Source organism: Paenibacillus sp. J31P13, from assembly GCF_056269295.1.
The window spans coordinates 173,014-268,064 of the sequence record NZ_JBWDNR010000007.1; the positions used below are offsets into that span (position 1 = coordinate 173,014).

Genomic DNA, 95,051 nt, shown 5'->3' on the forward strand with positions numbered 1-95,051 from the left:
TGTTTTACCGGAACCATTGGCACCTAGAAAACCATAAACGCCTTCTGTTAACTCACAGGACACGTTATTCAGTGCTATTTTCTGTCCAAACTGCTTGCTTACTCTCTCAATGGATAATTTCATCTAATTGACCTCTCCTTAGCTGTTTCACTTGAAAAATTAGCAGTGCTACTGCAAGTATAGATATTACTCCACAAATCACTGACAGCAGAACATCTGACTGATGTGCAAAGTCCAATGTATTCGTTATCGTGATTGCAGCAAAAGACCAAATAACTAATGCAACCGGCGCGAATATAGGACCCGTTATTCGACGGCTTAAAGCAAGCCCAATGCTTGCCGTTACCGTAAGGGGAGCTGCCCAATAAATGACTAGCTTCGAGAGCAACAGAGGCTCTCCAAATAAATTGAAAATAGCGATTAATACGAAGCAAAGCAGCACGTTATAAGCTCCGACAGCAGTTAGCTTCATCAGCATCATCTGCTGCGCTGAAAATTTACAAGACATCTCCAGCTCAAGCAGACCTTCATCACGACCTCTAAATATTTCGAGCAGCCCAAGCAGAAACGGAAGAGGCGAAATCAACATCATAATGATATAAGGATCACCTTTCCCTAACCCCCAAACCAGCAGACCACAGAGGAAAAAGAGTGCGTTTAAAATCCAAAAAAACGGACGAATATGAAGCTGTTTCAAGCTTAACGGAAAAAACGATACAGACTTCTGGGTTGGTTGAACCACATAAGGTCTCAACACATCAATGGTTTGTGCGATTGCCTCATCACTGGGATATTCAACGCTATAATCAGTTAACAGCAATTGAAGCTCTTGATCTATTTCGTCAAGCTCATTCCAGTCGCTGGATCCTTTTTTAGTTTTGTTGCTGTTCATCGTCATCTCTCCTCAACAGCTTCTTCATCTTTTCAAGGCCCTGCCTCAGCCTGCCCTTAACCGTATTCTCATTGGCTCCGGTAATAACAGAAATTTCTCGAATTTTCAGATCATGATAATATTTGAGTAGTATGACTTCACTTTGAGCATCCGGCAAATCATTGATAACCTGCTTCAACTGTTTCCGTGTTTCTTTATTTTCAAAAATATAGGATACCGAATCAGCTTTACTCTGTTGATAATGCTCTTCGAACTCTGCGGCTGTCGATTGCTCGCGGTAGGCGGTCGATCGAAAATAATCTCGGCTGCAATTAATGGCAATCGTAAACAACCAGTTTCGGAACGTCCCTTTGCTTGAATACGTTGAAAGATTCCTCATCATTTTGATGAAAACGTCTTGCGTCAAATCATATGCGGTATGATTATTGCCTGTCTTGCGATATAGATAAGCGTAAACCTGCTTGTAATAGCGTTTGGTTAACACCTCCATAGCAGCTTGGCTGCCACTATTTATCTCCATAATTAACTGCTCATCAGTCGGCAATCTTCTCACCTCGTTAAGTAGAACGGCTCAAGTGTACATATAGTTGTAAAGCTACAGACAAGAATATTATGCCAAGACGTTGTCCTCATAACCCGATCGTACACGGGATTCGTTTTTTAGAAAAGCAGCTTTAAATCAGCAAAGGGCTGCCTCTCGGCAGCCCTTTGTTTTGACCTTATATTCCCCGTTTTGCTAATCTTATTTTTGCTCAGCAGATACGTACTGTTTGATCAATTCCTCGATGTTAACACCATTAATGATCAAACCAGATATATCACAGTTCACCAGATTAGCATTCGATAAATTGCAATCCGTTAACGTGGCATGTTGTAAATTACAATTGGTGAATTGTACAGGGGTTGTATTAAATGGAACATCCGGCTGGTTCGGGTTGCCGAAGCTAATGCATTGAAACCGCGCGCCGCCCCACTGTGCACCATCGATCACTAGCTCACTCAAATTAGCATCGGAAATATGTAGTCTCGTCAAATTCACATCATTCATTTTCATTCCCATAAGATTGCAGCATTCAAGCGAGAACTGCTCTGCTCGAACATTATTGAAGCTAGAATCCGTAACATCCGAATTAATTACGGTTAGGACATCTTTTTGATTTTCTACTTTCAACTCTTAATCACTCCCATAATAGATAGTTGAATTATTCCCATTTTAAACCATTAACTTATTGTTGTACATGATACTGTTGGCATGTGAGTATGAAGGAACAATAATTTTTTATTGCAAAAAGAAACAATCTCCTGTACATTAAACTTACCGAACGGTAAGTAAGTGAAATAAACAGGAGGATATGAGTGGAATGAAAGATGGGAATGTACCTTCGACGTATGCAAAAATTTTGGAAACAGGTTACCGTCTTTTCGCTGAGCACGGATTTGAAAAAACAAGCATGACTATGATCGCCAAAGAACTAAAAATATCAAAGCCTGCTTTGTATTATCATTTTGTATCAAAAGAAACGATTATTGATGTGCTCTTCGATGAGATATGCAAAAGCATTGGATTCCATAATTTTTTCGATATCAGTGCTTACTCGAAAGACAATTTTAAAGAAAAGTTTATTTCAGATGGACTTAACATGATTAGCATCCAGAATGAAGATATGTATTATGCTCGTATCATGAATCAGTTCCAAGCACTGAGCTATAGAGACCCCAAGTATTCTCAAAAATTGATTGAAAGCTTGGACGGTTATACGACGGGCTTTGCCCAGTTGTTACGCCATGGTGTTTCAATTGGCGTTATCGAGGATCGTCATGTGCTTCTTCATGCCCAAATGCTCACCATGATTATTGACAGCATGGATAACTTTATCAGCTACGGCTTAGAGTATGCCTATGAGGACATATGGACTAAAACCGTACTAACCGTCTTGGAAGGAGACCCGCGGAAATGAACCTATCTTCGACGCCTCGTATAACTGCTCTCGATTATGCAAGAGCCTGGGCGATTTTCGGAATGATTATCGTTAACTATAAGCTTGCAATGCTGGCAGAGAACGATGGTTCAGAATGGTTGAGAGCAATAGCGGGTCTATTCGAAGGGAGAGCTTCTGCTTTGTTTGTCATACTGGCAGGCATAGGCGTATCATTAATGACCGCAAAAGCAAGAAGCTCGAGGGATAAGGAGATCATTCGTCAAAGCCGTCACTCCCTGTACCGACGATCCGTTTTCCTACTTGTAGTCGGCATACTTTTGTTGTTAACCGGCTGGACTGCTGACATTTTACATTATTACGCGGTATTCATGCTTGCAGCTTCCGTATTGATTACCTTATCCGATAAAAAAATAATTGTTCTGTCCGCAATTATTTTGCTGCTATCTCAGCTTGGATTGATCCTGTTTGATTACAGTAAAGGCTGGGATTCAAGCTTTCACGTATATATGGACTTTTGGACGGGAAATGGATTTATACGCAATCTTGTATTTAATGGCTTCCATCCTATCTTTCCTTGGGCATGCTTTTTTCTATTTGGTATGTGGATTGGCAGAAAGCGTTGGCTAATCAGGGAAAAACAGCCGCGGCTTCTGCTCTATTCGTTATCAGGGACAGTGATTTTCGAGGCAATATCCTATTGGCTTATCAATTGGACCTCACCTGTACTAGACAGAGAATCTGCTGCCTATCTCTTTACGACAAAGCCAATGCCTCCCACGACCCTTTATGTTCTCTCTGCAACATGCTCGGCTGTAGCCATTATTTCAATCAGTATTTTTATAGTTGATAAATTCGAGAAATCCCTTCTAACCAAAGCGATCATTCATACCGGTCAGCTATCTTTATCACATTATATCGGGCACATTATAATTGGATTAGGTTTTCTTGAGACAATTAATTATTTGGAAAATGGAAAGCTGTCTTTCGCAATCGCATACGGCTGTGCTTATTTCATTATTGCCATCGTTTTTTCGCATGTTTGGAGAAAATGGGTGAAGAGGGGTCCGGTAGAGATGATTCTCAGAAAAATATGCTGAGTCGCTTTTGACAGCTGCACGCTTACTATAGCAAAGGCGCATGTATCTAAATCATTATTTTATTTCCGATACGACTGTGCCTTTGTTAATATCTTCTAAGCTATAGCCAAGCATGCTCCACTTATTATCTTCAAAATGATAACTCGTTACCAGTATGGCAAGAGAATTCAGTTGTAAATTTCCAAACCAGATCAATCTTTTCGTTTTTAAAATATGGTCTTCCACATCAATTGATGAAATGGGATCCACATTCACTGCATTTGATCCTTTTAATAAGGTGGCATCGAGTTCTTTTAACTGATCTTCAGCCATTTGCACAGTCCAGCTGCGTTTATCCCCAGTAGAGATCATATTAAAGTCATTGCTGGATGGACGAAAGGTTACGGTATAGTTTGTATTTATCTCCTCAGGTAACGGTGCTTCCTTATACTGCCCTTTGTCTTCCACGTATATATGAAGGGCATGAGCACCCAATCCGCCGTTTGCATTCTCATCCGTCTCCAAGATGATGTCTGAGTTCCCATCTGCCGTTATATCAGTCACATGGATATCAACCGGATTCATCACATACCCATCAACGAAAAACTTCTGGATCAGCTTTCCTTTCGCGTCCCAAATCCCTAGATAATCTGTATTTCCCTGTTCTGTTGTAAGGGGAGCCTGTACTAGGGCGATGGTTGCTCCCTTCATAGAATCAAGCAAATCCTCTTTCTTGCTTATTAGAATTTCAGCGCCCTCTTCTATCGTTAGTCCTTCTACAACGTGGAATTTTTCTGATTCTTGATTGGTAGTGACCAGCATAGACGTTTTAGAATCCGATGGGCTGATCTTATCCATCGTGCTCCATCCAGCCAATAGACTCCTTAATTGATCTCCATTTACTAGGATCATTATTAATGCAAAAGTGATTACCGCTCCACTGCCGATCATTGGAGTCAATCGCTGAAACCGGCTCTTTTTCTTCAAAAGGCGCTTCTCAACGTGCTCCATCCATTTGTTGTCGGAGCTTTCGTTAGCAAATGGAGGGTCTATTAAATCCGTTTCCCAATGAAGTTCAGCTTTCCCCATAGAACACCTCATCCTTTCCTTTGTACATTTCATTCACTTTATTTCTTGCTCTGTGCAGCCTCACCTTTACTGCCGATTCAGAGATCTGCAGCAAGGCTGCTATTTCTGCTATGGATTGTTGATGGTGTACATATAACGTAATGACTTCTCTAAGCTTAATAGGCAAACTCAAAACCGCCTTCCAAGCGTCCTTTAAGCCTAGCTGTTCAAAATATTCTCTCTCAGCCGAGGGATTGCTGCCTTTTTCTATGATGTAATCGACTAGGGTCACTTTACGTAAAAAAGCTGATCGCCGATAATCAACTGCAATGTTGCGAGTAATGGAAAACAACCATGTCTTCACAGAGGATTCTCCACGAAACGTATCTAGTTTATCGTAAGCTCTCACAAAAACATCTTGTCTAATGTCATCTGCCAGGCTTCGTTGACGTGTTAAGGAGAAAGCAAAATTCCACACATCTTGTCCATACTGTATCATTAGATTTTGCAAAATTTCATTTTTATTATGTCCGCTCGATAAATACTTTAAGTATTCAAAACCCATCTTGCTCACCCCTCATGAATCAGACGTTTGAACGGTAAATAGGTTACATTTATAGGAAATGTTTTTCCTGTGTCTGACTACTTCATGAAATAGAAAAAGAGGAGCTGCTGGTTAGCAGGCTCCTCTTCTATCACGCACTATTTTTGTTGAGCGATATTTATATATCATGCATCCAGCATGTTCATAATAAAACGGTTCCGGTAGACTCCCTTAAGAATTATGGCCGATTACTCGCCTTTACTGCGGGTCATGAGCCACAAAACCAACCAAATAAGGATGAAGCCTAGAAGCTGGCCTACAGTCAGCTTCTGACCAAATACCAACCAGTTCATGCATACGCCCACTGCTGGAAAAGCAAGCTCTGCAAGCGTCGCAAAGAACGCCTTGGTTGACGCCAGCCCCTTGTAATAAAGAAGCATGCTGACTAATCCGGGTATAAAAGCCTGAAATAACAGGTTCACTGCAATCATCGTCAGCGCACTGCCTGATCCGCTAATATTCCAAGCATCCCCGCTTACCAAAAGAACGACGGAAATCAACGGAATAGCCATCAAGAAACGAAGGGAAGTGACGACAGGGAAGTCTAATTTTTTTTGAAGCAGAAACTTACCCATGACGGTCGATCCGCCCCATAAGACAGCCGCTAGGATAGAGAACAAACAGCTTAGTGTACCTAAATCCTTTAGGCCCATCTGGGGTGAATTAAATCCAAACGTCAGAAGATAAGTACCTAGAAGTGCGAACACGATATAGGTTGAAAAATTTTTAGGCAGCGTTTCTTTAAGCATCACACGAGCTAGGATAATAGCAAACAACGGCTGTAATTTCTGTAATAACAAAACGGCATTTGCATTGCCATGAGAGAAGGCCGCAGTAAATAGTATGGTAGCAATAGCCGATCCGCCCCAAGAGATGAAGAGCAATGCGCCAATGACCGCTAGCGATAGTTTGCCAACCAAGGTCTTTCGGTACTTAATCAGCACCGGCAGGGCGTAACAAGCCAATAAAAGATGCTCAATGAACACAATTTGTGTAGAGGTCATACTTTTCAACAATAAAATACGGAAGAGAGGGTCTAACCCCCAAAGCGCAGCTCCTAGCGCCACATACCAAATCCCATTAATACCGCTGGTACGCGAAGAAAGCCAATTCCCGCGTTTACTTTCTAGCTTCAATGCATTTGCCAATCCAAAAACCTCCTAAGGAATTTTGAATTGAACCTTCTGAAAAAGACGAAGCCCCCGTGATAAATCAACGGGGGCATCGACAAACAGACTAGTTGAAAATTGAATTTTCAACAAGCTGTTCTTCACCTTCTCCCATCCGGACTATACCGTCGGCCTTGGAATTTCACCAAGTCAGTCCCAACCTATACAGGCTGAGAGTCGCGGGCTTAAGATACAAACGATCGTATCCTTACCGCCGGTAGGGAATTTCACCCTGCCCCGAAGGTTCATATTCTATAAGATTGAATATTAACATGATTACAGTTTGGCTGGCAATAATCTAAGATAATTTATTTTTTGGCAGCACTCTTATAATGCTCGATTAAATGCTGTAATTCCATCTTCCAAATACCATCTTCTTTCTTTAAGCCGTATGCTACTTTATCCGTAAACGTGCCAACACTTACCGTAATCGTTACAGCTAAAGCATCCTCCTTAGCCGTTTCCTCTTCCACGTCTATGGAATCATAAAATCTAAATCGCACAGCCACATCTTGATCATGATTCATGAGGAAATCATAATACTCTTGTCTAAAAGTGTCTGGATCAGCCAATAAACCATTATTATAGGTGAGAGGATATATGATAGCCGTATCACCATAAGCAACGGCATTCATATAAACCTGTTCGATTCATATGGTCTCCTTTTGTTTAGCGTCATTAACTTTCAAACTCAAACTTACCAAACTTTACCATACTATGTTTTGTGTTACTACATTAACTTCTCGATCAGCGAAGGTGAATCTCTATGTTTATCACAAAAAAAACCTCCCTATGTATGGAGGTTTTTTGCATCTAAGCAACCTTTTCACTCATTTAATTTCTTCAATGGACTCACGTAATAATGAGACTCAGCAGAAACCTCAAATTCCGTCCACAACCCTATTTAACTTTAAATTTTGATGCTTCCACGGCAAGCCCATTTGTTAGTTGATCAATCGTTTCTACCATGTCTGCGAGACGCTGCACGGTTGCCGATTGCTCTTGCATAGTAGCTGTTACTTCCTCAACGGAAGCTGATACCTCTTCGCCTGATGCTGAAAGATTCTGAGCCGACTCAAGGACCTCGTCCTTATCCCTTTCCATATCAGAAACATCATTTGCCATAGCCTTGATTTGTTCGTTAATATCCGTCACGTTCTCCAGAACGGTTGTAAAGGCTTGTTGCGTTTGTCCTACAAACTCATCCTGCTTAGCGGAAATATTTCTAATTTCTTTTACGCTTTGATTATTTTCCGCCACATACATTAAGTTTTGATTGATAATAGCATTAATTTCACTGGATTGCTTGGAGCTTTGTTCAGCAAGCTTACGAATCTCAGCAGCAACAACTGCAAATCCTCTGCCATGCTCCCCTGCTCTTGATGCTTCAATGGAAGCATTTAAAGCAAGCAAGTTCGTTTGTTTTGCAATTTCGCTGATTGCCCCTGTAATTTTACTAATATTCGTTGAGCTTTCCTGAAGCTTCAAGGTTATGGCTGAAATGTTGTGAACCTCTTGTTCATTTTTCTTGTTGATTTCAATGAGGTTTGTGACCATTTCATTGCTGGTATGAAACACCTCTACAATCTCTTCTGCGCTTTCTTTCATGGATTGAGCCTTTTCATTCATAGCAACAAACTTCTCGCCAAAGCCATAAAATTTATCTACGATGTGCTCGGTATCATTGGATTGTGATTCCATTGCTTTTGCAATTTCCATTGATGTAACCGTCGTTTCATTACTCGACTGAGCGGTTTGTTTCGATGTCTCATCCAGTTCTTTCGTGCTGACATTTAAAATCGAAATCGACTTGTTCATATTAGAAATCAGCTCATTATTTTGTCTTACCATACTATTGAAGCTATCAGCCAAGTCCTTAAACTCACTGTCAAACTTACCGCTTGCCGTTACCGTCAAGTCCCCGGAAGCAAGCTGCTTGAACAATTGGGTAAGCTTTAGGATTGGATTTGTAATATTGCGAGACAATACAATTCCTGCTCCAATAGCGACTGCAATAGCTATAATCGTGATCATGATCATTTGCGTGAGCATGGCATTAATGGGACGATTAATATCCGAGTAGCTATCTATAATGGAGACCGTCCAATCCGCATTTGGAATGATGTTATATCGCACGTAATCGGATGCTAAATCAACATCACCCTGTATGATTTCCTCAAGAGCAGTCTGTTTCATGATCCCGTCCAGCTCTGGGTCATCCACTTTTTTACCGACTCTTGTATCATCCACAGAGTTGTAGAGAACCGTTCCGCCTCGACTCGATATCTCTATTTTTCCATTTTTATTTATTTTAATATTTCCGAGTTTATCAATTAAGAACTTACTGTGCACGGTCGAAGCATAGACTCCAATAACCTTATCATTTTCATCCTTGATTGGGTGTGAGAATGCAACAAGCTGTTTGCCGCTGCTCTCTGATACGAAAGCATCACTTATAAAATTTTCGCCTTTCATCGCTTCAATAAAATATTCACGATCTGCACGTGATTGTCCAATCGTATAGTCATCGGTGCTCGCAACGATGATCCCCTGCATATCTATTACGATAAACGAATCATTCCCTTTTGTACCTTGAAAGCTTTTTGCTAAAATAGTATTCGCTTTTTTGAAATAAGGATTGGCATCCGAAAGATATTCATAATCTGACATCGTAGCTTTTTCTCTAAGCTTCAACATATCTAGAAACGTATTATGTACAGAAATCAGATATGCAGCTTGATCCTGAAGCTGAACGGCCGTATAAAGACCTTCCCCGATTCGATCGGCATTCCCTTTGATTTCATCCTTACTTTTTTGCAACAGCAGGTTTGATCCGAGCTGATAAATAGTTGCGGAAGAGGCTAACAACACGACAACTACTAAAAAGCTAATCAGTAAGGGCAATTTAATACGCATAGACATATTACGAATTCGATTGATTATTTCACCTTTTTTGCTCATGATGTCTTCTCTCCAATGTTTAGATTTCTTCTATATTTTTCTCTTTGACCACTTATCTATATCGGAATAAATGGAAAGATAATGAATAGTTGCTTGATTCAAGCTGACAGAGTATATGGGCAGAATAAGAAATCATGGTACAAAAAAAAGCGGGTATTTGATTATCGCTATTAACGATGATCACATGCCCGCTTTTCAAACTATCATAATCACATAAAAAAAACGATTATATCAAAACTTCAAATTCATTAACATAGACAGCATTGCCTGTAATCGCAATGACATTCGAGTTTGTCACGGTTACGCCGATTCTGCCATCCCTTCCGATTTCCTGTCCTTGTTCAATCCATAGATTTAATGTAGAGGGTGACTCCTTAGGCGCCTTGGATATATACCTTTCATAATAAGCTCCCATTACACCAGAAGCCGTGCCCGTAACAGGGTCCTCGATCGTACCCGAAAAAGGCGATGAGAAATGACGAGCATGCATATGTGCATGTACATCATAGGTTTCCAAACAAAAAGGATGAATAGACGCTCTTGGCATTTCCTCTAAAATAGTTGGAAATTGTTTATTGTTTGGTTTCATTCGTTTGAAAGCAGCAAGGCTTTTTATTGGAATTAATAGTGTCCATATACCAGTACTGCCATATAAAGTCGGGAGCTCTGCGTCGATATCTCCTTCCTCAATTCCTATAGAAGATGCTAATGCTTGCATTGATCCATTAAAAGCTTTAAATTGCGGAGCTGCTTGCTCCATTGTTATGTAAAGATCGTCTTTTTCGCTTAATCTAATGGGTAAAATACCTGCTTTTGTTTCTATCGTAAAATCCCGTTTATCACCGAGCAGTCCTTTTGTTTGCAGCGCAAACACAGTTGCCATTGTAGCATGACCGCAAAGGTTTATTTCATGACCCGGTGTAAAAAATCGTATGCGTAAATCTGCTTTATCGGATTTTATAGGAAAAGCCGTTTCATTAAAACCTACTTTTTCAGCAACCTCCAGCATTTGCTCTTCCGTAAGATTTTCGCCTTCCAATACTACACCTGCCGGATTCCCCATATTGGGAATATTACTAAAAGCATCATAGTGATAAATCTTTATTGTTTTCACAAAAACATCTCCCGATTGGATCTTAATTTCACACCTAATGCAAGTCGTTTAGTTCCCCTATTTAATAACGCAAAGATGACTATATAGTTGCACGGCACTAGGTAGCTGAGGCAGCGACAACCTTCCATTTATTTTCACAGCTCGCATGAATACGTTTCTTTTGAAGAAAATAGTTCGCTACCAGCTCCGACATCTCCGTAGCTATCTCCTTGACGACGGGTTTGTTTTTATACATCTCATATTCTCCGCCTCCGCTTGCACGGTAGTTATTCATGACAACCTCGTACTCTCCATCCATCAGCAGCGGCTCTCCATTATAATTCAACTCAACGACTCGCTCACCCATTGGCTTAGCTGCGTTAAGCACATAGTCAATGCCTCCCCACATGTCGTAGTTATAATGTTGGGGTTTGGGCTCCAAATAAGCTGGATTGACTTCAATTTCACCCTCGCTGCTTACTTGGAAATAGGCTGCCGTTTGTTCAAGCGCCGCTCTTATATCTCGCCCTGATAAGCGCAATACGGTTAATGTGTTAGGATACATGAAGTTCGTAAGCACTTCTCTCATGGTCACAGTCGAACCAAACCCTTGCGATTCATTACTGAGCAGCGCAGTATGTGAGATGTTAACGCCAGCAGCATCCATTTGTACGTTGTTAATAAAGGCAGTGAACGGATGGTCAGCCTTTCGGCATTCATGTGCACTGCTAATCGACATATCACCTATAACTTCTCCAATCGGTTGATCCAGCCAAGCTTGTGTTTCCGTCTCAATCGTCTGAGTCAGCGCCAAAATTTCTTCATCCGCATGGGTTGTTTCTTCCGGCAAAATCAGCTCCGCCCGCTTCCCCTTCACCGTCCACTTATCATTCTCTTTGCCCAGTAGAATGCTAATTTTGCCTAGTGCCGCGCCGTTACAGCCTGTCTGAATGATTGTAACACCGTTCAGCTCAGATGTGAGCAGGCGATGCTGATGACCTGTAATTAACGCATCGATGCCTTCCACTTCCGTACACATCGCATAAGCTTGATTCTCTCCCGTCAGCCTCTCTGTAATTTCACCGCTCGCTAGCTCTCTCTCAAACCCTCCATGATAGGAGACCACGAGCAAATCCGGATTTTCTTCCTTATGAATATGGGCGACCCATCGTTTAGCCGTCTCTAAAGCATCGTTAAATCTTAATCCTTTTATATGTTCAGGTGCTTCCCAGTTTGGAATGTAATGTGTCGTCACGCCTAGAATGGCAACTTTAACTCCATGATCTAGTAGCTTTACTATATACGGCTTGCCGAATGCCGGACTATTCGTGTCCTCGCCTACTATGCCAGCAGTTAACCACGGGAATGTAGAATCATTTATTACCTTATGCAGCACACCCAATCCGTAATTAAATTCATGGTTGCCCACAACTGCAGCATCGTACTTCAGCTCATTAAGAACAGCGATTGAGGGATGAATCCCCTCTTTTGCATGAAGATTGAAATAAGAAGCAAGCGGTGTACCCTGTATGAGGTCACCGTTGTCCACAAGCAATAAATCGGCGTTCTTACTCCGCTCCTTTTTAATCAATACTGCTAGCTTTGCCAGTCCGATCCCACGCTCCTCTTGCGTACGATAATCCGTTGGATAAATATAACCGTGAATATCACTTGTCACCAATATGTTGCATTCCATTTCATTATTCATTGCGAAAGCTCCCTTACGGTTTTTAAAAATAATCATAACAGGTTGATTCCTATATTTAATGAAATTGACCTATCTTTACAAAACCTTATCCCCTCGTTTACGGTCCGCTAATAAAAGTTTCATATATTGAGTAAGTAGTAAAAAAATAGAAAACACCTGGAGGGTTTGGATTGAAAAAATTAAGCAAATTCGTATTGCCACTCTTATTATCGGTATCTTTACTTAGTGCTTGCGGTGCCAATAACGGCAACAATTCCGCAAACGGCGGAGCAACAGCAACACCTGGAACGGAAAGCACTCCGAAAGCTACAGAAGAAGCTGCTGTTGGTTATGTACCTGAAACGCTGACTGTACAATTCGTTCCATCCCAGAATGCAGATACATTGGAAGCAAAGGCTAAGCCGCTGGAGAAACTGCTAGGGGACAAGCTTGGTATTCCTGTCAAAGTAAGTATTTCAACAGACTACAATACAATTATCGAAGCGATGGCTTCTAAAAAAATCGATATTGGTTTTCTTCCTCCAACTGCATATGTACTAGCAAAAGAAAAAGGCGCAGGAGAAGTTATCCTTCAAGCACAACGCCTCGGCGTCGACGATGCAACTGGCGCTCCTACTGACCAATTGGTTGATTTCTACAAATCTATGATCATCGTTAAGAATGATTCGCCAATCAAAACGGTTGAAGATCTGAAAGGCAAAAAAATTGCTTACCAAAACGTTACTTCTTCAGCTGGTTTCGTGTGGCCAGCAGGCAAGCTGATGGAAGCTGGTCTGGACCCGCTTAAAGACGTAACGGGCGTTACCGTTAAAGGCCATGATCAAGGCGTTATTGCTGTATTGAACGGTGATGTGGATGCAGCAGCTATATTCCAAGATGCTCGTAATGTCGTAAAGAAAGACTACCCAACTGTTTTTGAAGATACACGCGTACTGGCTTTCACTTCGCCAATTCCGAATGACACAATCACTGCTCGCTCTGACATGAATGCGGATTGGGTAGCCAAAATTCAACAAGCCTTTATTGATATCGGTAACGACACAGAGGGTCACGCTATTATCAAAGAAATCTATTCCCACGAAGGCTATGTAAAATCGGATGACAGCACCTTTGATATCGTTCGTGAATACAACGAGAAAGTAAAAACGGAGTAATCGTCGCTGACTCTCTTTAAGCTTGAACACTCGATATAAGCCAGTAAGAACGCAGCAGCGTTCTTACTGGCTATCGTTATTATTAGATTACTCCAAAGGACTGATTCTTCTATGACCATGATAGAAATCCGCAATGTATCGAAGATATATCCAAATGCAACCAAAGGGCTGAACGGTATCAATCTCACTATAAATCGAGGTGAATTTATTGCTATTGTCGGCCTTTCGGGAGCTGGCAAATCGACATTGCTTCGTTCTATTAATCGATTGCATGACATATCGGACGGTGAAATTCTCATTGACGGTCAATCTATTACCCGTGCAAAAGGCAAGCAACTGAGAATGATCCGCCGGAATATTGGAATGATCTTTCAAAGCTTCAATTTGGTAAAACGCTCCTCTGTTCTTCGTAATGTATTGGCTGGACGTGTTGGCTATCATTCCACACTGCGCACAGTATTCGGCCTGTTCCCTAAGCCTGATATGGATCTCGCTTTTCAGGCATTAGACCGCGTTAATATTGTGGAAAAAGCCTATTCACGTGCCGATGAGCTATCCGGCGGACAGCAGCAGCGCGTTGCGATAGCCCGTGTGCTCGCACAGGAAGCGAAAATCATTTTGGCGGATGAGCCAGTTGCTTCCCTAGATCCTTTAACAACGAAGCAGGTCATGGATGATTTGAAAAAGATCAATCAGGAGCTGGGTATTACAACGATTGTAAATTTGCATTTTATCGACTTGGCAAGAGAATATGCAACAAGGATTATTGGTTTGCGAGCAGGGGAAGTTGTGTTTGATGGTCCAGTATCGGAGGCAACCGATGAACGATTCGCCGAAATCTATGGACGCCCGATTAAACAGGACGAGCTGCTTGGAGATATCGTCGTATGAGTGCGAATCTGGAGTTGAAACGTCCAAAAGCTCCTTCACGGCTCAAGCATTATTTTACTGCAGCACTCATTCTCTTATTGTTATGGGCTAGTGCGGTACAGACCGAATCCTCCTTCGTTGAGCTAGTCAAAGGCTTTCCGAACATGTTCGACCTGCTAAAAGAAATGTTCCCGCCAAAATGGAGCTATTTCGATAATATCGTGACGGCTATGCTGGAGACGATACGAATGGCATTGATTGGAACGACCATCGGTGCAATTCTCGCTATTCCCGTTGCATTGCTTTGCGCAAGCAATATTACAGCAATTAAATGGATTACTTATCCCGTTCGTTTTGCGCTTAATTTGATACGGACTATTCCGGATTTATTATTAGCTGCATTATTTGTTGCTATTTTCGGTATAGGGCCTGTACCGGGTACCTTCGCCTTGTCGGTGTTTTCATTAGGACTTGTCTCTAAGCTAACTTATGAAGCATTAGAAACGATTGAACCCGGGCCGTTAGAAGCGATGACCTCAGTGGGAGCCAATACTGCTCAGCGCATCGTATTTGGAGTCATCCCGCAAATACAGGCCCACTTTATCTCATTCACACTCTATACGTTCGAAATCAACGTCCGCGCTGCAGCGATTCTCGGCCTAGTAGGCGCTGGAGGTATTGGACATTACTACGAAGTAACGATGGGCTTTCTCGAGTATGATAAAACATGCGTTATTATTCTATTTACTTTGGCTATCGTTCTTCTGATTGATTATACAAGCACGAAGCTGCGGGAGAAATTAATATGACAACAAAATCATGGCATACCATCGTCCCTAAGCCTCGCAAAAATCGCTATCGGTGGCTCATTCTCGTCGCACTTGCCGCTGTATATGCCTGGGCTTTCTCTGGCATACCGTTTACTGGATTTAAGGAAACAGCTGGGCAAATAACGAAAGCCATTGTAACTGGTATCCTGTCACCCGATTGGGATTTCGTCTATATGCCGGAAGGCGAAGATTTATTGCGCGGGCTGCTAGTCACGCTGGCCATTTCTATTTTAGGAACTGTATTATCTATATTAATAGGTATCCCTTTCGCCTTCTGGTCAGCAACTAATATGAGCCGATCCAAAGCGGTATCCGGTTCAGGTAAAATAATGCTGAGCTTCATTCGCACCTTTCCTGAAATTATTTTGGCGATCCTGTTCATCAAGGCTGTCGGTCCCGGCTCCTTCGCCGGAGTTCTTGCCTTAGGCTTGCATTCTGTGGGCATGCTAGGAAAGCTGTTCTCGGATGAGATTGAAAATATAGACCGCGGTCCAGTCGAAGCACTAGTCTCTTCAGGCGCTAATCGGCTGCAGCTATTATGGTTTGCGGTTATTCCACAGGTGCTTCCAGGCTTTCTGTCGTATGCGTTGTACCGATTCGAGATTAATGTTCGCTCCGCAACCATTCTCGGCGTTATTGGCGCCGGCGGTATCGGTACCCCGCTGATCTTCGCGCTTAGCACACGCAACTGGGATCGTGTCGGTATTATTTTGCTAGGCATCATTATTATGATTACCCTGATTGATGCAATATCCGGATTCATTCGAAAGAAGCTGGTCTAGTCTATCATGATTAAAATAGGGCTGTCTCTAAGGTGATCTCATGATTCATCACCTTTGAAGACAGCCCTATTTCGTTATTATTTTATAACCTTAACGATGATCGTCTCACTTGAGGTTACACCAGCAGCATTCACCAGCTCACATCGGTATTCATATACACCGACCGCTCTGCCTGTAATTTCAGTCACAGCATTTTGGGCGCTTGGCGTTGCCTTAACCAAGGCTTTCGTATCGATCAGCTTTCCATTTTCATACAACCGATATTCTGAGGCATTCGTACCCCACCAAAGATTCATCGTCACCTTATAGCTTCCGTCTCCATCCCAGTTATCTTGTGATAGTACCGGCTTGCCTGGTGAAGCATCGGTTACCGTTACGACCAAGGGATTGCTCACAGTCGTACCATAAGCGTTAGTCAATTCACTCGTATACGTATAAGTGCCGTTCGATTTTCCCGTAATATCAATCTTTACAGACTGTGCTGCGGGTGTAACATCCTTCAAGCTTTGCGTGCTGATTAATACACCATTCTCGTACAGCTTGAATTCAGAGCCGTTATTTCCCCACCACAAATTCATTGTAACCGAATAGTTTCCATCTCTAAGTCCCGTGGAATGGCCATTATTATCGGATAATACCGGCTTTCCTGGAGCACCATTTGCTAGGGGCTTGCTCACCACATTAAATGAAATACTTTTATCCAAACGATTGCCTGCAGCATCTGTCACGCTATACTGAACGGTATGATTGCCTATACTGAGATCCTTAGCGTTCAACAATTGACCGCTGCTAATCACTTTTCCATCCAATTGGAGCTGTTCTGAGATGACGCCAGACCATGCATCCGTACTTACCAGTTCAAACTTAAGCGTATCTGTCTCCAAGACATCAGCAACTGCTTTGCCAGATTGCGTTAAATTTGCAATTGGTGCTGATTTATCCAGTTTAATAGAAAGAGATTTTGCATCTTCCACATTGCCGGCAGCATCGGTGGAGAAATATTTGATTATATTTATTCCTTCTGTCGATACGGTAACGGCACCTGTATAAGCAATATTAGCCCCGCCATTTATCGCGTATTGAGTAACAATTGCGCCAGATGCATTGTCCACTGCCGATAACGTCATCGACACATCCCCATTAAACCAGCCATTCGCATTTGGAGATGCGGATAGTGAAGCGGTTGTTATGGGTGCAAGGTTATCCGCTTGTACAGAGAAGTCGCTTAATCCTCTCGGCTTAAGCTGGTAAACACCTTTGAATATCGCTGAGATTCCCTTCACATTGACAACATCACCCTCTTGATAAGGAAAGCTGCTAAGCTGCAAGCCTGTCCGCATGTCTACCCGCACATGATTGCTAACAGAACCATTAACGGCATCAAATTCAAAAGAACCAGTCGGCGCAGCACTTATAATATTGCGAATCGTTACGTCTTTAAGCTCAACAAGCTGCCCTTGATTGGCATTATTTACAGCAGCTGCTTGTACAGGAAGCGGTAGCACAGTCGTACCAATCTTTTCGATGGAAACCAACTCAGCAAGCTCCAGCTCTGTATTAAACAGAGCAAGCGGCGCTGTAATTTTCACAACATCACCTTGATGGAAGCCGCTTTGGCTCTGGAAGACATAAATGCCAGCCGTTTCATCCTGCATATAAAATGCCTGACCGCCGAATGCTCCTGGCTGCGTCATGATGACACCTTCAAGCGTCACTGTAGTACCTTCTGATTTGCCGCGAGCCTCTGCAATGGTAATGGTATCTGGAATTGAGCTCTCTTCACCTGGGAGCGGTTCAGCAGGCACATTGGCTAATGTAACTGCATTCGTTATGAGATTATTGCCATTTTGTCTTAAACGAAGACTTGCGGCACCCGTTGTGCCTGATTTGATACGAACGGTCAAATCTTTGTAAGCATGACCCTTGCTGTCAGAGGTTACACTGTATGTGCTGCTGTATGCATATGCAGTCGGCCATGTTCCATCATCCTTCTGGAATAACGCCACTTGCGCACCTGTCGACAAGTAAATCCCCGTACTGAACCCGGATACCGTCGAATTGGCCGGAAGGTTATCAAACACAACACGAATTTGGAAATCCTGCGCATTCGGCAGCTTTGCTTGATGCACGAAGCTGTAAGCAGCGTTGGCACTGGCTGTTGGCCCGCCGTATGATCCCGCCTTGTATGTTGCTCTATCCCACCATTTATAGCCTGCTGCTGGAGAAGACCATGGCTCGGCTTGCGGTTCCGTTGATGCTGATGGCGCTTCAAATGGAAGCAGCGCAGTGGGTTGATCCAATTGGATGCCAGTTACTTGATCAAGACCGGTATAGCTCTCTTTCTTCGATAACCAATTAATCATGTTAACGAGCAATACACTATCATTTTGCTCCTTAAAGCCATCATAAGTTGTCTTCTTTGCTCCTGTCTCCTCACGCAAATATTTAGGGGAAGCATCCTCTACGGGCGAAGAATCGCCAATGAATCCCGCTTTACCCGCTCCTAATTTGGATACAGCTACATAAGGGCCTTCTGCTATACCGCCCCCATTATATACACCTTGGTCAACAGCATTGGCCCAAGACTCATTCGTCTGCGGAAGATATACAATGCCTTTAGCCTTTGTCGGGTCCGTAATGGCAAGTGTTGATCCAGCGTGCATCGCAACGTTTGAGACGCCTGTCGTAATGCCAAATGACTGTGCCGGAGCTACAATTTGATTCGCCGTTATATCACCAAGAGCATTATAGCGGAAGCGAACACCAAATTTCGTGCTAAGCCAGTCCGAGCTTACTACTCCTTGCATGGCGGCTGAATTTTTCTCTTCTGTACTCATCCCTTTAGCCGGGTCTGTCCAAGCTCCGCGGCGATAGCCATTAATCGCCTCCGAGCCATCCCAGCGATTCTTATTGCGATCTGCATTATAATGGTCTCCGATGAAGAAGATGCTGCCTCCGCCTTGTACATATTGCTCCATAGCGGCTTGTTCCGTTTGCTTGAATGGAATATTAGGTTCAGCAATGACGAACACATCATAGCTCTTCAAATCATCCAAATTAAAAGAAGTGGTTTTGCGAAGCTCCTTGACGTAGTAGCCGTCATTCGCCAGTGCGTTAGCAAAGTCTGAGAATGCCCCATCGATAACCCAATCCGCCGCTCCAGCTGTTTGCGCGTGCGTGTTGTCGAAAAGCACCTTCTTGCCGGCATTTCCATTCACAACCTTCGCTTCAATGAACGGTGCTGCATCGCTTGGTCCTTCAGCTTGTACATATTGAAGATCGCTCGTTAACCCTACCTGTAGAGACAATGCCAACGATACTGCAACTACTGCCCTTAACCACTTCAATCTCACAAAATTCTTCATCATTTCCCTCCCATTATCTAGAAACTATTATTCGCCAATAGTTTATCATGGAAAAGTTTTTACCGATGATATGATTTTGTAAAAACAGGATTTACCGCATTTCATTGCGAAAACTTAATAATCTAGTAGGATTTCAGGTCAACTCTTTGAAAATAACATATGTAAAAAGAACGATCTCGACTAGAAATCGTTCGTTCGTCCTAGATATCAATAGACTTTCGTTTAAACGTAAAAGAAACGTTTCATCGAACTAATGAATTATAAACGCCGCTAATAAATACGTCTCTAGATTTTAAATTTTTTCAGTATAGCACATAAATTCGAACTGAAAACAAGAAATTTTAATCAAGCAATTTTCTCTTTTTCCAAACCGATTACGCTTATATTATTTATAAAAGATAAAAAATAAAAAAGCATTCTAAACTGCTGAATTTAATTAATGGCATGTATCGTACTCAATGAGCACGCGAAGGAGATAAATCGAATTGAAACCTATCATACAATTACTGCATTTTGGTTATCATCAGGCGATGAGTTGCATTTTCCCTGTTGCTGTATTTGGAACTCTTGCCCTCACTAGCGTAATAGAGGTACCGTTCCTTTATCGTTATGATGCCATTCTGCTTATATTGCTTGGAATGCAGTACCTCATGTACCGCAGCGGGTTAGAAACACGTGATGAAATCAAAGTAATAGGTGTGTTTCACATTATTGGTTTGGTGCTGGAGCTATATAAAGTATGGATGGGATCCTGGTCATACCCTGAGCCTGGGTATACAAAGCTGCTCGGCGTCCCGCTTTATAGTGGATTCATGTACGCAAGCGTGGCAAGCTTTATGTGTCAAGTATGGCGGAGATTGCGTATGGACATGACTGGATGGCCTGGACTTGCATCTTCAGTTTTGTTAGGCGGAACCATTTATATCAATTTTTTCACACATCATTTTATTCCCGATTTTCGTTGGGGGCTGACGCTGCTTGTATTCATTGTCTTCTGGAAAACATGGATCATATATCGGGTACGGACAATAACATATCGAATGCCTCTAACGCTCGCATTTATTATTGTAGGCTTTTTCATCTGGTCAGCTGAAAATATAGCCACATTCTTTGATGGTTGGAAATACCCTGACCAGCATGAGCGCTGGCAGTTGGTTAGTTTCAGTAAGATCAGCTCATGGTTCCTTCTGGTTATTATAAGCGTGATCATTGTTGCCCAGCTAAAACATGTTAAAGCTGGTCGTACAACGAATGATTCTTAGTATTTCTAATTTACTTACGTTTAAATGTGTTTCAAATATGCCTTTAAACATTAAAAAAATCCCCCTGTATGGTTTCCCATACAAGGGGATTGCTCGTTAATGAATTAACGTTTCATACCAACCGTCAAAATCTCACAAGGACCAACTGGCATTTTAAAGGATTGTCCATTACTCGTCAATGCTTCGCCTTCACTCTCAAGCACATCACTCTTATAGGCTTGGCCTAGTGTTGGAGCAGACTCGCCTGCTGAGAATGACAGCTCTGCCGCAGCCGGCTTCATATTGTACCATCTAAGAAGGAAATCACCGGATTGCTCGTTTACTTTCAAAGAAGAGAAAGCTAGGCTGTTGCCTTCCCAATTGAATAGGGATCCGGTTGGAGCCAGTTTGCCTTCATGAACCTCAGTTTGACTAACTGTCCAAGGCACTTGGAACTGATATGCTGCTGCATATGCACCAGATTCAACGCCATCTCCGCTATGCGGAAGGATAGTCAGGCTGAAGTTCTGCTCGCCGAGACATTGCGCTTCCGGTGTAGGGAATACGCCCCAATCTCCAAGCTCAGCTACTGCACGAAGCAATGTGACAGCGATTGTGTTGCGACCATCACGCAATACTTCGTATTCGTTCAAGCCTAAGTTCGCAACGGTCATGCCTGCGTTCTCACTGCTTACATCGATGAATGCTTGCTGATGCTGTGCATTGCTCGGATTAATCCACTCGGCTGCCGGCTCGTTATCGCGCTCAGCAATTTCGAAGATCGAATCCGCATGATGTACGTTCGTAACCAAATCAGTCGGGAACAAGACGCGTACGCGGTGATCCTTCGCCTGATTGTCGAATGAAGATTTCCATTCTACTCCTTGGCCATTACGAGTAATACCGATTTCGGTACGAATCGTAAGCGGAACGGTACGCTCCGTGCGTTTCGATTTCCGATCAGGGAAATAAACCGCTTCTTGCTTCTCAATCTCAAAATACTCGTCTGCCGAAGCAGGAACTGCCCAATCATGCACAATTTCGAATACGGCACGGTAAGCTGTATTCTCTTTAAGGCGAATGCTGGCTGGTAGACCCTTCGTCGTTAACGTTTGCTCACCATTTGGCTGTTTGTACATATATTCATTACCGATATCGCCTGTGTTCTCGTATACACCAAGATCCTTGTACACTTGATTACTGCGTTTATCCGTTACATTAAATGAACCATCGCTTTCAATATCAATACGAAGCCATTCATTCTCTAGTGCATGTGAACCCGCAACTAGTGATGATTGTGGCTGTTCCGCCGTTTTGGCTTCACGAACCCAAGCATATGCTGCAAGTCCAAGTGCCGATACCTGCTCCGCTTCGAATGACAACCGCACTTTGCGGCTCATATACGGCTGACGGAACTTATCATCCGGCAAATCATAGCCGAATTGAAGTCCCATATCGACCATCGAATGAGCGATAGCTGCGCCGTTGCGATCAACAAGCGTTCTACCCGTTACATCGATGCCGTACATTTTTTGATTCATTTCATCAAGCTTCAATCCGTCACGGAAATAAACACGCGCGACATCAAGCTCAACTTCAATGACTCCGCTGCGCTTCCAGCCAGTCGTATTATAAACGACGAACGGAAGTGCATCCTCACCGTATTGCGCAAAGACGGAAGTATCGACTGCGCCTGCAATCGCTGTTTTGCTCTCATCAATAATGGCTTCCGCCACATGACGGCTCTTATCGAAGCGAGTAACCATCTCACGGTGAACCTCATCCACGCTGCAGCCGCAAATGCTGTCATGCGGATGGTTCTGCATAAGCGTCTTCCACGCATACGTAAACAAATGATGCGGATATTCATTTCCAAGCGAATAAGCAAGAGCAGCAAGCGGTTCAGCGACTTTCTCCAGCATCGCTTGACCAAGCTGATTCATTTGTTTCAAATACACACGAGCTGATGCTGTATTAACAAGCGTTGACCAGCCGTCAGTGCGTTGGCTGCGAAGCTCGCCCTTCACGACAGACAATTCACGAGTAAGAGAATCATTCACAGAAGCCAAATAATCTTCAAAATTAGAATGAATGAAATCTGTGTCAGGGAAAAGCTTTCTAGCTGTATCAAGTGCTTCTGACAAATCCTGTTGAATCGGCTGATGGTCACAGCCATTCATGAACAAGAGTTGACCAGTCGCAGCATATTTCTCTGCTTCTGCAAGCTTACGGTCCCAATATTCTTTGGATTCCGCTTCATCAGTCGGCACTTCCATACCGTTGCAATACCAGTTGGCGAACAATACACCCAGTACACGTGAACCGTCTGGACCTTCCCAGATCAGCTCAGAGAAAGAAGATTCGTAATCGGAATCCGCAACCGTATTGTTGAAGCCAGTCGGCTTCACGCCTCTTCCGAATACAGCATTGTCGATGCCAGCCTGCTTCAAAATTTGCGGTGCTTGGCCAATATTCCCAAACGTATCCGGGAAGTAACCAACCTTCGCAATTGTGCCGTAACGACTTGCATCCTGATGGCCGATTTGCAAATTACGAATATTCGCTTCACTGCTAGTCAGGAACGCATCCTGCAAAATATACCAAGGCCCGATAGGAATACGGCCTTCCTTGATGTAACGCTCAAGACGCTCTCTATTCTCAGGACGTACCTGCAAATAATCCTCTAAAATAATCGTTTGACCGTCCAAATAAAAGCTTTTGAAATTCGGATCCGTATCAAGCGTATGAAGCAGCGTGTCCATCAATTTCACAAGCAGGACATGATGCTTCTCATATGGTAAATACCATTCACGATCCCAGTGGGTATGCGAGATGATATGAGCGGTTCTTTTATCGGACATTGTTGTACACCTCTTCTTGTTAGTGATTGTTAGCTGGCAATACCGTTACGTCAACCTGATCTGGCCGATAAACGGACAGCAGCTTGCCGTTGTTATCTACCGCAAATAATACGGAACGTTCTTTCTCCAGCATGAATGCGTACGAAATGCCTGTTGCAGGGTCCTGCACCTCAATTTGGACATCCAAACTGAACTCGGATACGAATGTAAGCAGCGCTCCGTCTTGGAAGGTCAACTTACGGCCATAAACACCTGGTAAATGTCCACCTTGAATCCATTTCAGTTCCTCACTGCAGCCAGCTGCTGCGAGTGCATATTGATAAATCGCCGAAATCGGCTCGATGCGATCATTCAGCTCAACCGGCAGCGGGCACCAAAGGATACGCCCTTTGCCATGAGAAATCTCGATAAGTCCGTTGTCATCTTCCGCAGCACCTAACCGAGCTTCCTTCCATACTTGCGCAATACGGCGGTTGCCGTATGAAACAGGCAGCATGCGATCGCCGATGCGAAGCATCTCCTCGCGGCGCACATTGACTAGCTCTCTTGCGCCAAGCAGATCCGAATGACGATCAACTGGCCGCCAATATGCATCTAGGCTTGTTGGTCCCGTGATCAGAAGTGTAGCTCCCGAGCGTTCGATATAACCAAGAAGTCTATCGAATGCTGCATCATCTACATTATGGGCGCTTGGAAGAATGACAAGCTTGGCAGGATTTGCTTCCAGCTCATTCAAATGATATTCCGATATGCCGCGGAACGGTTTGTTCAGTTCGTAAGCGAGTACGCGAGTTGCTTTGGTCGTTGCATCAAATGCCAGCTTCCGGTTAGAGAAATCATTGGAGTAAGGGAACACAACTGCAGTATCCTCTAGTTCCCGACCAGTAAACAAATCTCTGATCTCTTCCATAAAGCTTCCGAAATCATAAGATACATCCGCCTCTGGCTTCTCCGTACCGTCTGCTCGAAGTGCACCGATATGCGATTCATTGGCATTGTCCATATAGAAATTGGTATTCCAAATCCATTGAACAGCACCAGCTCCGCCTGTTGCAAACGCATAGGCATATTTGCGCTCCAGTATGCTTCTGAGCTCTTCTTCCGAACGCTTGGCACGACCTTCCGGCGTCTCAACATACATGATGCCGGTTTCCTGTACGAGGTTAGGCTTATCCGCTGTCTTAGCGAAAATGCTATCCCATACGAGGTGATCGTTCAGCCACCAAGAATGCACCGTTGTATAATCAACAGCTTCGCCATAGAAGAACGGAGAAGGTCTTTGCGCGCCGAGCGCTTCATCCTGTCCAACCGTAACCATATGGTCCGGGCATTCATCTTTGATCGTATCGTAGAGCTCCTTCGCCCAGCGGTTATGCATATCCATCGAGAACAGTGCATAATCAAGCCAACGTGTACCCTTCTTGCCTTGGTGCATGTCCTGAACGTCAAAGTTAATTTCCTCTGGCTCCGGCGGCAATGCCGCTTCAAAGCTTGGCAGCTGCTCAGGTGTCATATTCCACAGCTTTTGCAGCTGCTCCACTGACCCATGACGCTCCTTCAGCCAAGCCGCATAAGCAGCCGTCTCGAAGGAATCACGTGCTGATCTTGGACCATCTGAGAAAATACGAGGCGGATCAAACATGGACGGTTCATTGATTAAATCCCAGTCCACATGCTTAGATTGCTTATGGCGCGAGACGATCGCACGAATGAAACGTTTCTGAGCCTCAACACTTCTCGGATCGAGATAAGGATTCTCACCTTCCCACGTTTCTGGCGTGAAGGAGAAGAACGTAAAGGTAATTTGCAAATCATGACGCTTCGCTGTCAGCAGAAACGCATCGATCGAGCGGAGCACTTCCTCGGAAGCATGCCCGTCGACCTGCATGATATTCCGGTAAGCCGTCCATATGCCGGTTCTGATCCAGTTAATGCCTGCCTTACGCATCTGAGCCATATCCCGATCCCATACTGAAGCATTCGGAAGAAACAAAAATTTGCGAGCGACGTCCGAAGTCATGTACGTCATGCCGACAACAGGCATCGGTCTGCCGTCCTTCACAAAATAATCACGTTCGCTCCTTACAGGATTGCCTTCCGCAAGCAATGCCTTATCAAAGCCCCAGAAGCCTTGTTGAAGTATACGTACTTCACCGCTGGTTGACTCTGCCCTGCAGTCTACCTTGTAATAACCGCTCATAAGTGTAAGTGCTACAGGTATCCGAATAATTTGCTGCTTGCTAGCCGCTTCTACGTTCAGGCTGCTTGTCCAGCGCTGTTCCGGCTGACTGTCATGCTGAACCACGATAGAGAAGCTCCAGCTAATAGCTGGATTCGTTTGCTCTGCAAAGCGACTAAGCTGCTCTACATGCAGCGTCAACATCGCACGCTCTCCCGGCTCGAAAGAAGCATAGTTTGGTTTCAGCCAAAGATCCGTAACCCCTGCCGCGCAGTAATCTGCCCAGCGGCTTACTTCTTCAGCACCGCCATTCGACCAGAATTGTTCGGTTAGCGGTTGATTAACGAATAACCAGCGCGCACCCCCAAACTTGCCGTTCATGTTCTCCCAAAGCAGAACTGGAGCAGCAACTTCTCTTCCTTCAGATGAGACACCCTTTAAGAGCGGGTATAACTTTGCATCCATTGGTCCTGCTGAACCCATCTGATGAGGCAAATCACTGGTTTTGGTTACATGAGGCACTAAGTTCCAAGTGCCTGAAACCTCAAACATGAGTTCCTTGCCTTGAAGCAGAGGAATATCCCCGTGAGCTGACAGCGTCTTGATCGGTGCTGCGCTTACTGGCAATATTTCATGGATATGAAGCTCACGATGATAAGCGGTTTGCTGACCTTCCGCTTCCCATGCTCCTGCTTCATTTTTGGATACCGGACGTTTGAACGGTGCTCCGCCAATACTGACAAAGCCTCCGCCGCGTTTTAAAAATGCTAGTATATCGCTCCACGCTTCCTTAGGAAAATAAGGCGCATGCATATTCACAAAAGTACCGCCCTCCGCTTCGCGAAGCGCCTTGCTCAGCTCATTGGCACGAACAACATTTCCCTGTAAAAGGAGCTGTCCTTCCACCTCTGAGCTAAGGCGTGTATCTGACGGAAACGATGGATCATAAAAAATAATGGAGCTTATGCTCATAGCAATTCATCCTTCATTGCCTTGTAAACAAGCTGTGAAAACAGGCTGTTTGACCATGCGAACCATTTACGTGTGAAAATGGATGGATCATCGGAATGGAAGCCTTCATGCATATAGCCTGTATCCCCATCCGTTGCTTCCAGCATGTCAATTAGAGCCAGCTTTTCATCCTTGCTGGTAGCCGTTAGTCCTTGCATCGACAATCCCATATGCCAAATGTAGCCTGGAGGCGTATGCGGACTACCGATCCCCTTCGCTGCTGTTCCTTCATAGTAGAACGGATTATGCTTGCTTAAGGCAAATTTTCTTGTATTTTGATAAATCGGATCTTCCGAAGTTGTATAACCAAGGTAAGGAATCGACATCAAGCCTGGCGTACCCGCATCATCCATCAGGCAATAGTTGCCGAAGCCATCTGTCTCATAGGCATAAATAGGTCCGAATTCTGGATGCTGATAAATACCGTACAGCTGAATACCGTGATCGACGTCATCCTCAAGCTTTTTCAGTTCTTTAACGAAGTCCATATCACGGAATACCCACTCTGCAATCTCTCTCATTTGACGCAGCGCAACGACGGCAAACATATTCGCTGGTACATTGTAATGGAAATCGCAAGCATCGTCGCTTGAACGGAAGCCTGACCAGATCATTCCTGTATAGTTAACAGGCATGCCTAAGCCATTATTGCGAAGAGAATCCGTCGGAATTCCGTTGTCCCGAGTAAAACGATAAGGTGATTTTTCGAAGTGGTGCTGCTCTGTCTTCCACAGATCTACGATAGTGCGCATAGCCGCTTTGAAGCCTGAGTCAAAAATATCAGTCAGCTCAGTTTCTTTCCAATAAGCATGAGCAAGGCGCATCGAGAAGCAGATGGAGTCCAGCTCGAACTTGCGCTCCCATACCCATGGGGACATTTCTGTCTCATCCGTCGTATTCCAGTGCCAGTCATTAGCCGACTCATTGAATGCATTCGCATAAGGATCAATGCCAATATAAGAGATGTGGCGTTTGATAAGACCGCCAATAATACGCTGCAAATCCTTATCGTCCTTAGCGAATGGTACATAATGAATGACCTGCTCCACTGAATCGCGAAGCCAAAGTGCAGGGATATCACCTGTAATGACAAAGGTTGTGCCGTCATCCATTAGCTTCGTTGTTGTTTCTAGCGTGTTAGGGAAGCAGTTTTTGAACAATTGAAGCAGTTTTGGGCGATGCGCCAGCTTCTGCTCCGCTTCCTTCAGCACATCTTGAACCGCTGCCGGCAGCGTTAGCTCCGGCAACGGGATTTTTGGCAATCGAAATTGTTCCATATTATAAATGCTCCTTTAGCAATATGTCGTCATTATTCCTTAACGGCACCAACCGTTAGGCCTTGTATGAAATATCTTTGGAAGAACGGATAAGCGAAGACAATCGGACCAGTTGCTAGAACGACCATTGCCATACGTGACGTATCCTGCGGCATGGATTGCAGTACACCCATGCTCAGTGAAGCATTTTGTGAGTTTTGCATAATGAATTGCATACTATTCTCAATCCGCATCAACATCGATTGAAGCGGCACTAAATCCGGCGTATTGATATAGAGAAGGGCATTAAACCAATCATTCCAATAGCCCAGCGTGCTGAACAAAGCAATCGTTGCAAGACCCGGCAGCGACAAAGGCAGCACAAGCTTGAAGAACGTACCAAACTCTCCTGCTCCGTCGATTTTCCCAGACTCGATAATCGCATCCGGCACCATTGTCGAGAAGAACGTACGTAGGATCATAATGTAAAACGCGTTAACTGCAAGCGGCAGTATGAGTGCCCAAATGGAATCTTTAAGTCCAAGAAGCTGAGTAACTACGATATATGTCGGTACGAGACCACCGTTAAATAGCATTGTAAAGAAAGCGAAAAAGGAAAAGAATCCACGATATTTAAAGCTTTTACGCGAGATTGCATAAGCAAAAAGTGCTGTAAACACAACACCTATGACCGTCCCAATAACCGTTACGGCAATCGTGACACCATAGGACCGGAGCAACTGATCCCCCGCTTTGAATAGATAACTGTAAGCTTCTGTGCTCCATTTTTCAGGAAATAACGAATAGCCGTTTTTGGCTAGTGTTGATTCATCCGTAAAGGAAATAATCGTAACGAATAGGAATGGAAATACACATATAAAAGCAAATATACCAGCCACGGTATGGAAACCGATATTCCAAATAGGCGTTAAGCTATGAAAATCGCGAGATTTCGTTTTTTCAACTTTTCCAACGGACACAGCGATTTTCCTCCCTTCGCAATGCTTGCTCCAGCAAATTTCTCATTTGTCTAGAACAATGCATTGTCTTTATTGAATTTACGAACAATTCCGTTTGATGTAATAACAAGAACGAATCCAATGATTGATTGATACAAGCCAGCTGCTGTACTCATACCGATTTCACCTGTTGATTTGAGGCCGCGATAAACATAAGTGTCGATAACGTTCGTTACGCTGTACAGCGTACCTGAGTCTCGAGGCACTTGATAGAATAGCCCGAAATCCGCATAAAAGATTTTACCTATAGCAAGCAGTGTCAATATCGTAATAAGCGGTGTCAGCATCGGAATCGTGATGTTGCGGATTTGCTGCCATTTGTTTGCGCCATCGATCATTGCCGCTTCATAAAGCGATTTATCGATACCCATGATGGCTGCCAAATAGATGACACTGTTGTAGCCTACCGACTTCCATAGGAACACGACGACGATAATAATCGGCCAATAGGTTGGATCGGAATACCAGTTCACCGGATCAATCCCGAACCAGCCAAACATTTGGTTAACAACACCTTTATCCAAGCTTAAGAAGCTGAATACAAAATAGCCAACGATAACCCAAGATAGGAAATAGGGCAAGAACATACCTGTTTGATAAACTTTAGCTAGTTTTTTGTTCGTAATTTCAGCGAGCATAATCGCCATTGCAACAGCAATGACCAGACCAAGCACGATAAAGAAAATATTATAGAGAACTGTATTGCGCGTTATGATATAAGCGTCATTTGTGCTAAACAAAAATTTAAAGTTCTGTAGTCCTACCCATTTGCTCTCGATAATGCTGGCAAGAAACCCATCACGGCTGTAACGGTATTCCTTAAACGCAATAACCATACCAGCCATCGGCAAATAGGAGAAGAAGATGAACCAAAGTGTAGCTGGCAGAACCATGATCAGCATCGCTTTATTTTTGTTAATATCTTTGAAAAACCGCCCTAAGGCTCCCACATGATCACCTCTCTGTAGTCAGATTAATGAGAGAAGGTATGAATGGAATGCAATGCACTCCCCTCATACCTCTCATATATTACTTGTTAGCCGCTCTCCACTCGTCAAGCTGGCGTTGTGCTTCGGCCATGATTTTATCAAGACCAGCTGCTTTAAACTTCTCATTCGCACGTTTCAGGTAAACCTCAGGATCAACTGTTCCTGTCATTAGCGGCGCCCAAAACTCTTCTTTTACGTTTTGTACAGACGCAATTTCTGTTGTTACCTTCGAAGGATCGAAGTTGAAGCCAAGAAGAGGTGCTTCTTTACCCGCATCATTAAACTTCTTGAACTCTTCCCACTTGTTAGTAGGATCTGTGTTGTTCAAATACGTGAGCATAACGTTACCAAGCGAGAAAGTTGGCATGTCATAATTTTTTGCTTCAGGAAGATTTTCCATAATGTTGTCATCTGATTTTTTGAAGTGAACACCCTCAATACCCGAATCGATCATGTTGCGAAGCACAGGATCTGTGTTAAGCAGGTTAAGGAATTCCATTGCTTTCTCTGGATACTTCGAGTTAGCTGAAATAGCTTGCATTGAACCCATAACTGACCAGTTGAAAATAAGCGCTTCACTTGCAGGAGTCGATACGACTGGGTAGCCGTAGCTTGCAGACCATAGATTATCAGCAAAAGGCTGAGTTGTCGCACGATCGGAGAACCATTTTCCAGTTGTTTGAACATCTGTCATGGAATCCATCGTAGCTGCTTCTGTAGGAATGTAGCCCGCTTTATAGTATTTGTGCATCGTATTCAATACTTGTTTCATTTCTGGAGTATCTAGAACATTAACGATTTTGTAGTCCTTCGTATCAAGCGAAACAGCCATTGGCAGCTTCTCGATGATGTAGTCATAAGGAACGTTAGGCATTTGATTCTTATCAACAGCGAAAGGATATACGCCTGGTTCGTTCTCTTTGATCATTTTCAACATTGGCTCAAGGCTTTCTAGCGTAGTAGCCTTCGAAATGTCGAGCTTGTACTTATCTACATACTGCTTGTTGAAGCGCCATACCTCTTGAGCAGGCAGCTCTTTGTTAGCCGGGATACCGTAGTTATGGCCATCAATTTTGGAGCCTTCAAGGAATGCCGGGTCAAGCGTGTCGATAATGCCTTGACCATGCTCTTTCAGCAGATCATCGATTTGCATGAACGCGCCTTTTCTTGCACTTTGTACGTAGTCAAACGCCCATGAGGACGTGAACATAATGTCTACTGCTTCACCGGATGCTGTCATAACTTGCAGCTTCTGTGAATAATCGCCCCAGTCAATCATGTTCATTTTGATCGTAACGCCGATTTTCTCAGCTGTATATTTACTTACTTCCTTCATTACTTTATCTACATCTTTTTGAGGTGTACCGATTGTGTACCAGATTAGCTCTACTGGTTTCTCAGCTGTTCCTTCGCCTTCGTTTTTACCGCCTCCACAGGCACTAAGAACGATTGACATGACCAGCAGCAGCGTTAGCGCTGGCATAAATTTTCTTTTCTTTCTCATTATAAGTCCTCCCTAGATGTTGTTTCGAAGCACTATCCGACTGCATAAGCATGCGCTTACTTTATTGCTTGGCCCTTATTTCTGTTGTGTTGAAAGGGCTAATATAAAAATAACGGATGTAACGGTTTTCATATAGGCGACAAATTAAAGGTATGGTGTACAAATTAAAGAAAAAAGGACTGCTCTATCTTGCATTAGAGTAGTCCCTTGTAATCAGTAGGAGAAATACCAACATATTTCTTAAATTGCTTGTAGAAATAACCGCTCTCCCAGTAACCAACCTGCGTGGCAATTTCCTGTACCTTTAATTGCGTTTCCTTCAGCATGACCTTCGCCTTCTCAATTCGATATTTATTGATATACTCTGTAAACGTTTCATTCGTTTCCTTCTGAAACAAATGACCAAGGTACACGGGATGGATGTTATATTGCTGACTGAGCAATTTTAATGACAATGGCTGAGCATAGTTTTCATGAATATAGCCAAGCAGGAGCTGAATAATCGGGCTCTTCACATCGGACATAAGCGATTCAACCGTTAACGTCGCTGCTTCTTTAACGACTGCAGCTAAGCCTTCAATCGTATCAACCTGCATGATCTGCACGAAGCCCGCTTTGTAAAGTTCCGGCTGATCTGCTTGCTTGATCTCTTTGAGCTCCATTTTGAACCGAATCATCATCTCAATCGCCATGTTTTGAATATAAGCCGGTGTAACTCCCTCGAGTGTCTGATAAGCTCCAAATTCAGCATCGATCGCCGCATGAAGTGCTTCCAGATCCTTTGCCTTAATCAGCTTTGAGTATGTCGACCAGTTAAGCGGCTGAGCCTCTATATTCCCTATGTCGTTCTTCTCCGTGAGCAAGGCATAGTCTAATATCGCCGGTTCATCAAGCAACAAAAAGTATTCCTGCGCTTTCTTCGCATGAGCATAGCTGCGAGGCGCGTCCTCTCCAATCGCCTCCACACTGCCAATCGAAATTCGAATACGGCTGGGAACCAGTCGTTTCTGCATACTTTCAAGCACATTAATCACCTTTTCTTTGCCCTGAACTTTATCCTCAAGCATAAAAACGATAACTAAATCACCATCAATATCTACAAAGGGCAGCATCGATGGATCTTGAACCGCAAGCCGCTGCACCGCCTCATAGGATGAGTCTAATTGGCTTTCCGTCCGAAGTATAGCGGTAATGAGATAGGGGGCATCCATTCGAATGTCCAGCATGTCCATCCGCTCGTTCAACTCATTTGGCGCAATTCGTCCGGTTAACCAGCGATACAATATATTATCCCTTAGAATCCGAATATCATAATCACTAAATAATCGGTTCGGTCTCGTCATATTCAGCTTGTCGATTGTATTTGCCAGTGTCTCCTGCAGCTCGTCGATATTAATCGGCTTAAGCAAATAATTTTCCACGCCAAGCTTTAGTCCAGTCTTAATGTAGTCAAACTCATTGTATCCGCTCAATATAATGACCTTCAAATCCGGCTGCAGCTTCCGCGCCTCGCGAATCAAGGTTAAACCATCCATGATAGGCATAGAGATATCCGTTAACAATATTTCCGGTGCAGACTCTTTGATCTCGACAAGCGCATCCATCCCATTTTCTGCTGAACCGACAATTTCTAGCCCAAATGCAGACCAATCGATAATATCGTACAGACCCTCGATGATGAAAGGCTCATCATCCACTATAAATACTCTATACATGCTATGCCCCCTCCTGAGCTGGAAACTCGATCGTCACAACCGTTCCAATACCTGGCGTGCTATTAATTTCAAGGCCATAATCCGTTCCATAAAGCAGCTTCAATCTCTCATGCACACTGCGCAGGCCAAAGGAATCACCGATTTGTTCCTGAGCGTCTAATGACTTACGGATAAGTTCCAGCCGCTCTGCTTCTATACCTGTACCGTTATCCTCTGCTTGAATGCGGACTCGTCCTTCTATCTCCACTACGCTCACACGGATATGATTATCTGATTTGCGAGGCTCCAGACCGTGCACAACGTAATTTTCTATAATCGGCTGCAATGCCATTCGCATGATCTTTTTGCTTTTCAAATGCTCATCGCATACGATCTCGTAAGAAAGCTTGTCCTTGTAACGAATGCGAAACAGCTCCAAATAAAGACTAGATGTCTCAAGCTCGTCCTTAAGCGTATTCTCATCCTTTGTTTGCATGAAGCTTTTGAACAGCACCGACAAGCTGTAAATCATTTGCCCTACATCCTTCGCCCCCTGCGATATGGCCCTCATGCGAATCACTTCCAATGTATTATATAGAAAGTGAGGGTTTACCCTTGCCTGCAAAGCAGCGAGCTCTGTATGCTTTTGCTTAATCTCCGCTTTATATTCACTGTCGATGTACCTCGTTAGCTCGCCCAGCATGTCGTTAAAGCTTCTAGAAATTTGCCCAAGCTCATCCTCTTTTTCATCCTTGATACGTACGGATAAGTCGCCGCTTTTGACTTTACGCATAACTCGGATTATTTTATTGGTTCGTTTTGCATAATTAGAAACAACCAGAATCAACATAAGCAGGACCAATACAATACAAATCACGCTAATCAATGTAATGGTACGCTTCAGCCCTGCATAGGCAGCAGCGACCTCAGCCTTCGGGGCAACGCCAACTACCAGATAACCCGCTTCTGTCTGAGTCAGTGTCGTTACATATGATTCCTGCTCAAGCATCGCCGTATCATAGAGGGAATTAATATTATCCGCGTAGGGATACCTGGCTCCATAATAACGGTCGGATGAGTCAAACAGCACCTCGCCCTTTTGGCCCAATACGAGAATATAGCCCTTTAATTGCTCTGTATAGCTCTCTAAAGCATTCTTAATATGTTCCGAATTGAAATAAACGAGCATTTGCCCCAAATTTTTTAATGTATTCTTATCCGTTATCGGTACTCTCATCGCGAAGAGCTTAGGCTCCTGCTGATCAATAGCATTACGTACCCATGCGTTTGGCACCGATACTTTATTATTTTCTACCGCCATAGCGTCAGGTATAAATGAATGTGTAGCACTAGTCGGTATTAGTTTGGTTACATGACCTTGCTTATAAACGTATAAAAACTGCCTCTCCGAGCTGTACAACATCAAATTTTCGATATCCGCATCGTTTTCCAGCTTATTATCAAAATAATCAAGCCCCTTCGGCATATCGACACCCGTCACATTGGCATTCTGATCCAATTGATATTTTATATAATCCTCGAAGGGATTTTGCAGAAAGTAGGAGAGCTGAAGCGTTAAGGCATCATTGCGGTAAACATCTCTAATGATTGATTGTACCGATTCGTATTTACGGGTCATATAGCTATTTACACTATCCATCGCTTTCTTCTGGTTTTCAAGCTCATTGCGAATAATCGACTCCGACATCACATTGAACATAAAATAGGAAAAGGCCACGATAGTCACAGTAGTGATGAGCGTGAACAACAGGATCATTTTCATAAAAAGATTATTTTTGACATAGTGGTTGTACAAGCTTTTTGCCTTCAATGTAAGCTCCTTTCCCATGCATGATCGCAAGGATCAAAGGTCATGATGTATGGTGTTATTTACGGACATAAGACCGCTGTCGCGTTGCGGTTTCCAGCATAACACTATACCATGATCCACCCTTGTTCACAAAATGGAGGCTCATGTTATACCTATCATGTTTCCCCAGTTATTTCTCCGTCACGCTAAATCTTTATAAGTTAATGTTATTTATTTCGTTTATCGTCATGATTGTGCTTATCGATTAAAAATAGACCCACCCCCATTAAGGCTAGGAAGCATAATTCATCGGATTCCGAGAACCACTTCAGAAAACAAAAAAGTCCCGATGATCGTGTTATCATCGGAACTATCTTCAACGCTTCATATTTAATTATAAGCTCTAACTATTTTACCAGTTCGATTTCCGCTCAGGCAGAGGATCTTGATCTTGCATCATCCGTTGAACCAGCATTTCCATCAATCGCTGCTTCAACACACTAAAAGCCGGATCAAAGAACAGGTTATTGCTTTCTCTTGGATCTACGTTCAGATCAAAGAGCTCTCCATAAGCTTCACCAGCAAACACGACGAGCTTATATTGTTCTGTCCGTAAACACTTCACGTTAATACCGCGATCGCGGGCATCATAAGAGGTGACGGCAGACGTCCGAACATGAGATTTCTGTCCCATTAGCACAGGAAGTTGAGATATCCCTTGTACGCCGTATACCGGTTCCCAACCTATTGCATCCAGTAGCGTCGGAACAATATCAACATGCTCCATTAGAGCATCCGTCCGTTTCCCTTGCTCAATTCCTGAACCGCGAATGATCATGGGAATACGTGTTAAGCCTTCATAAAACCATGGTCCTTTGTACATCAATCCATGATCGCCAAGCAGTTCCCCGTGATCGCTTGTAAATATGACTACGACATCGTCATAGATTCCCTTCTGCTTCCAAGCATCCTTAATACGCCCAACTTGCTCATCAATAAACGTAATCATCGCATAGTAATTGCGGATCAGCCTGCGCATATGCGCTTCGCTGTACTGATGAGGCTCCCCGCCTCCGGGCCAATAGCCTTTCGAGCCTTGACGAAGCAAATGATCGGGTCGAAGCTTCCATTTCTCGTCTTCGTTGTGCGGAATCTCAATGTCCTCATCCGAATAAAGCTCTGTATAAGCCTTTGGCGGATTAAAGGGATGATGCGGATCTGTAAAGCTCGTCCAGAGGAACAGCGGCTGATCCGGATCTTGGGCGAGTATGGCATCGATACTCTTCTCAGCCGCCCAATAAGTCTGATGACAATCGGCTGGCATATCACTTTCCCAAACATCATGCTCCGCATCCTCCGAACGGAAGCGGTCTCGCTCGAATCGCTCAGCAACAAGCTGATCACGATCACGAAGCCACTCCATATATTCACCAATGGAGTTATCCTCGCATATGTGATGCTCGTCAAAGCCATAATATGTGCCGTCCCTCTCCCTGCCGCGATCCCGAATCGCTACTTCCTCCAGCTCATACGAGAAATCGGTCTTGCATTGCGGGCGGAAATGCATCTTGCCAACTCCAACCGTACGATAGTTATCCTTCTTCAGATAATCGCATAATGTTACCTCGCTCTCATCGAGCGAGACGCCTATATTCCAAGCTCCATGCACATGCGGATGCCGCCCTGTGAAAATCGATGCCCGGGATGGCGTACAGACAGGACTCGCACAATAAGCACTAGTCACTACAGTTCCCTCAGCAGCAAGTTCATCCAGTACAGGCGTTTGGACAACTTTATTCTCGAAACCGAGCGCATCAGCTCGCATTTGATCGGTTGTAATCAGCCAAATATGCTTTTTCTTCATTGTTTATCCCTCCTGTATAATCATTCTTTTTCATTCTTCATTTTTATGTAAATCTATCATTAGACTGTAAAGATACTTTGCGGCTGCAATACATCTTGATCCTCTATTGTCTTGAGAGAAATAGAGTTGATGTTCTGCCCATTCCCAAAAGGATTATCTATACCAATTTACCTTAAATTAGACAAAAAAAGAAGAGATTAAAAGCACGCTTCAACTGAGGAGCTCGTCCCAAAAATGGCTATGTTTAAAAGAATTGGCATAGAATTTCCGATTTTATAAGGTATAATCAAACTTATGTCTATAGCGATGCAACTGTTTGGGACTTCTTCTTTATATGATTCTAGCATGCTCGCATAATATCCAACATAAGGAGGAAGTTCGTTTGGTTTTTAGTTCAGTCATCTTTTTATTTTTCTTTCTACCGCTTGTTCTTACACTCTATTTTTCTGTTCCGTTCAAGTTTAAAAATACGATTCTATTGATTTTCAGTTTAGTCTTCTATGCCTGGGGGGAACCCAGATACGTCGTTCTAATGTTATTATCTATTCTTATTAATTATGGTTATGGGATATGGATTGATACAACGGAAAATAATGAGAAAAAGAGAGTCTCGATTTTAACGTTTGCAATCATTGTTAATATCGGAATTCTGGGCTTCTTTAAATATGCTAACTTCTTTGTTGATGTAATGAATACGGCATTCCAAACAAATTTTCATTTGAAGTCCGTTCCGCTGCCAATAGGTATCTCTTTTTATACCTTCCATGCTCTCAGTTATTTAATTGATGTATATCGAAAAAGAGAACAAGCGCAAAGAAACCTTTTCAGCTTGGCGCTTTACATTACATTTTTCCCGCAGCTTGTTGCGGGACCTATCATTCGATACAATGCTATCGCCGAACAACTCAGCAAACGCATATTTAGATCTATACAATTCGCTGAGGGAATCAAACGGTTTATCTTAGGCTTGTCCAAGAAAATACTGTTAGCCAACCCTCTCGGGGCCGTAGCAGACACGGTATTCGCTACTTCTACTATGGACCTTTCAACCGGAAGCGCTTGGATTGGCATTATCGCTTACACCCTGCAAATCTATTTTGATTTCTCCGGCTACAGCGATATGGCGATCGGTTTAGGTAAAATGTTTGGCTTCGAGTTCGCAGAAAACTTTAATTATCCGTATATTTCAAAGAGCATTTCTGAGTTCTGGAGACGCTGGCATATCTCGCTAGGCAATTGGTTCAGGGATTATGTTTATATCCCGCTTGGGGGCAGCAGAGTTGCACGTTGGAAAATATATCGAAACTTATTCATTGTGTGGGCTCTAACCGGATTCTGGCACGGAGCCAGTTGGACTTTCATAGCTTGGGGCATCTATTACGGGACTCTTATCGCTTTAGAAAAAGCGGGTCTTGAAAAGATACTTTCTAAAATTTATCCTCTAAACCATGTTGTTGTGCTGGTGCTTATCATGATTGGATGGGTATTCTTCCGTGCTGACAATTTTGAATTTGCAACTGATTTCATTACTTCGATGTTCTACTCCCGTGGTAATGACATATTCGATTCCCAAGCTCTTGCCTTGTTATCTTTGAATTGGGTCTACTTATTCATTGCTATTATTGTTGCAATGCCGGTATTTCCAAGACTGCAAAAGTTGAAATTCAACAAGCCGATTACAATAGTACTGAGCGCTTTTGCTTTTCTGTTCTATTTCTTCCTTTTCGGGGAAGTTATCTTGTATCTGATTAATTCCACCTATAATCCTTTCTTGTATTTTAGATTCTAAATTCATCAATAGGAGCAGATCATTGAATAAACAAACTTCAATCCTATATATAGTCACTTTTCTAGCTATTATTTTTGGTTTCGGAATCGCTAGCATCCTATTACCGGATAAAGACATCTCCACTAGCGAAAATAGAATTTTAAGCCATTTTCCTACTATCAGCACGAAAACTGTTACATCACGAACTTTCTTCGAGGACATGAATCAGTATGTAAATGACCAAATTGTTTTTCGTAATGAAATGGTTGCCATCTATCAAAAGCAGCAAAATTCTAAGCTGAATAATTCATTGCTTTTCGAAAACATGTTTAACACAAAGAAACCACTGAATCCCGAAGACGGGACAGTAATAAAGGATTCACGCATAGTATCGAAACTCGTATTGATCAATCATAAGTGGATATTGCCTAATACGGACAAGGTTGTTCATGAGAGCAGAATCGATGAATCGACCGCAAAATTAAACGAAGCGGTGAAATTCGCCGAAGCTCAAAAAACAGAAACGTACTTTGTCTTCAATCCGTCGAGAACCAAAGGATTATTGCATTTATACCCGGAATATTTGCAAACTGATGCTTACACAAGATCCAAAAACTATTTCTTATCTAAGCTGAGCGATGATGTGAAAGTTGTTGATGTCGGAGACAAATTCGATACCTTTACAAAAGCCCAGTCCGAAGAGCTATACTTTGAAACTGACCACCACTGGACAATCAAAGGAGCTTTTGCAGCCTATCAGGAAATGATTACTCAAATTTCCAATAAGTCGAATATATTCGAGGACAAGCCCCTTTCTTTAAGTGAGATCAATGTATCTACATTAACAACCGGTAAATTCGAAGGCAGCTATAATACTCAAATTAATTATGTGATAAATCCTAAAACAGCAGATAGAACGGCTATTTACGAGCCTAAAACACCTTTTGCATTTAAGAAATTCGAGGTTATTGACAAAGACGGAACAGAATTAGTTACCAGCTTCAAAGACTTTTATGGTTATAAAAAGGGTCGAAGCACTTATGCTTATGGCACCCTATTTGGCGGCGATAGACGAAAAATCACATATGAAAATCCAAAAGCAAATAATAACTTAAATGTTATGCTGCTTAAAGACTCTTTCATGAATCCCCTCACGCCGTATTTAGCTCAGCATTTTAACAAACTAACCGTTTACGATAGTCGTTATTATTCGGAATTCAGCTTGCAAAAGATTTTAACGAGCGAGCATTATGATATGCTGCTCATCGCTTTCCATGACGATAATCTTTTCAGCGGCACCTATGATTTTGAAAAGATTAGCGAGCAATAGGTCTGTACCATTTGTATGATTCTAAATACTGCTTTAAGAAAAAAACCTGCAAGCCTTTAATAGTAAGGCTTGCAGGTTTTTTTATTTATTTGACTGGACCTTTATTAATCTCAGTAAGCTTAGTATTAATGGAAAAAATCTTTGCATTTACTTCCGAGATTCCGAATCCTGCTAATCTCTTTGTATGCATATCTAAGTAGTTTTCAGCTGTTTCTTTTGTTTTGAAAAGATAAATGCCTCCGGCTTCGCTTGTCTCTGGACTTTCCGTCCAAATCTTCCACATGAATCCGTCTTCTTCATTAATACTTTTCGCTAAATCAGAAAACGCCTCCGCCATTTCATTCCCGAAAGGTCCATTCATTTCAAAATCCACTTGTAATACGTATGCCATTGTCATTCTCCCTTATTCTTTTGTAGTTGTAACGTATGATTCCCCTAGCAATTCCTTTAATTGATAGCTGCTTGACGCAAGTTCCTTTTCAATAAAAGTATTCATATCTGCTTTTTCAATATCGTACATCACTTCCATTTCTTTCGAAAATAGAAGCTTTTCTTTTTCAAGCAGGCTAGAGAGTGATGGTTGTGGTTTGGGTTGTAATTCTTCCACATTAAGAGCCTGCTTTAATCCATCAATATAGTATTCTAATGGACGACTGCCAACCATTTTCACGCCTTTGTTTTCCGCATTCATTATTATAATAGTTGGAAACCCTCTGACACCTAGACTTCTTGTACGATCAAAATCTTCGTTTAATAATTGTTGCCCAACTGGTTGTTGCGCTTCATTTACAATCGCTTCTCCATGAAGTCCAAGATTATTTACGATTTCAACCATAATAGATTGATCCGCAATGTTTTGATTAAATGCAAACACGGCTTCTCTCGCACGACGTAAAAATTCATATGCCAATCTAGCATTATGGTTTTTTTGAATCACTTTAAATACACGAGATGGTGGATAGGATGAATGAACGGGGTTGTCATACCAAAGTGAACCATCAATAGGCATACGTGAGTGTTCTCCAACTTCTCTCCAATGACCCGCGACATCTTGAGGTCCGGCAATTCCGTTTGCAGGATCAACAGGTCCGTCACCCCATTTTTCCAGCAAACCTCCCATAAGGACGTGAAAGTTAAAATAGTGACCATATTGCTCTTTAAACCGACGAAGGACTGGTTCAAGAGCCCAGCAATGAGAGCAAATTGGATCCGTTACATAATAAACTTCAATGGTTTTTTGAGGTTGATTGAAATCAATAACCTCCATTTCCTCCTCACCAGCTTCACCGCATACCCCTGTTCCTAAATCACAAATCATATTATTATTGTTCATTAATTTATTTTTCCTCCCCAGCTTCTACGTGCATACAAAAAAGTACGCATTCCTAATTTGCTTTACAATCGTATAGTAGTTCATAATAATAACCATTAATACCACTAGATATTAAGATATGTCGTTAATACAACACATTGAAGAAATTGTTGAAAAAGCAGGAAGGACAATGATATGACTCAATCAAAAACGGATCCCCGAATTCTACGTACTCGTAAATTAATTATGGATTCTTTTATTGAACTTTCAGGTAAAAAAGAATTCAAAGATATTACCGTTAAAGATATTACAACAGAGGCAATGATTAATCGTGCAACCTTCTATTATCATTTTGAAGATATATATGACTTATTGGAAAAGGTATTATCCGAGGTGTTATTGATTAATTTGAATGGAAATGACTTGGAGAAACACGAAGAAAATGAAGATTTGTTTATTAGTATTTTCAAAGCCATTACCAACTTCCAAAACTCACTATCCAATCGTTGTCATAGAGGTTATGAAGATACCATTGGCCGTATCATTAGGGAGCAGCTCGAAATCTTGTTTTACAAAATGCTTTTAAAACAAAATAGGAAAGAAGCGGATGATGCGCTAAAAATTACTGCAGTCATATTAAGCTGGGGTATTTACGGAGCATCAACAGAATGGAGAAGAAATAGCAATAATATATCGCCTGAAGACTATATCAAATCAGCATTACCTTATTTAATGTCCGGAATTGATTTTGAGTCTAAAAAATAGCTAGTCTATCTGGTGACGATTAAAAACATTAAATAAAACTTGCTCAAGAAAAAGAAGACCTTTTTCTGCGAATTGTTGAATGTAGCTCAATCCTACAAGAATAGGTCCTCCTTTTTCCATCAATTTATACTAGATATTTCAGGTTCTCTGTCTATCCTTGGGCATCCTTGAGATTAGAAACATTCATGTGTTTTCTCTGATACGTAATCATCTACGATTATATTGATAATACGAAGTGATTCTTCCGCAATTGCTTCGTTAGAATTTCTATTACCGTCATATGTTATTAAAGCTTTCCATAGCGCCCAGCCTCTTGCTCTATTCCACGTTTCTTCATCCATATTCAGTACACTCTTGAATGTCTTTCTACTATTTTTTTCAAAAAAAGTCCACGCCATTGCTGCATCACAAGCAGGATCTCCTACGCCCAATATACCGAAATCAATGACTGCGCAAAGCTTACCATCTTTAACAAGTATATTTCCTGGCGCTACATCACCATGCACCCAAACTGGTACTGAATCCCATTCAGAATCCAATGCCAGTTGCCACATTTCTTTCAATAGATGTTCATTAAAAGTATCTTTATTATTCTCAATTGCAGATCTAGATTCTTCATCATATACAGCAATAGAGCCGCCTCTATAAAAGTTATGCTTCCCGGCTAAAGGACCCTCACTAGCATCTATAGATTGTAATTCAATTAGAAATGTACCCAACTCTTCTGCAAATTGATTCAGATCACTAATATTTTCATGAGACAATGTCTCTCCATCTAACCACTTGTTGATAGACCATGGCCATGGATATTCTTCACTAGGATTTCCTTTAGCTAACGGTGTTGAAATCGGCAATGAAAGTCCTTTGCTTAATATCGGCAGCCATTTCTGTTCTTTCTCCACTTGAGGAACATAGGATGCTGCGCTCGGCAGCCTTACACTTCTATGCTCGCCTAAATGAAACGTTCTATTATCATTTCCACCATATTTCACAGATTTGATCTCTAAATCCGACCATTCAGGAAATTGTTCATTTATTAATCGTGCAACTAAATCGACGTTTATATTTTTCATTAATTCTTCCTCCCTTGAACGAACAGACCCGTTCGTTCAACAAGAATATCTTTTAAAAATAGTATGAACTTGCCCCTAGCTAGTTCGGATAGGAAGGATTAATAACGGCTTGACCGCGATGCGTCTCACGTTCGCTCATCACGTTTGGATCTAACACGCTGCATACCTGATCATAGCTTAATTCAAATGATGGGTTGAACTCAGATGATGTTGCATATTGCAGCAGACTATGAAGAAGCTGGCGCACCTCAGGCTTCTCTTGCTGTCCTATAAGATCACTTGCACACACGAGCAAGCTTCCCTTGCCTACCTTAGCTTCAACGATTAAGCCTAACTTATGATTGCGCTCAAAGTTGTCGATGACCTGTACAATCGGACGGAAAGCTTCCGGCCATTCATCAAGGATAAGCGAATGGGAGTGCATCAGAATCGGCCACCACTGCCAATTGCTGTGGAACTCAGTCGGAAACATCCTAAAGGCGGGATGCTTCTCATCACATAAGATACCGAGCGTTCCCGGTGCAGGAGACGCGTTGTTTCCTTCACAAATAGACCTAAACATCGGATAACACCAGAAATCCGAAGCAAAAGCCCCTTTGATATGGGATGACAGCTGTTCTTGATGAGGAATGAGCAAGACGCGTCCGCCGCCTTCGAGTAAATCACTTACCTCTTGGTCGAATACTCTCCGCAAATGGACGTTAGCTTGAAGCTTCGGTTCAACCTGCGCCGACGGGTATACCCAGATCGGATAATGATTCGTGACGGTGCTGCCCTTCCATTTTAGCTCAAGCTCAAGCTTGGCAGGAGAAAGCGCAGCGGACAGATCGATTTGCAGCGTTCCTATGGATTCCAATGCACCTTGGCCGACATCCTTTGCCGCCGTAACCCCAGCCTCTATTAGTCGATCGCCTTGCTTAAGCGACCACTCCAGTTGTACAGCTTCAAGCGCACCAGCCCCGTAATTCGCAATTTCCAACTGAGCGACAAACGTCTCATCCACGGTATACGTAAATCGCGGAAACCGGGCAAGCAAGACGATTTCTGAGCAAAACTCGCGCCACCGCTCTGGCTCTATGAAGCCCTTGGATTCCATGAACGCGTCCAATACACCAACCAGTGCCGTACCTTGACCGGGAAAATCCTGCAGATCGAGCAGTTGAAACCCACCGAAGCCCGGCGTACGCAAAGCGGCTTCAATCTCTTCTCGGTAGCATATAACCGCCAGTTGACCAGATGCCCTAAAGAAAGAATCGGCTTGATCCAGCATTCCCGCAGCTTTAAGCCTTTCGCGAAAAACGTCAAAATTCCGTGCTTCCAAAACGCCGGTATACTTATCTATTTCTCCAAAATTCGGGAATGATTGATATTGCCCAATTTCATGGCTTATTGTAGGCACTTGAATGTCCGGAAGGTTGTTCTTATAGTCCGTTACAGTCGATGGATAGCTCGCCTGCACATGTCCAAGCGGCAAATCCGCATGGGAGAACGATGCTCGAACCATCGAGCCGCCATGTCCTGTTCGCATCGTGACCCAGAAATCGGAATCATTCGAGAAGGACGGTGCCCAGAAATAGTTATTGGCTCCTTCTGCGTATAAGCGCCTGTTATCTCGTTCCCGATACTCCACGAGCAGATTAGACATCGCCTTACGACTGCCATGCAATTCGTTGCCGAGCGTAAACAGGGCAAATGAAGGATGATTCCCGTAAGCCTCCAATATACGCAATCCTTCCTTACGCAAGTAGTCAGCCTTAGCCTCGTCATATCCCTCATCCTCTGGGTCTTGAAACGCGCCCCAATACGGCAACTCGGGCTCGAAATAAACACCGAGCAGATCCGCTGCCATAAATCCCGCTTCTGGCGGGCAGCAGGTATGAAAGCGATAATGATTAATGCCATAAGACTTGGCTGTTGCAAGTACCTTGATCCATTCCTCCACCGTCATTGGCGCATAACCTGTTAATGGAAATACCAGCGCATCATGTTTTCCCCGCAAAAACACTTTACGACCATTATTCGTAAACTGTGTTCCTTCCGTATCGAATTCACGCATGCCGAAGCTTACGGTTTGTTCATCTCGGTACAACTGCCCGCTTGCGATGGCCTCAAGACTCATATCCAAGCGATAGAGTACAGGCTTGAACTCATCCCACAGCTCGATATCTTCGCCGAGCTCATAATTTAACTCAAACGTCTGACTGCCCGGTACGGAATGAATCAAGGTTGTTTTTGCTGCTATCGTAAGATTCGCGAATCGTTGGTCAGTCCCAATAACGTCTGCTATCACCATTGATATATTGGCATCCGCATTGTCTTTGGTATCGTTTATCACATGAAACCTCAGCCGAACGGACTTATTTGCAACATCAGGAAATGCCTGAACATTATCCAAACGGATCAGATCCGCTGCTTGAATCTCTATTCTGCCGAGCAGTCCGTTCCAGTTCGTTTGCGTATCGGGAGATGTCATATGCCCGCCCTTTATCGGCAAGCCGCTGTTATCGACCATTACGGTTAAGGTATATGTGCCCGGAGTCATTGTCCCAAAATCATAGATATGAGGTGCGCTAACGCTGTTCTGCATTCCTTTCCATTCATCGCCGATCCAAATCTGTGTCACTCTCGTCCGCTCCAAGTATAACTGGATATGCTTGTTTGCCCATTCTTCCTTGATTTCAATCTCTCGTTGGTACCATGCATAACCATTAAGCGGATAAGTTTCGGTCAAATGGGCGACTTCTCTAGCCCTGTTATATTCACCTTTTTTATTTTCCGCTGTTGTCCCGGGCAACTGAATTTGATCCTGCAGCCGCTCGTTATAATATGTTTGATCGATGCCTTGTTTCGACTCGTCCAAGCAAAATCTCCATATGCCCGCTATTGATTCTTGTATCATATCTATAACTGCCTCCAGCCCTTGGTAGAATACTCTTTAGTGATAGTCTCTAAATTCTTGCGGCGTATATCCTGTCGTCTTCTTAAATAAATAAGCAAAATAAGCGGAGGTTTGAAACCCGACCTGCTCAGATACTTCGTATATTTTGATGCTTGGATCTCGAAGCAGCTCTTTTGCTCTATTCATACGTATTTCCTGCAAAAAATCGGATATCGTTTTGCCCATTTCTTTCTTGAACAACACACTTAAGTAACTGGCATTCAGATGATAAATTTCGGCGATTTGCTTAACGGTTATATGCGCTTGGAAATGCGCTTCTATATACTCGGAAATCTTGCCGATCAGATTATGCCTTTGATTCGCTTCGCTCTTCGTTTCAATGACCATATAGCGCTGAACGTAATCGAGCACGACTTCTCGAACTTGCACCTCGTTCCTGCAATCGATAAGTTTTTGCCACATTTCCAAATTCATTTCCCCGCCGACCTCTTTGCTCCACTTCTGCTTACGGGCAAGCTCGCTTAGCAGCGCCATGCCAAACGCTTGAATGTAAGAGAATAGTATAGAAGGCTGAGACAGCAGCATATCGAATACATGGTTAACATGTTCGGCAACCTTACGGGCATCAGCGGAAACTTCAGTCAGCTGTATAATTTCGGGTATAACCTCTTCGTGCAACCGAAATTGTTGAAAATCTGTTTCATCCAGACGGTCGTAATGTAATAGTAGACCACCCTCCATTAGGCGTGATCTTGCCATCATGAACTTCGCTTCCTTGTAAAGGAAAGGAAGCTCTTCCCAGCTCGTGCATGTTCGACTATTGCCGATCGTTATCGTTGAATCGTATTGCTCCCGCATGACGTTTTGAATGAATACAAGCTGCTTTTCAATTGAGGCCCGCTCCAGAGGATGTAAATTAATGTGCAGAGCGACAATCTCATCGGCATCAGTCTTAGCGACATATACATGATGATAATCGCTTAAACCGATATTAACCGCTTTCAAAAATCCCGTTCCGATAGCGACTCGCTCTCTCGCATCCTGTCCCGAGGAATGGAATTGGTCATAACTGAAGACGATTAACCCCATTTCTTGATTGTTGAGGGGAAGATCCAGCAGACGTCTCCATGAAAGCAGCATTTCATTATTAACGCCTTCTTCTGCAATGACATCCGCTACGAACCGCTCCCTGACGACGTCCAAGCTGCCTGATACTTTCTGCCTCAGCTCCTGCGCTTGATTCTCGATTTGCTTCAGCTTCTCTATAGTCGTACGAAAGCTTGCCAGCTTACTTTCGACTTCCTCTACTTTAATCGGCTTTAACACATAAGCCTGCGCTCCTACGTTCATGGCTTCCTGAACGAATTCAAATTCATTGTATCCGCTAATCATAAGCACCTGAAGCTGTGTATACAAAGCTTTACTTTCGGCAACAAGCTCGATGCCTGTCATGACGGGCATCGAAACATCCGATATGAGCACATCTATTCGATTGTTCCGCAATATATCTAACGCCTCGAGTCCCGACTCAGCCGTGTAAGGCGCATCATAACCCAGCTCCTGCCATCGAATATATCGAACAAGCCCTTGAATATGAGTAGGCTCATCATCAACGATTAACGCTTTTAACAACGTTACAACACCTTCCTTATCTCCGGCCTTTGTACGCAGACCGGAATAATAATCGTTACCGCTGTCCACTCGTTTTCTTTGCTTTCTATCGTGAATTGATGCTTATTTTCAAAATACAGCTGGAGTCTTTCGCGAATATTTGCCGTACCATATCCATTGCCGCTCCCTACCTGTTTCCCTTGCTGAATTTGCTCCAAAGTCCTGCTTGGGATGCCTCTCCCATTATCGAAAACCTCGAATCGAACGTTATCCTGCTCAAGCTGTGCCGATATTCGGATGACAGCGTCTTTCTTGCCTGTAATGTTGCCGTGTAAATAACAGTTTTCTACAATAGGCTGCAGCAGCAGCTTAATTGTATATAACTCCTGCAATTCTTCTTCAATGTGCCAATCAATGTTTACCCTGTCCGGGTAACGCATCTCCTGAATATCCAAATAGGCTTTCACATGATCAAGCTCACCTTTTATTTGCGTCACATTGATTTTATTGTCCAGCGCCAACCGGTAAAATGCGGTCAATGCATCAATGGTACGCAGCTGCGTCTCATCTTGGAGATCTAATGCTCTCCATCTCAGCAGGCTGAGCGAATTATAAATAAAATGGGGATTGATCTGCGCCTGTAATGCTTTAAACGATTGTTCCCGCTCCCTGAGCTTGGCTTGGGTTATATCTTCTACAAGCTTCCCTAAGCGGCCAGACATGGAGTTGAACAGAACCTCAAGATCGCCGAGCTCATCCTTGCCTGTATTCCGAATGCTAACATCGAATTGACCTTGGCTGATATCATGCATGCGCGTGCCAAGCTTGTGAATACGCCAAACAACATTTTTCAGCACCGTCATGATCAGAAAGGTGGAGCAAACCAGAAAAAAGAATATCGCCGCGATAATACCATACAGAATTGACTTGGACTGTCTCTCTAACTGATCCATCTGAATGAGCGCAGCTACGCGCCAATTTGAATCAATTGCCCTTACCATTATGAGATTCCCATCGACTATTCTTCCATCGGATAAGCCCGTCTCGCCCAAGCCCTTATTTAATGGCGTCTCTTCGGCCTTCAAGCCGATTTGCTGCGGATCGGAGGAAACGATAATATAGCCGTTTTCGTCAATGATCAATAAATCCCCAGAACCTCCGAACGGCCGGTCGAACAACTTGCCGAACACGGTTCGATAATCAAGAAGCATATAGATGATACCCAGCAGATTACCTGATGGACTCATAATTTTATGAGAAATGACAAGCTTATCCTTGTTCACGTTTTTCCATAATAATGAGTTTGGGGTTTCGCTCGCATTCTCGAACCAAGTCGTCTCATCGATGCCTGGCTGCAGCTTTCGCCCTTCCGGCTTCCAAAGCAGCCGTCCGTCCTGCACGAGCATCGGATTTGTATGATAAATCCGAAAGTCTTCAATTCCCGGCAAGTATTTACTCGTGAATAGGAATGATCGGTCCACATATTCGACCGTATTCAACTGCTCAAACATATCCGAATAATCCCGGCTCAACCGTGAGATCAGCTCTCCATCCGTTGCCGTCCGTATAGCGAGCACATCATAGCTTTGCTTTCGGAATTCGATATTCTGAACCGTCTGGCGCATCGCTTCATTAACCGTGACCATATAGTTGTCTCGGAAGCTCTCAAGCGCAAGGTAAGTAGCCCCAATTCCTAGCAATATGGTAGGAACAAAGATAATGGCTCCGTATAGAAACAATATTTTACCGCGTAGATTCATCTTTCTGGTATAGCGAATTACGGTTCTTTCAAGGCTGCGTCGAAATTGCATCGTATTCCTCCTCCTTTCCACAGTTTAACGGCAATCACAACAATGGAAAAGGGAGCAACCTCTATAAAGGGGTTGCTCCGTCAGCGGCTATTGCCCGCCTTGCTCTTTTAGCAGAAGGTCATACTGCTCATGCCACTCCTGCTTGACTTCCGTCCAGTGCCCACGTTTCTCAAGCGCATCGCGGAATGCTTTCCAGGTCGTTTCGAACTGTTCGTCGCTTGTTGCCATGATGAATTTCGCTCTGTACTCTTTTCTTATGTTCTCGAGCTCGGGCAAATATTTCTCTAACAATCCTCCAGCTTTGGCCTTAACCAAATCATGGGGTTGCGAGCTGCGTACAGCGCCCATCTGACCTACCGCAGCGGTGAATTCCGCCGTCTTTTTGCTTCCTGCTTTATCGCTATCACCGTAGTTCCACCATGGATACCAATCATTATTGTAAGTAGAAATCATGTAAAGCTCAGGAGTTACTTTTGCTTTCTGAGCAGGCTCGCCGGAATTACGAGCTTTCTCGTATACGGCATCTGTATATTTCCATTTTCCCAGCGGCTGATCGATCCAGCTCCAGAACTTTCCTTCCGGTCCTTCGTTAATTACGTTTTGTTGCTCTGCTTTCGGCTGAAGCGTGTAGTCAAGGAACTTCAAAATCGCCTCTGCATTTTTGGAGTCTTTGCTAATGTAGACGTCATATCCCGGATACGGATTGATGACTGTGTTTGCTCCCAGCTTCTCAACGCCCTCTACTTTAGGGAATGGAACGACTTGATAGAACCAGCCCGGCTCTGTCGGTCCATCTAGTTGCTCCCATAATGTCGCATCGACATTAAAAAAGCTGCCCACGTTCATAGCCGTGCGTCCGGCTTTGTTTTTCTCTTTGTAGCGTTCTTTCTTATCGGTTACGACCTCCGGATCAACCAGGTTGGAGCGATACATTTTGCTCATCCATTGGTAAGCCGCTTTATACTGCGGGTCATCGTACAACAAGACCAATTCGTCGCCTTTCTTCTCTACCGGGATAATGCCGCCTCCCGTCGTTACGCCGAACGTGCTCAAAACCGCGTTTTCATCGTTCCAAGTTGCCGTATCGTTAGGGTCCATTAAGAAACTAAGAGGAAGCAATGACTTGCCGGACTCGTCTTTTTGCTCGGCAGCTTTTTTCAAGAATGCTTCAACGCCTTCAATAGTAGCCAAATCTGCTACGGTCATTCCCGCCTTCTCTAGAACATCCGTACGTACGAGCCATGTTTGTGATGCCCAGCCCGGCCACGGATTGTCAGGATTTTGGTCGAACCAGGTCGGAATAGACCAAATATGTCCATCCGCGTCCTTCATCTGTTCCAAATACTCCTTAGGAATTGCTGCAAGGCTTGGATATTTATCAGGCATATCGAAATATTGCTCCACTGACATGATTTTATTGGAACGAATCATTGCTGCTTTTACAATTTCGCTGCGATTGAAGATGGCTGCATCCTCGAAGCCGCCCGTGTTCAGCTTTAAGTTAAGCGCGGTTATCGCGTCCCCTTGCGTCGCCTCAAGCTCTACTTCTACGCCAGGCTCCTCTTCTTTCCAATACTTTTGGACAAGACTATCATTGTTAATCGTAGCCGACCAGCCCAACCAAAGATTAAATTTTTGAGTTCCTGTCGTTCCTTTGCTGCTGCCCTGCTCTGTATTCGTGTTCTTCGGATCATTCTTAGGTGTGTTCGAACCGGAACATCCTGCGACCACAGACAGCAGTAAGACCGCGGTCATTGCCATTAAGCCGCTCTTCTTTAACCATTTGCTTTCCATCCTTAAATCTCCCCTCTTCTGTTGCCTTGTCATGGTATATGGTCAATCATAATACCCATCATTAGTCCGCTATTACCCTTTAACAGAGCCGATCAATACGCCCTTCACAAAATATTTTTGAAGGAACGGATACACACAGAGAATCGGAATGGCGCTTACCATTACCGTTGCCATTTTGACTGACATGAGCGTCACATTTTGCATTTGCGATCCCCTTGCGAGCGCTTCCTGATTCGAATTCGAACCTAAGATAGCTGACATGTCCTGCGCCGACAAAAGCTGTTGTAAAAATGTTTGTACTGGAATTAGGTCTTGTTTGGTGACATAGAACGCTCCTGCGAACCAATCATTCCAATGGCCGACAGCGGTGAACAAACCGAGTGCCGCAAGCATAGGTTTCGATAACGGAACAATAATTTGGAGCAATACGCGGAACGGCCCAGCGCCGTCCAGCTCTGCCGACTCAATAAGCGCCTCTGGAATGCCTTGAATGAACTTCAACATGACAAACATATTCCACGCTGAGAACATGCCGGGTATGATATAAACCAAAAAGTTATTAATAAGACCCAAGTTATAAAGCTGAATATAGAGAGGTACAAGTCCTCCGCTAAAGAGCATGGTGATCAAAATATAACTCAGAATCGATTTGCGGAACGGAACCTGCGTATACGATAAACCGAATGCAACCATCAGCGTGACCAAAAGACCAGCTATTGTGCCAAGAATGGTACGCAGGATCGTAATCAGATAAGCATGCTGGATGACTTCGTTGCCGAGCACAATTTCATAGTTGATTAGCGTAAACGCCCTTGGCCATAAGTAAACGCCGCCCTTCGCCGCGTCAGTTCCCTCATTCAGCGAGATCGCCAGCATATAGGCGAAAGGATACAGCACGGACAAACATAGCAGAAGCATTAAACCGACAAGGATGCATTGCGAGATGATTTCTCCAGATGTACGTTTCATCGATTACCACAACCCCTCGCCATTCAATTTTCTAGATACCTGGTTCGTGAACACGACTAAAATAAGACTTATAACGGATGACAGCAATCCAATAGCAGTAGCCATTCCGAAATACCCCTGTTGAAGACCGGTTCGAAGAACATACGTATCGAGAACGTCCCCTACCTGCATATTCGCCGGATTCAAGAGCGGATAAATCTGATCCATGCCCACGGTAATAAGACTTGGAATGCTAAGGATGAGAACGATCGAAACCGTTGGTATAATGCCTGGCAGCGTGACATTCCGAATCTGCGCCCACTTCCCTGCACCTTCCACCTTAGCCGCTTCATATAACTGGGGATCGATCGCCGTAATCGCCGCGAGATATAAAATCGTATTCCAGCCTACTTCTTTCCATAAACCGCTAGAGATGATCATGGGCCTGAACCAATCTTCCGAGCCAAGGAAGAAGATCGGCTCCCCACCCATTTTCGTGATCAAATCATTCGCTAAGCCGCCGTCTAAAGTAAGAAATGATTGCAAAATATAAGCAACAACAATCCATGAGAAGAAATGGGGCAGGTAGCTGACAGATTGCACGAATCTTTTAAATCCTGCACTCACCAATTCATTAATCATTATGGCCAGTATGATCGGAGCCGGAAATCCGAATACGAATTTCAATACCGAAATGAATAACGTATTTTTTACGACTATCCAAAACTGAGGCTCTTGTAAAAACGAAAAGTTTTGTAATCCTACCCAAGTGCTGTCCCATATCGAGGAACCAATTTGAAAGTCACGGAATGCGATTTGAATGCCAGCCATGGGAACATAATTAAATAGAAGCAAAAGCAAAACGGCCGGAAAAATCATTACATATTGCCATCGGTATTTGTAAAGTCTTGCTAACATGATGTCGCGTCCCTCCTTCTGATATTCATTGTAAGCGCATTTATTAAGGCAAACCATATAACGGTGATTGGATTTTCATCGTAATCATTTGCTCTTTGTGCGGTAACATAGCAAAAAAGCAGGCTGCCTTGAGGCTACCTAGCTCTCTCCCGACTTTTTGACTCCGCCCTGCGGTGCATTTCAACGCCACAAATCCGTAACAACTTGCCCATTGTGCATCATTGCCCATTGGGCAATAATATAGATATGTGTTTATTTTCGAAAAAGCTTCCAGTCCATCTGAAAAGAGGTGAACGCTTAGGCGTTATATGATGAACAAACAAAACCTACGCCATATCAAAAGAGAAGCAACCGCGTATGCGCTTGCCGATGCAGCGTTCGCTCTTGCTCTTGAAAGGGGAATGGACGGCTTCGTTGTCGAAGATGTCGTGCAGCGCGCCGGTTACTCCAGAAGAACGTTCGCGAACCACTACTCCTGCAAGGAGGAAGCGGTAGCGTCGGCGGCTGTCATCTTTAAAGGCGCTGATGAAGTGAAGGATTGGATCGAAGGATTAAACGAGGACATTTCCCCGCTTGATATCCTGTACCATTTGATGAAGATGCAGCTGACAGCAGAGCACTTCTTGAAATTGCAACAGCTTGTATCGCTCTCGAAGCAGTTCCCGTCACTTGAACCATACATCCTCAGCGGACTGCGCCGTCTGCAAATATCCGCTCAGGAGACATTGAGTGAGTTATCCCATGGCCGTTATCCCGAGGGGTATACCCACCTTCTCGTCGGCGCTGTTTATGGGGCGGTACTTCCATTATTTGACGGCAGCCTGAACGTGCTGCTTCCAGGTCAATCAGCCGCTGAAATCCCGGAGGCTGTTACGCTCGATCACTATTTAGACACCATGTTCGATTACTTGCGAAACGGATTCTAGTCCATTACTTCAAGTTATTTCTACATGCAAAGGAGAAGCCATAACTTATGTCAACGTTCCTGTACAGATTGGGCAAGTCAGCCTATACCAAACCATGGTATTTCATTATCAGTTGGATCGCGATCCTCGGAGTTGTGCTCGCCATACTCGGGGTCAACGGAATACATGTCAGTTCCGATATGAAAATTGAGGGCACGGAATCGCAGAAGGTGTTAGACCAGTTGTCGGCAGAGCTGCCGGAAGCTTCGGGCGGACAAGCCAGTATCGTGTTTACGGCACCAAAGGGTGAACGTCTGGACACGCCGGAGCGTTTGAGCTCCATTAGCAATGCTGTTAATGATGTATACAACCTTGAATATGTTATTAATCCCATCGAACTGGCTGCGAAAGCCGGTGCTTCAGCATCTGGCAACACGCAAGGAAGTGAAGCAGCACAAGGGAACGGAGCAGCGCAAGAAACCACAGGTGAAATTCCTCCCTACGGTCCTCTGATGGTGAACGGTGTTCCAGTACCAGGCGTGATGCTTGCATCTGACGGCAGCGTCGCCCTGTTCCAATTCCAATTCACTGTTCAGCAAATGTCGCTTCCCGAATCGGTCCCCGATTCCGTAATTGATGCCGTCATGATCGTTGAGCAGACTGGTATTACCGCATTACCTAGCGACTCCCTTTCGACCAAGCCTGCTATTGGTTCGACTGAAGCAATCGGTATCGCTGTCGCCGCTGTTGTGCTTTTCATGACACTAGGTTCAGTTGTTGCTGCAGGCTTGCCGCTTCTGACCGCTCTAATGGGAGTAGGTATAAGCGTAGGTGGGGCATATGCCTTCTCGAAATTCATTCATATGACCGATCTCACGCCTGTTTTGGCGCTGATGGTTGGGCTTGCCGTTGGTATCGACTACTCGCTGTTCATCGTAAACCGCCAGCGCCGCATGATTCTCGATCAGGGACTAAGTGCTCGGGAAGCAGCTAGCAGAGCAGTCGGCACCGCTGGGAGCGCCGTGTTTTTCGCTGGCTTGACCGTTATCATTGCCTTGTGCGGCATGCTTGTGATCGGAATTGGCTTTTTATCCGCGATGGCGCTTGTTGCCGCTTTGGCCGTCCTCGTCAATGTACTCGTTGCCCTTACCCTGCTGCCGGCTCTACTGGGTCTGATGGGTGAACGCATCTGCTCGGCTAAAGCGCGCACGAAGAGCAGCAGCCATACGAATAAAATTTCTCATGGATTCGCACACCGCTGGATAAAAGGCGTATCTAAGGGTCGTTGGCTGATTATTGTTGGCGTCATTGTCATCCTTGGCGCAGCGGCACTTCCGGTCGCAAACATGGAAATGGGCATCCCTTCGGGTGCCACGGCGAACTTGGACACTCCATCCAGACAGAGCTACGACGCCATTTCAAACGGCTTCGGCGAGGGCTTCAATGGTCCGCTGCTCCTGGTCGCCGAACCAAAAGGAGCCTCGGACACCATTACGATGGAAACGCTGGGCCAGCTGGTTCAAAAGCTCCAGCAGCATGACAACGTTTCGCTCGTAACGCCGATGGGCGTAAACAAAACCGGCAATATGGCGATTATTAGTCTCATTCCGAAAACAGGGCCTACCGATGCAGATACGAAAGATTTGGTGCAAGAGCTTCGCGCGTCCGATCCGAGCATGGCGCTGATGGATGATGTCACGATTGGCGTTACTGGATTCACCGCGATCAACATCGATATGTCCTCGAAGCTGGCTGAGGTATTCCCGCTTTACGTCGGCATTATCGTCATCCTATCGCTCATTATTCTGCTGCTCGTATTTCGCTCAATTATCGTACCGCTCAAAGCTACGGTTGGCTTCCTTCTTAGTGTGCTCGCCACATTCGGGATTACTACAGCCGTATTCCAATGGGGATGGCTGCACTCCCTCTTCGGCTTTGATACCGGCGGTCCGCTGCTCAGCTTTATGCCGATTATGGTTACCGGCATTCTTTATGGGCTGGCGATGGATTATCAGGTCTTCCTTGTCAGTTCGATGCGCGAGTCATACGTCCATGGGCATCGTGGAACGGAGAGCGTCGTTCACGGATACAATCAGGCCAGCCGCGTAGTTGTAGCGGCAGCCGTGATTATGGTATCCGTCTTCGCCGGCTTTATTTTCGCTCATGATATCATGATCAAACAGATCGGTTTTGCGCTGGCGATCGGCATTCTTATTGATGCCTTCATCGTCCGCATGGCGCTCGTCCCAGCAGTCATGGCGATCTTCGGAGATAAAGCGTGGTGGCTGCCAAAATGGTTAGACCGCATGCTGCCGAACCTGGATGTCGAAGGCGATAAGCTCCTTGCAGTACTGAAGGAGCAGGAAGGCTCCACTGACATCAAGGTTAAACCTCGTAATGCTTACTGATTTCATTTCTCGTAGATTTGGATAGACATAGAAAAAGAAGGCCAACCAGATCATCTGGTTGGCCTTTGTTTCACTTATGATCCCGAAATGGCATCTATTCCATCCCTACATGATTTATGAAGTGAAGCAATCATGATTCGAGACATTCTTACAAATGGATAATATTTTTAATATATTTATTTTTCCAGTTATTATATTATTTTTTATTCGTGAATTTCTCTTTTATTAATTACTTCATGCTGTTAAAATACCTGATTTAATTAAATTCTGTTACAAAATATCGTTTTATTTTTATTAAAATCACTTGCTTTCAAAATCATTTGCAACTAAACAAGATATTCCTCCGTTAAGAATAAGGTGAAAGGCCTTCACATACTAATTCAGTTAATGAGAGGGATTATTATGAAAAAAATGTCGAAAGCGATTATATTTGCATCTTTAACACTAATGTCTGTATCATCCATGCTGGTTATTCCTGCAAGAACAGTTCAGGCAATGACTGCTACTTCTGTCACCTTTCATATTGGTAAAAAAACAGTAATCGACTATAGAGGAACACATTATTTAAAAAATGCTCCATACCTCTCTAACGGTTATTCAATGGTTCCAATTCGAGCATTAGCGAATGGATTAGAAATACCGGTTACTTGGGAAGAAAAGAAGGAGCAAATCACTCTTACTCTCAACAATACGACATATTCCATCAAATTAAATGACAATCGTATATGGAAAGAAGACGGTTCGTACATCCAAATGCCTGTAAAGGTTATATCTCTGGATGGAAATGCCTTCGTGCCATTGCGTGCTATTGCCGATGCACTCCACAGTAACATCGTTTGGCAGTCGGATACTAGTCAGGTAACTATATCTAAACCGAAAGAAATAAAAAGTATTAAATATAGTTTCTTATTTGACAAGGATACTGACAACTGGATTGGAGAGTTCGCAGACTTGCCGTCCAAAGGCGATAATAAAATTTATGAACTCGAACATAAGAGAGAACTCCTTCCTCTCCCTAGGAACACTGAAAACTATGGATATAAGCTTAAAGGTATGAACCGAAGCGATGACTTATTTATGTTCATGTATAGAAAAATATCTGGTCTTCAATCCAATACAACATATGAAGCTAGTATGACATTCGATTTATATACGAATGAAACAGGAGGCAGTTTCGGTGTTGGCGGATCACCTGCGGAAGCTGTTCATGTAAAAGCTGGGGTAGTCAATGTTGAACCGAAGCCGATTATAGTAGATGATTACTATAGAATGAGTATCGATACCGGAAGTCAATTTGAGAGCGGAAAACACATGCAGCGGATCGGTGATGTCGCGAAACCAGACTCGGATAAGGAAGGATATCAACGTAAGCCTTTCAAATATGAAACTAAGATAACAACCGATAAAAACGGCAATGCCTATCTAATAATTGGTACGGATTCTGGATTCGAAGGACTGTCCACTTTGTATTATGACAATATACAGGCAGAATTTAAGTTAAGCCGTTAGTAAATAAAATAAGATGACTAAGAGGTGATCGCTTCCCGGTCAACGGGAGGGTTCACCTCTTTTTCTCGCTATTTATTCTCAGTTCTTATTACGTTTTAACTATTAAGAGCAATTCACATAAAAACATATACGTTTCATCAAACTTCCCATCGTCACTTAACAGCTCCCGCGGTTATACCCGCAACAATGTAATACCCCGCTCCGTTTATATAGGAAGCTTCCTCTAGCTCTCTCGGCAGCGATTTGAAGAAACTGACTGTTATGCCGTAATTGCTTTACTAAATTCCTGGTTATTCGCCCTCCAGCCTACTCCAAAATCTACGCCGTTCCCCCAACCATCCGAAGTGTAGAACAAATTATTATTAGTCCCATTTAACGGTTCATCGAATGAAATGTCTTCTGTGGAACTTCTAATCAAACAAAGGTAAATACGCTTTGTTCTTCTCCAGCATTTCATCAAGCATCCGCTCTGCGTCATTCGCAGAAGAAACGAGTGGATGATGCGCCAATGCTAATAATGCCACCCCCTTGTCTCCGGTAATTGCTGCTTCGATCGTCAACTGTTCATATGTTTTCACCGCGTGAATCAATCCCTTTACAGAAGAAGGTACCGCGGTTACCGGTTGAGGAACTGGACCTTGCTTGGTTACTCGGCAATTCACTTCAATGCAGGCGTCATCAGGCAGAAAATCTAAAATGCCTTGATTAGAAACATTCAAGGTCTGAATATCTCCCGAGTCGTTGTGAAGTGAATTCATTAGCCTTACAGCCGCCTCCGAATAGTAAGCCCCACCGCGTTGTTCGAGCTGCTTTGGCTTCTCGGAGAGCTCCGGATTCTGATAGATCTCAAATAATTCATCCTCAAGCCGCTTCACCATTTCCGCACGTGTTTCACCCCGAAGTGCCGCTGCTTGTTGTTCCTCCAAAATTTCTCGATGAAGATAAAAGTATTTCAAGTAATAAGATGGAATAGCACCGAGAGAATGAAGAAGACTAGCATTCCAATCATATTGCGGAACGTTCTTGGCCGAGTACCCATCACGATTACCAAGTAATTCGATTAGCTTAGGCTCTCCATCAACCGTAATGTGATTAATCCAGTGCAAGTGATTAAGACCGACAAACTCGCATTGAATTCGATCAATGGGTACGGAATATAAGGAAGATAGCCATTTGTATGCTGCGATAGGTGAATTGCATAAACCAATCGATCGTATTTTCGAATGTTTGTTAATGGCTTCTGTTACCATCCCGGCAGGGTTTGTGAAGTTAAGCAACCACGCATCGGGGCACAGCTCTTCCATATCCCGGCATATATCAAGCAGAACAGGAATCGTACGAAGGCCTTTCATCATTCCACCCGGCCCTGTCGTTTCCTGTCCAATCATCCCGTACTTCAAGGGAATTGTCTCATCCCAGCGGCGGGCTTCCAACAATCCGACACGCATTTGTGTTGAAACGTAATGGGCTCCATCTAACGCTGAGCGCCTGTCTAGCGTCAACTTGACTTCGATGGGCAGCCCAGACTTCTTAATCATTCGCTTAGCAAGTTCTCCCACAATAGAAAGCTTTCGTAATCCTTCTGAAATATCTACTAATACGATTTCAGTAACTGGAAACGTATTATAATTCTTGATAAACCCTTCTATTAGTTCAGGGGTATAAGATGATCCTCCACCGATTACGGCAACTTTTAAACGATTACTCATGATGTTCTAATCTCCTTCACCGATAATTTCGCTTCCAATAGTTCGTAGACGCTCGCCTCAATATCGCAGCCTGAATCCTCCATGGCTAATAGAATCGCTCCCGCAACTGGTTCCATCGTCAGCATTCGCAATGTGCAATCCGGAGCTGCCTCACCCACAACTTTTTCAATGTACGGTGCTATGTACTGACTATCACCTCGAGTCAGTATGCTGCCAACCATGACGAGATCGAACCTTTCTTCTTGCATGCCTAATTTTCGGATGACCGCACTAGCTGCCAATCCTAACTCGGTACCTTGTCGTAGCAGGATACAGCGTGCAACCTCATCCTCCCCAGCATATTCAAATAACAATTTCGCTAAATCATGAGGAATTCTCATCCCTTCGTCTAGATATGAATTATACATTTGTTCAACGGATGCATATCCTAAAGCTCGAAGAACAGCATTAGTTAATAAAGTCTCACCTTCTCTTCCCTCCCAAGAGCGAATTACGGCTCGAAACACTTCCACTGCCAAATCTGATCCTCCGCCGAAATCACCAAAAGCATATCCAAATCCGCCGCATTGGAAGCCTTGACCTTGCTTATTCATGCCATAACAATTCGTCCCGCTTCCGCATATAATTACGACTCCAGCTGATTGCTTAGTTCCCGCCCTAAGTCCAATGACTGTATCGCACACAATACTATGTTTATGAAAGCCTAATTTCGCAATCATCGGTCTCAATACTCGAAAGTCTGCTTCTCGATCGGCGCCTGCTAAGCCAAACATCGCGAACTCGATTTCAGATTGCTCGATTCTCGCCTGCAACAAAGCCATATTAACTGCTTCTCGAATATTACGGTTAGCAAGCTCAACCCCTAATTGATGGTTGCCGCACCCGCTCTCTCCTCGTCCGATTATATTTCCTGCCGAATCAGATACGACTGCGAGCGTTTTACTGCCTCCGCCGTCAACACCTAAATAATAATTCAAGGTTCCCACTCCCATATCTAATACCGAAAACTGATAGCCGGATACACCTATGTTGTGAATAAGCACACAACACATTTATGATGGCTCCGGCTAACAACTTGTTTCGTTATATTTTTTTATTTCATTTCTAAGTTGCCTTTTCTTTACTTTGTTCCTCTGGTGATTCTTACTTTATGTGCTTCTTCATCCCGAACCAGCTTGACGCCGATTGTTTCTGACAAGACATGTAGAGGTGCATAAGCATGGCCATGCTTCAGCACAACTGGTTTTTCCATTGTTAACTTCTTCCCATTAATGATGACATCTTTTGAATTTATCACGAAAATCATTTCTGTTTTGGATTCAGCATCATAGACGATAATCTGATGATTCTTCACATCCCATTTCACTGTTGCATTCAAACCCTCCATCAGAAAACGAAGTGGTGCCATTTCCGTCTGACCTAATTTGAATACCTTGAGCTCTTGTTCATCTTCGATAAGGAGATCGATGAATTGATTCTGATTTTTAGGTAATGATGTATCCACGTTAGGATTAGGCATTTGTTTTGGCAACGTGTATGCGATCCTATCGACTTCAGCAATCTGGGGTGTTCCTGGGTAGACATAATCGTTCGCCCAGCCATTGGTCTTCGTTGCCGGCCACATGTTCGTGAGGATATAGCCAGGAACGGAGGGCAGTGCACCCCTCGAGCCGTTTTCAGTATGAACAAGCTTTCCATCTACATACCACTTGATCGAATCCTGAGCCCACTCAAATGCGTAATCGTGGAAATCATCCGCCGCATCGAATCCTAGCGGAATAATAGTCGAATGCATACCGACACCGTTAGTAAAGTAGTTTGTTTCGAATTGGGTTGTATTTTTACCAAGGATCTCAACATCAATCTCATCGGCCTTGCCATCTGAATCGGCTCCATAGGTGAAAAAGCCAGTTACAACGCCATCCCCTTTGACCGCCTTCATCCGAACCTCGAATTTCCCGTATCCATAACGCTGCGTCGAGGCATACTCCCCAGAAGCGTAAGGCTTCTCTGAGCAAAGCGCCTGATCTTCCGAACATGGTTTATCATCAATGATCAATTTCAATTTACCGTCTTCGAAGAAAACATGATCGTCTCTCCAGCCGCTTAGAAAAGTACCACCATTGGACCATCCGTTAGAGGCATACCAGCGATCCGGATCTTTCTGATCAAGTGAATCTACGAAAGTCGTACCGAAAACTTCCGGCTGTGCAGCTTCCTCAGCCATAGCAGTAAAGGGCAATGCAGTAAACATAGCAGCAATAATCGATAAGAGCAGCGTTGATCTGAGCTTATACTTCACAGATAGGCCTCCCTGAGCATGTTTTTGATTATGAGCTTTATTTATGTTTGCTTATGTTTTCTTGCCATCTCTCGGTATTGTATTTTAAAAGTTGTTTATATCCTGCCTTCTGCGCATCCTTCTCTGCTTGATCGAGAATTTTAAGTACCTCCTCTTCAGATTTAGCGCTAATAACCGCTTTTGCATTTGCTTTCTCATAGATTTCAGTAATCGATTGCGCAATGATGCCTTCCTCTGAATCTCCGGCAGGTGCTAGGTTCACAAACTCTGTCGTATTCCATTGCGTCTTCCACGTAATTTCCGACTGCCAATAAGTCTCCCAACTACGTTTTTCGGCAGGCAGTGTTGATTCAAATTTTGATTTTGAGTTATCTATATACACGGTATTTCCGTTCCATTGGAAGTTAACGAGTGAGTTCATCAATTCATCGCGACCTTTCTGATCGCTGGTGAACTTTTCAGTAAACAGCGGCGCCTCATCGGAGTCCGTTCCTTCCCAGTAAAGACCTTCTGGTCCCCACATGATTGTTCTTTGACCTTCAGGCCCAGTAAACCAGTCCAAGAAGGCAAAGATCGCTTCAGGATCTTTGGCTGATTTAGTGATGACGCTAACGTTCCACCCTAACTGTTTATAATCGCCAGGGAAAATTTTGTTTTTATCGAGTCCCTGCTTATGAATAGGCCAAACCATAATATAGCCGGCGTTTGGATCTTTCGCTTTTAACGCTGCGTCACCCTTCGAACCAAATTCGGTTGGGCTGGAAGCGGCATAGACTGCGATTTTTCCTGTTACGATTTTCTGCTCAACCTGCTCCAATTTCTGAGTGAAAGCATCCTGAGAGATCAGCCTCTCGCGATATAGCTTATTCGCGTACTGCAGTGTTTCGCGGTAGATGGGATCTACGAAAACGGAAGTCAGCTCATTTCCAGAAGGGATAGCCATCATGTTAAGACTGCTGTACAAGTATGGCCGGTTCTCAGCAAATGCGGATGTTAGAATTTGAATGCCCTCAGCCCCTTGGCCAACTTCGAAAGGCACGACATCAGGATATTTCGATTTCACCTGCTGAAGATATGCATAGAGATCATCCGTTGTTTCCAAACTTGGGGAACCTAGCTCCTCATAGATCTTCTTGTTGACTAGATAACCAGCGTTGCCGTTTGGCTGCGTCGTATACCAATTGGGGAACTGATAGAGCTTACCGTCAGAAGAGCGAAGCATATCCAGTGTTGACTCTCCTGCCCATTTCTTAAGATTCGGATATTTATCCAAATAATCGTCGAAGGGAACAAGCAGACCTTCGGCTCGAAGTCTCTCCACTTCAGCTCCTCGCTCCATCCACATGACATCTGGCAGCTCGTTCGAGACAATCATCGTATTTCGCTTTGTCTTAGCGGATCCACCTGAACTGATTGGAATAACGTTTACCTTCTTATTCTCTTTAATCCACTTTGTAGCCAAGTCCTCGCCCCATGGCGGCATCGTATACCAGTCGTAATCCCCGTAAAATGAAAATTCCAGAGGTTGTTCACCCAGAACAAATCCGGCACTTTCTGTCTGATTACCGTTGCTCGTTTTCGCCCCGTCCGGCGTGTTCACGTTTTGTGATGAATCATTGTTTTTTGTGCAGCCCGTCAAAACCATTAGTACGATAAACACAGACATCAATGCGTTTTTACTAAATTTCATTGAATTGACTCCCTTCAGATTTTTCATCTATGGTTTCAGCAAATGCTTTGAACCCCATTTATTCCTTTAGTGAACCTATTAAAACACCTTTAACGAAGTACTTTTGAACAAATGGATAGACACAAAGTATCGGAACTGTTGCTACCATCATGGTGGCCATCGTCAATGATTTTGTCGTGACCGATTTCATTTTGTTCAAATGACTGCTAGCTGATGAATCAATTTGGGACATCTGCTCGTTCATGATATTAGAGTTAAGAATTTGCTGTAGCTTAGTTTGTATCGGCAGCAAATCGACATTAGAAATGTAGATACTCGGAGCAAACCAATCGTTCCAGTGATAAACGGCGGTGAATAGCGAAAGCGTTGCGAGTACCGGGCCCGACAAAGGGAATATGATTCGGAAAAAGACACCCCAATTTGTACAGCCATCTATCTTAGCGGACTCTTCAAGTCCAGTAGGCATACCCATGAAAAATGTACGGAAAATAATCATGTTCCAAATGCTGATTAATCCGGGAATAACCATGACCCAAAAACTATTCATCAATCCAAGCTCCCTAATCAATAAGTAACTTGGAATTAGCCCCCCGCTGAAGTACATCGTGACAATGCAGGCAATCATATATAGCTTGCGTCCCATTAATTCCCGTTTGGTCATACCGTAAGCAAAGATCGACGTTGCCAATATCGTACCGATCGTTCCCACGACTGTACGAAGAATTGAAATAATGAATCCATCTATGAGCCGCTTATCTTTAAAAACGACCTCATAATTCTCTAGCGAGAATACGCGAGGCCAGAAGGTTATTCCCCCCTGCATCGTATCCGTTCCTGCGTTTAAAGAGATGACAGCGGCATTCCAGAAAGGATAAAAAGAGGTGAATCCAAGAATGCCAAGCGCGATATAAATGACGAAAGTTAACGTCTTATCACCAAATGAAGGTTTCATCATTTGTCTAACTCCTTCCCCGTTACCATAAGCTGTTGCCCGTTTTTCTCGCTAAGTAATTTGCTCCCGCCAGTAGCCCAATGCTGACTACCGCTTTGAAGGTACCTGCTGCCGTTGCATAAGAAAAGCGAGAATTTTCAATACCTATTCGGTATACATAAGTATCAATGACATCGCTTACATCTCTAAGAACTGGATTAGAGCCGAGCAGGAGAATATCCTCAAATCCCGCACTAAGCAAATTCCCAATTGCTAGAATGGAAAACACAATAATGACCGGCATAATAGAAGGAATTGTAATCGTAAATATTTGCCTAAATTTACTTGCCCCATCCATAGAAGCGGCTTCATATAAATGCGGATCAACTCCAGCGATAGCGGCAAGATATACAATTGAAGCGAAACCAATCTCCTTCCAAACGCCCGTTGTCACTAGAATTCCCCAGAAGTATTCAGGCATGGAGAGAAAATTAATCGGTTCGTCGATGAAATGCAATTTTTGCAGAAGAATATTCAAGCTGCCATTATCTGTTGAGAGTAAAGAAAGAGCAAATCCTGATACAATAACCCAAGATAGAAAGTGAGGTAAATAACTAATCGTTTGAATTACTCGCTTATAGGTCCGGTTCCTAACTTCGTTCAGCATTAACGCCAAAATGATCGGTGCCGGAAATCCAATAATGAGCTTAAGCAAACTAATGACTATCGTATTGCGCATGACATCCCAGAAAACAGGAGCATTGAAAAACATTTCGAAATGCTTGAAGCCGACCCAAGGACTTCCAAGAAACCCCTTGAAAATGCTATAGTCCTGAAATGCGGTCAATACACCGTACATCGGAATATAACTGAAGACAAAAATAAAGAGCATAGCCGGCAACGCCATCAACTGAATGTCCCACTGTCGGATGAAGCGTCCAAATCCGTAGGTCTTCGTATTAGACTTTTGTTTTATTTGGATACTAGATTTCTGCAAGACTAACCCCCCGTTCGCGAAAATACGACAATATCATTGAGAATGAAGTATCTCGTTTCTACTTACATATTACCTTTGAAACACGCTGATATCTCCGCCATACCAATTAATAACTGACACTATCCAACTGTTATTGTTCATTCCAACTTTTAAAAACCCGCGGTGTAACACCGATGTGCTTCTTGAATAAACGATTAAAATTAGATAAAGTGTGAAAACCGCATTCATGTGCTATCTCGGTTATTTTCATGTTTGTATTCTCAAGCAGAGACACTGCATGCTCAAGGCGAATATGAATCAAATATGCTAATGGCGCCATTCCAACCAGACATCGAAAAATATCATTAAACCTGGAAGGGCTTAAAAACACGAGCCCAGATAGCTCTTCTATGGTCCACCCGTGAGCATATTTCTCTTCCATTGCATGAATCACGATACGTACTTTTTCTAATTGAACATTATTTAGTTTTTCTTTGGGTTTAACCATCTCTTCCATACGGAAATGGCGATTTACTGAAGCTAAAAACCGAAGCAAATGGGAAAATACCATGGAGGAATAGGACTGCTGCTCCTTCACATGCTCGTCCTGCAAATGTAAGAGAGTTGATCGCAACTCTTCTATTATTGGCTGATTCCGATCTAGCAAATTGACGAAATACGTGCCCATTTCTTTAAATGGCGACAAAATTTCTGGATCGGAACGCAGATAGCCGTGAAACCATGAGGCATCAAAAGTAATGACCAAGATGACCAAATCCTTCGACTCGTATGCGCAATGAAGATCATTAGAGTTGATTAATAAAATATCATCTTGCTGAAATTCGAATTTTTGCCCATTGATTATGTAGTAGCCTGTACCAGATTTAATTAAATTAATTTCCAACACATCATGCCAATGAAATTTTTGATAGAAAGAGTTAACCCCCTCCGTATCTGCCACATAAATGGGATACTCCTTAGGCATTTTGAATTTCTCTTTAGGAATATCTTTTGTTTTAGAGAATGTCATAAACTTCACTCCTTATTTTATAAGTGTTGCTCCTCATTTTTGTGACCGCCTTGTTTGTCTTATAACCATATAAAACTATCAGATTTCCGATCTCGGCTGGGAAACCAATGGATATTACACCACTTTAAGTATTATTTTTCTTCTGTACAAGAGAAAATTTTGTACCAATTAAATGTATTTGGAGCTATATAAGATATCCAACCCGCTTTATTTGCAACCACAATTGATGCGTAAGCAGGGAAAACATAGGAAAGGAGCATAAAACCCACATCCATGGAATGTGGGTTTCTAACAATCATTATTCTTCTCGATATAGGATCATTTCCGCGTGATAGGGAACGTAGTCCCGAAAATTGCCGTCCGCAGTAAACCCGGTACCGTCTACATCGATATGATCCCCTTTTATCGTGTACACACCTTGGTATGCGCACTGTCTTTCACCGCGGGCTTCTGTGCATTTGTCTTAAAGTTTTCCACTCCCCCTACCTACTTCTCCAATTCCTCTCTCCCCTGCAGGGACTAAGGCACAGGAAAAAGCCAAGAAAAGAAGATGGGAGGGGCTTTTGAGCCGGATAAAAGAGCGGGTAAAAGCCTGAGAAGTGCTGCTGGATTGCAGTGGTTCTATATGCCGAAGGTAATGCCTGAGAAAAGGATTGGAAGGGCACGTTGGGCTTCTTGTAAGGGAGGTCTGGGAAATAGGAAAGCCGACGTTATCAGGGGGAATACCTGAAAATCGGTCGGGTTGCGTCAAACTTTAAGCGTGGTGGACTCTGTGAGATAGTTGCAGACTTTAAAGTGAATGCGCAACTCTAATTACTAATTCATGATTTTTTTATTAACAGACAAATATTTGTAGAAAGAAAATAAAGTAATAGACCGGTCCCAAAGATAAAAACAGCGTCAGCGTGGACAAGAAAGTAAAGACCTAGACTGACGCTGTTTTATTGAGCTATCGTCTCCCGTTAGCTTAACAATTCACCTGCATAATTAACATATCACCATCAACGAAAGAAAAAACCTTAGAGATTGGACAAGCAGTTAAGTTAGTTGAGAATTATCATAATTTATAGCAATTGTGAAAATAAAAACACCCTTTTCATGTGCCAAGGTTAAAGTTCCCCCATGAAGATTAATAATATTTCTAGATATGGAAAGCCCTAATCCACTCCCTTTCTGAATGCCATCGTTATTCCGAGAATCATCAACCTTATAAAAACGATCAAATATTTTTTCTTCTTGCTCTTGCGTAATGGGATGGCTTTTATTTTCGATATCGATGTAAAAACGATCCTGTTCGCTCCGTAATAATACTTCAATCTTTCCCGGTTTTATCGAATAGTTAAGAGCATTTATCAACAAATTATCGATAGCCCGAGCAAACTTACCACTATCTATTAATGCCATAACAGGGGAGTGGCCCGTCTTTCTAATGACATGAATGCCATTTTCCTGAGCAAGCGGCTCAAATTCAAACAGCATTTGTTCCAAAAGCTGGTGAACATCAATCTGTTTCAATTTTAATTGGATATCAGAACTTATGAGGCGGGTATACTCAAATAAATTATTGATTAGCTTTTTTAAATGAAGGGCTTTGTTGTAGGTGTTTTGAACGAAGCGTGTATATTCATCTCTGTTTTGAAAGGAATCGCTTCTCAACAGTTCTAAATAACCAATTATACTGGTAAGAGGCGTACGTAAATCGTGGGATACACCTGTGATCAGTTCCATTTTAGAATTTTCAACTTTGCGTTCCTTTTCGATCTGCTGCTGCAATTGATCCGTCATTATATTAATGTTAAGCGCGACCCGACCAAGTTCATCTTTTCGGATCACGGGAAACCGATAGTTTAAATTGCCCTCTGCGATGATTTGAAGCCCATCTGCCAAAGCGATAATATATTTAACTATTCGGCGGGTCAGCGTATAAAACGAAAAAATGAAGGTTATGACAAAAGTAACTGGGGCCAAATTAAATAAATATTGCCCCACTTGATATTCATTAACAAGCATAAAGGCACCATAATTTACAAATATGAAACTTAAACATCCAATGACAAAACTGAAAACGAAAGCAAAAAAGAATGCAAAGCGAATGCTTTTTCTGGCATTTTTGAAATTGAGCACCTTAATTTTCAATTTTGTATCCTACCCCCCAAACGGTTTTGATATATCGTGGTTCACGGGGCATATCTTCAATCTTTTCTCGCAAATTGCGAATATGCACCATGACCGTGTTATCTGAATATCCGAATGGTTCATTCCATACATTCTCGTAAATTTTGTCTGTGCTGAAGACTCTTCCAGGATGGCTCGATAGCAACTCCAAGATAGAAAACTCACGCGGTGTCAGCGAAATCTCTTTCCCTTTCATCGTTACGGCATGTTTTTCCTTGTCGATCACAAGGTCTTGGATGTGTATTTGGGTATCGTTCGTTTCTTTCTCATTGAATATTTGCCGCCGTAGCTGAGCTTTGACTCTAGCCAGCAACTCTAACGGATTAAACGGTTTCGTAACGTAATCGTCGGCACCCGTCGTAAGGCCTGTAATTTTATCAAGGTCTCCTTCTTTTGCCGAAAGCATAATAATGGGGAGTGTGTATTGCTCCCTGATTTTTAAGCAAGCCCGAATGCCATCCATTCGCGGCATCATCACATCTAAAATAATCAGTTGTACGGGATTAGACTGTAAAACATCTAAAGCCTCCTGACCATCAGTAGCTTCTAGCACTTGGTATCCTTCGTTGCGTAAATATACATGAATGACATCACGGATTTCCGAATCGTCATCAACGACAAGAACAGTAACCATTATCTCTGCTCCTTATCTGTGTGGTAATCATGGCAAACCTGGAAAGTTGTTGCCTATCTTTTATTCTAGCACTAAACCGGCAACAACACTTCATTAGCTACTTGTAATATTCGAATGAAACTACACAATTGTACGACTCTGCTGGTTATTCATCACGCCATCATCCCTTTTGCGGCATACATAAACAAAGGCTGGCGGAATATTGAGAGGCACTAAATCGATTTTTTCGATCACAAAATGATCTAATAAATGCTTTTTCATTTGAAGCGAGTATTGAAAAGCTATCAAATAACCCTCTGGCTTTAATGCGGTGGTAATTTGGTGCATTAAATCTTCTCTTAGTTCACGCTCAAAATTAAAGAAGGGCAACCCGCTAATGATACAGTCCAATTGATCGACCCCGTACTTATTCATAATGCTATTCATATTACAAGCGTTTGAATGGCAAATAAATTGGGGGTAGCTTTCTTGCAAGTTGCTCCTCATTTTGTCATCTATTTCAAACAAGAACACTTTATTGGAGCTATCGATTTGTGGCTGAATAAAGCGTGTGATAGCTCCTGTGCCTGAACCAATCTCGGCAATTGCGGTTACTTCATTCCAAGACACAGCTTCTACCATTTTTCTTCCTAAAAACCTTGAACTGGGGATAATGCTCCCGATTTGTTTTGGATTTTGAATGAATTTTCGCAAAAACATGAGATGCTGATTGGATGTCAATATATATTCCCCATTTTTTACTTATTTTCTTCATGTTCTGGTTGGATTATACCGTTAGGATGGGCTAGAGTGAGCTTTGCCTTCAGCTTGATGGTGATAACAAAAAAAGTAGCAACTCCGAAAGCAACTGCAATCCATTTAAGGTCAATTAAAGCCAGCAATTTTAATATATAATCTCCAAGGAAGCTGCCAAACACAAAGATAGTAGCGGTCCATACCAACGCGCTGGAATAGGAGATTAAAGCAAACTTTCTGTATGGGACACCACTAAAACCAACGATTATGGGCATCATATACCGAATGACCGGAAATAAAATCCCAAGGCACATTGCCCTATTTCCGTGTAGTTGAAAAAGCGCCTCTGCTTTCTGAAAATAACGGTTGTTTTGAAGTTTTAATCTAAATTTGTCTCCAAGAAATTGGCCCGAAAAATATCCCAAAGTAATCGCTGAAAGTAAGCCAGAGAGGATAGCGAGATATACAATCCACGGATTTAATAGGCCGTTGCCACTCCATATACTTCCGGTGAGTATCGTTATTTCATTAGGAATGGGAATTCCAAATGGACCGAGGCAAAGGGCTAGAAAAAAAAATAGATATCCAAATTGATCAACTAATTGAATGATAGTATCGCTGATCATGTATTAATCCCCCCAATGAACTTCAATAAGGCTATAATAATATAAAAAACTTAGGGGCTTATGGGGATATTTCTAAAGAAATTCTGAAGGATGACAAATTCATCGAACCAGCCAATGCATTCTCGCGAACAGAAATTCATGCAAAAATGATATCCTCATTGAGCTAAAAAGAGGTCAACCAGTAATAACTGGCTGACCTCTTTTTACAATGATGAACGATAGTTAAATGCAAGGGCTCCCTCTATCTTTAAATTCATTTTTTCTAGTATGATATGTAAGAAAACTTAAGCTGTAAAATACTTTGTGTAAACTACTATTCTATTAAAAAAGAAATAATGCCCTCTATTAAGCTAACCTGCCCGTTAGCTTAACAAGGAAATGGAGCAGCTTCCGCAGCAAACTGCTCCTTGTTTTATAAACTATCGTTCCCCGTTAGCTCAACGAAGAATGTGTTGCCAGTATGGAGGCAACTCATAGTCCCTAATGTGTTTGTATTCTAGAATCATTACAGCTCCTGTATTATCTACACGAAACTTCATCGAGTCCATCCCTACATCTAAATGAGGTCCCACATACGGAATCACTGTAACATTAACATCAATATGCGAAGGATGGTATTCAACGTTTAATTCAGTCCCTCCTAGAAAAGGCGAAAACGTAGGTGACTCTGTTAGTTTATCTTCATAATATCGATTAATCTGTTCCTGTATATTTGGAGTTAACAAAGTAAGTACAAGCCTTTCCAATGGTTCTTCGTGTGGTTTAGCGTAAACTGGCTGTATAAGCACGAAGGAAATGATGACTGCTAGCAGTAACCCGATATAGCTTTTAACATTCACTATAAATCACCCCATTGAAGTAATTTCCGTTAAGTGAGTTAGGTTTATGCATGCAACAAAATAAAATGAAAATCCATTAACGTAATCTGCCCGTTAGCGTAACGGAGATCTACCACGCGGCAGCCCTTCTGGTGTTCAACTATCGTTACCCGTTAGTGTAACTTCACCTAGCTGAGTTACCTTTTCGATTACGACTATCCTATGTCTTTTTGTCAACAATGACCACAATGGCTTGAAGTCGAGAGTGGGGCAACATGTTCCGCTTCCGGCCATAAACACAAGTGTCTTTCCTCCATTCCCTTCCGAAGAAACATGCATTTCATGGCCATTGACGTTGACAAGTTTTCCTGGCGCTATGTGTAATTACTTTCTTAACAAAAATATGGAAATGCTTTTTTGAAGAATGTATAAAATTATTAAACCTTTGGGAACAAAGGTGAATAAGGATAACGCTTATTTTGTATAATTTTGATAAATAACCTGTGATGACATTGCAGTTAATTCACAGATTGTGTACCCTTTGGTGATTAAATCGTGAATTATATACATACCAATGAAATATCCGCTTAAAGGATATTCGGTAGCATCATCACCACTCCACATAAAAAACTGACTCATTTTCTCTGCGGTCAAGGGTGTCCCAAATTCGTTTACAACCGCCTTTTCTAACGAATTTTTATTATTCATGAGTTCCATTGTTTTATTTATTGGCAATCCCATTACTTCCGCCACTATCTCAATAGTTAAGTCAAAATCACAACTGCCATATCTGAAAGCGACAGGACAATAAGTGCCCAAACCTTCCGATATTACCCGTTCGGTGAAGTCAAACATATCTATGTTTTGTAAAATAGCACCGCGCACCATATGATTTAGTTCATGCGGAATTAATGACTCGACGTTTGATTCACTTATATTTCGGTCAATTCCAATGTAAGCATAGGGGTTACCGTGATTAACCGGAAGCGCAACGCCTCCGTGCATACCTAGGTCAAGCCCAATGTATAAATCAAAATCGCCATGATAATTCAACAATTTAATGGTTTTATTCACTGTATTGACAATCTTATCAACAATACCGTTATTTATATTTTCTTTCGCTTTCGCAAGACAAGAATTAAAGTCACACTGTTCTATCATTGATTGCAAATTACTAATATCAGTCATATAAAAATACTTAAAAATACCGTCATATAAATCTGGATATTTTTCAGTATAACATTTATAAGCGTTAAATTTGCCCTGGATTATTGTCATGTTACACATCTCATTGTAGTTGTCAATCATTTTTATTATTCTCATCTAAACAACTCCCAAAATATAATTTTTAAATTTCCGAATAGACAGCATCGTAGTCATTTCATTCCTCCAAAGATTGGATATTTCACATTAAATATTCGTGGGAAAGTAATCCATTCCTTTTTTGGAATTGTGTTAAACTGCCCGTTAGCTTAATAAAGAAAAGAAGCAGCTGCCATAGCAAACTGCTCCTTGTTTGTTCAACTAACGTTCCCCTTTAGTTCAAAAAGTCACCTATTTATTTCAATGGTAATATTCGTTTTTTTTAGCAATTCATTGACCACATTCAGCGCTTCATCTCGCTGCTTGTAATCTATAGTACAATATCTAATCATATCTAAGTTGTTATTTATTTGTTTTAGCTCTCCTGCTATATCGTCAGGCACTGTTATCCAGGAAAAATTATGTTGCAATTCAGCGATACTGTACGTACCTTCAATAAACTTATGACAAGCTAGCTTAAACTCGTACAAACTATCATTAATTGGGGCCCAATCAGGGTCTCTTTTGTCCTGCTCTGTTGGCTTCCTAACATATTGAGTTGCTGTTTCCTCGCAAGCACCATACCTCATATAATTCTTTTGTGCCTCTACAAATGGTATCTTATTGGCTCCAAGATCATATTCATTCATTTTTTGAAAAGGGTCATCTTCCCAAAAACATACTGGGCAGATTTCATAATCTCCGTCACTGTCTATCGTTTTGTAACCGCAACATGGGCATGTATATTATTTCACATCACACCTCCATTACGATTTTCTCTATCATAAAACACCTAATCTCTAATTGCACTAAACTGCCCGTTAGCTTAATGAAGCACCGTCAGTCTAAGACTTTATGATTACGTAACAAGATATACCCTATGCAAGTGCTTCTTTCACGTGCAACGATACGATGACCATATTCAGTTTGAATAAGCGATTAAACGTAATAATGAGGGTATTCCTTTAAAATAAATTGTAAATCTCTTGGATGGGTGGAAATAATCTTCGAATGCGGTGGTATTCTTCCCACGTAACGTAATGCACGGAGTTGTATTTATTGCGAGAAGCCGTAATCTTATTGCTTACGATATTTTCCCGGAGGAATTCCGAAAGAACTCGTAAATACGCGCGTAAAATAATGTACGGATTCAAATCCAGTATCCATTGCAATGTCCTTAATCGATTTGTTCGAGTATTTGAGAAGGCTGGTTGCTTGCTCTAGGCGTTCTGCTTTAAGAAGCTGGACAAAGGTTAGAGTGTTGTATTCGAGAAATAATCGTGACAGATTCCGTTCGGAAACATGAAGATAATTCGCCACATCTTTAAGCTGAAGCGGTCGTGATAAGTTGTCATGAATAAATGCCTTGGCTTGTTGAAGGATCCGCTCGGGATCATTGTTTAAAGTAATACTATGTTCATGCTTGGGTTCTGCAAGAAAGCTATTAATCAACGTGGCGAGAAATCCACTGGCAAGCGGCTGCAAGATATCCTTGAGTCCATTCAGCTGTCCAGCTTGCATGAGAATAGACTGCCAAACAAGAACGGCAGGCAATTTCTGCGCATCATGAATAAGGAAACGCTCGATGAACTGCATACGCTTATAATTGGCTAATGCATGGTCTGTTGATTGACTTTCCATTATCTCGAAGCTGATCCACAGCAAGTAAAGAGAGTTCCCTTGATGGATACGGTGCCACACATGGGGGCGCGAGCAGAACAAATCTCCGCTCTTGAGTATAAATTCCAGGTTCCCTTCAACGTATAATCCAGTACCGCTGACGACGTAACAAATTTCAAAAAAAGAGTGCTTATGCATCTGGTTATCCAGATGTGAAGGTTTAGCGTTCCAATTATGAATGTGGAAGGACCCGCCTCCGCTTTCAAGGTGAGTGATTTGATTTAAGTAATTGACCGTAGATGTGAAATCCGAAATACCCCACATAATCACATCACCTATCCTTTAGTAGATTATGATCATTTTAACACGCTATTGGCGTAAATGTTTAAAACAATGGCGTATCCTTATAAATACATTTCCATTGCAAAGCTCTTATACTGGGGATGTGCAATAGTATTTCAAATGTGTATAAGGAGGATCTACCTATGATCACACAAACGGATGCGGAATTTTACAAAGATAATGGATACTTGTTAGTTAGAAATGTTTTTTCTCCGGAAGAGGTAGGGGAAATGTTGGAGGCCGTGGAGCGAATCATTAACAAGGCCGCCAAAAGTAAATTCGATGGAAATGCGACATGGCAGGGCGATTACATTCCGCAAGAAGAACTAAAAAAGCTTGTGCTCAAAGGGTTCCATGATGTTCATTATCATGAGTCAGCTTTTACTAAAGCAGTCATTCATCCTAACATGGTCGCCGTGCTGTCCAAGCTCATCGGTCCTAACGTCCAATTGCATCATAGCAAGATGCTCGTTAAACCCCCGGAGAAAGGTGCAGCATTTCCGTTGCATCAGGATCATCCTTACTTTCCTCATGAGAAGCATTCAATGCTGGCAGCCAGCGTTCATTTGGACGATTCCGATATTCTCAACGGGTGCTTGCGTGTCATTCCGGGTACTCATAAAGAAGGGCCGATTCCGCATGTCGGCATGCATTATTTGAATCATAAGGAATATCCCATTTCCATGGGGACACCTTGCGAGGCTAAGGCTGGTGATGTATTGTTTTTCAATTATTTGACGATACACGGCTCGGATGTAAATCGCAGTGAACGGCCGCGCAGAAATGTTTTGTTCCAATATCGTGACCCATCCGATCCGCCTACAAGTGATGTACATGTCAATTGGGGGCAAGGATTAATGGTAAGTGGCGAGAACCCGGTCTATCGGGAATACAAACCGGATATGCATGTGCTTAAATCTTAAATCACCAAAATTGTACAATAAAGTAAAGCGGCTAACGTGGAATTCTTTTCATCCGTTAGCCGCTTTATTTTTGTCCAAAAGTCGTAAAATATTTCATGTTTATCCTAATCCGATGCGGGATATTGTCCTCCTGTAAATAAGTCTGCCACTCCTCGCGTTTCCCCCTTAATCCCTCTCTGCCCTACTCCCACAAGACTTACCAGCCATTTCTCCTCCCTACCCCCCAATCACAAAAGAAAAGTAAGTTTGATGTAAAAGCAGGGAAAAAGACAGGGATAAGGACTTAGGTTTGAAGGAACAGAAGAGAAAACGATCGAGGAAAAGCCTGTACAGTAAGGAGAATTTAAGGCGTTAAGGCGAGTGATATTTAGGGAAAAGGGCAAAGAAAAAGCCGAGCGACAATCAGGCGTAATCCTGAAAATCGTTCGGCTCAGTGGTAAACTTTAATTGATAAGTGAAAGACTTAAATGCAAGTCTACAGATTTTTTTTAACTCCCCAACGCAAATCCCCTACTCCACCGTAACACTCTTAGCCAAATTGCGCGGCTTATCAACATCATGATGCAAAGCAAGTGAAGCATAATAGGAAATCAGTTGTAGTGGTACAACCGACAATGCTGGAGACAAGATCGGCAATGTTTTCGGAATCGTGAAGATTTCGTCAACTGATTTGGCTACTTCGACTTCTGAGCCCGCATTTGCAATAGCAAGGACGTGTGCGCCGCGCGCTTTTACTTCCTTGATGTTGCTTAGCGTTTTCTCATACAGCTCTTCTTGCGTTACAAGAGCAATAACTGGAATACCGTCCTCGATCAGAGCAAGCGTACCATGCTTCAACTCGCCAGCCGCATAGGCTTCGGAGTGAATGTATGAGATCTCTTTCAGCTTCAGTGAGCCCTCTTGTGCTACCGCATAGTCAACACCGCGTCCAATAAAGAATAGGTGCTTATGCTTGGAGATGGATTCTGCTACTTGTTTAAGAACAGCAGCCTGCTCCAAAATGTTCTCTACCTGTTCAGGCAGCTGATGCATGGCATCCAATACTTCGGCGATCTGTGCTTTTGATTGCGTTTCTAACGTTTCAGCCAAGTACAGACCGAACAAGTAGAATGCAATTAGCTGAGATGTGTATGCTTTTGTCGAAGCAACAGCAATCTCAAGTCCCGCCCATGTAATCAATACAAAATCTGCTTCACGAGCTACAGAGCTTCCGACAACGTTCGTGATTGCAAGGACACGAGCGCCGTTGCGCTGTGCTTCACGCAATGCAGCAAGCGTATCAGCCGTCTCACCAGATTGGCTCACTACGATGACAAGCGTGTCAGGCGTAATGATTGGTGAGCGGTACCGGTACTCGGAAGCTACATCATTTTCTGCTGGAATACGTGCTAGCGACTCAATAATGCTTTTACCGATAAGTCCTGCATGATATGCAGTTCCGCAGGCTACGATATGCACCTTGCGAATGGATTGGATATACTCAGCAGTCATACCAAGTTCTTTCAGATCTACTGATTTGCCATCTTCCGATACACGACTCATCATTGTGTCGCGGTATGCTTTTGGCTGCTCGTATATTTCTTTCAGCATGAAGTGATCAAATCCGGCTTTCTCTGCTGTTACTAGATCCCAATCGACATGGAATATTTCCTTGGAAATACTTTCGCCCTCAGTCGTCATCAGTTCGACACCATCACGTGTCAATACTGCCATTTCGCCGTCGTCTAAAATGTAGACGTTACGCGTATGCTCGAGAATCGCCGGAATATCCGATCCAATGTAGTTCTCGCCTTCGCCTACACCAATAACAAGCGGGCTTGCAAAGCGTACCGCAACAAGACGATCTGGTTCAGCTTCACACAATACGCCAAGCGCAAACGCTCCACGCATACGTTTAACTGCACGTTGTACTGCTTCAACGATATCGCCCTCATATTCGTCAGCGACTAGATGTGAAATGACTTCTGTATCTGTCTCCGATACGAAAATATGGCCTTTATCTTTCAATTCATCCTTCAAGTTCAAATAATTCTCTATAATTCCGTTATGCACAACGGAAAATTTCTTCGTATTGTCGGTATGCGGATGCGAGTTCACATCAGATGGCTTACCATGAGTTGCCCAGCGCGTATGTCCAATTCCTGCAAAGCCTTGAAGCGGCTCTTCGCGCAGCAAGCCTTCAAGATTCGCCAAACGACCTTTAGACTTCGTAATTTCGAGCCCGTTAGATGTGATGACAGCGATACCGGCGGAATCATAACCCCGATACTCTAACTTCTTCAAACCTTCGAGCAAAATGTCCTGTGAGTCGCGTTTACCAATATATCCTACAATTCCACACATAATTTAATAGGCCTCCGATAAGGTTTATTTCCCGTCCAAATCGGATGCTCGCCATTATGCGCACAGGCAAATATGAAGTTGTCACAAAGTAATCCCATTCACAGCGGAAAACGTAACCCCTCTGCCCATGCCCACACACGGTGGCATCTTGGACATTTGGGAATAATGATTAATATAATTAAAAAAGATATCGAAGCCTGCCGCACGATTGTATGACCGGTCGCCCGGACGTTTTACGTAACGACTCTCGGTTGGCTTACTAATACCGGAAGGTCCCCGCCGAATGTTTCGAACACCTTCACCTCGTCAGCTTACCGTATAAATACCCGCTTCAAGCTTATTTTGCTCAGCTTTAAGGCAAATCATTTATCACGCAAGCTCTGGCGCTTATCTTGCTAAAATTACCTCTATCCTCGCTTTCCTTCTTGAATCACTTTCCCTATCATATTCATTTTCTACTTTTTTCGCAACCCATTGCTTGAAATAACCCGATAAAATTTCCAAAAACGTACAATGAAGACCCATCAGCTGCAAAGAACTGAGGAGTCTTCGACATCATTTCCTAAAATTAGCCTAGCTCGCTTTTCACTACTTCTACGATTTGAGCGACATAAGCCTCAACCCGCTCCTTATCCGGCCCTTCAGCCATAACACGTATGAGTGATTCTGTTCCCGATGGACGCACAAGTACACGGCCCTCATCGCCAAGCTCAAGCTCTACACGCTTCACAGCTTCCTCGATCGCTGCGTTACCTTGATACAGGGTCTTGTCTGCTACACGCACATTAACAAGCTGCTGCGGATATTTACGCATAAGACCTTTAAGCTCGCTAAGCTTCTTGCCTGACGAAGCAAGCGTATCAACAAGTTGAAGCGCGGTAAGAATACCATCACCTGTCGTAATATGATCAAGGAAAATAACATGGCCGGATTGCTCACCGCCAAGATTGAAGCCGCCGCGACGCATCTCTTCCATAACATAACGGTCGCCTACTGCTGTTTTAGCTGTTTTCAGACCAATACGCTCTGTTCCTTTGAAAAATCCGATATTTGCCATAACAGTCGTTACGATCGTATCTTCCTTCAATGTGCCTGCGCGCTTCATAGCATCACCGATAATACAAAGAATAAAGTCGCCGTCGACCTCTTCGCCCTTCTCATCGATAGCAATCAAACGATCCGCATCCCCGTCAAAAGAAAGCCCAAGATCAGCGCCATGCTTAAGCACTTGCTCAGTCAAATATTCCGGATGCGTTGAACCGACACCCGCATTAATATTAAGACCGTCTGGCTCTGCTCCAACTGTAATAATATCCGCTCCTAGCTCACGGAATACGGATGGCGCAAGCTCATATGCAGAGCCGTTCGCACAATCCAGAACGATTTTCATACCGCTGAAATCGCCTTTGATCGTCGTTTTCAAATAGTCCAGGTAACGCTGCTTTGCTCCTTTATCACTGGATACCGCACCAATATCTCCACCCTCTGGGCGAGGCAGCTCATCCACTTCAGCATCAATTAATCTCTCGATTTCAAGCTCTGTCTCATCTGATAATTTAAAGCCGTCGCCAGCAAAAAATTTAATGCCGTTATCTTCTACAGGGTTATGTGATGCTGAGATCATAACACCTGCATCCGCGTTCAACTGACGCGTAATGTATGCAACCGCTGGTGTAGAAACAACACCAAGACGTACAACGCTTGCGCCGATAGACAATAAACCAGCAATAAGTGCAGATTCTAGCATTGGACCCGAAATACGAGTATCCAAACCAATAACTACCTTAGGTTTATGTGCATTCCCTGTAAGAACATAGCCGCCGCAACGACCAATTTTGTAAGCCAGCTCAGGTGTAAGCTCACGATTTGCTACACCGCGCACGCCATCAGTACCGAAATATTTCCCCATATTAAATAAGCTCCTTTGTTATATGCTTCGTTTCAAATAAAAGTCATTTTCTAGTGTGTATTTAAGCATTCGTATTTGTTTTGCCTGTTGTGTTATTTCCATTTCCAGAATCAGGAGGAACGACTGGCGGCGGGCTCTCCGTTCCTCCGCCCTCCTGAGGTTGATCAGGATCTGTCGTTGCTGGCTCATCATCTACAATCTCAATAGTCACAGTCAGTGTCTGTCCCTCGCCGAGTACGGTCTGTACATAGGTCGGAACGTCAACCTGCAGCGTAATGGTATGGGTACCTGGTGCCAGGCCCTCAACGTTAGCTATGAGACTGATCTCATCAGCTTTCATGTCCTTTAGCACAGACTCCGCTCCACTGACGGTCAAGCTGAATTTACCGCCATCGGGTTTTTGAATAATGGCTGACAGACCAGTACCGACTCCATTTATCGTCACAGGCAAATCTGTAAATGTACGAGTAATATTAGGGGCTACAACGACATCAATCGACACTTCAGCTGGATCGACAGATTTAATGCCGTCAATTAACTGTGTTTTGACCGATAGCGTCCCCGTCTGCTTCACCTTTGATAGATCCAGCACAATGCCATCATACACTTTCAACCCATCTAATGTCTTCTGATCACCATAAACCGTTACTTGATCGATGGCAGGCTTTGCCGACACCAAACTTAATCCATCCGGAAGACTCCCCGAATAACTAACCTGCAGAGGCAATGTTTTAAAAGGCAATGTTACCTTAACCTCTACCTGCACGGTCTCAGGGGAAACGACTGCATTCGTCATTTCTAAGCCTTCTGTATCATATACGATAACCTTTGTTTTCTTGTTAACGACTGATTTGTCTACTCCCTCAATGTTTACCTCTGCTGATACAAGCCCAACACGATCCATATCATCCTTCGGCAGAGTGACCTTAACCTCATTTGTTGGCGCAATAAGTGTCGGTGTTCCTGCAATGAAGCCTTCAGCAGGCTTTCCTTCTGCTGCAACTTGCAGCTCGAATGATTTCGTTACAATTTCCTCTAACTGAACCTTGACGGTACGTGGAGACATTTGTACGAGCTGAATGCCTTTCGGCAAATCATACGTCAGCGGTAATTCTTGAATGCCTGCTTTTGCACCCTTCAAGTTAACCTTAACGACATAATCATCCGCTGAGGATGCTTTCATCAAATCAGAGAGCCTTCCCTGTACGTCAAGTCTAACGACGGTGGGCTCCATGGCCGTAAGGATATACTTGTCCGTGTCCAAGCCCTCTGTTTTAATAACAGCAGCTTCTATCGTTTTTGTATCAATACTTGATGTTATGGTCTGGGGCGATGATTCCGTATCGATATGTACGACACCCCAGAGCAGCAACGCGAGTACAACTGAAATGATTTTGAGAGCAGTGGGATGACTTAGCCATTTATCCATGACGGCCTCCTTTCCGCTTCCAGAACGAAGATAAGCTTATGCCGGTTTTACTGCGTGCAACCGTCTTCGGCGTAAGCTCGTCGAACAGCTTCGAGATGAGCGACTCCTCATTTATATCACGTACAATCATTCCGCCAAGCGACAATGATATTTGTCCTGTTTCCTCTGATACGGTTACCGACACTGCATCCGTAACTTCACTCACACCTATAGCAGCGCGGTGACGTGTTCCAAGCTCTTTGCTTATAAAAGGATTTTCCGAGAGCGGTAAATAGCAACCAGCCGCCATAATTTGCCCTCCGCGAATAATAACTGCACCATCATGCAGCGGTGTATTCGGCGTGAAAATATTAATAAGCAGCTCCGAAGTTATTTTAGATTCCATACGAATACCAGATTCAACCAACTCATTCAGGCCCGTTGTGCGCTCAAATACGATTAAAGCTCCGATTTTTCGGCTTGCCATGAAACGAACAGCTTTAATTACTCCATCAATTTGCTCACTTACGACGTCTCGATCAAGCGTATAGCCGCGTGAAAAAAGCTTTCCGCGTCCTAGCTGCTCCAATACTCGTCTAAGCTCCGGCTGAAAAATGATAAGCACAGTTACAATTCCGAACGTAAACATCTGATTCATAAGCCATTTCAGCGTATACAAATTGAACCAGGTGCTGATCGCCCATGTTATAACGAGCACAAAAATCCCCTTCATCAGCGCAACTGCACGTGTTCCGCGCACAAGCAAAATCATTTTATAAATGATATAGCTTACTATGCCTACATCTATGATGTCCTTCACCCAGTCATGCCAGGTCAAATCCGAGAAATAACTCATATGCCAACCCCCAACAGCCATTACGCTTTGTTTCTAAAATCGGATTTCAACTTTATTATTTTCTAGATTTGGGATTGGAAATCCTTTTTTTCAAAATAAATTTTAATAAAATTAAAAAACGCCCCCCTGCGTAAGGGAGGCTGTTTGGATTAACGCACGTTGCCGCTAAAAGTTTGCGTTACCTTATACCAAAACCAATCCAACGCTTGATCGATTGTGCGGCTTTGTCCTGCAATATGACCTGTAGAAGCTAGATTTAAGGTACCATCGATAACGGTTACGTTGCCGTCTATCTCACCCTTAACATCTGCTATTCCATTCTCTATAGTCAAATTACCGTGTAAATGCACGCCTTCCGGTACAGTTACGGTCGTTCCCTCTATAATGACGTGCTGAAGATCCTCGCCTTGGCCGGCTACGACCAGCTTGTTGTCCTCTTCCCACATCGTGAAGAAGCTTCCAAGCATAACGAGTACAAATACAGCAGCAGCGGTAACACCCGGGTAACGAAAAATAAACCTAACGACCCCGTTCCGTTGCTTGCTCTTCTGCTTCGGCAACTGTTGCATAATCCTTTGCGTTAATTGCTCTGATGCCTTCTTGTCATAATCCATGGCAGGTTTAACCGCCTCTAAAGTCTGGAACGCCGCAGCGTCCGTCATCTGGAGTTGATCAAACCGACTGCGACAAGCCGGACAGGATAGTAAATGAGTATTTAACGTCAGGATATCTTCACGCGACAGCTCACCGTCCAAATAGTCATGCATCCATACGATGGCGACGTTGCAATTCATAGCAGCCAGTCCTTTCTTTCCATTGCTCGCGCATAAGTTCTATTCTCGCTATTAGGATACGTTGTGCGGGAAGGTATGTTTCACTTTTTTTAAAAATATAAGACATAATTGTTTTTTCTCCTGTTATTATGCTTATATTCCTCTAGATACGAGTTCCTCCCCTTACTATTCGTCGCAAATTCTATAATTTGTGCTCTAGCTTCTTACGGAGAAACTCCCGTCCCCGATGCACGCGTGTTTTAATAGTCGTTACAGGCATGTCCAGTACATCGCCGATCTCTTGAAGAGATAGGTCCTGCATATATCGAAGCATCATTACCGTCTTGTACTTCGGTGGCAGCGATGCAATTGCCCCATGAATAATTCTTTGCGTATCAGATAGCAGCAGCTCCGATTCCGGTGTGCGATTATCACTTGGAATCATGGAATATCCGTCTAACCCTTCATGCTCTGTTGATTCCGCATCAAGGGAATAGGTTGGCTTGCGCTTTCTCAGTCGATCGATACATAGATTTGTTGCTATTCGGTATATCCATGTCGAAAATTTTAACGTATCATCGTATCGATCCAAGTTTTTGTACACGCGAAGAAACGTATCTTGAACAACATCCTCAGCCTCCTGGCGGCTGTTTAACATACGATACGCCATATGAAAGAGCTTATCTTGATAGAGGTCTACAAGCTCAGCAAATGCCTGCTGATCGCCTTTAAGCGCTAATCGCGCCAGGCGTGCTTCCAATACATTCACCTTAACTCCTCCAAACCTTCCGTTCGTTCAACCGATTGTCTCGCAGTATGTTCCGCTATCATAATTCCGGCTAATATAAGTAAAACTCCGATTACCATTCCCATGCTAAGCTGCTCTCCAATAATAAGCCAAGCACTTATTGCTGCCACAGGCAGCTCCATAGCACCCAGTAAGGAGGCTAGCCCGCTTCCTATCCTTGGAATACCTGCATTAAAGCAAATAGCAGGTACAACGCTGCCCATAAGCGCCAGTATAGCCCCCCAGCCGAGCAACGTCAGCTCATTCTCTCCCGCCCATGCCTTAGAACCGTAGAGCAGAGCGATAACGATAAATCCGAACGTCATCATCATCGCTGATTTCATGACTGGATCATAATCATTTTGCAATCTTCCTGTCAAAAACAAAAACAAGCTATATGTGACCGCTGCTGCTAAGCCATAGCCTATGCCAGCGATATCAATTCCTTTAAAGATATCTTGCTCAAACAATCCAACAGCTAGCAGCGTACCAGCCATTACGATAACAATCGCGACAATTTGCTGCCGCTTTGGCCACCGTCTAAACCATATACACTCTAAAAAAATCGTAATCCACATGAACTGAAAAAGCAAGACTATCGAGAAAGAAGCTTCCAGTCTCTGTAAAGAAAGATTATAAAAAATAGTTGTCATGCACAGACCAAAAATTCCAATTATCGCCAGCATGAACCATTTGCCCCGCTGAAAAGGATTGCGCCATAGCTTCGGACGCAGCAATACAATCAACCACAGCAGCACAACACTAATTCCAACCTGGTGAACGGTAATTTGTTGAAAGCTAAATCCTGCATCATAAGCAAGCTTGATTATAGGTGAAAGAATGCCATAGCTCGCTGCACCAAATAAGACCATGAACACCGCTAACCAATAGCCCGATGCTTGTTTCATTGAAGCCATCCTCCCGATCATACGCAAACCATTCTGACAATTATATACGTTTGGCGCTCTATCAGCAATCGACCTAAGGCTAGTTTCCTATTCGACTTGCGACTGGGATATAAATGATAAAGAGTCAAAAAGAGGCCTTGAAACCGTCATAGGCAGGAAATTCCAGGATAGCGGCGCCTTTGTTCAAAGCACCTTTCTCTTGTCATCACTCACCATGCGGCTTCTAGACCTCTATTGTATCTTTTAAGTATCAGTCAACTATTATTATAAACGATTTGTCTTCAATTGCTCCAGTACCTTCGAAATCGTTGTTGTTGGGATTGCAAAGCCAATACCCTGAGCTTCAGCATTTACTGCTGTATTAATTCCGATGACTTCTCCATTCTCATTGAGAAGCGGACCGCCAGAATTTCCGGGGTTAATGGATGCATCCGTTTGGAGAAGATGCTCGTATTGATGCTCACCCTGCTCATCTGCAATTGTGATTGGACGTTCCTTAGCGCTCAGCACACCCATTGTCAGAGTTTGATCGAAACCGTAAGGGTTGCCAATTGCGATGACCCAATCACCTATATTGGTTTTGTCAGAATCGCCAATCTTTAGCGAAGGGAAGTCTTTGCCGTCAGGACTCTCCACCTTTAGCACAGCTAAGTCTAGGTCATAGCTGGAACCTAATACTTTAGCCACTAGAGGCTCGTCATATCCTTGTACCGTCACCTTAATTTCTTTGCCGTCGGCAATAACATGCTCATTGGTTAGAATATAGCCTTCTTTCTCAAAGAAGAAGCCTGTTCCTGAACCGGACAACACAAGCTCTGTGCTGCCTTGCTCTTGCTGCTGCTCTTGTTGCTGTTGCCCGCTTCCGCCTCTGCCCGATCCATTACCTCCAAAAAATTGACGGAGTGTGGAATCGTCCATTATGCTGCCTCGCTGAGCCGCAGCAGCATAATTTTCTATCTTGACGACCGCTGGACTTGCCGCCTCATATACCGAAGCGATATCTTCACTTGTTGAGAGCGAAGCCGTTGATAAGCCTGCATCTTTTTGTGCGGAACCATTTGTCGTGCTGACACCTGTGCTTGGTTGAGTGCTGCCGCTGAATAGATTATTCTTATCCGCCATGTAGGAGAAGCCGCCGATTACTGTAGCACCTATGAGGAAAGAAGCTAGCAGTGTTCTAGCTGAACCACCAGCGCTCCGTTTTGAACGCTTCCCTCCCCCTAATGATGAGTTCATCATATCAATCTTCAGGCCAAGCTCTTTCTCATAAGAGGATTTTAAATCATCTGTAGATTTACGAGATTCATAAATATAAGTAGTTATCGGAGTCGAGTTTGTTGAACCATTAAGGTTGGTCGTAGAGTTATTATTGTTATCCGCTTCGCGTTTGTTGTCTTCGTTCATGTCTATCATCCTTTCAAGGTAAGTATCTATTTCCTATATACCTATCATGAAGGATGTACCTTAAACCAAACTTAAGCGGGCTATAAAGGAACATAAGAAAAAATGCCAATCATGGATTTAAATCCATGATTGGCATTTCTATAAAGCATAAATCCACTATAAATGGATCAGCCCGTATTTCTAAGACCTGCGGCAATTCCGTTGATGGTAAGAAGCACTTCACGAAGCAGCTCCTGATCATCCCCGTCGTTGTCACGCAATGCGCGAAGCTCGGTCAACAGCTGTACTTGCATGTAGCTGAGCGGATCGACATATGGGTTGCGCAGACGAATAGATTCTTGAATAACTGGAACGTTATCCAAAATCTCCGTTTGGCCTGTAATGCTTAGAATCAGCTCTGAAGTCAGCTTGTATTCCTGCTCTATTTGCACGAAAATACGATCGCGGATTGTTTTATCCTTAATCATATCTGCATATTCTTTGGCAATAACAAGATCCGCTTTGCCTAACGCCATTTGTAGATTATCAATCAATGAGCGGAAGAACGGGAAGTGCTCATACATCGTTTTGAGTGTATCCAGCTTGTTCTCGTCTTCACCAATATATGCTTTGAAAGCAGAACCTGCAGCGTACCAAGCCGGTAGCAAATAGCGGCTTTGCGTCCATGCGAATACCCATGGAATAGCACGCAAATCTTCGAAGCGATCACTGTTTTTCCGTTTTGACGGACGAGAACCAATGTTCAGCTCGCCAACCTCAGGCAACGGTGTCGATTCCTTGAAGTAAGTCAAGAAATCCGGATCACGGAAAATAAGATCCTGATACTTCTCAAGCGCAGTCTCTGAAATCGAACGAGCAATCTCTTCCCATTCTTTCTCTGCGTCATGCTCTTGCTCAGGATATTTTGCAAGCCGTGCTGCAGTGATAAGCGCCGAAGTCGCTTGCTCTAGGCTGCGGTACGCAATACCCTGCATCGAATAGCGAGAGGAAAGCACCTCGCCCTGCTCTGTTATTTTAATGCCTCCACCGATTGTATGCGGCGGCTGCGCAAGAATACTGCGGTTAAGCGGCATTCCGCCGCGGCCAAGTGCTCCGCCACGACCATGGAAAAATTTCATTTTAACATCATATTCATTACCTATCGCAGTAATCTCATTCATAGCTACACGAAGTTCCCAGTTCGCCGTAACCGCTCCGCCGTCTTTGTTGCTGTCGGAATAACCAAGCATAATTTCATGCAGATTGCCTACAGCTTGAACCGCTTGACGATAAATCGGCAACTCGAACAATTCTCTCATGATGCTTGGAGCAGCATGCAGGTCATCAATCGTCTCAAACAATGGCGCCGATTGAAGGGTACAACGAATAGTACCGTCTGACTCCTTGCGGAACAGACCCACTTCCTTCGCGAATACCATAACCTCAAGAATGTCACTTGCAGCTTCCGCCATACTGATTAAGTAACTCGAAATACAGTTCACACCAAATTCTTGTTGTGCATTGTAGATCGTTTGGTACACATTTAAACACTCGCGTGTGGATGCCGTGTAATCCAAGTGACTGGAAGTCAGTGGACGCGGATCATTCAGCAGGCGGTGAAGAAGATCTGTTTTCTCAGCTTCTGAAAGGGAAGCATAATCAGCTACCACATTCATTTTCGCTAAAACTTCTGCCATTGCATTCTCATGCTCTTGACTATGCTGACGAATGTCCAGCGTCATCAAGTGGAAGCCAAACAGCTCAACTTGACGAATAAGCTTAGCCAATGCTGTATCAGCAACATAGTCAGCGAAGTGATTGCGCAAGCTCCGATCGATAACAAGCAGATCTTCACGAAGCTCATTTGGATTGTTATAACGCATAGGTGAACCCTTAAGCGATTCATCGCGTGTATTAGCTAGCTTCTCTAGCATAAAGCCAAGCTTAATACGGTAAGGCTCCTTCGTATTTCTCCACAAATCTACGCATTTCAGTTCAACATGCTGGCGGTCCAAACGAATGGATTCCTCAAGCTCTGCTGACACCTCAATAAGATTTGTGCTGAAGCTGAGCATTTCGACAAGCTCAGTAAGCTTCTCTTCGTATTTGCGAAGCGCTAGTTGACGGTGCAACGTAAGAGCTTCCCAAGTTATGTTAGAGGTAACGGACGGATTTCCGTCACGGTCGCCGCCGATCCATGATCCAAAACGCAAATAATCCGGCACATGCCAGCTCTCGTTTGGATAGTATTTACCCAAGCAGCGCTCAAGCTCTTCATAGACGTTTGGCAATACCTCGAATAATGTTTCATCAAAATAATACAAACCGTTGCGAACCTCATCAATAACGGTTGGCTTGCGGTCGCGCAGCTCATCGGTTTGCCACAAAATAAGAACCTCATTCATGAGTTTCTCACGCAGCTTCTCACGCTCGCGATACGTTAAGGTAGGGTTGTCCAGCTCCATTACATCGCCGGCAATCCGCTTATGAATTTCGAGCACCGCACGACGAGTTGCCTCGGTCGGATGTGCAGTCATAACAAGCTCTAGAGAAATACTGCCCATAATTTCTTGAACGTCTTCAATCGCAATACCGCGTTCTTTCAAATCCTGAACAGCACTTTCGATGGAGCCGCGTTGTACGGATTCGCCGGCTGAAACCTCATAGTCTCTTTTCCGTCTAATCCGGTGATTTTGCTCGGCAATATTAACGAGCTGAAAGTAAATCGCAAACGCCCTAATAACTTGATGACGTATTTCCGGGTTTAGAGAAGACACGTTTTCTTTGAATTGATCGAATAACTCCGGTACAAATTCAGCGCGAAGCGCCTTGCTTTGTTCACGAATGCGCTCTACGATTTCAAGCAGCTCGCGTCCGCCTTGATGAACAAGAACCTCGCCGAGAATATTACCTAGAAAGCGGACATCGCGTCGCAACAGATTATTTGCTTGCGGACGGTTTGTCGTCAAAGTAGATGCAGTTTGATCCGACATACTGTTCCTCCTAAATTTTGCGAAGCAAAAGATCGCTTCGGAAGCATTTGCTTTTGTATTTGCGAAAAATCCGCTTCGAAAGCATTTACTTGATTTTGTGAAGCAAAAAGCCGCTTCAAAAGTTTATACGTATATATGAACGTTTTTTGACTTCTACTATCATACTACAAAAATCTACAGGGTTGAAGCCCCGAAGCCAATCCATATAAAAAACAAAGCAGAGTCTTCCGTTAGGAGAACCCGCTTTGTTATAAAAATATTCAAACTATTCTATACAGGGAAAGGATAAGACAATATGTCAGCGTTTCACGCCCAATATCTTTAAACCCTTGATTTACCTTTTTCATTTGAATCGCATGACTAGTTAAATATGTACCATGTTAATAATCTTGCGGATTATGTAGAATTCAAATTTGAATAAGCTTAAAGAAAAATACAAAAAAAGCCTTGCTGCGCAAGGCTTTCGGGTTTAATTAGTTGGAGCGGGTGATGGGAATCGAACCCACGCTATTAGCTTGGAAGGCTAAAGTTCTACCATTGAACTACACCCGCATAAAAAGTGAAAAGTGGTCGGGACGACACGATTTGAACATGCGACCCCCTGGTCCCAAACCAGGTGCTCTACCAAGCTGAGCTACGTCCCGAGGTGTAAATAAACTGCGTCTGTTGATGGATAATGGCGTGCCCTAAGAGATTCGAACTCCTGGCCTTTTGATTCGTAGTCAAACGCTCTATCCAGCTGAGCTAAGGGCACGTATGTTGGAGCGGAAGACGGGAATCGAACCCGCGACCCTCGCCTTGGCAAGGCGATGCTCTACCGCTGAGCCACTTCCGCATGTCGTTCATGTCAGCCGTTCGTGTGATGCAATGTCGCGGCGACAAGTAATAATATATCACCTCCGAAAATAAAATGCAACTGTTTTTCTAAAAAAGTTTTAAATTATTTTTAAAGGGGGTAAAAAACGTTGATTTTATGCGGAAAACGACATTAAAGTCACTGCTTGACTGCAGGCGATTATGCGCCTGCAGCCGCAAGTGGCTTCAAATATCTCGCATCATTATTGAATTCCATTTTCTCTACGTTTGACTCACTTGCTAACGCATAAGGCAAGCAAAGCGGAACACCCGAACGTGGGTCCGTAACGATGTCTGCTTCAATATTAAATACTTCTCGCAAAATATCAGGTGTCATAACCTCTGTAGGCTGACCCTCGCCAACAACATTGCCTTTCTTAATTGCAATCATATGATGCGCATAACGAGCAGCATGGTTTAAATCATGAACAACCATTACGATCGTACGATTACTGGTTGCGTTCAGTTTTTGCAGCAGCTGCAGCACCTCAAGTTGATGTGCCATGTCTAGGAACGTAGTTGGCTCATCTAGGAACAAAATATCGGTTTCCTGTGCCAAAGCCATCGCGATCCAGGCACGTTGACGCTGACCGCCTGAGAGCTGATCTACCGGACGATCCGCAAAATCAGTCATTCCTGTTGCTTCGATTGCCCACTGAATCATAGCTTTATCTTCCTTGCTAAGCGATCCAAAGCCCTTTTGATAAGGAAAACGTCCGTAGGATACAAGTTCGGAAACTGTAAGTCCGTCTGGCGCAGTAGGGTTTTGCGGCAAAATCGCAAGCTGCTTCGCGACTTCCTTCGTCGATTGCTTATGTATGGACCTGCCGTCCAGAAGTACACTGCCCTCGGAGGGATTCATTATACGAGCCATTGTTTTCAAAATCGTCGATTTCCCTGAACCGTTTGCTCCTACAAGTGCTGTAATTTTACCTTGTGGAATTGCGATATTTAAGTTTTCAACAATTAGACGATCATCATATCCGATATGAAGACCTGAAGTTGTTAGACGAATCATTGATATACACACTCCTTCCGCTGCCGGGGGCAGACACCATCTACATAATGTGATTTATATGGCATTTATTCATTAATAATAATTGATAACGATTATCATTCACATCTTGATGATATTATTTCTCAACAGATATGTCAATGTTTATATATAAGAAAAGCCGCCCAAATGGACGGCCTTCTTATATATTGCAGCTAAATTACCACTTCATCTTAGTTCCGAACACAAGAGCGTTGCTAATTAGCCTGCCGGGTACCGTAATAAGCTTCCCTTGAGCATACATCCCTGAGGATGCGCCCCCGTCCAAATTCATGGCTTGATAAGCCCCAAGCTGAAGCATGATTTGACCCCATTGTTTTATCGTCGCTTTCGGTATCGTTGCGATGATAATGGTTCCATCCTTCTTGACTAAGATCCCACTTCTCGTGGCAGAGTCAGTTAAAATCTTCGAGCTGCTAAAGCCTTCTCCTGCCGGATTGATTGCCAGCTTCCCATCCTTCACGAGCCTAGGACCGACACCAACAGCCGTATGAACACGAGACCAATTAATGGACTGACCATTCAGATTCGTCATTTCTACTTTATAGTCCACGGTTGTGCCCACTTGAAAGCGCGCAGCCAGCTTTTCTTCAGAGCCGGTGAAGACCAGGACATAACCATCAGACGGAATACTGACATTTTCTTTTTTGCTTATTTTTGTGACGACTCCCTTTTGTACGGTAATAGCAGTACCCATTGCGAAACCAATCTTCGCTCCTCGTTTTGGCGTAAACATGATGGCAGATGAGCCCCCAGCTACTGGGGTCCTATTAATAAAATACGCGTACCAGTTATTCGGTGACTTAAAGGAGCCATTTGTTCCGCCTAGTAGTTTAACTCGCAGCGAGTCCATGACAACTGTCCCATCCCATGTAAAACCGATTGCTGTTCCCGTATTACCGATATGCTCAACATTGCCATCCAAAATAACAGTGCCGTATGGCTCCGGTATTCCCCCATATGCCTCAAAATAGGTAGCGTTAATAGCTGCATCAGCGCCATAACTCTTTGCTATATCTCCAAGCGACTGCACCACGCCAACCTTCCGGCTTGCGAGTCCAGCCGTTACAGGCATACCCTTCGGAATGGTGACGGTTTGAACCGTATAAGACTTGCCTGAGACACTTACCTTCATTGACTGTTGCTTCACCTTAAGATTGGAAGCCGAAGCTGTTACCTGTACTGGCAGCTTAAGCTGGCCTTTAAAGCCGCTCGTTGTAACATCCACGATTAAATTGGCTTTACCCGCAGCTACTGGGGTAACCACGCTTTTATCATTGATGCGAACGACTGCTGGATTATCGGAACGGTAGCTTACTGCGACTGGAGCGGACAGCTTCAGCTTGTCCGTGAGCAGGAGCCTCGTGTCCAGCGGCAGCTTAATAGACGCCGCTGCATAAGTGACCGCTACGGGGCGATAAGGCCCCGCTGCGATTAGCTTGTTGGCGGACGTGTAAACAATTCGTCCGCTGCTAAGAGGCGTAACGCCGCTCGCGGGAACCGCGGCGTTGCCGCTATAGGTGTGCGCTATCGACGCGGTTGAGCCGTCGATGGCGTACACAGCGCCGGAACGCGCGCCGGCCAGTACGTGGCCGGCTGTACGGTCCGGCGTCAGCGCAGCGGGGCCAAAGCCTCCAGCCCCGCTTGCGCTGATGCGCCATAGTTCCGCCCCATCACTTAGGCGGAATGCAGCAATGCCTTTGCCGCTCAGCTCAGCGGCAACGACAGCCCCTGCATCCCCGGGCAGAAGCACCGGGGATGTCCACCCGCCTGCGGGCGCTGCCGCAAGCTCGCGATTGAAGCGGACGACTCCGTCCGCTTCATACGCAGCAATTGCTTTGCCCGCAAGCAGCATGACGCCGCCATTGCTCTTGTCGGCGATCAGCTTCGCCCCTCTTAGCGGCTCTTCCATCGCCGCCTGCCACAAAACCGTGCTTCCCTGCACGGCATACAACGTGCCATCGCTGCCCAGAGCATAAGCGCCGCTCTTACCTGCGGCAAGCTCCTTCACGCTAACCCCTTCAGGCAGCAGTGCCGATTGCTTCGCACCTTCTTGGTCCAATGATAGAATGCCATGCTGATAGGCGAAGTAAGGCAATCCATCTCCATCTGTGACTACTGCAGATGGCTGCAAATCTTCTTTTTTACTTTTAAAATAGAAGATGCCTGTTTGCCCGCCATTGCCCTCTTCGTCATATTGGTAGAGTCGAGCGCTCTTTCCAGCGATAAATACTTTTCCACGCCCATTAGTTGCAGGAGCTGACAAGCTTGTATAAGTATTCAATCGTTTCAGCTCTTTGCCCTCGCTATTTAGTACAGAAACCCATCCGTTAGCTGTTGCGGCGAACAGCTTGCCATTGGTAAGCGCAAGTGCTGGGAAAAGTGTCCCTTCCGCTGCAAATCGCCAATATTCAATCTCTGCACCATTATAGGCTGAAGCTTTCGATCCTGTTGGTTGACTATCATTAGCTGCTTCTACAGTAAAATCATCTCTAGAAATCATTGCTCCACTATTACCCGTATAGCTCAACCCAAGAGCTGCTATTAAACAAAAGATCAGCCCTCTTAATCCCCATTTGCCTGCCTGTAATCGCATATTCCCAATCTCCTTCGTTAACAAAGATTCCATATAGTCCCAATGAACTATATCGACAAGACTATCTTCAAAATGAAGGGTATCTCGAACATAGCATACAAGCAAAAAAGGATATGATCACTCTTACTTAACGAGCTAAATATTTTTAATTACAAGCATAAAATAATAATGACCTTTACTCTTCAGTACTCTGCCATTCATCCCTCTAATGGTTAATTACATATATGTTTCATCCTATTGATGAGCTGTATCCATTAATTATTAAGGCCGTTATAGCAAAAAATGTTGAGCTCTAACCCTAAAATAGGGTCAACGCTCAACATTTTCTCTCCATATCGTTATAATCCACTATATATTTCAGCTATTTAAACAGCAAAAAACCCTTGTTCGCCAAGGGTTTAATGATATGGTGCGCGTAGAGGGACTTGAACCCCCACGGTCGCCCGCTAGATCCTAAGTCTAGTGCGTCTGCCAATTCCGCCATACGCGCGCGTGGTACGTAAAACCTATTTAGTTCTTATTGCCTTTGAAGCTTTAAAGAAAATATGGTGCGCGTAGAGGGACTTGAACCCCCACGTCGTGAAACGCCAGATCCTAAGTCTGGTGCGTCTGCCAATTCCGCCATACGCGCGTGGTAAAGAAAAATGGTGAGTCATGTAGGATTCGAACCTACGACACCCTGATTAAAAGTCAGGTGCTCTACCAACTGAGCTAATGACTCATGAAATAAAATGGCTGGGGATTCAGGATTCGAACCTGAGATGACGGAGTCAAAGTCCGTTGCCTTACCGCTTGGCTAAACCCCAGCAGCGATATGGTGGAGGATGACGGGATCGAACCGCCGACCCTCTGCTTGTAAGGCAGATGCTCTCCCAGCTGAGCTAATCCTCCAGGATTGTTGCTTCCCAAAAAGGGAAATTGGTGACCCGTAGGGGAATCGAACCCCTGTTACCTCCGTGAAAGGGAGGTGTCTTAACCGCTTGACCAACGGGCCATACTATTAATTGAAGCTTGTACCACACAGTTGAAAGTAATCTGGAGCTCTCAACCGGATTCGAACCGGTGACCTCATCCTTACCATGGATGCACTCTACCTACTGAGCTATGAGAGCATAATGGCTCCCCGAACAGGACTCGAACCTGTGACAACTCGATTAACAGTCGAGTGCTCTACCAACTGAGCTATCAGGGAACGTTGTGCTTTTGTATTGAAATGTCTTTAGGACAATCAACAACAAAAGAGGTACGGTTGAAAATCAAGGTTTGCGCCTTGAAAACTGGATATGAAAGATAGAGGCTGCTGAAGCCTTAAAGCTACTGTCTGCTGGATGTATGGGTCACAGCAAACCATTTTTAGGATAAGCCCTCGACCGATTAGTATT

The 95,051-nt window shown here is 43.6% G+C and carries 70 protein-coding genes, 12 tRNA genes, 2 pseudogenes and 1 riboswitch (1 of these 85 running past the window's edge); of the genes and pseudogenes, 14 read left to right on the forward strand and 70 right to left on the reverse strand.

Features of this window, described 5'->3' with window-relative positions:
- The 4 genes from AC0YOD_RS21855 to AC0YOD_RS21870 all read right to left on the reverse strand — a co-directional run.
- On the reverse strand, positions 1–123 hold the start of the coding sequence (locus AC0YOD_RS21855) for an ABC transporter ATP-binding protein (protein WP_475801456.1). The gene continues 750 nt to the left of window position 1, outside the view; only the first 123 of its 873 coding nucleotides appear in the window; its start codon is at positions 121–123; its stop codon lies off the left edge, out of view.
- Positions 107–892 carry a hypothetical protein gene (locus AC0YOD_RS21860; RefSeq protein WP_475801457.1) on the reverse strand — a complete coding sequence of 262 codons (786 nt, stop codon included), beginning with the start codon at positions 890–892 and terminating at the stop codon, positions 107–109. The genes AC0YOD_RS21855 and AC0YOD_RS21860 overlap by 17 nt, the downstream gene beginning before the upstream one ends.
- The gene (locus AC0YOD_RS21865) at positions 873–1,412 is read right to left on the reverse strand and encodes an RNA polymerase sigma factor (RefSeq protein ID WP_475801458.1); all 540 of its coding nucleotides are present in this window, start codon (positions 1,410–1,412) and stop codon (positions 873–875) included. The genes AC0YOD_RS21860 and AC0YOD_RS21865 overlap by 20 nt, the downstream gene beginning before the upstream one ends.
- A gap of 222 nt (positions 1,413–1,634) precedes the next feature.
- Positions 1,635–2,063 carry a pentapeptide repeat-containing protein gene (locus AC0YOD_RS21870; RefSeq protein ID WP_475801459.1) on the reverse strand — a complete coding sequence of 143 codons (429 nt, stop codon included), beginning with the start codon at positions 2,061–2,063 and terminating at the stop codon, positions 1,635–1,637.
- Positions 2,064–2,253: 190 nt separating this feature from the next.
- Between AC0YOD_RS21870 and AC0YOD_RS21875 the strand changes: the two genes are divergently transcribed.
- Positions 2,254–2,850: a TetR/AcrR family transcriptional regulator gene (locus tag AC0YOD_RS21875; RefSeq protein ID WP_475801460.1), complete on the forward strand. Its 597-nt coding sequence runs from the start codon at positions 2,254–2,256 to the stop codon at positions 2,848–2,850.
- On the forward strand, positions 2,847–3,929 hold the full coding sequence (locus tag AC0YOD_RS21880) for a DUF418 domain-containing protein (RefSeq protein ID WP_475801461.1): 1,083 nt from the start codon (positions 2,847–2,849) through the stop codon (positions 3,927–3,929). The genes AC0YOD_RS21875 and AC0YOD_RS21880 overlap by 4 nt, the downstream gene beginning before the upstream one ends.
- A gap of 54 nt (positions 3,930–3,983) precedes the next feature.
- Here AC0YOD_RS21880 and AC0YOD_RS21885 read toward each other — a convergent pair whose 3' ends face one another.
- The 7 genes from AC0YOD_RS21885 to AC0YOD_RS21915 all read right to left on the reverse strand — a co-directional run bounded on the left by AC0YOD_RS21885 (position 3,984) and on the right by AC0YOD_RS21915 (position 12,511).
- A complete protein-coding gene (locus AC0YOD_RS21885; protein WP_475801462.1) occupies positions 3,984–4,997 on the reverse strand; it encodes a hypothetical protein in 1,014 nt (337 codons plus the stop codon).
- Entirely contained in the window at positions 4,984–5,541 is a 558-nt protein-coding gene (locus tag AC0YOD_RS21890) for an RNA polymerase sigma factor (RefSeq protein WP_475801463.1), read from the reverse strand. The genes AC0YOD_RS21885 and AC0YOD_RS21890 overlap by 14 nt, the downstream gene beginning before the upstream one ends.
- A 227-nt stretch (positions 5,542–5,768) precedes the next feature.
- Complete coding sequence (locus AC0YOD_RS21895) at positions 5,769–6,728, reverse strand: DMT family transporter (RefSeq protein WP_475801464.1); 960 nt, start codon at positions 6,726–6,728, stop codon at positions 5,769–5,771.
- Between the two features lie 120 nt (positions 6,729–6,848).
- Positions 6,849–6,998: riboswitch (FMN riboswitch) on the reverse strand.
- 59 nt (positions 6,999–7,057) lie between these two features.
- Complete coding sequence (locus AC0YOD_RS21900; protein ID WP_475801465.1) at positions 7,058–7,384, reverse strand: hypothetical protein; 327 nt, start codon at positions 7,382–7,384, stop codon at positions 7,058–7,060.
- Between the two features lie 265 nt (positions 7,385–7,649).
- Positions 7,650–9,710, reverse strand: a complete 2,061-nt coding sequence (locus AC0YOD_RS21905) for a methyl-accepting chemotaxis protein (protein ID WP_475801466.1) — start codon at positions 9,708–9,710, stop codon at positions 7,650–7,652.
- Positions 9,711–9,936: 226 nt separating this feature from the next.
- A complete protein-coding gene (locus AC0YOD_RS21910) occupies positions 9,937–10,824 on the reverse strand; it encodes a PhzF family phenazine biosynthesis protein (RefSeq protein WP_475801467.1) in 888 nt (295 codons plus the stop codon).
- 97 nt (positions 10,825–10,921) lie between these two features.
- Positions 10,922–12,511, reverse strand: coding sequence for a bifunctional metallophosphatase/5'-nucleotidase (locus tag AC0YOD_RS21915; RefSeq protein WP_475801468.1), 1,590 nt, complete (start codon positions 12,509–12,511; stop codon positions 10,922–10,924).
- Positions 12,512–12,681: 170 nt separating this feature from the next.
- Between AC0YOD_RS21915 and AC0YOD_RS21920 the strand changes: the two genes are divergently transcribed.
- The 4 genes from AC0YOD_RS21920 to phnE (AC0YOD_RS21935) all read left to right on the forward strand — a co-directional run bounded on the left by AC0YOD_RS21920 (position 12,682) and on the right by phnE (AC0YOD_RS21935) (position 16,147).
- Positions 12,682–13,665 (forward strand): phosphate/phosphite/phosphonate ABC transporter substrate-binding protein, encoded by a 984-nt coding sequence (locus tag AC0YOD_RS21920; RefSeq protein ID WP_475801469.1) that lies wholly within the window; start codon positions 12,682–12,684, stop codon positions 13,663–13,665.
- Positions 13,666–13,782: 117 nt separating this feature from the next.
- A complete protein-coding gene (phnC, locus tag AC0YOD_RS21925) occupies positions 13,783–14,556 on the forward strand; it encodes a phosphonate ABC transporter ATP-binding protein (RefSeq protein ID WP_475801526.1) in 774 nt (257 codons plus the stop codon).
- A complete protein-coding gene (gene phnE / locus AC0YOD_RS21930) occupies positions 14,553–15,344 on the forward strand; it encodes a phosphonate ABC transporter, permease protein PhnE (RefSeq protein ID WP_475801470.1) in 792 nt (263 codons plus the stop codon). Before phnC ends, phnE (AC0YOD_RS21930) begins: the two co-directional genes overlap by 4 nt.
- Positions 15,341–16,147: a phosphonate ABC transporter, permease protein PhnE gene (gene phnE, locus AC0YOD_RS21935; RefSeq protein WP_475801471.1), complete on the forward strand. Its 807-nt coding sequence runs from the start codon at positions 15,341–15,343 to the stop codon at positions 16,145–16,147. The genes phnE (AC0YOD_RS21930) and phnE (AC0YOD_RS21935) overlap by 4 nt, the downstream gene beginning before the upstream one ends.
- Positions 16,148–16,224: 77 nt before the next feature.
- Here phnE (AC0YOD_RS21935) and AC0YOD_RS21940 read toward each other — a convergent pair whose 3' ends face one another.
- A complete protein-coding gene (locus tag AC0YOD_RS21940) occupies positions 16,225–19,515 on the reverse strand; it encodes an OmpL47-type beta-barrel domain-containing protein (protein WP_475801472.1) in 3,291 nt (1,096 codons plus the stop codon).
- 482 nt (positions 19,516–19,997) lie between these two features.
- On the opposite strand from AC0YOD_RS21940, the gene AC0YOD_RS21945 reads away from it, so the two are divergent.
- Complete coding sequence (locus AC0YOD_RS21945; protein ID WP_475801473.1) at positions 19,998–20,774, forward strand: DUF817 domain-containing protein; 777 nt, start codon at positions 19,998–20,000, stop codon at positions 20,772–20,774.
- A gap of 104 nt (positions 20,775–20,878) precedes the next feature.
- Here AC0YOD_RS21945 and AC0YOD_RS21950 read toward each other — a convergent pair whose 3' ends face one another.
- The 9 genes from AC0YOD_RS21950 to AC0YOD_RS21990 all read right to left on the reverse strand — a co-directional run bounded on the left by AC0YOD_RS21950 (position 20,879) and on the right by AC0YOD_RS21990 (position 36,940).
- Complete coding sequence (locus tag AC0YOD_RS21950) at positions 20,879–23,614, reverse strand: alpha-mannosidase (RefSeq protein WP_475801474.1); 2,736 nt, start codon at positions 23,612–23,614, stop codon at positions 20,879–20,881.
- A gap of 19 nt (positions 23,615–23,633) precedes the next feature.
- Entirely contained in the window at positions 23,634–26,765 is a 3,132-nt protein-coding gene (locus AC0YOD_RS21955) for a beta-galactosidase (RefSeq protein ID WP_475801475.1), read from the reverse strand.
- The gene (locus tag AC0YOD_RS21960; RefSeq protein ID WP_475801476.1) at positions 26,762–28,081 is read right to left on the reverse strand and encodes a glycoside hydrolase family 125 protein; all 1,320 of its coding nucleotides are present in this window, start codon (positions 28,079–28,081) and stop codon (positions 26,762–26,764) included. The genes AC0YOD_RS21955 and AC0YOD_RS21960 overlap by 4 nt, the downstream gene beginning before the upstream one ends.
- A 32-nt stretch (positions 28,082–28,113) precedes the next feature.
- Positions 28,114–29,040: a carbohydrate ABC transporter permease gene (locus AC0YOD_RS21965; RefSeq protein WP_475801477.1), complete on the reverse strand. Its 927-nt coding sequence runs from the start codon at positions 29,038–29,040 to the stop codon at positions 28,114–28,116.
- A 50-nt stretch (positions 29,041–29,090) separates the two neighbouring features.
- The gene (locus AC0YOD_RS21970; protein ID WP_475801478.1) at positions 29,091–30,029 is read right to left on the reverse strand and encodes an ABC transporter permease; all 939 of its coding nucleotides are present in this window, start codon (positions 30,027–30,029) and stop codon (positions 29,091–29,093) included.
- Between the two features lie 79 nt (positions 30,030–30,108).
- The gene (locus AC0YOD_RS21975; protein ID WP_475801479.1) at positions 30,109–31,572 is read right to left on the reverse strand and encodes an ABC transporter substrate-binding protein; all 1,464 of its coding nucleotides are present in this window, start codon (positions 31,570–31,572) and stop codon (positions 30,109–30,111) included.
- Between the two features lie 194 nt (positions 31,573–31,766).
- Entirely contained in the window at positions 31,767–33,287 is a 1,521-nt protein-coding gene (locus tag AC0YOD_RS21980) for a response regulator (protein ID WP_475801480.1), read from the reverse strand.
- A gap of 1 nt (position 33,288) precedes the next feature.
- Positions 33,289–35,049: a sensor histidine kinase gene (locus AC0YOD_RS21985; protein ID WP_475801481.1), complete on the reverse strand. Its 1,761-nt coding sequence runs from the start codon at positions 35,047–35,049 to the stop codon at positions 33,289–33,291.
- A 439-nt stretch (positions 35,050–35,488) separates the two neighbouring features.
- Positions 35,489–36,940, reverse strand: coding sequence for a sulfatase family protein (locus AC0YOD_RS21990; RefSeq protein ID WP_475801482.1), 1,452 nt, complete (start codon positions 36,938–36,940; stop codon positions 35,489–35,491).
- Between the two features lie 382 nt (positions 36,941–37,322).
- Between AC0YOD_RS21990 and AC0YOD_RS21995 the strand changes: the two genes are divergently transcribed.
- Entirely contained in the window at positions 37,323–38,729 is a 1,407-nt protein-coding gene (locus AC0YOD_RS21995) for an MBOAT family O-acyltransferase (RefSeq protein ID WP_475801483.1), read from the forward strand.
- Positions 38,730–38,928: 199 nt separating this feature from the next.
- The gene (locus AC0YOD_RS22000) at positions 38,929–40,038 is read left to right on the forward strand and encodes a DHHW family protein (RefSeq protein WP_475801484.1); all 1,110 of its coding nucleotides are present in this window, start codon (positions 38,929–38,931) and stop codon (positions 40,036–40,038) included.
- Between the two features lie 85 nt (positions 40,039–40,123).
- Here the strand turns inward: AC0YOD_RS22000 and AC0YOD_RS22005 are convergent, their stop codons facing one another.
- The gene (locus AC0YOD_RS22005; protein ID WP_475801485.1) at positions 40,124–40,429 is read right to left on the reverse strand and encodes a monooxygenase; all 306 of its coding nucleotides are present in this window, start codon (positions 40,427–40,429) and stop codon (positions 40,124–40,126) included.
- Positions 40,430–40,441: 12 nt separating this feature from the next.
- A complete protein-coding gene (locus tag AC0YOD_RS22010) occupies positions 40,442–41,371 on the reverse strand; it encodes a DsbA family protein (RefSeq protein WP_475801486.1) in 930 nt (309 codons plus the stop codon).
- 174 nt (positions 41,372–41,545) lie between these two features.
- Between AC0YOD_RS22010 and AC0YOD_RS22015 the strand changes: the two genes are divergently transcribed.
- Positions 41,546–42,115: a TetR/AcrR family transcriptional regulator gene (locus tag AC0YOD_RS22015; RefSeq protein WP_475801487.1), complete on the forward strand. Its 570-nt coding sequence runs from the start codon at positions 41,546–41,548 to the stop codon at positions 42,113–42,115.
- A 173-nt stretch (positions 42,116–42,288) separates the two neighbouring features.
- On the opposite strand, the gene AC0YOD_RS22020 is transcribed toward AC0YOD_RS22015, so the two are convergent.
- From AC0YOD_RS22020 to AC0YOD_RS22050, 7 genes are all read right to left on the reverse strand, one after another.
- The gene (locus AC0YOD_RS22020) at positions 42,289–43,188 is read right to left on the reverse strand and encodes an aminoglycoside phosphotransferase family protein (RefSeq protein ID WP_475801488.1); all 900 of its coding nucleotides are present in this window, start codon (positions 43,186–43,188) and stop codon (positions 42,289–42,291) included.
- 79 nt (positions 43,189–43,267) lie between these two features.
- On the reverse strand, positions 43,268–46,087 hold the full coding sequence (locus AC0YOD_RS22025; protein ID WP_475801489.1) for a sugar-binding domain-containing protein: 2,820 nt from the start codon (positions 46,085–46,087) through the stop codon (positions 43,268–43,270).
- Between the two features lie 36 nt (positions 46,088–46,123).
- Positions 46,124–47,788, reverse strand: coding sequence for a response regulator transcription factor (locus AC0YOD_RS22030; RefSeq protein ID WP_475801490.1), 1,665 nt, complete (start codon positions 47,786–47,788; stop codon positions 46,124–46,126).
- Complete coding sequence (locus AC0YOD_RS22035) at positions 47,722–49,509, reverse strand: sensor histidine kinase (protein WP_475801491.1); 1,788 nt, start codon at positions 49,507–49,509, stop codon at positions 47,722–47,724. The genes AC0YOD_RS22030 and AC0YOD_RS22035 overlap by 67 nt, the downstream gene beginning before the upstream one ends.
- 87 nt (positions 49,510–49,596) lie before the next feature.
- Positions 49,597–51,303 carry a type 2 periplasmic-binding domain-containing protein gene (locus tag AC0YOD_RS22040; protein WP_475801492.1) on the reverse strand — a complete coding sequence of 569 codons (1,707 nt, stop codon included), beginning with the start codon at positions 51,301–51,303 and terminating at the stop codon, positions 49,597–49,599.
- A gap of 72 nt (positions 51,304–51,375) precedes the next feature.
- Positions 51,376–52,272, reverse strand: a complete 897-nt coding sequence (locus tag AC0YOD_RS22045) for a carbohydrate ABC transporter permease (protein WP_475801493.1) — start codon at positions 52,270–52,272, stop codon at positions 51,376–51,378.
- 3 nt (positions 52,273–52,275) lie between these two features.
- Entirely contained in the window at positions 52,276–53,169 is an 894-nt protein-coding gene (locus AC0YOD_RS22050) for an ABC transporter permease (protein WP_475801494.1), read from the reverse strand.
- 311 nt (positions 53,170–53,480) lie between these two features.
- Here AC0YOD_RS22050 and AC0YOD_RS22055 point away from each other — a divergent pair, with 311 nt between their 5' ends.
- From AC0YOD_RS22055 to AC0YOD_RS22065, 3 genes are all read left to right on the forward strand, one after another.
- Positions 53,481–54,095 (forward strand): TetR/AcrR family transcriptional regulator, encoded by a 615-nt coding sequence (locus AC0YOD_RS22055; protein WP_475801527.1) that lies wholly within the window; start codon positions 53,481–53,483, stop codon positions 54,093–54,095.
- A gap of 47 nt (positions 54,096–54,142) precedes the next feature.
- Complete coding sequence (locus AC0YOD_RS22060) at positions 54,143–56,482, forward strand: MMPL family transporter (protein ID WP_475801495.1); 2,340 nt, start codon at positions 54,143–54,145, stop codon at positions 56,480–56,482.
- A gap of 402 nt (positions 56,483–56,884) precedes the next feature.
- Positions 56,885–57,991 carry a stalk domain-containing protein gene (locus AC0YOD_RS22065; protein ID WP_475801496.1) on the forward strand — a complete coding sequence of 369 codons (1,107 nt, stop codon included), beginning with the start codon at positions 56,885–56,887 and terminating at the stop codon, positions 57,989–57,991.
- A 259-nt stretch (positions 57,992–58,250) separates the two neighbouring features.
- Here the strand turns inward: AC0YOD_RS22065 and AC0YOD_RS22070 are convergent, their stop codons facing one another.
- From AC0YOD_RS22070 to AC0YOD_RS22150, 17 genes and pseudogenes are all read right to left on the reverse strand, one after another.
- Entirely contained in the window at positions 58,251–58,409 is a 159-nt protein-coding gene (locus AC0YOD_RS22070) for a hypothetical protein (RefSeq protein ID WP_475801497.1), read from the reverse strand.
- Positions 58,402–59,700 carry a 6-phospho-beta-glucosidase gene (locus AC0YOD_RS22075; RefSeq protein WP_475801498.1) on the reverse strand — a complete coding sequence of 433 codons (1,299 nt, stop codon included), beginning with the start codon at positions 59,698–59,700 and terminating at the stop codon, positions 58,402–58,404. Before AC0YOD_RS22075 ends, AC0YOD_RS22070 begins: the two co-directional genes overlap by 8 nt.
- Positions 59,697–60,677 carry an N-acetylglucosamine kinase gene (locus AC0YOD_RS22080; protein ID WP_475801528.1) on the reverse strand — a complete coding sequence of 327 codons (981 nt, stop codon included), beginning with the start codon at positions 60,675–60,677 and terminating at the stop codon, positions 59,697–59,699. Before AC0YOD_RS22080 ends, AC0YOD_RS22075 begins: the two co-directional genes overlap by 4 nt.
- Positions 60,678–60,820: 143 nt before the next feature.
- Positions 60,821–62,002 (reverse strand): family 16 glycosylhydrolase, encoded by a 1,182-nt coding sequence (locus AC0YOD_RS22085; protein ID WP_475801499.1) that lies wholly within the window; start codon positions 62,000–62,002, stop codon positions 60,821–60,823.
- 37 nt (positions 62,003–62,039) lie between these two features.
- Positions 62,040–63,692 carry an extracellular solute-binding protein gene (locus AC0YOD_RS22090; RefSeq protein ID WP_475801500.1) on the reverse strand — a complete coding sequence of 551 codons (1,653 nt, stop codon included), beginning with the start codon at positions 63,690–63,692 and terminating at the stop codon, positions 62,040–62,042.
- 58 nt (positions 63,693–63,750) lie between these two features.
- Positions 63,751–64,647 carry a carbohydrate ABC transporter permease gene (locus AC0YOD_RS22095; RefSeq protein ID WP_475801501.1) on the reverse strand — a complete coding sequence of 299 codons (897 nt, stop codon included), beginning with the start codon at positions 64,645–64,647 and terminating at the stop codon, positions 63,751–63,753.
- A 19-nt stretch (positions 64,648–64,666) separates the two neighbouring features.
- Entirely contained in the window at positions 64,667–65,530 is an 864-nt protein-coding gene (locus tag AC0YOD_RS22100; RefSeq protein ID WP_475801529.1) for an ABC transporter permease, read from the reverse strand.
- Positions 65,531–65,750: 220 nt separating this feature from the next.
- Positions 65,751–66,629, reverse strand: coding sequence for an AraC family transcriptional regulator (locus AC0YOD_RS22105; RefSeq protein WP_475801502.1), 879 nt, complete (start codon positions 66,627–66,629; stop codon positions 65,751–65,753).
- A gap of 298 nt (positions 66,630–66,927) precedes the next feature.
- Positions 66,928–67,071, reverse strand: a pseudogene (locus AC0YOD_RS22110) (Atu4866 domain-containing protein); the annotation flags it as partial.
- 596 nt (positions 67,072–67,667) lie between these two features.
- The gene (locus AC0YOD_RS22115; RefSeq protein ID WP_475801503.1) at positions 67,668–68,765 is read right to left on the reverse strand and encodes a sensor histidine kinase; all 1,098 of its coding nucleotides are present in this window, start codon (positions 68,763–68,765) and stop codon (positions 67,668–67,670) included.
- Positions 68,755–69,438, reverse strand: coding sequence for a response regulator transcription factor (locus AC0YOD_RS22120; RefSeq protein WP_475801504.1), 684 nt, complete (start codon positions 69,436–69,438; stop codon positions 68,755–68,757). The genes AC0YOD_RS22115 and AC0YOD_RS22120 overlap by 11 nt, the downstream gene beginning before the upstream one ends.
- A 120-nt stretch (positions 69,439–69,558) precedes the next feature.
- Positions 69,559–70,137, reverse strand: a complete 579-nt coding sequence (locus AC0YOD_RS22125) for a class I SAM-dependent methyltransferase (RefSeq protein WP_475801505.1) — start codon at positions 70,135–70,137, stop codon at positions 69,559–69,561.
- A 38-nt stretch (positions 70,138–70,175) separates the two neighbouring features.
- Positions 70,176–70,799: a DedA family protein gene (locus AC0YOD_RS22130; protein WP_475801506.1), complete on the reverse strand. Its 624-nt coding sequence runs from the start codon at positions 70,797–70,799 to the stop codon at positions 70,176–70,178.
- 437 nt (positions 70,800–71,236) lie between these two features.
- Positions 71,237–71,638, reverse strand: coding sequence for a DUF3888 domain-containing protein (locus AC0YOD_RS22135; protein WP_475801507.1), 402 nt, complete (start codon positions 71,636–71,638; stop codon positions 71,237–71,239).
- A 453-nt stretch (positions 71,639–72,091) separates the two neighbouring features.
- Complete coding sequence (locus AC0YOD_RS22140) at positions 72,092–72,940, reverse strand: DUF2268 domain-containing putative Zn-dependent protease (protein WP_475801508.1); 849 nt, start codon at positions 72,938–72,940, stop codon at positions 72,092–72,094.
- Between the two features lie 479 nt (positions 72,941–73,419).
- A pseudogene (locus tag AC0YOD_RS22145) lies at positions 73,420–73,665 on the reverse strand (CPCC family cysteine-rich protein); the annotation flags it as partial.
- Between the two features lie 331 nt (positions 73,666–73,996).
- The gene (locus AC0YOD_RS22150; protein WP_475801509.1) at positions 73,997–74,863 is read right to left on the reverse strand and encodes an AraC family transcriptional regulator; all 867 of its coding nucleotides are present in this window, start codon (positions 74,861–74,863) and stop codon (positions 73,997–73,999) included.
- Positions 74,864–75,024: 161 nt separating this feature from the next.
- On the opposite strand from AC0YOD_RS22150, the gene AC0YOD_RS22155 reads away from it, so the two are divergent.
- The gene (locus AC0YOD_RS22155; protein ID WP_475801510.1) at positions 75,025–75,804 is read left to right on the forward strand and encodes a phytanoyl-CoA dioxygenase family protein; all 780 of its coding nucleotides are present in this window, start codon (positions 75,025–75,027) and stop codon (positions 75,802–75,804) included.
- A gap of 510 nt (positions 75,805–76,314) precedes the next feature.
- On the opposite strand, the gene glmS is transcribed toward AC0YOD_RS22155, so the two are convergent.
- From glmS to AC0YOD_RS22270, 23 genes are all read right to left on the reverse strand, one after another.
- Complete coding sequence (glmS, locus tag AC0YOD_RS22160) at positions 76,315–78,147, reverse strand: glutamine--fructose-6-phosphate transaminase (isomerizing) (RefSeq protein WP_475801511.1); 1,833 nt, start codon at positions 78,145–78,147, stop codon at positions 76,315–76,317.
- 568 nt (positions 78,148–78,715) lie between these two features.
- Positions 78,716–80,056, reverse strand: coding sequence for a phosphoglucosamine mutase (gene glmM / locus AC0YOD_RS22165; RefSeq protein ID WP_475801512.1), 1,341 nt, complete (start codon positions 80,054–80,056; stop codon positions 78,716–78,718).
- Between the two features lie 61 nt (positions 80,057–80,117).
- Positions 80,118–81,485, reverse strand: a complete 1,368-nt coding sequence (locus AC0YOD_RS22170; RefSeq protein ID WP_475801513.1) for a CdaR family protein — start codon at positions 81,483–81,485, stop codon at positions 80,118–80,120.
- Complete coding sequence (cdaA, locus tag AC0YOD_RS22175; protein WP_475801514.1) at positions 81,478–82,320, reverse strand: diadenylate cyclase CdaA; 843 nt, start codon at positions 82,318–82,320, stop codon at positions 81,478–81,480. Before cdaA ends, AC0YOD_RS22170 begins: the two co-directional genes overlap by 8 nt.
- Positions 82,321–82,469: 149 nt before the next feature.
- Positions 82,470–83,114: a zf-HC2 domain-containing protein gene (locus tag AC0YOD_RS22180; RefSeq protein ID WP_475801515.1), complete on the reverse strand. Its 645-nt coding sequence runs from the start codon at positions 83,112–83,114 to the stop codon at positions 82,470–82,472.
- Positions 83,115–83,295: 181 nt separating this feature from the next.
- Positions 83,296–83,862 carry an RNA polymerase sigma factor SigW gene (sigW, locus tag AC0YOD_RS22185; protein ID WP_475801516.1) on the reverse strand — a complete coding sequence of 189 codons (567 nt, stop codon included), beginning with the start codon at positions 83,860–83,862 and terminating at the stop codon, positions 83,296–83,298.
- The gene (locus AC0YOD_RS22190) at positions 83,859–84,788 is read right to left on the reverse strand and encodes an EamA family transporter (RefSeq protein WP_475801517.1); all 930 of its coding nucleotides are present in this window, start codon (positions 84,786–84,788) and stop codon (positions 83,859–83,861) included. Before AC0YOD_RS22190 ends, sigW begins: the two co-directional genes overlap by 4 nt.
- Before the next feature lie 264 nt (positions 84,789–85,052).
- Entirely contained in the window at positions 85,053–86,192 is a 1,140-nt protein-coding gene (locus tag AC0YOD_RS22195) for a S1C family serine protease (RefSeq protein WP_475801518.1), read from the reverse strand.
- A gap of 167 nt (positions 86,193–86,359) precedes the next feature.
- Positions 86,360–89,164 (reverse strand): phosphoenolpyruvate carboxylase, encoded by a 2,805-nt coding sequence (gene ppc, locus AC0YOD_RS22200; protein ID WP_475801519.1) that lies wholly within the window; start codon positions 89,162–89,164, stop codon positions 86,360–86,362.
- Between the two features lie 478 nt (positions 89,165–89,642).
- Positions 89,643–89,716 (reverse strand) — tRNA-Gly (locus AC0YOD_RS22205).
- A 15-nt stretch (positions 89,717–89,731) separates the two neighbouring features.
- Positions 89,732–89,808 (reverse strand) — tRNA-Pro (locus AC0YOD_RS22210).
- 33 nt (positions 89,809–89,841) lie between these two features.
- Positions 89,842–89,918, reverse strand: a tRNA-Arg gene (locus AC0YOD_RS22215).
- Positions 89,919–89,924: 6 nt separating this feature from the next.
- A tRNA-Gly gene (locus AC0YOD_RS22220) sits at positions 89,925–89,999 on the reverse strand.
- Positions 90,000–90,179: 180 nt separating this feature from the next.
- Complete coding sequence (locus tag AC0YOD_RS22225) at positions 90,180–91,037, reverse strand: ABC transporter ATP-binding protein (protein ID WP_475801520.1); 858 nt, start codon at positions 91,035–91,037, stop codon at positions 90,180–90,182.
- Positions 91,038–91,233: 196 nt separating this feature from the next.
- A complete protein-coding gene (locus AC0YOD_RS22230; protein WP_475801521.1) occupies positions 91,234–93,669 on the reverse strand; it encodes a phosphodiester glycosidase family protein in 2,436 nt (811 codons plus the stop codon).
- Between the two features lie 407 nt (positions 93,670–94,076).
- Positions 94,077–94,159 (reverse strand) — tRNA-Leu (locus tag AC0YOD_RS22235).
- 56 nt (positions 94,160–94,215) lie between these two features.
- Positions 94,216–94,300, reverse strand: a tRNA-Leu gene (locus AC0YOD_RS22240).
- Between the two features lie 14 nt (positions 94,301–94,314).
- Positions 94,315–94,390 (reverse strand) — tRNA-Lys (locus AC0YOD_RS22245).
- Between the two features lie 11 nt (positions 94,391–94,401).
- Positions 94,402–94,475: transfer RNA gene (locus AC0YOD_RS22250), tRNA-Gln, on the reverse strand.
- Between the two features lie 9 nt (positions 94,476–94,484).
- A tRNA-Val gene (locus tag AC0YOD_RS22255) sits at positions 94,485–94,560 on the reverse strand.
- Between the two features lie 28 nt (positions 94,561–94,588).
- Positions 94,589–94,663, reverse strand: a tRNA-Glu gene (locus tag AC0YOD_RS22260).
- A 42-nt stretch (positions 94,664–94,705) separates the two neighbouring features.
- Positions 94,706–94,781: transfer RNA gene (locus tag AC0YOD_RS22265), tRNA-Thr, on the reverse strand.
- 4 nt (positions 94,782–94,785) lie between these two features.
- A tRNA-Asn gene (locus AC0YOD_RS22270) sits at positions 94,786–94,861 on the reverse strand.
- Between the last annotated feature and the right edge of the window lie 190 nt (positions 94,862–95,051).

Excerpts from the sequence above, each read along its gene's own strand:
- AC0YOD_RS21860 (WP_475801457.1), bottom strand. The coding sequence starts at position 892 with ATGAACAGCAACAAAACTAAAAAAGGATCCAGCGACTGGAATGAGCTT.
- AC0YOD_RS21865 (WP_475801458.1), bottom strand. The coding sequence starts at position 1,412 with ATGGAGATAAATAGTGGCAGCCAAGCTGCTATGGAGGTGTTAACCAAA.
- AC0YOD_RS21875 (WP_475801460.1), top strand. The coding sequence starts at position 2,254 with ATGAAAGATGGGAATGTACCTTCGACGTATGCAAAAATTTTGGAAACA.
- AC0YOD_RS21880 (WP_475801461.1), top strand. The coding sequence starts at position 2,847 with ATGAACCTATCTTCGACGCCTCGTATAACTGCTCTCGATTATGCAAGA.
- AC0YOD_RS21885 (WP_475801462.1), bottom strand. The coding sequence starts at position 4,997 with ATGGGGAAAGCTGAACTTCATTGGGAAACGGATTTAATAGACCCTCCA.
- AC0YOD_RS21890 (WP_475801463.1), bottom strand. The coding sequence starts at position 5,541 with ATGGGTTTTGAATACTTAAAGTATTTATCGAGCGGACATAATAAAAAT.
- AC0YOD_RS21900 (WP_475801465.1), bottom strand. The coding sequence starts at position 7,384 with ATGAATGCCGTTGCTTATGGTGATACGGCTATCATATATCCTCTCACC.
- AC0YOD_RS21905 (WP_475801466.1), bottom strand. The coding sequence starts at position 9,710 with ATGAGCAAAAAAGGTGAAATAATCAATCGAATTCGTAATATGTCTATG.
- AC0YOD_RS21915 (WP_475801468.1), bottom strand. The coding sequence starts at position 12,511 with ATGAATAATGAAATGGAATGCAACATATTGGTGACAAGTGATATTCAC.
- phnC (WP_475801526.1), top strand. The coding sequence starts at position 13,783 with ATGATAGAAATCCGCAATGTATCGAAGATATATCCAAATGCAACCAAA.
- phnE (WP_475801470.1), top strand. The coding sequence starts at position 14,553 with ATGAGTGCGAATCTGGAGTTGAAACGTCCAAAAGCTCCTTCACGGCTC.
- phnE (WP_475801471.1), top strand. The coding sequence starts at position 15,341 with ATGACAACAAAATCATGGCATACCATCGTCCCTAAGCCTCGCAAAAAT.
- AC0YOD_RS21940 (WP_475801472.1), bottom strand. The coding sequence starts at position 19,515 with ATGATGAAGAATTTTGTGAGATTGAAGTGGTTAAGGGCAGTAGTTGCA.
- AC0YOD_RS21950 (WP_475801474.1), bottom strand. The coding sequence starts at position 23,614 with ATGTCCGATAAAAGAACCGCTCATATCATCTCGCATACCCACTGGGAT.
- AC0YOD_RS21955 (WP_475801475.1), bottom strand. The coding sequence starts at position 26,765 with ATGAGCATAAGCTCCATTATTTTTTATGATCCATCGTTTCCGTCAGAT.
- AC0YOD_RS21960 (WP_475801476.1), bottom strand. The coding sequence starts at position 28,081 with ATGGAACAATTTCGATTGCCAAAAATCCCGTTGCCGGAGCTAACGCTG.
- AC0YOD_RS21975 (WP_475801479.1), bottom strand. The coding sequence starts at position 31,572 with ATGAGAAAGAAAAGAAAATTTATGCCAGCGCTAACGCTGCTGCTGGTC.
- AC0YOD_RS21980 (WP_475801480.1), bottom strand. The coding sequence starts at position 33,287 with ATGTATAGAGTATTTATAGTGGATGATGAGCCTTTCATCATCGAGGGT.
- AC0YOD_RS21985 (WP_475801481.1), bottom strand. The coding sequence starts at position 35,049 with ATGAAAATGATCCTGTTGTTCACGCTCATCACTACTGTGACTATCGTG.
- AC0YOD_RS21990 (WP_475801482.1), bottom strand. The coding sequence starts at position 36,940 with ATGAAGAAAAAGCATATTTGGCTGATTACAACCGATCAAATGCGAGCT.
- AC0YOD_RS22000 (WP_475801484.1), top strand. The coding sequence starts at position 38,929 with ATGAATCAGTATGTAAATGACCAAATTGTTTTTCGTAATGAAATGGTT.
- AC0YOD_RS22005 (WP_475801485.1), bottom strand. The coding sequence starts at position 40,429 with ATGGCATACGTATTACAAGTGGATTTTGAAATGAATGGACCTTTCGGG.
- AC0YOD_RS22010 (WP_475801486.1), bottom strand. The coding sequence starts at position 41,371 with ATGAACAATAATAATATGATTTGTGATTTAGGAACAGGGGTATGCGGT.
- AC0YOD_RS22015 (WP_475801487.1), top strand. The coding sequence starts at position 41,546 with ATGACTCAATCAAAAACGGATCCCCGAATTCTACGTACTCGTAAATTA.
- AC0YOD_RS22020 (WP_475801488.1), bottom strand. The coding sequence starts at position 43,188 with ATGAAAAATATAAACGTCGATTTAGTTGCACGATTAATAAATGAACAA.
- AC0YOD_RS22025 (WP_475801489.1), bottom strand. The coding sequence starts at position 46,087 with ATGATACAAGAATCAATAGCGGGCATATGGAGATTTTGCTTGGACGAG.
- AC0YOD_RS22035 (WP_475801491.1), bottom strand. The coding sequence starts at position 49,509 with ATGCAATTTCGACGCAGCCTTGAAAGAACCGTAATTCGCTATACCAGA.
- AC0YOD_RS22040 (WP_475801492.1), bottom strand. The coding sequence starts at position 51,303 with ATGGAAAGCAAATGGTTAAAGAAGAGCGGCTTAATGGCAATGACCGCG.
- AC0YOD_RS22045 (WP_475801493.1), bottom strand. The coding sequence starts at position 52,272 with ATGAAACGTACATCTGGAGAAATCATCTCGCAATGCATCCTTGTCGGT.
- AC0YOD_RS22050 (WP_475801494.1), bottom strand. The coding sequence starts at position 53,169 with ATGTTAGCAAGACTTTACAAATACCGATGGCAATATGTAATGATTTTT.
- AC0YOD_RS22055 (WP_475801527.1), top strand. The coding sequence starts at position 53,481 with ATGAACAAACAAAACCTACGCCATATCAAAAGAGAAGCAACCGCGTAT.
- AC0YOD_RS22060 (WP_475801495.1), top strand. The coding sequence starts at position 54,143 with ATGTCAACGTTCCTGTACAGATTGGGCAAGTCAGCCTATACCAAACCA.
- AC0YOD_RS22065 (WP_475801496.1), top strand. The coding sequence starts at position 56,885 with ATGAAAAAAATGTCGAAAGCGATTATATTTGCATCTTTAACACTAATG.
- AC0YOD_RS22075 (WP_475801498.1), bottom strand. The coding sequence starts at position 59,700 with ATGAGTAATCGTTTAAAAGTTGCCGTAATCGGTGGAGGATCATCTTAT.
- AC0YOD_RS22090 (WP_475801500.1), bottom strand. The coding sequence starts at position 63,692 with ATGAAATTTAGTAAAAACGCATTGATGTCTGTGTTTATCGTACTAATG.
- AC0YOD_RS22095 (WP_475801501.1), bottom strand. The coding sequence starts at position 64,647 with ATGATGAAACCTTCATTTGGTGATAAGACGTTAACTTTCGTCATTTAT.
- AC0YOD_RS22100 (WP_475801529.1), bottom strand. The coding sequence starts at position 65,530 with ATGGCGTTGCCGGCTATGCTCTTTATTTTTGTCTTCAGTTATATTCCG.
- AC0YOD_RS22105 (WP_475801502.1), bottom strand. The coding sequence starts at position 66,629 with ATGACATTCTCTAAAACAAAAGATATTCCTAAAGAGAAATTCAAAATG.
- AC0YOD_RS22120 (WP_475801504.1), bottom strand. The coding sequence starts at position 69,438 with ATGGTTACTGTTCTTGTCGTTGATGACGATTCGGAAATCCGTGATGTC.
- AC0YOD_RS22125 (WP_475801505.1), bottom strand. The coding sequence starts at position 70,137 with ATGTTTTTGCGAAAATTCATTCAAAATCCAAAACAAATCGGGAGCATT.
- AC0YOD_RS22130 (WP_475801506.1), bottom strand. The coding sequence starts at position 70,799 with ATGATCAGCGATACTATCATTCAATTAGTTGATCAATTTGGATATCTA.
- AC0YOD_RS22140 (WP_475801508.1), bottom strand. The coding sequence starts at position 72,940 with ATGAGAATAATAAAAATGATTGACAACTACAATGAGATGTGTAACATG.
- AC0YOD_RS22150 (WP_475801509.1), bottom strand. The coding sequence starts at position 74,863 with ATGTGGGGTATTTCGGATTTCACATCTACGGTCAATTACTTAAATCAA.
- AC0YOD_RS22155 (WP_475801510.1), top strand. The coding sequence starts at position 75,025 with ATGATCACACAAACGGATGCGGAATTTTACAAAGATAATGGATACTTG.
- glmS (WP_475801511.1), bottom strand. The coding sequence starts at position 78,147 with ATGTGTGGAATTGTAGGATATATTGGTAAACGCGACTCACAGGACATT.
- glmM (WP_475801512.1), bottom strand. The coding sequence starts at position 80,056 with ATGGGGAAATATTTCGGTACTGATGGCGTGCGCGGTGTAGCAAATCGT.
- AC0YOD_RS22170 (WP_475801513.1), bottom strand. The coding sequence starts at position 81,485 with ATGGATAAATGGCTAAGTCATCCCACTGCTCTCAAAATCATTTCAGTT.
- cdaA (WP_475801514.1), bottom strand. The coding sequence starts at position 82,320 with ATGAGTTATTTCTCGGATTTGACCTGGCATGACTGGGTGAAGGACATC.
- AC0YOD_RS22180 (WP_475801515.1), bottom strand. The coding sequence starts at position 83,114 with ATGAATTGCAACGTCGCCATCGTATGGATGCATGACTATTTGGACGGT.
- AC0YOD_RS22190 (WP_475801517.1), bottom strand. The coding sequence starts at position 84,788 with ATGAAACAAGCATCGGGCTATTGGTTAGCGGTGTTCATGGTCTTATTT.
- AC0YOD_RS22195 (WP_475801518.1), bottom strand. The coding sequence starts at position 86,192 with ATGAACGAAGACAACAAACGCGAAGCGGATAACAATAATAACTCTACG.
- ppc (WP_475801519.1), bottom strand. The coding sequence starts at position 89,164 with ATGTCGGATCAAACTGCATCTACTTTGACGACAAACCGTCCGCAAGCA.
- AC0YOD_RS22225 (WP_475801520.1), bottom strand. The coding sequence starts at position 91,037 with ATGATTCGTCTAACAACTTCAGGTCTTCATATCGGATATGATGATCGT.
- AC0YOD_RS22230 (WP_475801521.1), bottom strand. The coding sequence starts at position 93,669 with ATGCGATTACAGGCAGGCAAATGGGGATTAAGAGGGCTGATCTTTTGT.